The sequence below is a fragment of the Pseudomonas sp. Choline-02u-1 genome (assembly GCF_002836515.1).
In the GTDB taxonomy this organism is placed as follows: domain Bacteria; phylum Pseudomonadota; class Gammaproteobacteria; order Pseudomonadales; family Pseudomonadaceae; genus Aquipseudomonas.
Genome location: NZ_PJBC01000066.1, coordinates 169,295 through 284,637, shown reverse-complemented (window position 1 = coordinate 284,637; position 115,343 = coordinate 169,295). Strand labels below are relative to the sequence as shown.

Sequence of the window (115,343 nt, the reverse complement as noted above, 5' to 3'; positions counted from 1 at the left end):
AAACCCTGACCAAGCTGCAAACCGCCCAGGCAGCCATCCCGTACTCGGTAGAATTTACTGCTGCGTAAACACCCTCATTTCAAAGAACCGGACTTGATGTCCGGTTTTTTTATGCCTGAAAATCAATTGCTTAGCGTCCAGACGCGGAACACAAACATTCTTATTCCGATTAATTTTCATTTATTATTCAATAACTTAGGTTTGACACTTATAAACACCAAGCTCAAACTCCGCCTATATACGGTTAATACAGGGCAGGACTCCGATCATGAAAGGCGACATTACAGTCATCCAGCATCTCAACAAGATCCTTGCCAATGAGCTGGTCGCGATCAATCAGTACTTTCTGCATGCGCGCATGTATGAAGATTGGGGTCTGAACAAGCTCGGCAAGCACGAATACAAAGAATCCATCGACGAGATGAAACACGCAGACAAGCTGATCAAGCGCATTCTGTTCCTTGAAGGCCTGCCGAACGTGCAGGACCTGGGCAAGCTGCACATCGGCGAACACACCCGCGAAATGCTCGAATGCGACCTGCGCATCGAAAAGACTGGCCACGCCGACCTGAAAGCCGCCATCGCCCATTGCGAAACCGTTGGCGACTTCGGCAGCCGTGAACTGCTCGAAGACATTCTCGAGTCGGAAGAAGAACATATCGACTGGCTGGAAACCCAGCTCGGCCTGATCGACAAGATCGGCCTGGAAAACTATCTGCAGTCGCAGATGGGCGAAGAGTGATCTGACACTCGCAAGTCACTAAAAAGCCCCGCCCTCTTTCGAGGTGCGGGGCTTTTTGTTTGGCAAGTTCCGGATCGGATGCAGATCCTGTGGGAGCGGGCTTGCTCGCGAAAGCGGTATATCAGAAAAGTAGACGTTGACTGATACACCGCATTCGCGAGCAAGCCCGCTCTTACATAAAGCCTGATCAGGCTTCGGACTTGTTCGCCGCAGCCGCTTCGACAGCTGCCTTGATGGTGCTTTGCAGCGAACCGTCTGCAGCCATCTCGGTCATGATGTCGCTGCCGCCGACCAGCTCACCGCCGACCCAAAGCTGCGGGAAAGTCGGCCAGTTGGCGTATTTCGGCAGGTTGGCGCGGATTTCCGGGTTCTGCAGGATGTCCACGTAAGCGAACTTTTCGCCACAGGCCATCACGGCTTGCGCAGCTTTTGCGGAGAAGCCGCACTGCGGGGCATTCGGCGAGCCTTTCATGTAAAGCAGAATGGTGTTGTTGGCAATCTGCTCTTTAATCGTTTCGATGATATCCATGGAGCACCTCGGCTGAACTTTCCGACTCAGAGGTCGGCACGGTGGCGCATTGTAACGGAATCCCGAGCGCCACGCTCGGTCTCCCCGACAGACCTGCTCAAGCTGCCGCCACTGTCACCGGCACTCCGTTCAACGCCGCGTTGCCCGACAGTTCGTCAAGCTGACATTCATCGGTCAGGTCGTTGGCGCTCGACCCCGGCTGGCCGCTGGCGATCGCCATCTGCACGCCCGGGCGCGCATGGCCCCAACCGTGGGGCAGACTGACCACGCCTTTCATCATGTCGAGACTGGCGAGTACTTCCACTTCGATCTGCCCGACCCGCGAACTCACCCGAACCCGTTGCCCATCGGCCAGGCCACGACTGGTCAGGTCATCCGGGTGCATCAGCAATTGATGCCGCGGCTTGCCTTTCACCAGTCGATGAAAATTGTGCATCCAGGAATTGTTGCTGCGCACATGGCGGCGGCCGATCATCAGCAGTTCATCGGCAGCCGGCGCTTGCAATGCGGCAAAGCGCGCCAGGTCGGCGAGAATCTCCGGCGGTGCGGCCTGTATGCGCTGATTCGGCGTTTTCAGACGTGACGCCAGATTCGGCTGCAGCGCCCCCAGATCAATGCCGTGCGGATGATCGAACAGCGTCGCCAGTGACAACTTGTGCTCAGACGCCTCACCGTAGCGGCCCATGCGCAGCCCCATATCGATCATCTTCGCTGGCGGCATGGTCGGTTTCAGCTCTTTGCCGGTCTTCTCGGCGAACGCCTTGGCCAGCCCGACGAAAATCTCCCAGTCATGCAAAGCGCCCTCGGGCTTGGCGAGAATCGCGCGGTTGAAGCGGGTGACGTTGCGCACGGCGAACAGGTTGAAAGTGGTGTCGTAGTGATCGTTCTCCAGCGCCGATGTCGACGGCAGGATCAGATCGGCATAACGCGTGGTTTCGTTGATGTACAGGTCGATGCTGAGCATGAAGTCGAGGCCGTCCAGCGCCTGTTCCAACTGCCGGCCATTGGGTGTCGAAAGCACCGGGTTACCAGCCACGGTGATCATGGCGCGGATCTGCCCCTCGCCTTCCGTGAGCATTTCTTCGGCGAGCGCCGAGACCGGCAACTCGCCGCCGTATTCCGGCCGCCCGGAAACCCGGCTCTGCCATTTGTTGAAATGCCCGCCCGAGGTCGACGCCACCAGATCCACCGCCGGCTCAGTGCACAGCGCACCGCCAACGCGATCGAGGTTGCCGGTGACCAGATTGATCAGTTGCACGACCCAGTGGCACAAGGTGCCGAACGCCTGCGTCGAAACGCCCATGCGCCCGTAGCAGACTGCACTTGGCGCAGCGGCGAAATCGCGCGCCAGTTGGCGGATCTGTTCGGCAGGCACCGCGCACAATGGACTCATGGCTTCGGCGGTGAACGACGCCACGGCGTCGCGCACCTCATCAAGGCCATCGACCGGCAAATGGTTGTCGCGGGTCAGGCCTTCGCTGAACAGCGTATTGAGCATGCCGAACAGTAACGCCGCATCGCCACCCGGGCGAACGAAGACGTGCTGGTCGGCTATCGCTGCGGTTTCGCTGCGGCGCGGATCGACCACCACAACTTTACCGCCGCGCGCCTGAATCGCTTTCAGGCGCTTCTCAACGTCCGGCACGGTCATTATGCTGCCGTTGGAAGCCAGCGGGTTGGCGCCGAGGATCAGCATGAAATCGGTGTGATCGATGTCCGGAATCGGCAATAGCAAGCCGTGGCCATACATCAGATAGCTGCTGAGGTGATGCGGCAGTTGATCGACCGACGTTGCCGAGTAGCGATTGCGCGTTTTCAACAAACCCAGGAAGTAATTGCTGTGAGTCATCAGCCCGTAGTTGTGCACGCTCGGGTTGCCTTGATAGACCGCCACTGCGTTCTGCCCGTGACGTTCCTGAATCGCCGCCAACTTCTCGGCCACCAGCGCAAACGCCTCGTCCCATTCGATCGGCAGCCACTCGCTGCCGACCCGGCGCATTGGCTGGCGCAGGCGGTCGGGATCGTTCTGAATATCTTGCAGGGCTACGGCTTTCGGGCAGATATGGCCGCGGCTGAAGGTGTCCAGGGCATCACCCTTGATCGAGGTGATCGCAACGTTGCCATCGGTTTCTGTGGTTTCGATGGTCAGGCCGCAGATGGCTTCGCACAGGTGGCACGCGCGGTGATGGAGAGTCTTGGTCATGGCCAGTCTCTGTCTTGTTCGGGAGCAGGCAATTACGCCCGCGGGAACAAAACTATGGCCCGTGCGCAGAGGCGGCGCCAGCGACGTTCGTCTTGTGAATCGACGGTTATCAGGGCAGCCGATAAATCGCCGCGATCAGTTCGGCGGCAACTGCGGCGGTGCAGCCAGCTGGATTTCCTGGATGGTTTCGATCTGCTCGTGGGCGACGTGCACGCCGGTGAGTTCGCCGATCAATCGCCAGTGCTCATCAAGCCCGGCGCTGATGGTAGCCATGCGATCGATCATGTGCCGGCCAGCGGATTTGACCACTTCGTCGTCACTGCGCAGCAACTCGAAAGACATCGAGGTGACCGACGCGGTGAGATGAGTCAGAGAGCGAGCCGTGTGGCCCAGCAGTTCCATTAACAGTTGTTCTTTCGATTCCATGCGGAGGCTTCCTGCGTCGCTCGAAACTTATTTATAACCCAGCACTTTGCTTTAGCAAATGTTTCAGCCTGAACATCCGACCAAGCGAATCCGCAGCCCAATGCTCTTGAAGCGAACAAAGCCGCGCCGATGCCGTCGCGCCGGATTGCCAAGCGCGGCGGGGCCAGTGTACAAAGAGGCTCGCTGCTGTACTGAATCCGGCTTCAATATGCGTGATCGAAATGCTCGGTCCGCGCTCCGAATCCCGCTGAAACCGTAGCCTATTGGCGTAACGCGACATTTAGTGTCAATATCGCGCCTTCCCCTATTTCGTCGCCCCGTGCGGCTTACGCCGCAGGTCTCGCCCGTTGTTCCGTTAAACAAGGCTTTGAGCATCTGCGGTCTGTAGCAAAAGGTAGTCAATGATGAGCGCAAGGCACTTTCTCTCCCTGATGGATTGCACGCCCGAAGAGCTGGTCAGCGTGATCCGTCGAGGCGTTGAGCTCAAGGACCTGCGTAACCGCGGCGTACTGTTCGAGCCACTGAAAAACCGCGTGCTGGGGATGATCTTCGAGAAATCCTCGACGCGTACCCGGATCTCCTTCGAGGCCGGCATGATCCAGCTCGGCGGCCAGGCAATTTTCCTGTCCCCGCGCGACACTCAACTGGGCCGCGGCGAGCCGATCAGCGACTGCGCCATCGTCATGTCGAGCATGCTCGATGCGGTCATGATCCGCACCTTCGCCCATAGCACCCTCACCGAATTCGCCGCCAACTCGCGCGTGCCAGTGATCAACGGCCTGTCCGATGATCTGCACCCGTGCCAGTTGCTCGCCGACATGCAGACCTTTCTTGAACATCGTGGCTCGATCCAGGGCAAGACCGTGGCCTGGATCGGTGACGGCAACAACATGTGCAACAGCTATATAGAAGCGGCGATCCAGTTCGACTTCCAGTTGCGCGTTGCCTGCCCGGAAGGTTACGAGCCAAACCCTGAGTTTGTCGCCAGGGCGGGTGATCGCGTGACCATCGTCCGCGACCCGCAGGATGCCGTACGCGACGCGCATCTGGTCAGCACCGACGTCTGGACTTCGATGGGCCAGGAAGAGGAAACTACCAAGCGCCTCAAGCTGTTCGCGCCGTTCCAGGTCAACCGTGCCCTGCTCGACCTCGCTGCCGAGGACGTGCTGTTCATGCACTGCCTGCCGGCGCACCGTGGCGAAGAAATCAGTCTCGACCTGCTCGATGACCCGCGCTCCGTCGCCTGGGATCAGGCAGAAAACCGTCTCCACGCACAGAAGGCCCTGCTCGAGTTCCTCGTCGAACCGGCATATCACCACGCATGAGCCATGAATTACTGCTGAACCTGCGCAACCTCGCTTGCGGCTATCAAGACCAACGCGTGGTGCAGAACCTCAATCTGCACCTCAACGCCGGCGACATCGGCTGCCTGCTCGGCTCTTCCGGCTGCGGCAAGACCACCACCCTGCGCGCCATCGCCGGTTTCGAGCCGGTGCATGAAGGCGAAATCACCCTCGGTGGCGAAACCCTGTCCAGTGCCGGTTTCACCCTGGCGCCGGAGAAACGCCGGATCGGCATGGTGTTTCAGGACTACGCGCTGTTTCCGCACCTGAGCGTGGCCGACAACATCGCCTTCGGCATCCGCAAGCACCCGAACAAATCGCGGGTGGTCGAGGAGCTGCTGGAACTGGTCAACCTGAAAAACCTTGGCAAGCGCTACCCCCACGAGCTCTCCGGCGGCCAGCAACAGCGGGTCGCCCTCGCCCGCGCCCTGGCGCCGGAACCGCAATTGCTGCTGCTCGACGAGCCGTTTTCCAACCTCGATGGCGAGTTGCGCCGCAAGCTCAGCCATGAGGTGCGCGACATTCTCAAGGCCCGTGGCACCAGCGCAATTCTGGTTACCCACGATCAGGAAGAAGCCTTCGCCGTCAGCGACCACGTGGGTGTGTTCAAGGAAGGCCGGCTGGAACAGTGGGACACGCCCTACAACCTCTACCACGAACCGGCAACGCCGTATGTCGCCAGTTTCATCGGTCAGGGCTATTTCATTCGCGGTCAGTTGGCCAGCCCGGAGTCGGTACAGACCGAACTGGGTGAACTGCGCGGTAATCGCGCTTACACCTGGCCGATTGGCGGCGCAGTAGATGTGCTGCTGCGTCCGGATGACATTGTTTATGCGCCGGACAGCGCATTGCAGGCGCAAATTGTCGGCAAGACGTTCCTGGGTGCAGCGACCTTGTATCGCCTGCAACTGCCGACCGGCGCGCAGCTGGAATCGATCTTCCCCAGCCATGCTGATCATCTGGTTGGTGCGCAGGTCGGGATTCGCGTAGCGGCGGATCATCTGGTGCTGTTCCAGGCATCCGGCAGCACCGCTGCGCAGATTCCGGCGGTGGAAAACGGCGTCCGTCGGTTCAGCACCAGCCTCTGATCGAACGAAACTCTCTGTAGGAGCTGCCGAAGGCTGCGATCTTTTGACTTTCAACATCAAGATCAAAAGATCGCAGCCTTCGGCAGCTCCTACAGGGAAAATTGCGATCAGCTCAGATGAAGGGTGCCGCTGGCCACCAGCGTCGCATTGCCACCAATCTTCACCCGCTCACCTTCCAGCCGACAGAACAACTCGCCGCCCCGCGCCGAGCGCTGGGAGGCGGTCAGGTTCGCCTTGCCCAAACGCTTGGCCCAGTACGGAATCAGGCTGCAGTGAGTCGAACCGGTCACCGGATCTTCGTCGATGCCGATCGCCGGGGCAAAATAGCGCGAGACGAAGTCGTGCTGGTTGCCATGTGCGGTGACGATAGCGCCCAGCCACGGCAGTTTCGCCAGTGCGGCCATGTCCGGCTTGCAGTCGAGCACAGCCTGCTCTGACTCCAGCACTACAAACAGCTCGTTAGAGCCGAGCACATCGACCGCCTCAACGCCGAGCGCCCGCTCGACATCCAGCGTCACACCGATTTCCGACGGCACGATGGTCGGGAAATCCAGCCACAGCCGGTCGCCTTCCCGGCTGACACTCAGCGGGCCGGACTTGCAAGTGAAATCGATGCGCTCGGCGCTTTCCTTATAAATGTCGAATAGCACAAATGCGCTGGCCAAGGTCGCATGCCCGCACAGCGGCACTTCGGTGGTCGGCGTGAACCAGCGGATATGCCAGGCCTGGCCTTCGCGGACCAGAAACGCGGTCTCTGCCAAGTTGTGTTCGGCGGCGATCTTCTGCATCAAGTCGTCGGCCAGCCAGCTGTCGAGCCGATAGACCATTGCCGGGTTGCCACTGAACGGCCGATCACTGAACGCGTCGACCTGATGAAACGCAAGCTGCATGATGTTCTCCCTGAATTGGTCGACCGAGCATGCAATGGCGGCCCGGATCAGTGCCAGTGACAGAACCTGATTTTTTTCTTGATACAGCCGATTCTGTAACTAAGCACGGCCGATGTCGGCGAACTTCGCCTGGGTATGCTCGGCCAATACTGCTGGCGCCAATTCCACTTCCAGCCCTCGCCGTCCGGCACTCACATAGATAGTCGCAAAACCCTGAGCGGAATTATCGATGAAGGTGCGCAGCCGTTTCTTCTGCCCGAGCGGGCTGATACCGCCCAACAGATAACCGGTTGAGCGTTGCGCGGCAGCCGGGTCGGCCATTTCGGCTTTCTTCACTCCGGCGGCATGCGCCAGGCCTTTGAGGTCGAGCGATCCGACGACCGGCACCACAGCTACCAGCAGTTCGCCTTTTTCACTGGCGGCCAGCAGGGTTTTGAACACCTGCGCCGGTGCGAGCCCGAGCTTCTCAGCTGCCTCCAGCCCATAGGATGCGGCCTTGGGATCATGTTCGTAACTGTGCACGCGATGTTCGGCACGAACTTTTTTCAACAAGTCCAACGCTGGGGTCATGGCAGCTCCGGGTTCGGCAATCACAGATAAAACCAACGGCCGATTCTAGGTCATCGCAGGCCAAAAGGCTCTATTCCAAGCCCCGATTCTCGTGGGCTCGCGCGCTATTCACGCGCACCACTTCACTGATCATTCATCAGGCGAATAGTTTTATTGTGACCGACGGTTCACTTTCGACCTTTGACAGGTTTGTTTCTTGTCTATATTTTTTCGAATCTGAATAATGTAAGAATCATGCTCCGCGCAATACCCAGCAGTAACCCGGGAACCGAATGGGAATTGCGACCCGGTGAAGATCGCGCCTCGCTCCGTTGGCATGGCGCTACACAAGAAAAAGAACCGAGGTTTTCAATGACAGCTGCTCTACCGCAACCTTCGCTTTCCGGCCAATGCATGGCCGAGTTTCTCGGCACCGCTCTTCTTATCTTCTTTGGCACCGGATGTGTCGCCGCGCTCAAAGTCGCGGGCGCCAGCTTCGGCCTGTGGGAAATCAGCATCATCTGGGGCGTCGGGGTGAGCATGGCGATCTACCTCACCGCCGGGGTTTCCGGCGCGCATTTGAATCCGGCCGTGAGCATTGCTCTGGCAATCTTCGCTGACTTCGAAAAGCGCAAACTGCCGTTCTACATCCTTTCGCAAATGGCTGGCGCCTTCTGCGGCGCGCTGCTGGTCTACACGCTCTACAGCAATCTTTTCTTCGATTACGAACAAACCCACCAGATGGTGCGTGGTTCGGCCGCTAGCCTGGAACTGGCGTCGGTGTTCTCGACTTACCCGAATCCGGTACTGTCGACGGCTCAGGCTTTCCTGGTAGAGATGATCATCACCGCGATTTTGATGGGCGTAATCATGGCCCTGACCGATGACAACAACGGCCTGCCACGCGGCCCGATGGCGCCGCTGCTGATAGGTTTGCTGATCGCCGTGATCGGCAGTGCGATGGGCCCGCTGACCGGTTTTGCGATGAACCCTGCGCGTGACTTCGGTCCGAAACTGATGACTTTCTTTACCGGTTGGGGTGAAATTTCCTTCACTGGCGGCCGAGATATTCCGTATTTCCTGATTCCGATTTTTGCACCGATTGTCGGTGCCTGCCTCGGCGCTGCCGGGTATCGCGGGCTGATTGCCCGTCACCTGACTGGCGCCACACCTGCTACAAAGGATGCAGAACCGGCCATTGACGGCAAACCAAGAACTTCTTGAAACAGTCGGCGCCGGCTCCTGCCCATCCGAGCCGGCGCCACGGCCCACTCTCGTTTTTTTCGTCCAAGGCAATCGACATGACCGACATTGAGAACAAGAACTACATCATTGCCCTTGATCAGGGTACGACCAGCTCCCGCGCGATCATTTTCGACCGCGACGCGAACGTGGTCTGCACCGCGCAGCGCGAATTTGTTCAGCACTATCCGCAGGCCGGTTGGGTCGAGCATGACCCGATGGAAATTTTCGCCACCCAGAGCGCGGTGATGGTTGAAGCGCTGGCCCAGGCCGGCCTGCATCATGACCAGGTCGCCGCGATCGGTATCACCAACCAGCGCGAAACCACCGTGGTCTGGGACAAGACCACCGGCCGCCCGGTCTATAACGCGATTGTCTGGCAGTGCCGTCGCAGCACCGAGATCTGCCAGCAGCTCAAGCGCGATGGTCATGAAGACTACATCCGCGACACCACCGGCTTGGTCACCGACCCGTACTTCTCCGGCACCAAACTGAAGTGGATCCTCGACAACGTCGAAGGCAGCCGCGAGCGTGCGCGCAACGGCGAACTGCTGTTCGGCACCGTCGATAGCTGGCTGATCTGGAAATTCACCGGCGGCAAGGTGCACGTCACCGACTACACCAACGCCTCGCGCACCATGCTCTTCAACATTCACTCGCTGGAGTGGGATTCGAAGATGCTGGAGATCCTCGACATCCCCCGCGAGATGCTCCCGGAGGTCAAAGCCTCCTCGGAAATCTATGGTCGCACCAAGAGCGGCATCGCCATCGGCGGTATCGCCGGCGACCAGCAGGCAGCACTGTTCGGCCAGATGTGCGTGGAGCCGGGCCAAGCGAAAAACACCTACGGCACCGGTTGCTTCCTGCTGATGAACACCGGCGACAAAGCGGTGAAATCCCAGCACGGCATGCTCACCACCATCGCCTGCGGCCCACGCGGCGAAGTGGCTTATGCTCTGGAAGGCGCCGTGTTCAACGGCGGTTCGACCGTGCAATGGCTGCGCGATGAACTGAAAATCGTCAACGACGCCCACGACACCGAGTACTTTGCCAACAAGGTCAAGGACAGCAACGGCGTGTATCTGGTGCCGGCGTTTACCGGTCTCGGCGCACCGTACTGGGACCCGTATGCCCGTGGCGCACTGTTCGGCCTGACCCGTGGCGTACGTGTGGATCACATCATCCGCGCCGCACTGGAATCGATTGCCTACCAGACCCGCGACGTGCTCGACGCCATGCAACAGGACTCCGGCGAACGCCTCAAGGCCCTGCGCGTGGACGGCGGTGCGGTGGCGAACAACTTCCTCATGCAGTTCCAGGCCGACATCCTCGGCACTCAGGTCGAGCGCCCGCAAATGCGTGAAACCACTGCCCTCGGCGCGGCTTATCTGGCCGGCCTGGCCTGCGGTTTCTGGGGCAGCCTGGAAGAACTGCGTGGCAAAGCGGTAATCGAGCGCGAATTCGAACCAAGCCTGGAAGAAGCCGCGAAAGAGAAACTGTACAAAGGCTGGAAAAAAGCTGTCAGCCGCACCCGTGACTGGGCGCGTGAGGACGCTGAGTAAGCCAGGCTGAAGACTGACTAAAGCTGGAAACTGGTCGGGAGGAGATTCCTGCGGCATCATGGGCAAATTTTGCTTGGCAGCCCAAAGGAAGCCCCATGAATCTGCCTCCCCGTCAGCAGCAAATCCTCGAGCTGGTCCGCGAACGCGGCTATGTGAGCATCGAGGAAATGGCCACGCTGTTCGTTGTCACTCCGCAAACCATTCGCCGCGACATCAATCAGCTCGCGGAAGCCAATCTGCTGCGGCGCTATCACGGTGGCGCCGCTTACGATTCCAGCGTTGAAAACACCGCCTATGCGATGCGCGCCGATCAGATGCGCGACGAAAAGCAACGCATCGGCGAAGCCATCGCCGCGCAGATCCCCGATCACGCCTCGCTGTTCATCAACATCGGTACCACCACCGAATCGATTGCCCGCGCCCTGCTCAATCACAGCCACCTGAAAATCATCACCAACAACCTGCACGTGGCTTCGATGCTCAGTGCCAAGGATGATTTCGACGTGCTGCTGACCGGCGGTAACGTACGGCGGGACGGCGGCGTGGTCGGTCAGGCGAGCGTGGATTTCATCAATCAGTTCAAGGTCGATTTCGCTTTGGTCGGGATCAGCGGCATTGACGAGGACGGCAGCCTGCTCGACTTCGACTATCAGGAAGTGCGCGTGAGCCAGGCCATTATTGCCAACGCGCGCCAAGTCATTCTGGCGGCAGACTCGAGCAAGTTCGGGCGTAACGCGATGATACGGCTGGGGCCGATCAGCCTGATTGATTGCCTGGTCACCGATCAGCAGCCGGTGCCGGCGCTGGCGCAGTTGTTGAACCAGCACAAGATTCGTCTGGAAGTCGTTTAACACTGCCAAACATCAAAAGATCGCAGCCTTCGGCAGCTCCTACATTTGGAATGCATTTCCCCCTGTAGGAGCTGCCGAAGGCTGCGATCTTTTACTTTTAATGTTCGATAATTTTCCTTTCTCTGTCCTTCGATGAGTTTTTTCAATCGAGCGCGACTGGCTGTGCACGTCTTTATGGGCTACCATTTTCGCAAATGAACATTAATGTTCGATTTCCAAGACATAAAACCAAAAGAACCGAGGCCAGCCGATGTCCACCTCTACCTTGCGTACGCCCCCACTTTCCGAGATCTATGACGTTGCCGTGATTGGCGGCGGGATCAATGGCGTGGGGATCGCAGCGGATGCCGCCGGTCGCGGTCTTTCGGTGTTCCTTTGCGAAAAAGATGACTTGGCCAGCCACACCTCGTCGGCCAGCAGCAAGCTGATCCACGGTGGCTTGCGCTATCTGGAACATTACGAATTCCGTCTGGTGCGTGAAGCACTGGCCGAGCGCGAAGTGCTGCTGGCCAAGGCGCCGCATATCGTCAAACCGATGCGTTTCGTGCTGCCGCACCGCCCGCACCTGCGTCCGGCGTGGATGATTCGTGCCGGCCTGTTCCTTTACGACAATCTCGGCAAACGTGAAAAGCTCCCAGGTTCCAGGAGCCTGAAGTTCGGTGCCGACAGCGCGCTGAAAAGCGAAATCAAAAAAGGTTTCGAGTACTCCGACTGCTGGGTCGATGATGCCCGCCTCGTCGTCCTGAACGCCATGGCCGCCCGCGAAAAAGGTGCCCACGTGCACACCCAGACCCGCTGCGTCAGCGCCCGCCGCAGCAAAGGTTTGTGGCACCTGCATCTGGAGCGCGCCGACGGCAGCCTGTTTTCGATTACCGCCAAAGCACTGGTGAACGCCGCCGGCCCGTGGGTCGCCAAATTCATTCGTGACGACCTGAAGATGGAATCGCCTTATGGCATCCGCCTGATTCAGGGCAGCCACGTCATCGTGCCGAAGCTGTACGAAGGCGAGCACGCGCACATTCTGCAGAATGAAGATCAGCGCATCGTTTTCACTATTCCATACCTGAACCATTTCACCCTGATCGGCACCACCGACCGCGAGTACACCGGCGACCCGGCAAAAGTGGCGATCACCGAAGGCGAAACCGATTACCTGCTCAAAGTGGTCAATGCCCACTTCAAGAAGCAGCTCAGCCGCGAGGACATCCTGCACAGCTATTCGGGCGTGCGTCCGCTGTGCAACGACGAATCCGACAACCCGTCGGCAGTGACCCGCGATTACACCCTGGCGCTGTCGGGCAATGCCGAAGAGGCGCCGCTGCTGTCGGTGTTCGGCGGCAAACTGACCACTTACCGCAAGCTCGCCGAGTCGGCGATGGCGCAGTTGATGCCGTTCTTCACCCAGATGCGCCCAAGCTGGACCGCCAAAGCGACTCTGCCCGGCGGCGAAGACATGACCACGCCCGAAGCGCTGAGCGCACGGATTCGCGACAAGTATGATTTCGTCCCGACTGAAATCGCCCGGCGCTGGGCCGTCACTTACGGCAGCCGCACATGGCGCATGCTTGAAGGCGTGGAAACGCTGGCAGACATGGGTGAGCACATCGGCGGCGGGCTCTACACCCGCGAAGTCGACTACCTGTGCAGCGAAGAGTGGGCCACTACGGCGCATGACATTTTGTGGCGCCGCACCAAACTCGGCTTGTTCACGACTGCCGACGAGCAGCAAAAGCTGGCGACGTATCTGGGCAAGGTGGAGCAAAACCGCAAGATCGAGGCGGCTTGATATTCGCCCCATCGCTCAAACGAAAGCCCCTGAATCGCGAGATTCAGGGGCTTTTTGCTATGCCCGCAAGGTCCGGCTCCACTCCCTCACTGCCCTGAATGCGCCAAAAGAAAATCGATAAACACCCGCGACTTGTGCGGCAGGTGCGGCGTATCCGCAAATACCAGGCTGATCGGCTGTGAGGGCAGCGAGTATTCCGGCAACACACGTACCAGATGCCCACAGGCCATATCGTCTTCAACCATCCACGCCGGCAGCACCGACACGCCCAGGGACGACAAGGTCATCGAACGAATCGCCGTTGAAGAATTCGACTGAAAATGAGGCGTGCCACTGATCTCGACCGTCTCCCCCACGCCACCGCGCAAAACCCACTGCGTCGGCGCCGGCAAATTGCTGTTGGCAATCCAAGGCACGATGTTGAGATCCTGCGGTGTCTTTACCGGGTAGCGAACCAGAAACTTTTCAGTCGCCACCAGCACAATTTCATAGTCCGCCAGTTTCCGGCTTTTGAAAGATGAGTCCGCCAGGTTGCCCAGGCGAACCACCAGATCGAGCCGGTCGGCCAGCAGATCATTGAGCGAAGAGTTGAAGTCGTAGCACAGGCGGATATCGGGATAGCGCTCGGCGAACAGCGGAATCAGCGGCAGGATGAATCGCTCGCCGTATTCACTGGTGGAACTGATCCGCAGCGTTCCCGAGACGCGGTTTGTGCCGTGCAATACCCTGTCAAACGCTGTGTCGATATCGGCAACGATGGTCTTGAATTCGTTGTAAAAGCTTTGCCCGGCCTCGGTCAGCGACACAGCACGACTGTTGCGCAGCAACAGGCTGGTCGACAACGCTGCCTCCAGGGCCTTGATATGCAGGCTGACCATGGCGCGGCTGAGATTCAGATGGCTGGCAGCCTTGGTAAATGAACCCAATTCGGCAATCGCCAGAAATGTCTGCACCCGGTTCAAGTGCGTGTGCAGAGCGCCCTGGGTCACGGTTCAATCCCTTCAAACATTGTGTTCAGCTCCATTGCATCGACGGCCGGAGTCTATCGCCCCTAAGCTCGACGACAAAGGGGAAACACCATGAGTTACCGCTATAAAGTCGCGTCGATTTTCCTGCTCGGCTTCTTTATCGATTGCATCAACATCTTCATGTCGGCGGTGGCACTGCCCAGTCTGTCAGCCAGCTTGCAGGTCAGCAGCGCTTCGGTGGCGTGGGTCGCCAACGCGTACATTCTCGGACTGACGTTGATCATTGCGCTGAGCACCTGGCTGGCTGCGCGTTTTGGCAGTCGTGAAATCCTCACCGCTTCAATGCTGGTATTCAGTGGCGCGGTGTGGCTGTGCGGCCACGCCGACAGCTTCCATGAACTGGTGATCTGGCGCTTCGTCCAGGGCATCGGCGGCGGCTTGTTGATTCCGGTCGGACAGGCGCTGACGTTCAATCTTTTTCAGGGCGAACAAAGAGCGAAAATATCCACGCTGATCATGGCCGTTGCCCTGATTGCCCCGGCGATTTCACCCACCGTGGGCGGCCTCATTGTCGACATCAGCTCCTGGCGCTGGGTGTTCTACAGCACCATCCCGTTTTCGCTGCTTGCCGCTGGCCTGTCCTGGTGGTGGATCAGGGAAAGCACACCCGCCGAACGCCAGCGCCCGGACATCAAAGGCCTGTTGCTGGTCAGCGCGACGCTCGCCAGTCTGCTGATGGGGATGTCGCTGTACGGCAGCGATTACCCGCCGCTCGCAGCGCTGGGTTTTGTCATCGCGGGGCTGATATTCATCGCGCTGTATCTGCTGCATTACCGCCGCTGCAACAACCCGATCATCGACTTGAGCCTGCTCAGCAGCAGAAAACTCAGCACCTCGATCTTCATCTACTACGCGATTCCGGGGGTGTTCACCGGGGTCAATCTGATGAACATTTTCTTTTTGCAGAACACCCTGCACTTCAGCGCCCGGCTGACCGGAATGTTCATGATCCTCTACGCCATCGGTGCGTTCGTCGCGATGACCGTTTGCGGCCGATTCTACAACCGGATCGGCGCCGGACACCTGTTCACCCTCGGCATGCTGTTGCACAGCGCCGGCATCGCCGCCCTGGTGCTGGTCAATGCGCCAACGGATTTTTGGCTCATCATGATCGCCTACAGCCTGATGGGCATCGGCGGCGGCATCGGTGCCAATACCGCGCAGACCACCTCACTGATGGACTTCGCCGGCGGCGATACGCACAAGGCCAGTGTCATCTGGAACATCAACCGGCAGATGTCTTTCAGCCTCGGCGCCGCGCTGTTTCTGATGATCTTCAACGTGCTGCTCCAACCGCTTGGCACCACGCCGGCCTATCACGCCACCTTCGCGATTGCAGCACTGGTCGGGCTGCTGCCGTTGCTGCAGATCAAACAACTGAACCGCGCCAAGGTATGCCCATGACAAACGCTCTGATCGAACAAGCCGAACACAGCATTCACCACGTCCACGAGCTGATCCTTCGGGTATTCACTGATGCCGACGGCATCGGAGCTGCGAGCCTCGAGCCGCTGATGAAAGTATTTGCCGAAGATTTCAGCATGATAGGTATATCGGCGATCCCGCTGAACCGCGCCGAAGTAGAACAACTGTTCAGGGGGGCCGTGGGCGCCAGAGCGGGACTCGATATCGCGATCAGCGATGTGCACACGGTATGGCAACAGGCCGGCCTGCTGGCTGTGAGTTACGTCGAAACCCACCGTTTGAACGGCGCTGAACACTCGCGGCTCGCCGTGGCGATCCTCAGAGGGCAGCCAGATGGAGTGGAGTGGGTGTATTTGCATGAAACGCCACTAAGCCGGGAAATCCGAGAGCGCGCCTGACTACGTATTCGGTTTTCCGAACGCGACTCTGCAGTCGATTCGGTTAACCGGATCAGTTGCCCGTCAAATGGCCGCCACAAAACTTTAATACCTTTATAAAACAAGACGTTAACCAATGATGCCTGCTCTGGCACGACTCATGCTCTACACTCTCTCGACGAATGCCTGCCGTGCCAACACTTCAGGAGCCGTCAGGCATTCGAAGCACAAAAAGGGCCGACAAACTGGCTCCATAAAAAAAACAATGTCGAGGAAAATTTGATGCGCATCGTTCCCCATATCCTGGGCGCAGCCATTGCTGCCGCTCTGATCAGCACGCCAGTTTTCGCCGCCGAACTCACCGGCACCCTGAAGAAGATCAAAGAGTCCGGTGTCATCACCCTGGGCCACCGTGACGCCTCCATTCCGTTCTCCTACATCGCTGATGCGTCCGGCAAGCCGGTCGGCTACTCGCACGATATCCAGCTGGCCATCGTCGAAGCGATCAAGAAAGACCTCGACCTGCCGAACCTGCAAGTCAAATACAACCTCGTCACCTCGCAAACCCGTATTCCACTGGTGCAGAACGGCACCGTGGACGTCGAGTGCGGTTCGACCACCAACAACGTCGAGCGTCAGCAGCAGGTCGACTTCTCCGTCGGCATCTTCGAAATCGGTACCCGTCTTCTGTCCAAGAAAGACTCCAAGTACAAGGATTTCGACGATCTCAAAGGCAAGAACGTTGTCACCACCGCCGGCACCACCTCCGAGCGCATTCTCAAGGCGATGAACGCCGACAAGCAGATGGGCATGAACGTCATCTCCGCCAAAGACCACGGCGAGTCCTTCCAGATGCTGGAGTCGGGCCGTGCCGTTGCGTTCATGATGGACGACGCGCTGCTGGCCGGCGAAGCCGCCAAGGCCAAGAAAGCCGCCGATTGGGAAGTGACCGGCACGCCACAGTCGTACGAAATCTACGGCTGCATGATGCGCAAAGGCGACGAGCCGTTCAAAAAGGCTGTGGATGACGCGATCAAGGCCACCTACGCTTCGGGCGCAATCAACAAGATCTACGAGAAGTGGTTCATGCAGCCAATTCCGCCAAAAGGCCTGAACCTGAACTTCCCGATGAGCGACGAGCTCAAGAACCTGATCGCCAATCCGACCGACAAAGCGGCTGACGACAAGAAGTCCTGATTTCTGACTAACCTTATTCCCTGAAGAGGCACCTGCCTTTTCAGGGGATGGTCACTCCCTGCTGGCATTTTTCTGGAAACACTCGAACCGGTGGCTGTCGAGCCGATCGCGTGTGCCCGGTCTTTGAAAAAAGACTGGGGAGGGAACGGAGTTCCCCAAGCGGGCACTTGTACATCGATCGAATCGAGGGGAGACCCTAATGAATTACAACTGGGACTGGGGCGTGTTCTTCAAGTCCACCGGTGTGGGCAGCGAGACCTATCTCGACTGGTTCATCTCCGGTCTGGGCTGGACCATTGCCATCGCCATCGTGGCGTGGATCATCGCCCTGCTGCTCGGCTCGCTGCTGGGCATCATGCGCACCGTGCCGAACCGCATCGTATCGGGCATCGCGACCTGCTACGTCGAGCTGTTCCGTAACGTGCCGCTGCTGGTGCAGCTGTTCATCTGGTACTTCCTGGTGCCCGATCTGCTGCCGCCGGATCTGCAGGAGTGGTACAAGCAGGACCTCAACCCGACTACTTCGGCCTACCTGAGCGTTGTCGTCTGCCTGGGTCTGTTCACCGCCGCCCGTGTCTGCGAGCAAGTGCGCACCGGTATCCAGGCGTTGCCTCGTGGCCAGGAATCCGCCGCCCGCGCGATGGGTTTCAAACTGCCGCAGATCTACTGGAACGTGCTGCTGCCCCAGGCCTACCGCATCATCATTCCGCCGCTCACCTCCGAATTTCTCAACGTGTTCAAGAACTCCTCCGTGGCGTCCCTGATCGGTTTGATGGAATTGCTGGCGCAGACCAAACAGACCGCCGAGTTTTCGGCCAACCTGTTCGAAGCGTTCACCCTGGCAACCCTGATCTATTTCACCCTCAACATGAGCCTGATGCTGCTGATGCGCCTGGTCGAGAAGAAAGTCGCGGTGCCCGGCCTGATCTCCGTGGGGGGTAAATAATGGAATTCGATTTCAGTGGCATCGTCCCGGCCATTCCCGGTTTGTGGAACGGCATGGTCATGACCCTCAAGCTGATGGCCATGGGCGTGATCGGCGGGATGATCCTCGGCACGATCCTCGCGCTGTGCCGTCTGTCTCATAACAAACTGCTGTCGAGCATTGCTGGCGCCTACGTCAATTACTTCCGCTCGATTCCACTGCTGCTGGTGATCACCTGGTTCTACCTGGCGGTGCCGTTCGTGCTGCGCTGGATCACTGGCGAAGACACACCGATCGGTGCGTTCACCTCGTGCGTCGTGGCGTTCATGATGTTCGAAGCGGCGTACTTCTGCGAAATCGTCCGTGCCGGTGTGCAGTCGATTTCCAAGGGCCAGATGGGTGCCGCGCAAGCACTGGGCATGAACTACGGGCAGATGATGCGCCTGATCATCCTGCCGCAGGCGTTCCGCAAGATGACCCCGCTGCTGCTGCAGCAGAGCATCATCCTGTTCCAGGACACCTCGCTGGTTTACACCGTGGGCCTGGTTGACTTCCTCAACGCCTCACGCGCCAGCGGCGACATCATCGGTCGCTCCAATGAGTTCCTGATTTTCGCCGGTCTCGTGTACTTCATCATCAGCTTCGCCGCCTCGCGGCTGGTCAAGCGTCTGCAGAAAAGGTTCGCCGTATGATCTCTATCAAAAACATCAACAAGTGGTATGGGGACTTCCAGGTGCTGACTGATTGCAGCACCGAGGTGAAGAAAGGCGAAGTGATCGTGGTCTGCGGCCCGTCCGGTTCCGGCAAGTCGACGCTGATCAAGTGCGTCAACGCCCTGGAACCGTTCCAGAAGGGTGACGTGGTCGTAGACGGCACCTCGATCGCCGACCCGAAAACCAATCTGCCGAAACTGCGCTCGCGCGTCGGCATGGTGTTCCAGCACTTCGAACTGTTCCCGCACCTGACCATCACCGAAAACCTGACCATCGCGCAGATCAAGGTGCTCGGCCGCAGCAAGGAAGAGGCGACCAAAAAAGGTCTGCAACTGCTGGAGCGCGTGGGTTTGTCGGCGCACGCCCACAAGCATCCGGGGCAACTGTCCGGTGGCCAGCAACAACGTGTGGCGATTGCCCGTGCGCTGGCGATGGACCCGATCGTCATGCTGTTCGACGAACCGACCTCGGCGCTTGACCCGGAAATGGTCAACGAAGTGCTCGACGTCATGGTGCAACTGGCCCACGAAGGCATGACCATGATGTGCGTGACCCACGAAATGGGCTTCGCCCGCAAAGTCGCCGACCGGGTGATCTTCATGGATCAGGGCAAGATCATCGAAGACTGCCCGAAAGAGGAATTCTTCGGCGACATCAGCGCTCGCTCCGAACGCGCGCAGCACTTCCTCGAGAAAATCCTGCAGCACTAAGGCAAAGCGCCGCTCCCCACGGTGGGAGCGGCTTGCTCGCGAAGAGGCCGGCACTTTCAACATCATCATTGACTGATCCACCGCTTTCGCGAGCAAGCCCGCTCCCACACTGGATCAACGCTGATCCCGAGATTGTGTTGTGGTTGACCCAAGGCATCTGTGATGAAATGCGACTCCACTCTTTATCGCGCAGCGCCGCCATCACTTGCCGTGAAGCCCCGTCTGATCCGTCATCTGTTCCTGCCGCCGCTGATCATCGCCCTGATGGTCGGACTGGGTTTCATCGGCTTCTGGACCAGTGAGCATTTCGGCATCCGCAGCCTCGGCGAAAATGGCCAGCGTCAGTTGGAACTGCACGCCCGCGCGGTGGAAAGTGAAATCAGCAAATACACCTACCTGCCCAGCTTGCTGGAACTCGAAACCAGTGTTCCGCAGTTGCTGGCCGAGCCGACCCCGGAACACCGACAGACGGTCAACGATTACCTCGAAGGCCTGAACCGCCGCAGCCGCAGTCGGGCCATCTACGTCATGGACACCACCGGCCGCGTCATGGCCACCAGCAACTGGCGCGATGTCGACAGTTATCTGGGTGAAGACCTGTCCTTTCGCGCCTATTTCAAGGATGCCGTGCGCGGTCAGCCCGGGCGTTTCTACGGCATTGGCAGCACCAATGGCGAACCCGGTTACTACCTCGCCCACGGCCTCGAAGAGCACGGCAAAATTATCGGCGTCGCGGTGGTCAAAGTGCGTCTGGAAGCCATGGAAGAGCGCTGGCAGCGCGCGCGTCTGGAAGCCTTCGTCAGCGACGAGAATGGCATCATCATTCTGTCCAGCGACCCGGCCAGGCGGCTGAAATCGGTGATTGCGCTCAGCGATGAGGTCAAGGAAAAACTCGCCCGCAGCCTGCAGTACTACTGGTTCCCGCTCAACGAACTGCAACCGTTGGCCCGCGAGACGCTGGCCGAAGGCGTGGAGAAACTGACCTTTCCGGCCAACAGCGAATTGCAGCCCGATGAGGACGACATCAGTTATCTGGCGCAAACCCGATTGCTGAGCGACACACCGTGGAATTTCACCCTGCTCACGCCGCTGCAGGATCTGCGCCGCGAAGCGATCAATCAAGGCATTCTGGTGGCGGTGGCGTTCGCCCTGTTCGCCTTTCTTTTGATCGCCTGGAACGAGCGCCGCAAAGTCCTCGCCACCCGCCTCGCCGCCCGCGAGGCCTTGCAGGAAGCCAACAGCCAACTGGAGCGTCGGATTACCGAACGTACGGCCGATCTGCGCGCCAGCAACGAACGGCTGAAGAGCCAGATCCGCGAGCGCCGCCAGGCCGAAGAGACGTTGCGGCGCGCTCAGGACGAACTGGTGCAGGCCGGCAAACTTGCCGCTATCGGCCAGATGTCGACCAGCATCGCCCATGAATTGAACCAGCCGCTGGCAGCAATGCGCACGCTGTCGGGTAACACCGTGCGCTTTCTCGAGCGCGGCCAGCTCGATGTCGCCAGCACCAATCTCAAGACCATCAACGACCTGATCGACCGCATGGGCCGGATCACCGCCAGCCTGCGTTCGTTTGCCCGACGCGGCGACAACAAGGGCCAGGCCAGTCTCGGCAAAGCCGTCGACGCTGCGTTGCAAGTGCTCGGCGCGCGTCTGGAAAACAACCCGTTGCAGATTCACCGGCAGTTTGCCGATGTGCAGTTGCTGATCGATCAGACCCGCCTCGAACAGATCCTCGTCAACCTCATCGGCAATGCCCTCGACGCCATGCACGCACAAGCGCAGCCGCAATTGTGGCTGGAGGGTGAAGAGTTCAACGGCAAGTATCGTTTGCGGGTGCGCGACAATGGCCACGGCATCGACGCCGAAGCGCGCAAGCATCTGTTCGAACCGTTCTTCACCACCAAACCCGGCGAACAAGGCCTGGGACTGGGTCTGACCCTGTCCGCGAGCCTCGCCGCCGCCACCGGCGGGCATCTGGGTGTCGAACACCCGGCGAGCGGTGGCACCACTTTCGTCCTCAGTTTACCGTTGGTAAGCCCTCTTTCTGCCGAGCCAATATGAACCCCGAACTCAGTGTGCTGATTGTCGAAGACGACCCCCATGTGCTGCTCGGCTGCCAACAGGCGCTGACCCTCGAAGATATCCCGTGCATCGGCGTGGGCAGTGCCGAAGAAGCGCTGGAGCAGGTCGGCGACAACTTTGCCGGCATCGTCATCAGCGACATCCGCCTGCCGGGCATCGATGGTCTGGAATTGCTCACCCGTCTCAAGCAACGCGATCGCAGCCTGCCGGTGGTGTTGATCACCGGCCATGGCGATATTTCCATGGCCGTCGGCGCCATGCAGAAAGGCGCCTACGATTTCATGGAAAAGCCGTTTTCGCCGGAACGTCTGGTGGACGTCGCGCGGCGTGCGCTGGAGCAACGCAGGCTCGCCCGCGAAGTGTCCTCGTTGCGTCGGCAATTGGCTGAACGTGACTCCCTGGAAGGCCGGATCATCGGCCGTTCGCCGGCAATGCAGAACCTGCGCGAACTGATCGCCAACGTCGCCGACACCTCGGCCAACGTCTTGATCGAAGGCGAGACCGGCACCGGCAAGGAACTGGTCGCCCGTTGCCTGCACGATTTCAGTCGCCGCCACGGCAAACAATTCGTCGCATTGAACTGCGGCGGTCTGCCGGAAAATCTCTTCGAAAGCGAAATATTCGGCCACGAGGCCAATGCCTTCACGGGAGCTGGCAAACGGCGGATCGGCAAAATCGAGCACGCCGATGGCGGCACGCTGTTCCTCGACGAAGTGGAAAGCATGCCGCTGCCATTGCAGATCAAATTGCTGCGCGTGTTGCAGGAACGCACCCTCGAACGCCTCGGCTCGAACCAGAGCGTGGCGGTGGATTGCCGGGTGATTGCGGCGACCAAATCCGACCTCGACGAAGCGAGCAAGGCCGGGGCATTTCGCAGCGATTTGTACTACCGCCTCAACGTCGTGACCCTCGAATTGCCACCGCTGCGCGAACGCCGCGAAGACATCCTGCAACTGTTCGAACACTTCACCCAGCAATCGGCATTGCGCTTTGATCGTGCATTGCCGGAGCTGGACAACCAGACCCTGTCAAACCTGATGAGCCACGACTGGCCGGGCAATGTGCGCGAACTGCGCAACGTCGCCGAACGCTTCGCCCTCGGCCTGCCGGCCTTCAAGAAATCCGGCGCCAGCGCCAGTCAGGGCCTGACGTTTGCCGAAGCGGTGGAAGCCTTCGAGCGCAATCTGCTGGTCGACGCCTTGCAACGCAGCGGCGGCAACCTGACCCAGGCCAGCCAGGAACTGAGCATGGCCAAGACCACGCTGTTCGACAAAGTCAAAAAGTACGGGTTGAGCCACTGATGGATCTGATTCTGAAAGCCGCTATTGGCGCGGCAGTGGTGCTGATCCTCGCTGCGCTGTCGAAGACCAGAAACTATTACATCGCAGGTCTCGTGCCGCTGTTTCCGACCTTTGCCCTGATTGCGCATTACATCGTCGGCAAGGGCCGCTCGGTCGACGACCTGAAGACCACAATCGTGTTCGGCATGTGGTCGATCATTCCGTACTTTGTGTATCTGGCGACGTTGTACGTGATGGTCGACCGCATGCGGCTGGAAGCGTCGCTGGCCGTGGCGGCGGTAGCGTGGTTGATGGCAGCGACGGTGCTGGTAACGGTTTGGGTGCGGCTGCACAGCTGAGTTGGCTGTTTCAATCACTAACGAGAAGGAGCCCGAACGTTCACCCCAAATCTGCGGTTAAAGAAGATTGCGCTTCGCCACCGGCTCGACCTGCGCCCAATGCGAAGTGTCCTCGCGATGCGCCTGCAAATACGGCAGCACCGCCGCCAGCAACGGCTCCTTGAACGCCTCCTGAAACCGATGCGCCAGCCCCGGAATCAGTTTCAACTGACTGCCCTGAATGTGCGCCGCCAGGTGTACACCATGCATCACCGGTAACAAAGGATCAGCCGTGCCATGCACCACCAGCGTCGGCACGCGCAGCTGATTGAGCAATGCCACGCGGCTTGGCTCGGCGAGGATCGCCATGATCTGCCGCTTCACGCCTTCTGGATTGAACGCGCGGTCGTAAGACGCCGCCGCCTGTTGCAGCAAGGCCTGCCGATCATCAGTCACCGCCGGGCTGCCCAGGGCAGCGAGCAGATCGGCCTGCTGTTCCAGCGCCACTTCACGGTTCGGCGCGCCCCGCCGCGAGAGCAATTGCACCAGCGCCGCACTCGGAGCCGGCAGGCCCTCGGCGCCGGAAGTGGTCATGATCAGGGTCAGGCTTTCCACACGCTGCGGCGCCATCGCCGCCATGTGCTGGGCGATCATCCCGCCCATGCTCGCGCCAAGCACGTGGAATTGCTCAACCTTCAGCGCCGTCATCAAACCCAGCGCATCGTCGGCCATGTCGGTCAGGCTGTAAGGGGCCGAGACCGGCAAACCGAGCTTGTAGCGCAGCACTTCGAAGGTCAGATTGGCCTCGATCGGCGCCTGCCGCCAGGTCGACAGGCCGACGTCGCGGTTGTCATAGCGGATCACCCGAAAACCCTGCTGACACAGCGCGACCACCACTTCGTCCGGCCAATGGATCAACTGCCCGCCCAGGCCCATGACCAGCAACAGCGCCGGGTCCGAAGGGCGGCCGATGCTCTGATAGGCAAGGCTGACCTGCGCCAGCTCGGCGTGCTCGGTCGGCACGTTCACATCACAGCGCCCGGCGGCAAACGAGCCGGCCCCGAACAAAAGCGCGGCCAACGCGGCCGCGACTGAAACAAATTTCCTGAACATGAAAAACACCAAAACGCAGCACCCCAGTAGAGCGCGAGTGTGATGAAGTTCGTGCGAGCGCGCTGCCACACTTGCATGACAATTTGATGAAGAGTGCCGAGCGGTCGGCTGTAGTTTGCATCGCCGGATCTTGGCCGGCAGATCGACAAAGCGAGCTTCATGAGACAAACTCACCTTCCACGCCGTCGTCACAAGTTTTCCTCATGGAGCCCCGCCAGTGCTTGAAATCCGACATTTGAAAACCCTGCACGCCCTGCGCGAGGCGGACAGTCTGGTTGATGCCGCTGACCGCTTGCACCTGACGCAATCGGCCCTGTCCCATCAATTCAAAGAGCTCGAAGAGCGCATGGGCATGCAACTATTCGTGCGCAAGACCAAACCGGTGCGCTTCACCAGCGCCGGTCTGCGCCTGCTGCAGCTGGCCGACGCCACCTTGCCGTTACTGCGCGCTGCCGAGCGCGACATCAGTCGTCTGGCCGGTGGCACCGCCGGGCGTTTGCACATGGCCATCGAATGCCACAGCTGCTTCCAGTGGCTGATGCCAACCATCGACCAGTTCCGCGATGCCTGGCCGGAAGTGGAGCTGGATCTCGCCTCTGGTTTCGCTTTCGCGCCCTTACCGGCGCTGGCGCGGGGCGATCTGGATCTGGTGGTGACCTCCGATCCGCTGGACATCGTGGGCATCACTTACGTGCCGCTGTTTACTTACGAAGCGATGCTCGCGGTGGCCAATCAGCATGTATTGGCGAGCAAGGCGTACATCGTTCCCGAAGACCTGCTGACAGAAACGCTGATCACCTATCCGGTGGAACGCGATCGCCTGGACATCTTCACCCGCTTCCTCGAACCGGCCGACATTGAGCCTGCGCAGGTGCGCACTTCCGAGCTGACGGTGATGATGATGCAACTGGTCGCCAGCGGCCGGGGCGTCTGCGGCATGCCGCACTGGGCGCTGCACGAATACAGCTCGCGGGGGTATGTGAAGGGCAAGCGGTTGGGCGAGAAAGGCTTGTTTGCGACGCTGTATGCGGCGATTCGCACGGACATGCTCGATGCGCCGTACATGCGCGATTTCCTGCTGACGGCGAAAGACACCTCGTTCTCGACGCTGGATGGCGTCAGCGCCGTCCGCTCAACCGCCTGAGCAGTAGGCCCCCTCCTACATGGAGGCCCGTGTTCGATCGTTCCCCACGCTCCGCGTGGGAATGCAGCCGGGGACGCTCCGCGTCCCTTCTGAAGCCGAACGCAGAGCGTCCGTAGAGGCATTCCCACGCAGAGCATGGGAACGATCATCTGCGCGGCTCAGATTTCACGCCACATGTGGATCTTGTCGTAATACTCTTCGCCCACCCGCACGGCCAGCGGTTCGAGGCCGTACTGGATAAAGCCGCAACGCTGGTAGAGGTTGAAGGCCGCATCGTTGCCGGCGGTCACCGTGAGTTGCAGGACCTTCAGCGCGAGGTTTTTTTGCGCCTCGCCAACCGCCGCTTGCACCAATGCGAAACCGAGGCCGTGCTGGCGAAAATCGGTCGAAACATACATGCCGAACAGCGTCGCTTTGTGCCGGGCCTTTTCCCGCGGTTCGAAGGCGAGGCCTACGATCCCGGCCAGCTTGCCATCCTCGAACGCGCCCAATACCACGTCGAACTTGCTGGTCAGGCGCCCTTCCCACCAACTCAACGGCATCACCGCGCGTTCGCGCACGCTGGAGGTGAACGCCTGCGGATGAAGGTCGTAGGCTTCAAGCATCAGTTCGCGGTAAGCCAGGGCATGGCTGGCATCCAGCCTTTCGATCGACATTTCAGGCGGTCCGCCGCTGTTCGAGCATCAGCCGTACGGCGAGGCCGCCGAGCACCAGGCCCATGAAATAACGCTGCATCGCCAGCCACGTCGGGTTGCGCACAAACCACGAGGCGATGCCTGCGGCGAACAGCGCGATCAACAGATTGACGCTGAAGCTGACGCTGATCTGCGTCAGGCCGAGGATGATGCTTTGGGTGAACACCGATCCGTGCTCAGGGCTGATGAACTGCGGAAACACCGACAGATAGAACACAGCAATTTTCGGGTTCAGTGCGCTGGTAAGAAAGCCCATGGTGATCAGCTTGCGCGACGAGTCCGGCGGCAATTGCTGCGCTTCGAACGGCGAACGTGCGCCGGGTTTCAGCGCTTGCCAGGCCAGCCACAGCAGGTACAGCGCGCCGGCCCATTTCAACACTTCATAAGCCATCGGCACGGCCAGAAACACCGCCGTCAAACCCGCCGCCGCGGCGAACATATGCACGAAGAACCCGCCGACCACACCAAGCAACGAAGTCACCCCCGCGCGGCGCCCCTGACAGATCGAACGCGAGATCAGGTAGATCATGTTCGGCCCCGGCGTCAGCACCATCAGCAGTGCGGCGGCGGCGAAGATCAGCAGGTCTTGCAACGGGATCATGGCAACGTCCTTTGCGGGAATGGTCAGACGAGTGCAGTCAGTGAACGGCGATAAAACGGCAGGATGTGTTCGCGTGTCAATGGCGCCAGCTCGAGCGCCGGATCAGTGGCCGGATCGACCCAGATGACCTCTTCGATTTCCGCCGCCGGGCAGACGTCGCAATCGATCGTCAGTTGAAAGATCTCGGCATGCACGATGAAGCCCGGCTCGTTGGCGGCGGGGGCGGAAAAACTGTTGAGTAAAGTCGCCTGCGCCGGGTCGATCTGCAGCCCGAGTTCTTCTTCCAGTTCACGGGCCAATGCGTGTACTGGCAACTCGTGGGCTTCGATCTTGCCACCCGGCTGCATGAACGCCGTGGTGCCGCGCTTGCGCACCAGCAGGGTCTGGCCTTGGGCGTTGAGCAACAGCGCAGCGGCGATATGAATGGTCGACATAAAGGAATCCCTTGGCGCAAAAGCGCCAAGGATCCCATGCCCGTCAGAGGTAAGCCAAGCCGCCAGCCTCAGGTCGCTTCCTGAAAATCCAGTTCCGGTGGCTGACGGCGAAAACCACCCGTCAGCACGGCCAGGTACACCACGCCAATCGCCAGCCAGCTCAGGCCCAGCCAGACCGCCAGGTGATCGAGGCTGACCATCAGCCACAAGTCGGCGACCAGACCAATCAGCGGGCAAAGCAAAAACAGCAGCAGCTCGCGCGGGCCTTTTTTCTCGCCGCCGATCCAGTAATGGAAGATCACCGACAGGTTGACCAGGCTGAACGCCAGGAACGCGCCGAAGTTGATGAATGAAGTCGAGGTGGTGACGTCGAGTTTCAGCGCCAGCAACGCCACCGCCGCGCAGAGCAGAATGCTGTTGACCGGGGTGCCGAAGCGCGCGTGCAAGGTGCCGAAAAACGACTTCGGCAACACCCCGTCGCGGCCCATGGCGAACAACAGTCGCGAACCGCTGGCCTGGGCCGACAGCCCCGAGGCGAACTGGCCGACAATCAGGCCGATCAGGAAAATCGACACGAAGAGGTCGCCACCGATATTGCGCGCAATTTCATAAGCAGCCGAGTCGACGCTGTCGAACTGGAACGACGGATGAGCGATCTGCACGAAGTACGAGACGCCGACGAAGATCAGGCCACCGATCAAGGTGATCAGCATGATCGCCCGGGGAATGGTGCGGCGTGGATCGCGGGTCTCTTCGGTCAGGGTGCTGACAGCGTCAAAGCCAAGGAATGAATAGCAGGCAATCGCCGCGCCGCTCATGATCAGCGGCATCTGCATGTCGCCGTTGAAGAACGGTTTGATCGACCACAGCGGCGTGCTCGCGTCGCCGCCGATGTAGTGCACGCACAGCGCCACGAACGCAATCAATACGAGGAACTGCACCAGCATCAGCAAGGCATTGATGCCGTTGGCCAGCTTCAGCCCGACGATGTTGATCGCACTGGTGATGCCGATAAAGGCGAGCACCCAGATCCACTGCGGAATCGACGGGAACGCCGAGGCCAGATAGGCCGAGCCGATCAGCCAGATCGCCATCGGCAGAAACAGGTAATCGAGCAACACCGCCCAGCCGGCAATGAAACCGAGTTTCGGACTGATCGCTTTGCGCACATAGCTGTAAGCCGAGCCAGCGACCGGGAAAGCGGCGGCCATGCGTCCGTAGCTCATGGCGGTGAAGAACATCGCCACCAGCGCCGCCAGGTAGGCGGCCGGCACCATGCCGGCGGTGGACTGGGCGAGGATGCCGAAGGTGCCGAGGACAATGATCGGCGTCATGTAGGCGATGCCGAACAGCACCACCGACCCTAGCGAAAGGGTGCGTTGCAAACGAGCCATGGGCGACTTACTCCGAATGTTATTGGATTTATGGCAGAGCCGGGTTCGGCGAAAATTTCGGGTGTGGCTGATCGTTCCCACGCTCTGCGTGGGAACGCCTCAATGGACGCTCTGCGTCCGCTCTTGGGACGCGGAGCGTCCCGGGCTGCATTCCCACGCAGAGCGTGGGAACGATCGGAGTAAGGGATTAGGGAATCAATAGCTCGCGAACACCGCAAGCCTGTTCCACCACCTCACCCGGCAACTTCAAACGCTGATCATCCAGATAGCGGTAATCCTTGCGCGCCACTGCCAACTGCTGCAGATCCAGCTCGACCCCGAACTGCCCTTCTTCGCGCCCAGCCTCGAACAGCAGCGCCCCCAGCGGATCGACCAGCGCGCTGCCGCCAGCGAACACCAGACCGTCATCCCCCGCTTCGACACGATTGACCATCAATGCAAACGCCTGATTCTCCTGAGCTCGAGCCATGATCGCAGTGCGGTGGGTCGGGCCGTACGGGTCCATGTTGCCGTTGGTCACGATCAACAGTTCGGCGCCCAGTTGCGCCAGGGCGCGGGCCGACTCCGGAAACTCGATGTCGTAGCAGATCAGCAGGCCCACGCGCACACCGTTCCACACACAGGTGGCGTAACGGTCGCCGGGCTCGAATACGCCGCGATCCGAGGCCCACAGATGGGTCTTGCGGTATTTCAGGGCAATGCCTTCGGGGGTGATCAGCAGCGTGGTGTTGTAGAAGCGGCCGTCGTCGTTTTCGGCCATGCCGATCACCACGGCGATGTTGCGCTCGCGCGCCGCCGCGAGGACGGCGCTGACGGTCGGGCCGTCGAGCGCTTCGGCGACCTGCGCCACGGTCCCGGTGTTGGGGAAGCCCATCAGGTGGGTCTCCGGGAACACAATCATTTGCGTGTCCGCCGCGCAGGCAGCGATGGCCGCCAGTGCGCGCTCCAGGTTGTAAGCCGTGTCGTTGTCACGGCCCGCCAATTGGGCGAGTTCTACTTTCATGGGTATCCCTTGTTATGGGCGCCGGGCCTGGAAAGATTGCCCGGTGCCTGTCTGTGGGCCAGTATGCGCAGCAAGGAACCGGCCAGGGAATCACGCGGCCGGGGTAACCCGATAGGGGTAGATCGATGACACTTTCGTTGAATGACATCACTTGGCACCGCGCCGTCGGGCAACTGATCGACGCGCTCGACAAGCCGAACTTCTGGGCGCAACTGGTGCGCCTGCTGGAACAGTACGTAGCGTTCGATAGCTGGGTGGTGCTGCTGTTCAGCGCCGATCAGCACCCGCAGGTCTTCGCCGAATGCCCCGGCGAGGACGGCAGTCCGGACCCGTTGTTCCAGGATTATCTGCGCGGCCTGTATCTGCTCGACCCGTTCTACATCGCCTGCCGCGAGCAGTCGCGCACCGGGCTCTATCGGCTGTCGGAAGTCGCGCCGGAGCATTTCGAGCTGACCGAGTACTACCAGCGATACTTTCGTCTGAATGTGGTGGCCGATGAAATCCAGTTCAATTGCCAGCTCGAAGGCGAGCGCACGCTGTGCCTGTCGCTGGGCAGTGAAAAATACTTCACTGGCGAACAGATCGCTTTGCTGTCCTTGATTCAGCCGTGGGTACTGGGTCTGTTGCGTCAACGCCTGCCATACGAGATCAACGAAACCGTGGCCCTCGCCGCCGCGCCAGCGCAAGCCAATTGGCGCGTGCAACTGGAGGCGTCGGTGCAACAACTCAAGGGCGCCCAACTGACCGCTCGCGAGCTGGATGTCGGGCGCTTGATGCTCAGCGGTTGTTCCAGCAAGGAAATCGCCCGTAAGCTGGAAATCTCCGTGGAAACCGTGAAAGTCCATAAGAAACACATGTACAGCAAGCTGGGGATCAAGTCCCAGTCCGAGCTGTTTTCGATTTTTCTACAGGCGCAGAACGCCTGATTGCAATCTCGAACAGCTTTTGTGGGAGCGGGCTTGCTCGCGAAGAGGCCTTCACTTTCAACATGGATGTCATCTGACACCCCCCCTTCGCGAGCAAGCCCGCTCCCACAGGGATGTGTGACGTTGTACAAATTTGAGTCCGAACCCAGGGAAACCGTATGAGCCTGTCGCTGCTGAGCCGCTACGCCTTCTTTGCCGTCTGTGTGATTTTCACCCTCGCCAGCCTGCCCTTCCTCGAACATGACTGGCTGTGGCCGATCACCGCCGTTACTGGCGTGCTGAGCCTGCTCGGCGTGTTCGACCTGCTGCAGACGCGCCATGCAGTGCGCCGCAATTACCCGATCCTCGGCAACATCCGTTATCTGGTCGAAGGCATCCGCCCGGAGATTCGCCAGTACCTGCTCGAATCCGACAGCGATGCCCTGCCCTTCTCCCGCGCCCAGCGTTCGCTGGTGTATTCGCGAGCGAAAAACGAAACCGCTGACAAACCGTTCGGCACGCTGATCGATGTCTATCAATCGGGTTTCGAATTCATTGGTCATTCGATGCGCCCGGCGCCGTTGAGCGACCCGAACGGCTTCCGTGTCATCGTTGGCGGCCCGCAGTGCACGCAGCCGTATTCGGCGTCGATCTTCAATATTTCGGCGATGAGCTTCGGCTCGCTCAGCGCCAACGCCATTCGCGCGCTGAACCAGGGCGCGAAACTCGGCAACTTTGCCCACGACACTGGCGAAGGCAGCATCAGCCCGTATCACCGCGAACACGGCGGCGACCTGACCTGGGAACTGGGCAGCGGCTACTTCGGCTGCCGCACCAGCGACGGGCGTTTCGACCCGGAGCGCTTCGCCGTGCAGGCGCAGAATCCGCAGGTACGAATGATCGAAATCAAGATGAGCCAGGGCGCCAAACCCGGCCACGGCGGCATCCTGCCCAAGCACAAGGTCACCAAGGAGATTGCCGACACACGCGGCATCCTGATGGGCGAAGACTGTGTTTCGCCGTCACGCCACAGCGCGTTTTCCACGCCGATCGAAATGATGCAGTTCATCCAGCAACTGCGTGAACTGTCCGGTGGCAAACCGGTGGGCTTCAAGTTCTGCCTCGGCCATCCGTGGGAGTTCATGGGCATCGCCAAGGCCATGTTGGAAACCGGCATTCTTCCGGATTTTATCGTCGTCGATGGCAAGGAAGGCGGCACTGGTGCGGCACCGGTCGAGTTCACCGACCACATCGGCGTACCGATGCGTGAAGGCCTGCTGTTCGTGCACAACACGCTGGTCGGCCTGAACCTGCGCGACAAGATCAAACTCGGCGCCAGCGGCAAGATCGTCAGCGCCTTCGACATCGCCAGCGTACTGGCCATCGGTGCCGACTGGGCCAACTCCGCGCGCGGCTTCATGTTCGCTATCGGCTGTATCCAGTCGCAAAGCTGCCACACCAACAAATGCCCGACCGGCGTCGCCACGCAGGACGCCCTGCGCCAGCGTGCCCTGGTGGTGCCGGACAAGGCCCAGCGCGTCTACAACTTCCATCGCAGCACGCTCAAAGCGCTGGCGGAAATGCTCGCGGCGGCCGGTCTCGAACATCCATCGCAACTGTCCGCCAAGCATCTTGTGCGACGCATGTCGGCGACCGAGATCAAGTTGTTCTCGCAGCTGCACGTGTTTTTGAAACCGGGGGAATTGCTCACTGGTGAAGTAAATGGCGAGTTTTACTCACGCATGTGGCAGATGGCGCGGGCGGACAGTTTTGAACCAATGGAAGTCGTAGCGGCGTAACCGCAAAGCGCCAATCTGAAAGATGGATTGGCGCTCCGTATTCATACCTTACGCGGCCACGGCGCCGTCCGTTATCGTCAGTGGCCGGATGACGGTTTTCCTTACGCTGGTGTTTGGATAAACGCTCACCAGCGTGTCTGGCGTGGTTAACCAGCCGGGTTTCGCCGAGGAATATTTCATGATCGAGGCAACACCTTCGCTGGACTGGAAATAAAGCTTCCAGGCTTGCCCCGAACGGTCATATTTCATGAACGCGAAACCCAGCATCCTCGAGTCCGCCTGACCGCTTGCATCCACGCGCAAACCATAATCGGGATACTCCATCGACGCACTGAGACCCAGATCATGTTCATGCCTGGCCAGGCCGTTGTACTGCGCGAGCTCTTTTCCGCCTTCAACGTGTCTGACCCGCAGGCCACTGAAACCAGGCGTAAACACGTGATCCGGCTGGCCCCATTTGGGGTGTAAAGGGATATCGACATAGCCTCCTTGAGCCGCCCAGTAGCCCACCACGGCATTCGACGGTTCGGGCAGCTTGTCGATGTGTGGGTCATGAATTTTCAGCGCATTGAATTCAGCCCGAACCGCATTGGCAGGCTGAACGCGCTCCATGACAAAAACGAAGCTTGAACCGCCCTCCTTGTTGACCAGTTGTGCAGCGATTTCGGCGCTGTAGTTGACTCGCCCCGGCTGCAGCAACTCTGTCGCCACCGGGAACCGGCTCAGTTCAGAGGGCGCCAGGGCCTGGTGGATGCTGGTGCTTTGGAGCGAATAATGCGTCAGCGCTGGTTTCCCCCAGTCGTACCCCAGATGCGCAACCTGATTGGCTGGAACAACCTCAATGGCTGGCTCCCATAAACCGTTGGGCAGACGTTCGCGCACAAATGCCGTGTCGGGACGCAGCGGATTGTTCGAGGTGTGGACAAGCTGATTGGCCAGACGCGTACCTTCATCGACAATTACCCCCGTCGGCACTTCCCCCGGCCCCGACGGTAGTTCGCCGCCGCGCAGCGACACCGCTTGCCATTGATCAGGCGCAACTTGCCTGAGCCGGCTGCCGTGCGCTCGACCGGTTGCGCGGTCGACAATGACGACATCCGTAAAATCTGCATTCAGGGAGAAATCGCTGCTGATTCTGTAGTAAGCCTGTTGGCCGGCTGCATCGATATTGCGAATGTAAAAGCTCTGGCCGTCAGTACTTCGGAAAATGCCTTTGGCATTGGCTTCAAGACCGGCAACGACCGATAGTTTGATGGCGAAGCCAAGCATCTCACTGTTGCCAAACCCGCCGAGTCCAGAGGGCCGAAAGTTGTTCGATACACCATACGGCCGTTGGGTCAGAGGACTATAGGGATACCAGCCAGCGCCTTTCAACACGGCCACGCTTTCATAACTGTGCTCACCCACTTTGAATGTCCCCAGCGCGGCCGGGCCGTGCTGTTTGCTCACGCCAAGCAGCAGGTCGTAGCCAACCACAGCGTCGCGAAACTTGTCCAATTGCTGCAAACCTTTCAAGCCCAGATACTTGCCTCCCGTAACCAGAAGCCTGCCTCCCGACACTATTGCAGTGATCGGATTGAGTTCGCTGATGACGAAGGCCCCGATGACCCTTGCCGCCCTGAGCCCCCGGCTGAGTGCCGAAGCACTCCTGCCGACAATCTGCGTCAACTTCGCCACCGTCGACGCACCGGCAGTAACGAAGCCCAATACATCGAAAAACAAATCCACTGCACCGTCGAAATACTTGCCGTTCAGGAAATTGGTGATCGCTGACTTGAACGGGATCAGGTCCACCATGAAATCGATAACCTTCTGCGCAATCGCATTTTCCCGGTCTTGCGTAGTCTGGCCCTTGGCTACCTTGAGAATATCCTCGCTATCCAGATCCAGATGTTCAACGAAAGCCTGGGCAATCAGCTCGGTCCTTTCGCTGGAATAACTGGCGGGCACCGACAAACCGTTCGAGGTCTGTGCCAGCAACTTCCCGGCTTTCGCCTCGTCAGCCAGCGTGAATGGCTCGATGGTGTACTTGATGCTCGGAACGGATGGGTTGGTGCGCTCGGTCGCTTCTGCTGAATCATAGTTTGTGGATTGAATCACTCCCTTCTTCAGGTCGATTTCATACAGCTTCGATTCGTGGCCCAGGTCAACCTTCACTCTCAGGATGCGGCTTGTGGATATCAGGTTCCGGCCCCACAAGTTCAGACTCAAGCGATAGGTCTTGTATTGGTAAAACGAGACGTGGCCGTATTCGAGATTTTTTCTGTCCTCCAGCGGCAACTCGGCGATCAGATGTTTGACAAACAGCCGCGCGCCCTGCTTGAGATTGCTGACAGCGCTTTCAAATTGCGCCTGGAAGGCCCCTGCCACGCCAAGTTCCAGCGGTGCATTGATCTGGTCAAACAGGGGCAACAAGCGTGGATCGCGGGTCGTCCATTGATAGTAGGGAGGCCCTCCCATCATGGCGATGTCGAGCAGCGAATATTGCCCGTTAAGTGTCGGATGCAGGAAGTAACCATCGACTGCGGCGACCTTGCGCTGCTCCAGAAGGCGTTCTTCAAACGGTATGTCGCCTTTGAACTTCGTCCTCAGTCTCGCCAAAGCGATGGCCTTGCGGCTTGGTAATTCGCTGTTCAACAGAATCGAGGTATTGAGCCGATCGGCCAGTTGCAGGTTGAAGTGTGTCTTGGCGTTTTCCAGCTCGTCATGGGTGTAATGTTCATTGTGGTTCTTTTTCGTCACCCCGTTACTACACCCCAATCGGCCAGCGCGGCGGCCTGGACGTGCTGAACAACTTGCGAGTTGATCCGCGCAGCGCTTTCAGCGCCGGCCATGACTTGGGCGAACGTCATGTAGGCGACTTTCCCGGGTGTGTGAGCCTCGATCGTTCGCGCCGCGACGGTCAGGTTGAACCATGCCGTGGTGCCGTATTTCAAGTCAGGGGGCAACTTTTCGATGAGAAACTCGGGCGCCTTGCGAACCAGCAACAGGGCGGCGGTCAATCCGGCCAGTCTGCGGCTGCTCAAACGCTCCTTGACCAGGTAATCCGCCAGATTATTGAATACTTGCAGAGCGGGTTTGCCCCAGAGTGTCTCTGCGGCCAGATCGAAACCGGCAACTTTGCCGCGTAACGGTTGATCTATATCGCCCTGATGCACACTCAAATGGATGCCGGCCATTGCGTATCCGCTGGCGCTGACATCGGTGGCGATGCCGTTCAAGCGGGTCTGGATTGCAAGTCCCAGTGCTTGCCCGCGAGGACTGTTGATGAGGCTCTCCAATGCCGTGGGCGGATCACTCAGCGCCTCATTCGAAAGCCGCTCGTCAGCGTCCAGATAGTCCAGCACTCCGGCACCCGGCAGCGCAATGAAATCGAGACTATCGAGATAAACACCGGTGGCTTGCAAAACTTCTTTTTGTTGCGCAACCGTCAATGGAACAGGCCAGGACAACGCCCCGGCAAAGTCACCCAATCGGTGGGGATTGATTTTTTTGGAGTTCAAGACTGGCTGCAATTTTTTCCAGCTGATCACTCTCGGACGTCGACACTTCGTCAACTACGTTCATATTGAATTCTGACATTGGATCTTACTTTGAAGGAAATAAAATGGAATCCAAAGTAAGCAATAGAACCCAGCAAAAACTGACGTCGAGAAGTATTACCAATAAACCAGAACAGCACGACCAGACATCAGTCAACTACGCAACAATACAAAAGCATTACCGAATAAATACCACCAAATAATATTCCGCGTAAAACTGGCCACTATCGCTCACACTAAAACCGGCATCAGGCATCAAATCACATGACATGGAAATACTCGCAAAGCTAATTCTCCAAATTACAAAAGAAAACCCCTCAAGTACTGCAACAACAAAAAAAGATCGCTTCCTGCAACAATATCTACATCACTTTACGTGTAGACATTACTGCAGGCAGCGATCTTTTCCGATGGCCTTGCGCGCTTTAAAACTTACGACGCGGAACGCACCTCATCTCGCGACAGATTATTCGGTTGCAACTTGAACACATAAAACAACACCGTCAGCAACACCAAAAACGCCGGCCCGACATACAGCGCCACGCGCGTATCGGGGAAGTACGCCATCAGGCCGACCACCAGTACCAGGAACGCAAGGGCGAAATACGAGCTGACCGGATACAGCCACATACGGTATTTGAGGCCGGCACGTTCGCTGGCGCTCAGGCCTTTGCGGAATTTCAGCTGGGCGAGGAGGATCATTACCCAGGTCCAGATCGCACCGAAAGTCGCGATCGAAGTGACCCAGACGAAGACTTTCTCCGGCACCAGATAGTTGAGCATCACACCCAGCAGCAATACCGCAATCGATAGCAGCAGCGCACGACGTGGCACGCCATTGTTCGAGGTCTTGGCAAAACCGGCCGGGGCCTGGCCGTTTTGCGCCAGGCTGTAGAGCATGCGCCCGGTGCTGAAGATGCCGCCATTGCACGACGACAGCGCGGCGGTGATCACCACGAAGTTGATGATGCCGGCGGCAGTCTTGATGCCCAAACGCTCGAACGTCATCACGAACGGACTGCCCTGGGTGCCGATTTCATTCCACGGATAGATCGACAGAATCACGAACAACGCGCCAACGTAAAACAGCAGAATCCGCCAGAACACCGAGCCGATTGCGTCAGGAATGGTCTTCTGTGGGTTCTTCGCCTCACCGGCAGTCAGGCCGATCATTTCGACACCGAGGTAGGCGAACATGACCATTTGCAGGGACATCAGCACACCGGTCACGCCGTTGGGCATGAACCCGCCATGCGCCCAAAGATTGGAAATCCCCAGCGCCACGCCATCGTTACCGAAACCGAACGCGATGATGCCGACGCCGCCGATGACCATCGCGATGATCGTGACGATCTTGATTAGGGCGAACCAGAATTCGAATTCGCCGAAGGCTTTCACCGCAATCAGGTTGATCGAGCCCATGCTGATCAGCGCTGCAAGCGCCCAGATCCAGCGCGGCACATCGGGAAACCAGATGCCCATGTACACCGCCACCGCAGTGATTTCCGCCACGCAGGTCACCAGCCACAGGAACCAGTAGTTCCAACCGGTGAGGAATCCGGCCAGCGGGCCAAGATAGTCCTGCGCGTAGCGGCTGAACGAACCAGCCACGGGGTTATGCACCGCCATTTCACCGAGGGCGCGCATGATCACCAGGATCGCCAGACCGCCAAGAATGTAAGAGAGCATGATCGCCGGCCCGGCCATTTCGATGGCCTTGGCCGAACCGAGAAACAGACCGACGCCGATACAGGCACCGAGCGCCATCAGGCGAATATGCCGTTCGCCGAGTTCACGTTTGAGCGGACCGCCCTGAGCGGTGTCGCCGTACGGTGGAGGATTGCCAACTGGCATAGGGGTACAACCTCGTCTTGTTATTGGATATGACCACCGGGTTTCGAAGCGTCGGCCGATAGGCCTTGGCTGGGCAGGAAACCGCGTCGGCTTCGTGGGCAGACGCGTCTTGCAGGGCAACCTGAAAGATCAGCGGGACGTCAGTATAAAAACCTTGGTGCAGGTCTTTTCACTCTTAAAAACACGGGATTCAGCGAGAATTGTCGCGTCAAGCCACCAGGCCGGTCCGATCAACTGGCCATGTAGGAAAATTCACCATTCTCTAACGGCACCGAGTATTGCACGGCATTGGTGCATCGTCATGCCCGGATTTCGTCGTCAGGTGTGCGCTGACCGCTCTATTGCGGTGCTCTTGCTTGTACGGCTACGCCTGCGCTGCGTCGCCCCGTGACGTAGGCGAGCAGCGGGCAAACTCGCGTGCCATCGCAATGAAAAAGCGTCAGCGCTTTATAGAGAAATCGGCAGCCCCCCACCCGCGACATTTTCTTCGCCAGCGCCAACCACCGTCTAAGCTTCAGACAAGTCCGATCAATCTGCGTGTATGGATCAATCGACTATGGGCGCTTTATGGCAAACCGATTCGAGTAAAACCGTGGTTCCGACTGAACGTATGGATCAAGCGCCTGTTCCTGAAAAACCCCGTCGCCATCGGCATGGGTGGAAGGCTTTCTGGTTGTTGCTGCTGATCATCGCGATCGTGGTGGGGCTGGCTGCGTCCAAGGAAATGCGCACCTCGCGCTTTCAGTCGCGCGAACTCAGCCAATACGCCGCCTCGCTGACATACAAACTGGAACCGGGGCCGAGCGAAGCGATTCGTTACCCGGGCAACGGGCCGTTCGACCTGCGTCTGGGTTACAGCTCGCTGGATGAATTCCTGCCGCGTCTGCTCAAGCGCAATTACGTGATTACTGAACAGACCCGGTTTTCGCCGGCGCTGCTCAGCTATACCGACAAAGGCCTGTTCGTGCCCTATTCGGAAAAGATTCAGGCCGGCTTGTCGATCACCGATTGCCGCGCCGCGCCGCTGTACCGCTACAACTATCCGCAGCAGCTGTATGCCGATTTCGCGGCGATCCCGCCGGTGGTGGTCAACAGCCTGCTGTTCATCGAAAACCGCTTTCTGCTCGACCCGAAACAACCGCTGGCCAACCCGGCCGTGGACTGGCCGCGTTTCGGCATGGCGGCGTGGTCGCAGATAGCGAAGCTGTTGCGCCTGCCGGGGCAATCGGCCGGTGGCAGCACATTGGCGACGCAACTGGAAAAGTACCGGCACTCGCCTGAAGGCCTCACCGCGTCGGGCGCGGAAAAACTCCGGCAGATGTTTTCCGCCAGCGTGCGCGCTTATCAGGATGGTCCGCAGACCTTGGGGGCACGGCAGAACATCGTGCGCGACTACCTCAACAGCGTGCCGCTGTCGGCAGTGCCAGGGCATGGCGAAGTGCACGGCATGGCCGAAGGCTTGCGGGTCTGGTACGGCAGTGATTTCAACAAGGCCAACGAACAGCTGAACAGCCCGGCGACCGACCCGAAATCCATGGCCGCCAAGGGCCTGGCCCTGCGCGAAATGCTTTCGTTGATGATCGCCCAGCGCCGCCCGTCGTATTACCTGACCAAGGGCCGCGAAGACCTCGCCAGCCTGACCGACAGCCATCTGCGCCTGCTCAAACAGAACGGCGTGATCGACAGCGCACTCGCCGATGCCGCGCTGGCCAGCATCGTGTCGTACCGCGACTGGCAGACGCAACCGACGATTCAGCCGATCGAAACCAACAAGGGCATCAGTGCCGCCCGCAGTCGTCTGGCGAGCATGCTCAATCGGCCGCTGTATGACCTCGACCGCCTCGACCTGTCCGCCACCAGCACCTTGCAGGGCGACCTGCAGACCCAGGCTACCGCGTACCTTAAAAAACTCGCCGACCCAGCCTACGCCGCCGAAATCGGCTTGCTTGGCGAGCGCCTGCTCACGCCGACCAGCACCACTCAGGTGCGCTACAGCTTCACCCTGTTCGAACTGACCGCCGACGGTTCCCGCGTGCGGGTGCAGACCGACAGCACCGACCAGCCGTTCGACATCAACGAAGGCAGCAAACTCGAACTCGGCTCGACGGCGAAAATGCGGGTGCTCACCACCTACCTGCAAATCATCGCCGAGCTGCACGACAAGTACGGGGCGATGAACGCGGCCGAGCTGAAGAAAGTTGAAGTCCCCGATCAGGACCGGCTGAGCCGCTGGGTCATCGATTATTTGATCCAAAACAAGGACCACGACCTCTCGAAGCTGCTCGCCGCTGCGCTGGATCGCAAATATTCAGCCAGCCCCGGCGAGGCGTTTTTCACCGGTGGCGGTTTGCACACCTTTCATAACTTTCGCAAAGAGGACAACGGTCGTCTGCCGACCCTGCGCGATTCGCTTCGCGAATCGATCAACCTGCCATTCATTCGGCTGATGCGCGACATCGTCCGTTACACCACCTACTCCGGGCCGAACGCTGAATTGCTCAAGGATGATCGTGACCCGCGTCGTCAGGAATATCTGGCCAGTTTTGCCGATCGCGAAGGCACTTCATTCCTGCTCAAATTCTGGAAGAAGTACCGGAACAAGGACACCCAGGCGCGCCTCGATACCTTTCTCGACAGCATGCGCCCGACGCCGATCCGCATGGCTGCCGTGCATCGCTATCTGCTGCCCGAGGCCAGCCAGGAAGATTTCAACCGCTTCGTGCGCTCGCACCTCAAGGGCACCAAGCTCAATGAAAAACTGACAGACGAGCGCCTGATCCGCCTCTACGATGCCTATGGCCCCGGCAGTTACGATTTGCCTGACCAAGGCTTCATCGCCAAGGTGCATCCACTGGACCTGTGGATGATCGGCTACCTGCTGCATCACCCCGAGGCGACGTTCAAAGACATCGTCAAGGCCAGCCATTTCGAACGTCAGGAAGTCTATAGCTGGCTGTTCAAGAGCCGACACAAGGGCGCGCGTGACAGCCGCATCCGCACCATGCTGGAAATCGAAGCGTTCCTCGATATTCACCAGCGCTGGCAAAAAGTCGGCTACCCGTTCGATCATCTGGTGCCATCGCTGGCCACCGCCATCGGCAGTTCCGGCGACCGCCCTGCCGCGCTTGCCGAATTGATCGGCACCATTCTCAATGACGGCGTGCGCATGCCGACGCTGCGCATCGACAGCCTGCATTTCGCGGCCGGCACGCCCTACGAAACCAAGGTGGTCAACGACCCGCACGTCGGCAAACGGGTAATGCCGGTGGAAGTTGCCCGGGCCATGCGGGAGGCGCTGTCGCAAGTGGTCGATGCCGGTACGGCAAAACGTGTTTCCGGCAGTTTCAAACTGGCCGATGGCACGCCGCTGGCCATGGGTGGCAAGACCGGTACCGGCGACAACCGCATCGCGGCGATCGGCTCGGGCGGGCGCATCATCAGTTCGAAGTCGATCAACCGCACTGCGACCTTCGTGTTCTACATTGGCGACCACCATTTCGGCACCCTCACCGCGTTCGTTCCGGGGCGCTCGGCAGAGAACTTCAAGTTCACCTCGGCCCTGCCCACGCAGGTGCTCAAGGGCATGGCGCCGATCCTGACGCCGTATCTGCAACCGGGCAGCGACTCGCAATGCCAGCCGACGCAGACCGCGAGCGTGGCGCTGAACGACACGCCGCGCCCGACAGCGAGGTAACAAATCGTGTCGGGGGATTCGCAATCAGGGTGAGGTTTTTTCCCGGCGGCGGGTGGTACTCATGCATTTTTTCGATTCGAATTTTCGTCGGGTTAGTCACCCGCAGCAGCATTTGCCTGCCGAACTTTGAACTTTTGTTTTGCCCTGCCGTGGGTAGGCTGATCATTCCTCAACAATCAAGGATGATTGGCCATGTCTCCCGCTCCCCTGCCTGCCGAAACTCCGGACAAAGGCCCGCACTACGAATTCATCAAGTCTGCCATTGATAACAATTTCCAGACCGCCACCATCAGTCGCGCCCGCGCCCTGGCCGACGTGACCCTCAAGCCCCAGGCCTGGTTCACCTCGGCACCCGCTGCCTGGCTGAAAAAACTCGCTGCGGCCAACCTCAAGGCGTGGAATTCGCAGAATCAGGTCGATCATCTGCTGGCGAAAACCGACCTGTACGCCTTCGCCGAACCGTTGCTCAAGGCGAAAATCAAAGCGCTTTACGGCATCGAACCGGACGTCAAAAACACCTGGTTGCGCCTGTATCTGCCCGCTGAAAGCCCTTGGTACGCGATCAACGTTTCCGAGGGTACGGTCACCCGCACGGTGTCGTTGCTCGATGCTGCGCTGCACAACTTCGCCAGCCGTGAAACGGTCGGGCCTGACTCGGACTACATCAGCCAGCCCGACGAGCGCGGTCATTTCGACATCCTGCCGCTCAAACGCACGATGCCGATCAGCGAATTCCAAAATCTGTGCCGTGATCTGGACTTGGGCGCGCAGTACAAAAAACACCTGGAAGGCTATCTGCTGCCCGGCGAACCGCTGGCCGAAAGCGTGCTGCAATACGAGGTCAGCCAGAGCCAGCAGGATGCCCTCGGTGCGGCCGCGCATTTGGCGCTGATCAAGGACGACATCGCCTACGACGCGTACAAGATGGTTCTCAGCCTGAGCGAAAACAAACCGTTGTTGATGCTCAATGGCCGGTCGCTGGTGTGCGCCGACCTGTCGCTGCTCGACACCCGACTGGTCGGAATTCTGCTGCTGACCCATGCGCAGCCGGACAACCGCGGCATTCGGCGCCTGATCGTCTACATTCCCCACGACCCGGATCACCCGCTCAAGGAATACGCCTCGCTCAAGGCCTTTCGCGAGGAACTGGCCCGGCAGCTGCGCGAAGACCGCTTCAGCGACGCGACGCAACAGACCTACCGGCAGTTTTTCAGCCAGTTCGTCGAGCATCAGCAACGCGGGCACTTTTTCGCCGAGCTGGAACAACGCCTGTTCACCACCCGCTATCACCCGCGAGTCGACCCGACCGATCAGCGCCCGGCGTGGCGCAAGGACGCCGTGGACAATCCCCACCTGCAATTCGCGCGGCTGAAAGTGACAGGCGACTACTGGCGCCATACTTATCAGCAGAAGCTCAACAAGATTCTCAATGACGCCCGCGAAATCGCCGTCTCCACTGCCGACACCGACAGCAAGGCGCGCTGGGCCTGGTGGGACAACTTCAAGAAAATCCTTTCCGACATTTTCAATGTCGCCCTGTTGATCGCTACACCGTTCGTGCCGGGGCTGGGCGAGCTGATGATGGCCTACACCGCTTATCAACTGACCACCGACGTCATCGAAGGGATTGTCGATCTCGCCGAGGGCCTGTGGCAGGAGGCCGGCGAGCATGTCATCAGTGTGGTCACCCACCTCATCGAACTGGCGGCGTTCGGCGCCGGGGCGGAAATCGCCGGGGCGTTCAAGGTCAGGTTGTCGCCCGTGGTCGATGGCATGAAACCGGTGCGCTTGCCCGATGGCACAGCATCGTTGTGGCACCCTGACCTTGGCCCTTACGAACACAAGAACCGCTCGCTCGATGCCGCCTCGAAACCCGACGCTCACGGTCTGCACGATCACGGCAGCGAACGCCTGCTGCCGCTCGATGGCAAGCTCTACAGCGTGGAAAAGGCCTCGTCGCGTCCCGAGGTGAAAACCTGGCGGGTCAAGCATCCCGAGCGCCCTAATGCCTACAAGCCACTGCTGGAACACAACGAGCACGGCGCCTGGCGGCACGAGGCAGAAAACCCGGCGCACTGGCACGACAGCGCGCTGATGCCGCGCCTGGGCCATCGTGCCGAGCGTTTCTCGCCCACGCAGCTGGAGCAGATCCGCATCAGCAGCGGTACCTCCCACGATCAACTGCGCCGGATGCACAGCGACAGCAGCCCGCCGCCGCCCTTGCTGGCCGACAGCCTGACGCGTTTTGCAGCCTACGATGATGCACAGCTCGCCAGTGCCAACATCCGCTCCGGCAAACCGATCGCTGCCGAGTCGGACTGGTTCGAGCCGATTGCCACCAGTCTGCCGGGCTGGCCCTACGAGCGGGCGCTGAAAGTGCAATACGAGCACCTCGATGGCTACTCGCGGCAATACGGCAACCCAAGTGCCAGCGCCGCCGACACCCTGAGCATTACCCAGTCCGAGCTCAGTGCCGGACAGTTGCCGGAACGTCTGCTGAGCTTTCTCGACGAAGGGCAAATGCGCACGCTGTTGGGCCGTGACGTGCCCGCCACCGAACGGCTGCAAGCGCTGCGCGATGTGCTTGCCGACGCCGTCGACAAACGCCGTAGCGATGTGTCCAAGCGTCTTTATCAAGCCGCCGACCGCACCACTCAGGCGGACCTGCAGGTGGTGCGCAAAACCTTCCCCGAGCTGCCGCTGCCACTGAGCGAAAAACTGCTCGCCGAGGCCAGTGTCAGCGAGCGGCAGCGCACCCTGGATGAACAGCGCTTGCCGCTGCGCCTGAAAAATCAGGCACGAGAGCTGGATTTCGAAGCCAGAACCAGCCGCGCCTACGAGGGCTTCTACCGCGCCGAGCCTCTGAGCGCCGACAGCGAACGCCTGGCGCTCGGCACGCTGCGGCTGCACACCGACACCTTTGCCAGTCTGCGCATCGAGGTCCGCGACGGCAGTTACGACGGGCCGTTGCGCTGCAGCGTCGGCGCAGAGGACGCCCGCACCGGCAGACGCCTGATCAGAGACGAACACGGGCGCTACGAAGTGCTCGACGAAGGCGGCCGCTCGCTGCACGCCGCAGACGAGTTCCATGAAGCGCTGTTGCACGCCGTGCCTGAACCGACACTGGCGAACGTCGGCTACCGACGCGGTCAGGGCCGTGCGCTCAAAGACTGGCTGATGGCGCTGGCCGCCGCGCCTGCCGAGCGCCGCACGGTTCTGGCCGAACCGCCGATTCGTCCGGTAATCAGCATCGAAACCGTAACATTGCTGGGCTTGCCGAGGTTTATGCGCCGCTCGACCGCCGAGGAACGGATCCGTGACCTGTTTCCGAAGATGACGGAAAGAGAAGCCAGTACCTTCCTCGAAGCGTTGACGCGCCGGGGCGAGCCGATCGACGCCATCGCGCGGCTGGAGCAGGAACGCAAGGCGCTGCAAAACGAATTAACAGACTGGCGCAACGGTTATACAGAGACGGATCCGATAACAGGCTATCCGGGCCGATCCTCTGATTACATGCGCAAGGGTGGCGACTTCATCGAGCAGCGACTTATCAAGTGTTTCGAGCGCCGCAGCAAATGGTCCGGCGAACGCAGCGTGCATCCCGATCAAGGCTACATCCTCGATTTGTCCTCCGAAATGCTCGGCCCCGATCTCGAGCGCTGGTGGAACGCACTGCTCAAGCGTCCGAAGATGAAGCAGTACTTTGATCGCATCACTGCACTCAAACTGGACCGGGCGCGTCTTTCCGCCGACCCGAGTGCGCTGCTCAGCAGCCTGCCCAACCTGCGCCAACTGAGCGCGCGTAACTGCGAACTGCAGGTGCTTCCCGACATCCTTGGGCTGATGCGCCCGTTGCGCGACCTGGATCTGGCCGATAACAGCATCAGGCTGAACACGGAATCGAGGCAGCAGCTTGGCAAGCTTGAGCAACTGCGCACGCTGAACCTGAACGGGAACCCGCTGGATCTGCCTCCCGATGTCGGGCGCATGGATCATCTGACCGAGCTGAGTCTGGCCAAGACCCGAATCGAAACCTGGCCAGAGGGCTTGTTCAGGGTAGGGGCTGTGGATAAACAGCGACCGCGCAGTTTCCTGCTGGACATGCGTGAAGCGCCCATCAAAACGTTGCCCGAGGTCGAACCCGGCTCCGTACAAGCGCATATCCTCAGCCGGGCGCGGTTCGATATGAACCGGCTCTCCCCCGAAGACCATGTGCGCTACGGCAACTACCGCACCTCCACAGGTCTCACCTTCGTACCGCGCTATTTCCGCGCTGCCGATGACGAGATCGACCACTGGCGATTGCTGCCCGGGCAACCCGACGTGTTCAGCCCCTCGACTTCGCTCAGCAAATACCGCGAAGAGTCCTGGCATGACCTGATGGCAGAACCGGATTCGGCGGGGTTTTTCAGCGTGATCCAAAAGCAGAGACAAAGCGCTGACTACCGCACTGACGAAGGACGCAAACGCCTGACCCGGCGTGTCTGGGAAATGGTCGATGCCGCAGCCACGGACGCGCAATTGCGCGAGAAGCTGTTCAGATACGCGGTGTCACCCGACGACTGCGGGGACCTGGGCGCGCAGCTGTTCAATTCCCTGGGGCTGAAAGTGCTGGTGTCCAAAGCCTACGGCGAATCGACATCGCCGGCCGAGCTCGAAGACAAACTTGTGCAGCTGGCGCGCGGCGCGGCGCGTTTGAACCGGGTGGCGGACGAAGCCCGGTTTGAATACGAGACACAAGTGCGGTTAAACAAAGACGACCCGCACAATCTCGCGCCTGACGAAGTCGAAGTGCATATGGCCTACGAAACAGGACTGGCAGACCGTCTGCACTTGCCCTGGCAAACCGAAAACATGCTCTACCGGCCGCGCTCCGGTGTGACCAAAGAGAAAATCGACGCCGCTTACGCAACGATCATCAAGAGTGAACACGGCGATGGTCTGGTCACGCGCATGCTGGACTTGCCCGTCGATAATTTCTGGGCGGATTTTTTGAGAAACAATTATCCCGACCAATACGAACTCAACGACCGCCTGTTCGACCCCCATGAAGGCCTGCTCGATGAACTGTTCGAAGCCAAGGCTGAATGGGCCAGCCCGCGACAGCAGACCGACCTGCACGCGCTGACCCGCAAAATGCAAAACCTCGCCGAGCAGTTGGGTATCGTTGACGCCCCGGATTTGTTCGACGACGCCCCGATGAGCAACGAGCGCCATACAGAGCTGTTGAACGGTATCGGCGACAAACGCAATGAACTGTCACGCCGCCTGACTCGCGAAGCGCTGGCCAGAGCGGGTCTCTGACGCGACGCTGCTGCACTCGGCCCGCCACGGCTGGCCGAGTTGCCGGGCTAATTGACTTCCGAATCCCAGATAACCGTGACATTGCCTCGATAGCGGCGAGGCGTGTTGGGTTTGATCATTTCCTCGACCGCATCGCGGGCCACTTCGAAATGCAACGTGCCGGGTTTGCGCTCCACGTAAAACGCTGGCTGAAACAGCTCGGTGCCCACACCGTCACGACGCAATGGGCGCCGGTTCACCGGATTGCCCACTGCGTCTGTCAATCCGCCGGGCAGTGTGACGCTCATTTCAACTGGCACCTCGTGACCCGCGTTAGCCTCCCACAGTGCGCAGTTATTACCGATCGCGTACTGACACTCCAGATTCATTTTGAAGCGCGAAGAGGAAGACAGGTTGAAAGTCTGATCGCGAAACAGGCGGGTGGGTTTACGCCCCTGATTCAACCACGCTTGCCAACCGCCCTGAGGCAGCAGCTCAACTTGATCCCCGCCGGGTGGTATTTCGACCTTTAGCGCGTGTTGAACATCGAGGGTGAAGTTGAGAACAAGCTCGGAATCACCCACAGGTACCATCGTGTCGCCAAAATCGAAGTCCATGCCGGGGCCTATCGAGTACCTGATCGACCCCGTGTACGTTCCCGTTGGCATATCCAAGGGGTTGGGGGTTTTCATTTCGTAGGCGTAATCGATACTGGTTTGGTTAAAGATGGGAATGTCGAATAACGTCGTTCTGCTGCAGATACCGGCACCTTCGGGCACGATCCAGAAAAATGTGAGAAACCCGGGACCGGATGCGAGATAAGAAGAGCTAAGACAAGGTGGCGGCGCTGTACCCCACACCGAATATGAAGAACCAAAAGCATGCTCCCCCGGTGGCCTGGAAATGACCCAGCCGCCGCCAATCCCGGCGATACGCACCTGAACCGTTTCGAGTTTCCCGCTGGAGACCTCCATAATTTCCACATCTCGCCACTCGGAAGGTACTTTGTACATGACACCTTCACGCACACTCTCATGGTTGGCCGCGATAGGTTTGAGGTTTTCAAACCGGATAGCGTGTGAGCGGAGGCTGATAATGTTCAATGCCTCACACCTGGCCGGCATATGCGCGCCGCAAATCGGGCTTTGCGCCGTTGTATTTTTGAACTTGTTCTTCATCGGATTCGCGGGATCAGGTTTGAATACCGCAGTAACTTCATGAACAGCGGCATTGGCAGTGTGTATGACTGAAACGCTCAGCAGACAACCGAGCAATATCCGTTTTAAGACGCGCTTTGTGATATCGATGGCGTTCATGGACGTATTTTGCTTCCCCAGTATCGCTTGGCGGATCAAGGCGCCAGCGCTTCAAAAATCATGTGCACGCTGCCGTAATAATTGCCCGGTTTATAACCGTCCACCGGTACCATTGCGGCAATCTCCAGTCCCACCCGCTGACCCGCCTGGCCATCGAGCGCCGTGATGACCTGCTCGGCCACCAGGCTCAAGCGCTGGCGATTGAACGACACCGTCAGCGGGATGTGGTCTGTGTCCTTGCCATTGCTCAGGTAGGGCTCGACACTCAGACGGGCGCTGATGCCGCCATTGACGTTTTTTACGTCGAAGTTTTTTCTCAGTGGCGTGAACGCCCCCGCTACCGAATTGAATGGCAGGGTCTGCTCTTGATGAATCCAGTCGGGCTCGGACGGAATCACATAGAACTCTGCCGAAGGAATACTTACCGAGACCTCGAACGTTTCGCGCTCGACAATCGCGTTCACGACACCGCTCACCGGTATCAGCAGCGCCAGCGCCATGGCTGCGCGTGTGGCGTTTGACATGTTCATCACCTGTTGCTTGCACATCGACACGGCCCGGCTTTTCAACCCTTGACCTCGATCGGTTTAGTGGCCTTGCCCTCGATCAGCGTGAAGTGGTATTCACGCCCGCTCTGCTTGTCGAAGGCGAAGGCACGGCCAGGCAGGACGTGATGTTTGGTGGTCGGCTGGCAGTCGCTTTCATTGTTTTGTGCACAGTTCCTGAACTCGTCGACAACGATGGTGCTGTTGCCGTCATTGCGCACTTCATACGTGTTCGTCTGGTTGCTGATCACGCTGTTGAACCGGGTTTCCTTGGGACGCACAAAAAACACGGTGCCGTAACCGGCCAGCACGTTGACGCCGGCGGAGAGGCCTTTTTTGTAGTCCTCGCGATCCGCTTCGGCGATTGCAAATTCATCTTCCTTCTCGGGCACCACCGGGACAAAACGCACCCGGAAGTAACGCTCTTTTTCCCGCTCGCCCATGAACACCAGGCGACTGCCCTGCATGCCGTTGGCCGGGACGATCAGGCGCGCGGGGCTGGCCATCAGACCGTCGCGGGCGTTGGCGTCGGTCTGGTTGGCGAGAGGCATTTCCCGCGGAGTGCCATCGGCGTCGTAGACGATTTCCAGGATATTGATCTTGACGAATGCAGTAGCGTCGCCGCCGTTGAACACACGTTTCAAGTACGTGCTTTTATCGCCCTCGAGATAGTCGTACACCACCCCGACATTGATCGCTGGCCCGGCTTGGGCAATGAGCGGGAGCCAGGCTGCGAGCAACAGTGTCCATCGAACATTCATTGTATTTGACCTCTTGAAAGTAAACGGGGGGTGATCAGACTTCCGAATCCCAGATCACTGTGGCGTTGCCCGCGTAGGTTTTGGATTCACCGCTGAGCATGTCCTCAACCGCGTCGCGGCCGACTTCGAAATGCAGGACGGCCGGTTTCCGATCGACGTAATAGCTCGGCTCGAACAGTTGTGTGCCAGTGCCATCGAGCAGCAACGGGCGCCGATTGACCGGCTGCCCGGAGGCGTCCGCCATGCCGGGTGGCAGGGTGACGGCAATAGTCAGCGGCACCGTATGGCCGGATACCGCATCGCGTATCGCGCAGGTGTTCCCGCCATCGGGGTACTGACATTCGAGCTGCATCTTGAAGCGGCCCGAACTGGAGATATTGAACGTCTGATCGCGGAACAGCCTTTCCGGTCGGCGGTTGCGCTGGAGCCAGGCTTGCCAGCCACCCTGCGGGATCAGCTCGACACGATTGCCGCCGGGCGGCAATTCGATTTTGAGGGTGTGTTGCACATCCAGATTGAAATTGAAGACCAAGGTGTCGTCATTGGGACTCATGATGTCACCGAAGTCGAAATCCTTGTGCGGTCCTACGGTGTAACTGATAGTGCCCTTGTATTGGCCGGCCGACATGCCCAGAGGGTTAGGGGTTCTCAGTTCGTAGGTGTACTCGAAGTTGACGTAACTCAAGCTCGGAATGTCCACCTCGGACGCCATGCTGCATGCTCCCGCGTTTTCCGGCACTAACCAGAACCATAACCTGATCGTCGAGCCCGCAGCGAACATGCCTGTGTATTGACACGGCGCCGGCGGCGTCGTCCAGTAACCCCCCCAAGCTCTGACGCCCGGAGGATTCGGAATATCAAACCGGTTGCCGATGCCGGAAATGCGCATTTCGACGGTTTCTCGCTCTCCACGGTCGGACATCACCTCAAAGCTGCGCCACTGGGACGGCACTTTGAACATCACCCTCTTGCGTATGTCAGTTTCTTCGGCTGCCATCGGGCCTGTAGACCGAAAATTGATATCCCATGTGCGGATACTGAAAATGCCCAGCGCCTCGCACCGTGCCGGCATATGTCCAGGACATACCCCGCTCTGGGGAGTGGTATTGGTAAATCTGTTCTGCATCGGATTGGATGGATCAGGCCGAAATACGGCCGTTATCTCCTGCACCGCTGCGCAGGCAACCGAAGGTCCCAGCAGCGACATGCCGACGGCAGTGATAAAACTTTTAAGAGACCGTTTCGTAAAGTACATCAGAGAATTCCTGTAATGCTCGTAGAGACCGATCACCCAGCCGTGTGGGAGTTTTCAGGCGCTTGAGCCAACGTATCGCTGGAGCACCGCAAATCGCCAATCATCAACACATCGTTCTCACTGCGCGCATTGGCTGGGTCGAGGCGGAACTGACACAGCAATTGCTCGCCGGAGCGGACTTCCAGCGTCGGCGAACCAGCGTTCATTTCCATCGAGAAGAAACCATCCACTTCGCTGACCCCGCGACTCGCGTGATTGATGATGTGGTGGCCTTTAAGCGGCTTGCCCTGCGGATCGAGCAGACGTCCCAGCACAGTCAGGGTTTTGCTCACCGTGATCTTGCGATAGTCCACTCCGCCCTTGTTCAGGTGATAGCGGGTGCGCTGCGGTTGAATGCTCGCCGAGGGCACGTGGTTGCCTTCGAAGTCGAAGCTCACCGAACTGTTTTTATAGGCGGTCAGCGCCACGTAATTGCGCCCCGGGCGCAAGGTCGTGCTGCCGCCGCTGAGGTCGTCGGCGCGCAGGGCGATGTCATCCAGATCAGTTTCCACATCGATGATCATCCCGGCCCCACCGCTGGCGTGCTGGCTGGTCATGACCATCTTGTCGGCACCTACTGCCACCGTGCTGTCGAGGTTCAAGCCACCGGTGTAATTGCCGTTGTAAGACGAACGCTGGATGAAGGCATCGCCACTGAAAGCGTCCGCACTGAAACTGCCGAGCCCGGAAACGCCGACGCCATAGGTATCCGCCAGCGCCGTGACCGAAACGTTCTGCAGCACATGGTTTTCCAGAGTTTTGCTGTAGGTCAGAGAGCCGTTGTTATCGCGACCACCCTCGCGGGCGGTGCGTGTACCGATGCTGCCCGACCATTGCTCGCCGGGGCCGCCGAGGGCCAGGCTGACACTCAAATCCACACCGCGATTGCGCTCCTGCCCACTGCTGAAACTGGCAGGCCGGTCGAACACCGAAAATCGCCAACTGGCATCGCTGCCGAACAGCTGGCTGCGTTGCGTCCAGCCCAGATCAATGCCGACGCCTTCGACATTGCCTTCGCTGTGTGACACGCGCCCATTCACCGACTGTTTGCTGTTGAGTCGATGATTGATCGCCAGGGAGGTGTTGGCCGTCTGGCCGATGAACACGTTGCGCTGCCGCACTCGCGTACCGTCCGGCAAGGTTTCGTAGGTATTGGTGGTGTCCAGCCAGCTGCGGTTATGCGTAGCGAACAGGTTGCCCGAGCCATAGCTGTAGATGGCTTGCAGGTCCATCCCGGTGCCGTGGTCCTCGGTCTGGTAGACGTTTGCGTACAGGCTGGTGTTGTTGGCCAGCGTCCAGTCGACTGACGTCGCGATCTGCTGCTTGCCTTGCAGCTGCCGCGCCGACGCACCGAGGATCACCCGTGGATGCAGCAGATAATTGACTGCTGCACCGGCGGTCATCTCGCCGCGCGACTGCTGGTCCCAATTGCTCAGCAATTTGCTTTCCTGACCGGCGAACAGGCTGTAGCGCCAGCGATCATCGTGATTGCGCCAGTTGCTCGGTTTGTACACCAGCTCCTGAGTGGTCGAGGTGATCTGGCCGTCTTCGATCAGCCGGACTTCCACTTCGTAAATGCCCCCGGGCAACGGCCGGGTATCAAGGGTTTGCAAGCCGGCGCTGACCGCTTGCGTGTTGATCAGCACGCCATTGCGATAGATCTCTACCGACGCCTGGCGGTTGGCGGTGACGTACAGCGGGTAGACGCTGGGCTTGGGGCTGTTGATCGCCAGACTGTCGGAACTGCCGAACATCACGCCCGCCGCCGTATCGGGGCTGGCGCCGAACGAACGCAACTGCCGTGTCAAACCTTCGGAACTCGGGGTGAAATAGCCCAGGCGCAGAAAACTGCCCTGCAGCTCGCGCTGACCATACAGCTCGTGCACAGCGTGATACAGCGTGTCGTCCGGACCGCCGAGCCGTGCCAGTTGCAGATTGACGCGGTGCGTCCAGTTGCCGAGGCTGCTGCTGGCGTCCAGGCCGTAGCGCCCGCCAAGATCCTGCTCCTGTCCGCCGTTGAGATTCAATTGATTACGCAGGATCAAACCGGTACTGCCGTTTTCGGGCAACGTGTAAAACCGCGCGGTTTCAGCGTCGCGTTCGGCGTTTTCGGTGGCGATCGATACCAGCGAATTCTGCAAGTTGTAATGCACCGCCAGCACCTGTTCCGGGCAGTTGCCCTGACACGCGCCCAAGACGACACCTTGTTTAAAATACGCACCGAGTGCATCCCGTTCACTGGCCGGTATCTGGCTGTCTTCGGTGTCGGTAAATTCCAGCAACGTGACGCGATCATCTTTGGTTAATACCACCATCGCCTCACCGAGAAACTGTTGATCACGCTCTACCCGAACAGCTAATGGCACATCGAAGAAATGTTCTTCGAATTCTGCCGGCAACCCTTTAGCCTGAGCGAGCAGGCTGCGCGGAGTGTTAGCGTTATCAGCGGGCGCGGCCGAGGCACTGGCACACAAAAAAAGTGCAAGCGCCGCCGCGATGGGCGTCATCGGGAACATTATCTTAATACTCGAGTTACTTGATGAGTTGGCATCTACTGGTCATTCATAGATGACCAGTGGATGCCAAGACTATTGAATAAATGCAGCGCTATTCAAAAGCTGTATTAAGGCGTAATCACAGGCTCGAAAACCACGGCGAAGCTGCCCGAGTAATTGCCAGTCTGAGTGGCGGTCGGGGTGGCAGCCTTGATTTCCATGGTTCGCTGAACCCCAGGCACGGAGTCGGTTGCATTGACGACTTCAGTACTGACATCGCTCAGCTGGACACTGCCGATTTTCAGGGTAAGCGGGATGCTGTCGCGGCCGTTGTACAGCGCCGCAGTGCCGTCGATAAAGGCGTTGATGGAGCCTTTGGTATCAGTGTGCTTCATATTGAAGGTTTCGGTGATCGTGCTCAGTTCACCGCTGGGTTGCTGGTACATGGTTTCGTCAACACCGAAATCAGGCTTCTGAGGGGCTACGTTGAACAGCGAAGTGGGGACAAATGCCTTGATATTGATGACCTGATTAATCGGGTCTGCGGCAAACACCACGGAGGAACTCATTGCCAGAAGAGCCAAAGGAGCAGCGATTGCGATTTTCTTGAACATTGGTAGTTACCTGGTTTCTTGATGGATTCGGTTCATTGAAGTTAAAACTGCGCGGTCCTTTCCGGGCTGCTTTGTTTCAACCTGCAACGCCGGTGCATCTTCAACGTTTCGATCCGGGAAGTAAGCAGGCAACTTCCGACAAGCTCGTAGTTCAACAGCCCGACACCCCGCCAGAAAAAAGAACAAAAAACAGATACTTGCGAAATTGGCTGTAAGTTGCAGACTACACACAGTTTCACGCAAAAAACCATACAGCATCTATGCCGCTGTAACGCGGTAACTTGCGGAGAATTAGAATATATACTCAAACTCAACTAGAGCGATAACTTTAACTCCAAGGTCACCCTTTTTTCTCGAGTAATAAATAATATTTTTTCGCTTTTTTTTGCGTCGACCACTCGTCCATTGCAGGGCGGACCAGCTAAAAAACGTCTTGCACAGCGCTTAAGATACATCTTAAGTTGTATCTAAATACGACGAGAGAGAGAAAAGCAGACATGAGAGACCCTCATTCCCCCCACCGCGAACACGGTGATGGCCGCGACGGCTTCGAGAAGCGCCCGGGTCGCGAACGTGGCGGCCGCGGCCCTCGGGTGTTCGCCCCCGGTGATCTGAAATTGTTGTTGCTGGCGCTGATTGCCGAACAGCCGTGCCACGGCTACGACCTCATCCGCCAGATCGAAGGCATGTTCGACGGCGCCTACAGCCCGAGTCCCGGGGTGATCTACCCGACCCTGACCTTTCTGGAAGAGAGCGACCTGATTGCAGGTGACGCCGAGGCCGGCAAAAAACGTTACAGCGTGACCGACGCCGGTCGTTTGTCTTTAAGTGAACAGGCAGTGGCGCTCGACGGCGTCCGTATGCGCATCGATGTCAGCAAGCGCTCGCTGCGCGGCCACGACCGGCCGCCGGAAATCCACGAAGCCGTGCACAACCTGCGGCACGCCTTGCAAATGCACCACGGGCGCTGGAGCGCGGAAGAAATCCTGCGCGTACGCGATCTGCTCAACAACACCGCCAAAGCCATCGTCGACGGCCCCGCCGCTCGACCCGCTACGGAGAAAGCCGAATGACCGCTGTCGATACTCAGACCATTCACCGCGTGATGCACGAAATCAAACGCCGCAAGCTGCAAGTGTTGCGCGTCACCGATCTGACCCCACGCATGCGCCGCATCACCCTCGGCGGGCCGGAACTGGCCGGGTTCATCAGCCTGGGCACGGACGACCACGTCAAATTGCTGTTCCCGCAGAACGCCGAACAGGCGGCGGCGCTGGAAACGATGGTGCTCGGCGCCGGTAAGGATGAAGGTGCAAAACCGGAAATGCGCGACTACACCCCGCGTCGCTACGACCTCGACAAAATGGAGCTGGACATCGACTTCGTCCTGCACGGCGATGGCCCTGCCTCGACATGGGCGGAACAGGCGCAACCGGGGCAATTCCTGCATATCGGCGGCCCGCGCGGCTCGATGATCGTGCCGGACATCTTCGACAGTTATCTGCTGATCGGCGACGAAACCGCCCTGCCCGCTATTGCCCGCCGGCTCGAAGGCCTGGCAGCCAATCGCAACGCGCTGGTGGTGATCGAAGTGGAAAACGGCGCCGAACAGCAGCGGCTGGAAAGCGCAGCGCAGGTCAATGTGATCTGGGTGCTGCGCGAAGGCGGCAAGGACAACCTGCTGACCACGGTCAAACAACTGCAGGCGCCCAAGGGCAATCTGTATGCGTGGGTCGCGACCGAAACCAAGGTCTCACGGCAGATCCGCCGGGTACTGATCGATGAACATGGACTGGATGAACAGTTCATCAAGGCTGTCGGCTACTGGCGCGCCGAGGGCTCTGACGAAGAATAATCGCCTCCCTGCAATTTCCCCTGTGGGAGCGGGCTTGCTCGCGAAATCCGTGTGTCAGTCAACATTTATGCAAACTGTTACACCGCATTCGCGAGCAAGCCCGCTCCCACAATGGATCTCAACTTCGTGCGGTCTTTCTACGATCCAGGCCAATTAGCAGCAACCCCACCAGCACAAACCCCACCAAAATCCCCCCGGCGTTCGCCAGCACCTGTGGATAACCCAACACCGCGACATCAATGAACGGATACGCATACGCGCCGAGCAGATGCCCACGCAGCAAGGCGTAGATGAAGTACACCAGCGGATAGATCATCCACAGTGGCAAGTGCCACAGGCGCAACGTGCCTTTGGGGACGCAGCACCACCAATAGCCGAGAAACAGCACCGGCATGACATCGTGGAGCAATTCATCAGCGATGAACTGCCAGCCTTCGGGGTGCCACAAATGCCGCAGCAGAATGTTGTACGCCAGACCGACGACGGCGATGCTTACGGCTATGCCACTGCTGACCCACGGTTGCAGAAACCAGCGCCGCGCGGCGGATTCACGCTGGCTCACGGCGCAGGTCAACACGGTCGCCACCAGCGTATTGGTCAATATCGTGAAGTAGCTGAAGAAGCTCACCAGCCCGCCCAACAGGCTGGCGCCGATGCTCAATCGCGCAAAGAAGATCAGGTACAGCTGAATCGTCAATCCGGCCCAGCCCAACATGGCCAGGCAGGTAATCAGGCGTCGCTGCCTCGCGCTGTCCATCTCAGAGCGGTCGCTTGGTGCGCATCAACTTCACGTACAGGCGCTCGACCTTCTCCCGCGCCCACGGGGTTTTACGCAGGAAGGTCAGGCTCGACTTGATGCTCGGATCGCTCTTGAAGCAACGGATATCGATACGCTCGGCCAGCCCCGACCACTCGTAGTGAGCGACGAGTGCATTGAGGATCTGTTCGAGGGTCACGCCGTGCAGCGGATCAGGGGTTTGTTCGTTCATGCCGGGCCTTTGAGCGAAGTGGAGATGCGTAAAGCCGCGCACCTTAGCCGAGGGGCTGAGCGGGTGGAAGGCCTTCCTGAAAATGTAGGCCAACCCGGGAAGATCGCAGGCTGTGACCCGCCCCACACTGCGCCCGTTTGCCGCACTGTTACCGAATCCGAAACGCTGCATGTCTGCAAAAGCGCTTTCTCAATTTGTTACAGATCATTATCCTGCCGCCCTTCCGCTGAAACGCTTCACTGCCTGCGACATTCTGAAGCGCTCGGCCTGCACTCGAAAAACATCAAAAAAAGACTTCTTCATGCCTGATTTTTCCTTCTCCCGAGACAGCGCTATCTCCACTCTGCGCACCCTTGGCGGCTGCGCCGCAGTCGGTCTTGCCACCTGCGCCCATGCAGCGCCGGCCTTCGACAGTGAATCCCCGTACATGCTCGGTGACTGGAATGGCACGCGCACAGAACTTGCGGAAAAAGGCTACGACTTCAAACTCGATTACACCGGCGAAATGGGCAGCAACCTGCACGGCGGTTACGACCATGACCGCACCGCGCGCTACAGCGACCAGTTCGGCCTCGGCACGCATCTGGACCTGCAGAAGATCCTCGGTTGGGACGACGCCGAGTTCCAACTGACCATCACCAAGCGCAGCGGCAACAACATCAGCAACGACCGCATCAACGACCCGCGCGTTGGCGGCTTCACTTCCGCCCAGGAAGTCTGGGGCCGTGGCCAGACCACCCGCCTGACGCAGATGTGGTATCAGCAGAAATTCTTCGATCAGAAGCTCGACATCAAAGTCGGCCGCTTCGGTGAAGGCGAAGACTTCAACAGCTTCCCTTGCGACTTCCAGAACCTGGCCTTCTGCGGCTCGCAGGTCGGCAACTGGGTCGGCGGCATCTGGTACAACTGGCCGGTCAGCCAGTGGGCGCTGCGGGTCAAATATCACCTGACGCCGGAGCTGTATGCGCAGATCGGCGCTTATGAGCAGAACCCGTCGAACCTTGATCGCGGCAACGGCTTCAAACTCAGCGGCAGCGGCACCCAGGGCGCGATCCTGCCGGTCGAACTGGTGTGGACGCCGAAGCTCAACGGCCTGCCGGGCGAATACCGTGCCGGTTACTACTACAGCAACGCCAAGGCCTCAGACGTCTATAAAGACCAGAACGGCCAACCGGCAGCGCTGAGCGGCGAAGCCTACCGCAGCGCGTCGAGCAAGCACGGCGTGTGGCTGGGTGTGCAGCAGCAAATCACCAGTGTGGCCAGTGATAACAGCCGTGGCCTGAGTCTGTTCGCCAACGCGACGATGCACGACAAGAAAACCAACGCGATCGACAACTATGTACAGGCCGGCCTGACCTACAAAGGCCCGTTCGATGCTCGCGCCAAGGACGACATCGGTTTTGCTCTGGCACGCGTCCACGTCAACCCGGCCTATCGCAAGAACGCCGAAGCGAGCAACCGCGCCAACGCCGTCTACGACTACGACAATCCGGCGTTCCTGCCACCGCAGGACACCGAATACAGCGCCGAACTGTATTACGGCGTGCACGTGACCAACTGGCTGACCGTGCGCCCGAACCTGCAATACATCCGCCACCCCGGTGGCGTGAACGACGTCGACGACGCCCTGATCGGCGGGATCAAGATCCAGTCGTCGTTCTAAGCGCCCGGTCAATATCAAATGTGGGAGCGGGCTTGCTCGCGAAAGCGGTGTATCAGGTGACACCTGCGCACCTGACACATCGCCTTCGCGAGCAAGCCCGCTGCCACAGGAATGCATTTGGTTAGCCGAACAAGTTTTTATCTGAACCATGCCTGCGCCAAATCGTCATCTAAAGTGACTACAGCGCGGGACTACATAAACGTCACGGAGAATCACACTATGAGCACCGAAAGTGCTGCGAGCCGGGGTCGGCTACTACCCGCCCTGCTCGGCATCCTGCTTCTACTGATGGGCCTGGCCATGCTGGCCGGGGGAATCAAGCTGAGCACGCTTGGCGGCTCGCTGTACTACCTGCTGGCCGGCATCGGTATCGCCTTGACCGGCATTCTGCTGCTGATGCGCCGCCGCGCGGCGCTGGGCCTGTACGCCATCGTGCTGTTTGCCAGCACTGTCTGGGCGTTGTGGGAAGTCGGTCTGGACTGGTGGCAATTGGTGCCACGTCTGGCGCTGTGGTTTGTCCTCGGCTTCGTGATGTTGCTGCCGTGGTTCCGTCGTCCGCTGTTGCTCAACGGCCCGGCGAAAATGGGCACCGGCGGTCTGACCGTCGCGGTGATCCTGGCCGGCGTTACCGCTTTGGCCAGCCTGTTCACCCACCCGGGCGAAACCTTCGGCGAACTGGGCCGCGACACCGCCGACATGGCCAGCACCGCACCGGCCATGCCGGACGGCGACTGGCAGGCCTACGGTCGCACCGAGTTCGGTGACCGCTACTCGCCGCTCAAGCAGATCACCCCGGAAAACGTCGGCAAGCTGCAAGAAGCCTGGCGCATTCAGACGGGCGACCTGCCGACCGACGATGACCCGGTCGAGCTGACCAACGAAAACACCCCGCTCAAAGCCAATGGCATGGTCTACGCCTGCACCGCACACAGCAAAGTGCTGGCGCTGGATCCGGACACCGGCAAGGAAATCTGGCGCTTCGATCCACAGATCAAGAGCCCGGTCGGCTTCAAGGGCTTCGCCCACATGACTTGCCGTGGCGTGTCGTACTACGACGAAGCCGCGTACGCCAAGTCTGAAAACGCTGGCTCGGCCGTCATCTCCGAAGCGGGCCAAGCCGTTGCTCAGGCCTGCCCGCGTCGCCTGTACCTGCCAACCGCTGACGCCCGCCTGATCGCACTGAACGCCGACACCGGCAAGATCTGCGAAGGCTTCGGTACCAACGGCGTGGTCGACCTGACCCAAGGCATCGGCCCGTTCACCGCCGGTGGCTACTACTCCACTTCGCCAGCGGCAATCACTCGTGATCTGGTGATCATGGGCGGTCACGTTACCGACAACGAATCGACCAACGAGCCATCGGGCGTGATCCGTGCTTTCGACGTGCGCGACGGTCACCTGGTGTGGAACTGGGACAGCGACAAGCCGGACGCCACCGAGCCTCTGGCCCCGGGCGAAACCTACAGCCGCAACTCGGCGAACATGTGGTCGCTGGCCAGCGTCGATGAAAAACTCGGCATGGTCTACCTGCCACTGGGCAACCAGACCCCTGACCAATGGGGCGGCAATCGCACCCCGGGCGCCGAGAAATTCAGCGCTGGCCTCGTTGCCCTGGACCTGGCCACCGGTAAAGTGCGCTGGAACTACCAGTTCACCCACCATGACCTGTGGGACATGGACGTCGGCAGCCAGCCTACCCTGCTCGACATGAAAACCGCCGACGGCGTGAAACCTGCGCTGATCGCCCCGACCAAACAGGGCAGCCTGTACGTCCTCGACCGTCGTGACGGCACGCCGATCATCCCGATCCAGGAAATCCCGGTACCGCAAGGCGCTGTGAAAGGCGACCACACCGCACCGACCCAGGCCCGTTCGGACCTCAACCTGCTGGCCCCGGAACTGACCGAAAAAGCCATGTGGGGCGCGAGCCCGTTCGACCAGATGCTGTGCCGCATCCAGTTCAAGGAACTGCGTTACGAAGGCCAGTACACCCCGCCATCGGAACAGGGCAGCCTGATCTACCCGGGTAACGTCGGCGTGTTCAACTGGGGTGGCGTCTCGGTCGACCCGGTTCGCCAGATGCTGTTTACCAGCCCGAACTACATGGCCTTCGTGTCGAAAATGGTTCCGCGCGAAAAAGTCGAAGCCGGCAGCAAACGTGAAAGCGAAACCTCGGGTGTGCAGCCAAACACCGGCGCGCCATACGCGGTGATCATGCATCCGTTCATGTCGCCACTGGGCGTACCGTGCCAGGCCCCGGCCTGGGGCTACGTCGCCGGGATCGACCTGACCACCGGCAAAGTCGTGTGGAAACGCAAGAACGGCACCAGCCGCGACAGCTCACCGATCCCGATCGGCTTCACGCTCGGCGTGCCGAGCATGGGCGGTTCGATGGTCACTGCCGGCGGCGTCGGCTTCCTCAGCGGCACCCTCGACCAGTACCTGCGCGCGTACGACGTGAACAGCGGTAAAGAGCTGTGGAAATCGCGTCTGCCGGCGGGTGGTCAAGCGACCCCGATGACCTACACCGGTAAGGACGGCAAGCAATACGTTCTGTTGGTTGTAGGTGGTCACGGCTCGCTGGGCACCAAAATGGGCGACTACATCATTGCCTACAAACTGCCGGAATAAGCTTTAACGGCGGTAAAACAAAGGCGATGTCTCGTGAGGGACATCGCCTTTTTTGTGCTCGCCATTTCTGCATGCACCTGAGAACCCTGTGGGAGCTTGTTTGCCAGCGATAACGGTGGGTCAGACAGCAAACAGGAAGCCATCCAAGCCCATTTCATCGCCACCGGTGCGAAATGGTGGCAATGGCACGCCAGATTAAGCTCGGACACCCTGGATTCGCGACCTACTCACAAACTTACGAGACATTTTCCGGAGTTGCCGTCAGATCTCAGTTCAACATATTTCGTGTGGCTTTTCAGAAATGCCCTAGATCACACCTGAGACCCTTGTAATAGGATGTTCGGCTGACTAAAAGGAGTTCCACGTATGTCTAACCATGGTTACATGACCATCACCGGAAAGGCTCAAGGATTGATTTCAGCGGGTTGTTCAACACAGGACTCTATTGGCAACAAGTGCCAGTCAGGGCATACCGACGAAATCATGGTGCTTTCTTACTCCCACAACATGGTCAGCATCGGAAACATCGACAAGCCAACACACAATCCAATTATCATCACCAAAAATATTGATAAATCCTCACCTCTCCTTGCTCAAGCACTTTCAACTAGAGAGCAGATAAACTGCACAATTAGCTTTTATCGAATTTCCTCTTCCGGCATGCAGGAAAGATTCTACTCAGTTTCGATCAACGGCGGAGTTATTGCTGACTTAACACTTGAAATGCCCCATTCAATTTTGCAGAACGATGCCGAACCACAAGAGCATATAGCTATCCGCTACCGAGATATAATTTGGACCCACCATGCTGCTGGCACCAGCGGATATGGCACATGGGGAAATAACGAATGAAACGACTGAGCGAGAGTTGCACATCTGATAGTTGTGACTACTGGATGGTCAGCGCCGCAGCTGGAAAACTAGGAAGCCAGGCCAGCACATTGGGCGTTAGACACATCAAAGACGGCATGCTGCGCTTGCAGTTCAACCGTGAAGTCGCTTATTACGCCAAAAGGATTGTTGATGACGTTTCTCAGGGCAAAAAAACTCCTGAGCAGGGTTTACAGGACCTGAAGAACGAACAAAGCAGTTTGCTTAGTCAGTCATGGGAAATAACTAAAAAGGGGGCCGGCGCTATCGCTGGTGCAATGCAGGTTATTACAGGCGGTGGGATATGCTATGCCTCAGCAGGCACATTGTGTCTCGTGGCTGGTGTGCCAATGATGGCCCATGGAGCCAATAACATTTATGAAAACGGGCGCAACCTTTTAGAGGATCGAGCTGATACAGAAGGCCCTGTCAGGAAGGGTTATCAAGCCATAGCAAAGTCGGTGGGATATGAAGCGCGCGAAGGGAATTTAGCCTACAGCACCGCTGACCTAGGCATGTCTGCCTACGGCCTTAGTCGCTACATATTAAAGCCCGATGCCTGGCGTTTGTTTAGATACGTAAGGACAGACTATGTGCGATCTTATAAAGGAATGGGCGCTAGCGCATGGGGGCTTGAAATACACACTGATTTCCAAACAGGAAAACAGATCTACCAAGAGACCACGAAATGATTGTGTGGATTTTCCCTATCTTGGCCGTTTGTGGTGTTTTTTTCGCCTACCTTCTAAAAGCACGCCTTTCTGGAAAAAAGTTAAATAGTATTAAGCTTTTCTTCTGCCTGACGTTCAATGGCTTCTTTGTTGTACCTTATATAGATATTATAGAAAATAATAACTTTCTTTTTTTAGGGCATAGACCAGAGATAATTGCAGAGCACCCACTTATTGGTTGGCTTGCGTTTTCTTGCATTCTCCTTCATTCATTTTCATTACCGGTCAAGCGGAAAGTTAAGTGGTTTTTTTCACGAAAGTAACCTCAAACCGAATCTATACCCATAAAGGCTTTTTCAAAACCGCGTCTTGGTTATCCTCACAGCCTTCGTCTTGATGACGCACTGGCTGCGGGTCACCTAGTGCTGCGAAGGAGTACCGTCCCAGCATATTGATATGTTAGAAAATATGCTGTGATAGCCGAGCCAGATCTTCGTCCAGCACCGGGTAGCCGTGGTGCTTTAGTCCCTCCACGGGGGCCGTGATGTAGAAGGAGTTCCACAGCACGATGATGTACACCATCAGGCGCAATCAATTATCCGGTCACGATTTGTGTTGACTGCAAATCGGCCTGCTGTACCAGCACGACGCGAGCAATACCATTTTGTAGGAACTGTGCTTGTCCTACAGAAACTGGTGATTGCGCGGAGTTTTTCCCACAAGTCGCGTCGGTTGTGCGTCGGAAGTGGGGTGGATAGGCTCTGAGGGTCGCTGCAAATTCAGCGAACGGGCGTCGCGGCCCGATAACTGATGCATAATCGCCAACCTCACGGCACCTCGGTGCCTGTAGCTTGTGTCATGGCGGCTGTGCGCGGGATACCGTCCTTGGAGGTATGCCGATTTCTCAGTTATCGGTCCGCGAACCCGCGTACAGCTGCCACCTCAGATTGCGTCGCGGCAATCGAAGGCAGCTCCACTTTCACCAACTGAGTATTCACCATGATCAAACCAACCCCCAATCCGCCCGCAGCGGACGACACTACCCCCTACGAATTCCCCGGCTCAAAAAGATTCCACGACGCCGCCGAACGCGCCCTCGACCACTACCTCAAACCCAACGCCTTAACCCTGCGCTTCCACAAGCCCAGCACCATGTTCCAGGTCGCCCCCGATCAAGACAACGAAAGCCTGCTGGTACACGCCTGCGAATCCCTGGCCCAAGCCAGCCTCATGACCAGCGACATCGCCGCCTACATCGAACTGCCGCAGCGACGCACCATCCTGGCGATCCAGCAAATCATCATGCTCGCCGAACTCGCGGTGAACCGCGCACTGGATAACCACGAAATATCCCAACCCCCCACTCACAACTGAAAAGCCCCTCACCCTAGCCCTCTCCCAGAGGGAGAGGGGATTGACCGAGGTGTTTGGGCGAGATACGCCGACGTGCAATACCGAGCCGAACTTGAGCTTCAAAGCGTGAATCAACAGCCCCTCACCCTAGCCCTCTCCCGGAGGGAGAGGGGACTGACCGAGGTGTTTGGGAGAGACACGCCGACGTGCAATACCGAGCCGAACTCACATTCTGAAAAGCCCAAAAACCGGCCCCTCTCCCTCGGGAGAGGGCTGGGGTGAGGGGCAAGAACACCACAAATCCAAAGCCAAGCACACCAAGCTCTTCACCACTCAATAGGCCGAGTGTCAGCTCGCCTGCTCTTGATCTTGATCCACGAGCGACGTCGGAAGGCTGAGTGGAGGGATTGATCCGGGGGTGGGAGCGCAGCGACCGTTTGGCGCAGCCAAACACAGCGAGAGGAGGTGCAGCGAAGCAAACCGTAGGCGCTGCCCCCCGGATCGATCCCGCAGCGAAGGAACCCCGAGCCCCAGCGAGCGGGCCGCACGTAGGAGCAAGCGTTTTTTTGCTTACTTTTTTGAGGCGTTTGTCAAAAAAGTGAGTCGCCGTCAGGGCGAAACCCTAAGCAGCCGTTACCGCAGCAACGGATATACACACCAACCCCAAAGAACATGGTCGGCCCAAAGGCCGCCAAGCCCAAAAGCGTGACACCTGTCAAAACCCTGAACACACAAGCAGAAACATCCCCTCCCATTGAAACCACCCCACCCCTGCCCCATCTAAGACCCCATACCCCATTGCGCAGGTGCCCCATGACCGACCAGCAAGATCGCCCGGACAACCACGACGATTTCGAAAGCGACCACATCGAACACACCTCTTCCGGCACCGGCCTGGCGCTGCCTGGGCAAAACCTGCCGGACAAGGTGTACATCATCCCGATCCACAACCGCCCGTTCTTCCCGGCCCAGGTCCTGCCGGTCATCGTCAACGAAGAACCGTGGGCCGAAACTCTCGAACTGGTCAGCAAATCCGAACACCACTCCCTGGCCCTGTTCTTCATGGACACGCCCCAGGAAGACCCGCGCCACTTCAACACCGGCGCCCTTCCGGAATACGGCACGCTGGTCAAGGTTCACCACGCCAGTCGCGAGAACGGCAAACTGCAATTCGTCGCCCAGGGGCTGAGCCGCGTGCGCATCAAGACCTGGCTCAAACATCACCGCCCACCGTATCTGGTGGAGGTCGAATACCCGCACCAGCCGACCGAGCCGACCGATGAGGTCAAGGCTTACGGCATGGCGCTGATCAATGCGATCAAGGAGCTGCTGCCGCTCAACCCGCTGTACAGCGAAGAGCTGAAGAACTACCTCAACCGCTTCAGCCCCAACGACCCGTCGCCGCTGACCGACTTCGCCGCCGCGCTCACATCTGCCACCGGGCCTGAACTGCAGGAAGTGCTCGACTGCGTGCCGATGCTCAAGCGCATGGAAAAAGTCCTGCCGATGCTGCGCAAGGAAGTCGAAGTCGCGCGCCTGCAGAAAGAGATTTCAGCTGAAGTTAACCGCAAGATCGGCGAGCATCAGCGCGAGTTCTTCCTCAAGGAACAACTCAAGGTTATCCAGCAGGAACTCGGTCTGACCAAGGATGACCGCAGTGCCGACCTCGAACAGTTCCAGCAGCGCCTCGAAGGCAAAACCCTGCCGGCGCAGGTGCAGAAGCGCCTGGAAGAAGAAACCCACAAACTGTCGATCCTCGAAACCGGCTCGCCGGAATACGCGGTCACGCGCAATTATCTGGACTGGGCAACCTCGGTACCGTGGGGCGTGTACGGCAAAGACAAACTCGACCTCAAACACGCACGCAAAGTCCTCGACAAGCACCACGCGGGTCTGGACGACATCAAGGATCGCATCCTCGAATTCCTCGCCGTCGGTGCTTACAAAGGCGAGATCAGCGGTTCGATCGTGCTGCTGGTCGGTCCGCCGGGCGTGGGTAAAACCAGTGTCGGCAAATCCATCGCCGAATCGCTGGGACGGCCGTTCTACCGCTTCAGCCTCGGCGGCATGCGTGACGAGGCCGAGATCAAGGGCCACCGCCGCACCTACATCGGCGCGCAACCGGGCAAACTGGTACAGGCGCTGAAAGACGTCGAAGTGATGAACCCGGTGATCATGCTCGACGAGATCGACAAGATGGGCCAGAGCTACCAGGGCGACCCGGCTTCGGCGTTGCTGGAGACCCTTGATCCTGAGCAGAACGTCGAATTTCTCGACCATTACCTCGACCTGCGCATGGACCTGTCGAAAGTCCTGTTCGTCTGCACCGCCAACACTCTGGACTCGATCCCCGGCCCACTGCTGGACCGGATGGAAGTGATTCGCCTGTCGGGCTATATCACCGAAGAAAAAGTCGCCATCGCCAAGCGTCACCTGTGGCCGAAGCTGTTGGAAAAGGCCGGCGTGTCGAAAGGCAGCCTGAGCATCAGCGACAGCGCACTGAAAACCCTGATCGACGGCTACGCCCGTGAAGCCGGTGTGCGTCAGCTGGAAAAACAGATGGGCAAACTGGTGCGCAAAGCGGTGATGAAGCTGATCGACGATCCGAAAGCGGTGATCAAACTCGGGCCCAAAGACCTCGAAGCCTCGCTCGGCCATCCGGTGTTCCGCAACGAACAAGTGTTGTCCGGCACCGGCGTGATTACCGGCCTGGCCTGGACCAGCATGGGCGGCGCCACCTTGCCGATCGAAGCCACGCGGATTCACACACTCAACCGTGGGTTCAAACTCACCGGGCAACTGGGCGATGTGATGAAGGAATCGGCAGAGATCGCCTACAGCTACGTCAGCTCGCACCTCAAGCAGTTCGGCGGTGATGCGAAGTTCTTCGACGAAGCCTTCGTCCACCTGCATGTTCCGGAAGGCGCGACGCCGAAGGACGGCCCGAGCGCCGGCGTGACCATGGCCAGTGCGTTGCTGTCGCTGGCGCGAAATCAGCCACCGAAGAAAGGCGTGGCAATGACCGGCGAACTGACGCTGACCGGGCATGTTCTGCCGATTGGCGGGGTGCGTGAGAAGGTGATTGCGGCGCGGCGGCAGAAGCTTTTCGAATTGATCCTGCCGGAAGCGAACCGCGGCAACTTCGAGGAACTGCCGGATTACCTGAAGGAAGGCATAACCGTGCACTTTGCCAAGCGGTTTGCCGATGTGGCGAAGGTGCTCTTCTGATAATCAGGTAGTGCCTGCTATACCGCTTTCGCTGGCAAGCCAGCTCCCACAGTGTCCGATGTGTTCACATATCCTGTGTTCATCACAAAACCCTGTGGGAGCTGGCTTGCCAGCGAAGGCGTCAGTGCTGACAACGCTGGATTCCCAGATTGTCACACTGTGTCTCATCTTCAGTTATGCTCGCCGTTCGTCGTAACCGCCGGAGCTGCTGACCCATGTCCCCCACTCGCCTGTTTCTTCCCTTGGCCTTTTCCTTGCTGGCCGCTTGCGCCACGCAAACGAAACACAACGTGACCGTGGAAAAACAAAGCGAATGCCCCGTGCGGCTCAGCACCGGGCAAAATCTGATCATTACCCTGCCGAGCAACCCGACCACGGGCTATCGCTGGGCAATTCAGGACTCGGCCGGCGGCGTATTGCGGGCGCTCAGCCCTGAGGTCTATAGCAATCCGGAGGACGCCGGTGTCGTCGGTGCGGCAGGTGTGTCGACCTGGCGCTTCCAGGCCTTCGCAGCCGGCACCGGGCGTTTGCGCCTGACCTCGCAACAACCCTGGGCGCCAGAAGTGCTGCCAGTGGAAACCTTTGACTGCGCCATTTCGGTGAACTGACGGCGGGACACCGCGCTGGCTTCTTTGCGAGCAAACTCGCTATTGATCGTTCCGATGCTCCGCGTGGGAACGCCGCCAGGGACGCTCTGCGTTCCGCCGTTGCTGTGACGCAGAGCATCACGGAATGCGTTCCCACGCAGAGCGAGGGAACGATCACCGCAAATTCGGCTTATCAGCAATTCAAGCATCCGCGCGCCACTTTGGCTAAAATGCCGGCCTTTTCCACCGACACCGCCGGACGCCGCCGTGAGCAAAGAACCCGATCGCCTATTCGCCCAGCCCTTGGCCCAGGTACCTGACTTCGCCTTCAATGAAGACGTGGTGCGGGTGTTCCCGGACATGATCAAGCGCTCGGTGCCGGGTTACCCGACCATCGTCGAAAACCTCGGCGTGCTCGCCGCGCAATTCGCCCAGCCCAACACAATCCTTTACGACCTCGGCTCGTCGCTGGGCGCTGTCACTCAAGCCCTGCGCCGCCACGTACGCACCGATGGATGCCGGGTGATCGCTGTGGATAACTCGGTGGCGATGGTCGAGCGCTGCCGCGAATACCTCAACGGTCAGGATTCGATGTTTCAGGAATTGCTGCCCGTCGAGGTGATCGAGGGCGATATCCTCGCGCTTGAGTTTCAGCCCGCCTCGGTCGTGGCGCTGAACTTCACCCTGCAATTCATCGCCCCGGATCAGCGCACCGCACTGCTCTCGCGCATTCGCCAATCGCTGGTGCCCGGCGGCGCGCTGATTCTCTCGGAGAAGCTGCGCTTCAACGATGCCGAGGAACATGCGCTGCTCACCGATCTGCACGTGGCGTTCAAGCGCGCCAACGGCTACAGCGAACTGGAAATCGCCCAGAAGCGCAGCGCCATCGAAAACGTCATGAAGCCCGACAGCCTCGAAGAACACCGCGAACGCCTGCTGGCGGCCGGGTTCTCGAAAGTCGTGCCGTGGTTCCAGTGTCTTAACTTTGCCTCGTTGATTGCCTTGCCATGATTGATCTGTCCCCCCTCGCCCGCCGTCTGGCCGGCACACCGCTGGCCGAATGGGCCAACACCCTGCAGCATCAACTCGACAAGAAAATGGAAAAAGGCCACGGCGATCTGGAGCGCTGGCAAAGTGCGCTGGACGCCTTGCCGAAGATCCAGCCAAGCGAAGTCGACCTGCTCAACGGGCTGAAACTCGACACCGATTGCGACGACGAAACCCGCGCACAGATGCGCACCGCACTGATGGGCCTGTCGCCGTGGCGCAAAGGCCCGTTCGATCTGTTCGGTGTGCTCGTCGACACCGAATGGCGCTCGGACTGGAAGTGGTCGCGCGTGGCGCCGCATCTGGATCTCAAAGGCAAACGCATCCTCGACGTGGGTTGCGGCAACGGCTACTACATGTGGCGCATGCTTGGCGCCGGGGCTGACAGCGTGATCGGCGTCGACCCGAACTGGCTGTTCTTCTGCCAGTTCCAGGCCGTGCAACGTTACCTGTCAGAGCCAAATGCCTGGCACCTGCCGTTCCCGTTCGAAGACTTGCCGCCGAATCTGGAAGGCTTCGACACCGTGTTTTCCATGGGCGTGTTCTATCACCGCCGCTCGCCGATCGAGCATTTGCTGGCGCTGAAGGATTGCCTGGTCAAGGGCGGCGAACTGGTGCTGGAAACCCTGGTGGTCGAAGGCGACAAGCATCAGGTGCTGGTGCCGGAAGATCGTTATGCGCAGATGCGCAACGTGTGGTTTTTGCCATCGGTGCCGGCGCTGGAATTGTGGCTGCGTCGGGCGGGTTTTACCGATATTCGCTGTGTGGATGTCAGCACCACCACCGTCGAGGAACAGCGCGGGACGGAGTGGATGAAGTATCAGTCGCTGAGCGATTTTCTGGATCCTGAGGATCACAGCAAAACTGTCGAGGAACTGCCGGCGCCGATGCGTGCGGTGATTGTCGCGAAGAAATAACCCGATCTCACAGCGCAGATCCCCCTGTGGGAGCGGGCTTGCTCGCGAAGGCGGTGTGTCAGACGATAAATGGTTGCCTGAATCACCGTCTTCGCGCGCAAGCCCGCTCCCACATTGCAAGCGCATTTGTGCCGTTGAAATGTCGTCTTTTGAGGAAGTGAACCTGCTCGTTTCTTAATGGGGCGGTATTTATTCAGCGGATTTTGCGCGTCTGGCGCGAAAGAATTCGGTCAGCACAGCCCCACACTCTTCAGCCAACACCCCACCCTCATACAACACCCGGTGATTCAAAAAGCCCTGGGTGAAAAACTGCCCCTGGCTCTGCACAATTCCGGCTTTTGGCTCCAGCGCGCCATACACCACCCGCGCCACTCGCGAATGCACGATCAGCCCGGCGCACATGCTGCACGGTTCCAGCGTCACATACAGCGTGCTGCCCGGCAGGCGATAGTTGTCCACCGCCTGCGCGGCGGCGCGAATCGCGACCATCTCAGCGTGGGCACTCGGGTCGCTGGTGCTGATCGGGCAATTGAAGCCGCGCCCGATGATCACACCATCCTGCACCAGTACCGCGCCCACCGGCACTTCACCGAGAGCGGCGCCCTGTGCGGCGAGGGTCAGGGCTTCGCGCATGAAGTCGCGGTCGCGGCTGCGGTCGATGATCGCCGCCGGGCGGATCTGGCGCATCACTTCACCTCGATCGCGGCCATCAGGCCGGTTTCCATGTGGTCGATCACGTGGCAGTGGAACATCCACACCCCCGGGTTATCCGCGACCAGCGCCACTTGCGCGCGCTCGTTCTTGCCCAGCAGATAAGTGTCGGTGAAATACGGAACGACCTTGTGCCGGTTCGAGGCAATCACCTTGAAGCTCATGCCATGCAAGTGAATCGGGTGCTGGTACTGGGTCATGTTCTTCAGTTCGAAAATATAGCTCTGACCCAGTTTCAGGCTGGCAATCGGTCGGTCAGCACACGTCTTGTCGGTGATGTCCCAGGCCTTGCCATTGATTTGCCACAGGCTCGGCGGCTTGCCGTTGTCGACATTGACCGACACCGAGCCGACCCATTCGAAATTGAAGTTGAGTTTCTCGGCGTTGGCCAGATCCGGCTCGGCCACCGGGTTGGCCGGCAAGGCTTTCGGCCAGTCCGTCGGCGCGTCGGTGTTGGCGACTGAACGTAGCGTACCCAGACGAACCGGGCCATTACGCAGCGATAATTCTTCACCGGCCGCTGGTGCCTTGATCGCCAGGCAAATGCGCATGCCGGGGCCGAGCCAGTATTCCTTGCCCAATGGTCGCGGCTCGACCGGGTTGCCATCGAGGGCGTAGATCTTCGCTTCAACGCCGGGAATGTTGATGCGATAGGTCAGGGTGTTATCAAGATTGAGCAAGCGCACCCGAGTGATCTGCCCGGCCGGCAAATCAATCACCGGCAACGGTACGCCGTTGATCGTCGACAGACGCCCCGCCGTACCGCCACGCGCCGCTTCGCGCGGGATACTGAATTCGACGAACTGGCCTTGCTCGTCGACGTGCCAGTTCTTCAGGCTCAGGGTTTTTTCGTATTTGAAACCGGTCGGTTCGCGTTCTTCGATGATCAGCGGCCCGACCAGCCCGCGCCCCAGTTCTTCGCTGCTGCTGACATGCGGGTGATACCAGTAGCTGCCGGCGTCCGGCACACGGAATTTGTAGTCGAAGTATTCACCCGGCAACACCGGCAGTTGCGACACGTAAGGCACGCCGTCCATTTCCAGCGGCAGGCGAATGCCGTGCCAGTGAATGGTGGTCGCCACCGGCAGATGATTGATGAAACGCACCCGCAGCCATTCGCCCTGACGCACACGCAACTCCGTGCCCGGCGCGGACGGGCCGAACGCCCAGGCCTCGGTCTTGTGCCCCGGTACCAACTCCACGTCCAGCGGCGCAGCGATCAGCTCATAGTCGTGGCCGGCCTCGGCGTCGGCCATCTTGCCCAGCCAGTAACGCGATGCGCCTCCCGCGCCCACGCCAACGACAACAAGACCGGCCAGGCCACCGAGGATTTGGCGACGGGTAAAGGACATGAACTCAACTACCTCACGTATCAGCGACAGACCCCGAGGGATCCGCAAAAAGGCGAATACGATACACCTGCAGTTGAGAAACAGTAAGGGCGACCTGAGGCCGCACGTCTTGTTCAGCCTTGCGCGTGCAGCCCGGTAATCAGGTGCAGCACGCCGTCACCCAGCGGCATGACGCCCGCCACACCGGCCACGCTCAGCGCCTGACGGTCGACCCGCGCCTCATCATGCAGTGCCACACGGACCCGGGTCAGCGCCACCGGCTGCCGGGACTTGAGGTTATCCACACCGCCCAGCGCCGCAACGATCTCTGCGCTCAAGCCCGCAACCGGATCGGCGGCGGCTATCACCTCGTCCGGAACCAGATCCGGCGTCAGCGCTTTCCAGAATGCCTGCTGCAATTTGTCGAACATGTTCAATTCTCCATAACCGGCCAGACATCGGCTTTCGCCTCATGAAAACGCTGCAAGGCTTCGCGCACATCGGCGGCGCTTTCCAGATTCGAGACCTGTTCGGCGATGATCCGACAGTCGGCCAGATTCACTTCGCGCACCGCCGACTTGATCGCCGGAATCAACGGCACGCTCACCGACAACTCATCCACGCCCAGCCCCAGCAACAACGGCACCGCCAAACGTTCAGAAGCCATCGCGCCACAGACGCCGACCCATTTGCCGTGCGCGTGTGCAGCGTTCACCGTCATGGCGATCAGGCGCAGCATTGCAGGATGAAAGCTGTCCGCCTGGCTGGCGAGACGCGGATGATCACGGTCCATGGCCAACGTGTATTGGGTGAGGTCATTGGTGCCGATGGAGAAAAAATCCACGTGCGGCGCCAGCACATCGGCCATCAGCGCGGCGGCGGGCACTTCGATCATGATCCCCAGTTTCGGCAGGTGCGCCAGGCCCAGCACCCGCGCCTCTTGCTCAAGGATCTGCCGTGCCAGACGCAATTCCCCAAGACCGGTGACCATCGGCAGCATGATGTGCAGGCGCGTCAGATCAGTGCAGGCCAGAACGGCACGAAATTGTTCACGCAGCAGTTGCGGTCGCTCCAGGCACAGACGAATGCCGCGCAAACCGAGAAAAGGATTGGTTTCGCTGTCCATCGGCACATAAGCCAGCGGTTTGTCGCCACCGACATCGAGTGTGCGCACCACCAGATTGTGTGCCGGCCCGATGGTTCGGGCGATGGCGCTGTAGGTGACCACCTGTTCGTCATGGCCCGGCGCCTGTTGGCGACCCAGGTAGAGAAACTCCGATCGCAGCAGCCCCACGCCATTCGCGCCCAGCTCCATGGCCTGCGCGGTTTCGCTCTGCGACGCGACGTTGGCGGTGACTTCGACGTGACGGCCGTCGCGGGTACAGGCCGCCTCGCCGGCCCGTGCCAGCTCCTGCTGATGACGTTGACGCTGTTGCTCATGCCGCGCACGCAGCTGGTCGATGGACTCGGCGTCTGGATGCAACTGCAGTTCGCCCTTGTCGGCATCGAGCAGCACCCGCGTGCCGTTGTCGAGCCCGAGCATTTGCAGCGGCATGCCGCAGATCGCCGGCAAACCACAGGCACGCGCCAGAATGGCCACGTGGCTGGTAGCGCCGCCGCCGACCGTAGCGAAACCCAGCACCTTGCGCGTATCCAGCCCGGCGGTCTGCGAAGGGGTCAATTGATCGGCGATGAGGATGGTGTCGGCCGGCAACTCCAGCGCTTGCTCGTGGACACCGACGATCAGCTTCAGCACGCGCTGGCCGACATCGGCCAGATCCGCCGCACGTTCGGCCAGCAGAGCATTGCCCAGCGAACGGAACATCGCCGCCGTCGCTTCGGTGCTGGTTTTCCAGGCAAACGCTGCGCTCTTGCCTTGATCGATCAAGGCATGGGCCTGATCCAGCAGGCTGGGGTCGGCCAGCAGTTCCTGATGTGCCTTGAAAATCTCCGCCTGCGCCTGGCCGCTGGCGGTGTCGCGCAGATGCTGCAAGGCCATGTCGGCTTCGATCAGGGCCTGGCTCAAGGCCTCAAGTTCGATTGGCGGCTCGGCGCCGAACTCGTTGATCACAAGCGGCACTTCGACGATCTGCATGACTTGGCCCAGCGCCGAACCGGGCGAAGCGCAGACGCCGCGCAGGATGTTCGGTATTTGTGCCGCAACGACTTCGACCGGCGTAGGCACTGTAACGGCTTCGCCGCAGCCTTCGCTCAGCAAGCGACCCAGCGCTTCGACGGCGGCTTCGGCATCTTCACCTTGGGCGCTGACCTGCACACTGTCGCCATGGGCCGTTTGCAAAGCCATGATTGCCACCAATGATTTGCCATTGGCTTGCGCTTGCAGTTTGTGCAGATGGATGGTCGCTGAAAATGCCTTCGCCGCTTGGGCAAATACCGCCGCCGGCCGCGCGTGCAGGCCACTGGGATTAGGCAGGTTGATCGGCTGCGAAAACACCGCATCGCCCTGCACCGATGCCGGGTTTTCGCCGACGACTGCGCCGACCACGACGTCCAGCACTGGTTGGCCAACCTCAACCAACCCCGTTGAGCCGACGAGTGAATCGAACGGCTCGCCGCTGACCACCAGCATCAAGGTCAACAAACTGCGCGCGTGCAGGGCAATGTAATCGGCGTCAAAATCGATCAGCGCATGCCCCGCTTCGACCCGCTGCCCCGCTTCAACGCAGCGGGTGAACCCTTTGCCGGCGAGATTCACCGTGTCCAGACCGATGTGCATCAGCACCTGAACACCTTCATCGCCGGTGATGGTCAGCGCATGCCCGCTGGCCTGCACGTCGCTGACCACGCCGGCCAGCGGTGCGCAGAGCGTCGACGAAGTCGGGTCGATGCACAAACCGTCGCCGATGATCCGCCCGGCAAACACCGGATCGGGCACCTCGTCCAGCGCCATCAGTACGCCGGACAACGGTGCCAGCAACTGCAATTGTTGGGGTGTGGCCATGACATCACCTGCGCTTGTATTGTCTGAATGAGCGGTCGCACCCGCTTTGCTTACTTCCACCAGTATTCAACCTGCAAGCCGACATTGGCGCCGTGCCGCGCGTTGCCGAAAGCCCCCGTATCGGACAGTGCCGAACCCTTGGCCAACAGGTTGGCAGCACGCTTGGCCGCCTGGTTCCAGCTGGCATAGGTGTAATACAGACGCACCTCGGGCCGCGCCCAGAACTCCGGGCCTTTGGGGGACCAGGTCGGCGCGAAGGTGAACTTGCTCAGCTTGCGCGTGCCGTCCGCCGCATCGACCTGATCGTGACCCAGTTCGGTCACCAGTTTGAACTGCTCGCTCAGCGCATAAGCCGGGCGCACACCCAGCGACAGCCAGTTCTGATCGGCCCCGCCCGGGCGAATATCCTTTTGATACACCGCCTGGAATTGTCCGCCAAAACGCGGCGTGAGTTGCCAGTCGAAGAACTCGACGACCCGATAGCTCTTGTTGCGGTCATCGAGCCTGACGTTACCGGTATAGCCCAACCCTGTGCCCGGCCCTTCGCCATATTGCAGCGCCAGTTTGTTCTTGCCGCCGAAAAAGTCCTGTTGCACGTGCTGAGTGGTGATCGCCCAGCCACGGTGGGCGTCGCGACTGTCAGGCTTGTCGATGTAACTCAGACCGAATTCGAGCTCACCGCCCGGGTTGCTATTGAAACCGCCGACGTTGAAGTCGTGCCGGTTGATGTAGTCCTTCTGATAAAGGTTGTCCTTGCGCGAAAAGGCGTAGCTGTATTTCAAGCCGCCGATCAATACGTCTTCGATACCGCCGCCGGTTGCGCTCTGGTTCCAGTAGTAGAAGTCGGAAATATGGATGTCGTTACGTTTGTAATAGCGCCGCCCCGCCCACAGCGAGCCACCATTGAGCGCGGGCATCGCCGACCATTGCGCGTACGCCTGCGGCAAGCGAATCGAGCCGTTGTCCTCATTGAACGTCAGGCTGCGGTCGTAGCGGTTATACAGCGATGCCATGCCGTCGAGGCTCAGCACCGAGCCGTCGTCGAGGGTGTACAGATCCTGGCGTAGCTCGAGTTCGCCGTACTGCTCGCATTCATTACCCAGGCGATATTTGGTCTGCGCACCGGGCAACTGGAAACACGACTGGCTCCCGCTGTTGACCGAGGTCCCGAGACCACTGCGCAGATAGCCGCCGAACTCCAGCGCCTGTGAAGACGTCGGCATGGCCAGACATAAACCGGCGACGGCCAGGCTGTGATTGAGGGTTGTTTTCATATGCCACCCATTGTTTTTATTGTGTGGTTGCAGGAATTCAGCGCGCACAAATCCCCCGCGCAGCGTTCTGCGTGTTTTTTTAAAAGTTGTTTTTCAGTTGGTGATCAAGGATCGGTCAGGTGCAGCACGAAGGATTCGTAAGGTCGCAAGTGCAGCCGCCGCGTGCGTTTCGGACAGTCCGGGTAATTGCTGATCAACAAGCGCTGCTCCGTGGCTTCGTCAATCAATGCAGGTAGCTCGACGTCACACGCGCTACTGTAAAAATTGTTCACCACCAGCAAACGTTCTCCCACGCCTTCGCGCAGGTACGCCCAGACTTTTGGGTGCTCCGGCAATAACTGGCGATAGATGCCGTCGCTGATCAGCGCTTCAGTGCGGCGCAATTCGATCAGGCGCCGATAGTGATGCAGCACCGATTCGGGATCGTGCAGCTGCTGCGCGACGTTGATTTGCGCAGCATTGGCCGGCACGCCAATCCAGGGTTCGCCAAGGGTGAAACCGGCATTGTGCCCGGCGTGCCAGTGCATCGGCGTGCGCCCATTGTCGCGGGACTTCTGCATGATTGCCGCCAGGTTGTCGATATCGCTGGCGCCAGCCTCACGTTTAAGACGAAAGATATTCAGCGTCTCGACATCGCGATACTGCTCAATGCTGTCGAAGCCCGGATTGGTCATGCCCAGTTCTTCGCCCTGATAAACGAACGGCGTGCCCTGCAGAAAGTGCAGCGCGGTGCCGAGCATCTTCGCCGACAGCTCGCGGTACTCGCCGTCATTGCCGAACCGCGAAACCACACGCGGCTGATCGTGGTTACACCAGAACAGTGCATTCCAGCCGCCGCCCGCCTGCATGCCGGTCTGCCAGTCGGAGAGAATTTGCTTGAGCTGGAGGAAATCGAAATCGGCGCGCACCCACTTTTGCAGGTTCGGGTAATCGACTTTCAGGTGATGAAAGTTGAAGGTCATCGACAGTTCTTTCGACTGCGGATTGGAATAACGAATGCAGTGTTCAAGGCGGGTCGAGGACATCTCGCCGACGTTGATCAGCTCATGCCCTTCGAAGACTTCACGGTGCATCTGCTGCAAGTACGCATGCACGTTCGGCCCGTCGGTATAGAAGCGCCGACCGTCGCTGTCGTCTTCGGGGAAATCCGCCGGTTTGGAGATCAGGTTGATCACGTCCAGACGAAAACCACCGACGCCTTTGTCGCGCCAGAAGCGCATCATTTTGAACACTTCGTCGCGGACCTTGGGATTGTCCCAATTGAGATCCGCCTGGGTGTGGTCAAACAGGTGCAGATAATATTGGCCAGTCTGCGCTTCGTACTCCCAGGCTGAACCGCCGAACTTGGACTCCCAGTTGTTCGGCTGATCGCGCCAGATATAGAAGTCGCGATAAGGATTGTCGAGGCTGCTGCGCGCCTGCTGGAACCAGACATGCTCGATCGAGGTGTGGTTGACCACAATGTCGAGCATCAACTTGATCCCGCGCTTGCCGGCTTCGGCGATGAGCAGTTCACAGTCGGCCATGCTGCCGTAGCTCGGATCGACCGCGTAGTAGTCGCTGATGTCGTAGCCATTGTCGCGCTGCGGCGAGCGCAGAAACGGCGTGATCCACAGGTAATCGACACCGAGCCATTGCAGGTAATCGAGCTTGGCAACGATGCCGAGCAGATCGCCTGTGGCGTTGCCGGCATGGCTGTGAAAGCTCTTCGGATAGATCTGGTAGATCACCGAACGTTGCCAGTCTTGCATGGCGGATTTCCTCTTGAATTTTACGATCTCTGTGGGGGCTGCCCGAGGCTGCGATCTTTTGATTTCAGGCGACCCGGTAACCCGGCCGGACGATCTTCATGCTCAGCACGCAGGTCAGGGCAAATGGCACGAGCACCGTGATCAGCATGCCGATCACGAACATGGGGATGAACTGCGGCATGATCGAAATGAACCCCGGCAGGCCGCCAACGCCGATGGCAGAGGCCTGAATCTTGTTCAGCGAGAGGAACATGCACCCCAGCGCCGAACCGGCCAACGCGGCGTAAAACGGAAATTTGTAGCGCAGGTTGACGCCGAACATCGCCGGCTCGGTGATGCCGAAGTACGCGGAAATCGCCGAGGTAGAAGCCATGCTCTTGTCCCGCGCATTGCGCGTCATCCAGAACACCGCCAGGGCCGCACTGCCCTGCGCCAGATTGGACATGACGATCATCGGCCAGATGAAGGTGCCGCCCTGGCTCGAGATCAATTGCAAGTCGACTGCAAGAAACATGTGGTGCATGCCGGTGATCACCAGCGGCGCATACAACAGACCGAAAATCAGACCGCCCACCAACGGCGCCAGATCAAACAGCATCACCAGACCCTCGGTGATGTAGATGCCGATATGCCGGGTCACCGGGCCAATGATCGCCAGCGCCAGCACGCCGGTAACGACGATGGTAGTGATCGGCACCACCAGCAATTGCACGGCGTTGGGCACACGCGCCCGCAACCATTTTTCAATCACGCTCATCACGTAGGCTGCCAGCAGGATCGGCAGGATCTGCCCTTGGTAACCCACCTTTTCCACCTGGAACAGGCCGAGGATGTCGAAGTACGGCAGTTGCTGCCCGTCCAACCCGGCAACAGCCTTGCCGTAATTCCAGGCATTGAGCAGATCCGGGTGCACCAGCATCAGGCCGAGGACGATCCCCAGGATTTCGCTGCCGCCGAAACGCTTGGCTGCCGACCAGCCCACCAGCGCCGGCAGAAACACGAACGAGGTGTTGGCCATCAGATTGATCAGGCTCCACAGCCCGTCGAGATTCGGATAGGCATCGAGCAGGGTCTGACCCTCGATGAACATGCCCTTGGCGCCGAGCAGGTTGTTGATGCCCATTAAGAGGCCGGCAATGATCAGCGCCGGCAGAATCGGCATGAACACATCGGAAAACACCCGCACCAGCCGTTGCATGGCGTTTATCTTCTCGGCGCTTTTCTGTTTAACGTCGGCGATGGTCGACGCCGCCAGACCGGTCTGCTGGCGCAGTTCGGCGTAGACCTTCTCAACATCGCCCGGGCCGATGACCACCTGATACAACCCGCCGGTGAAGAACGACCCCTTGACCAGTTCGACGCCGTTGAGTGCGGCCACATCGACCCGCGCGGGATCCTTCAACGCCATACGCAAACGCGTCACGCAATGCGCCGCCTGCTCGATGTTGTCACGGCCACCAAGGCTTTCCAGCAGCTCCTTGGCGATGTTCGGATAGTCATGGCTCATGCTTGTTCGTCCGTCGTGGATTGTTGTTATTGGCAGCACGCCGAGAGGAAAAATACTCGTCTGTACGAGTTAATGCAACAACTCGTCTGTACGAGCCGGCGTCCTTGGATCTACGTCAGAAATAAGCGGATTCTTCCTACTCTGACCTAAGATGTTTTCCTTCGTCCGCATGGACAAACCCCTACCCTGCCCTTAAGGTTCGGGGTTTTGAACACCGTCGGCACAGAGCCCAGCCATGAGCAAATACAACCAGATCTACAGCGATTTGCTTGCCAGTATCACCACGCAGCGCCTGGAGCGCGGCGCCCGGCTGCCTTCCGAAACCGAACTGATGGACACCTATCAGGCCAGCCGTGGCACGGTGCGCAAGGCCATCGACCAGTTGCAGGAGCGCGGCTTCGCTCAGAAGATTCACGGCAAAGGCGCGTTCGTGCTGTCGACCAACCCGATCGAATTCCAGCTCGGCGGCATCGTCAGTTTTCAGGAAACCCATCCGCGTCTGGGCAACGACGTCAGCACCGAAGTGGTCGAGATGTGTCAGGTGCCGCTTGAAGGTGCATTGCTTGAACATATCAATGCCGAACCCGGCAGCCCGATCACCCGGATCAAGCGGGTACGGCGCATCGACGGCAAACGCGTCATCCTCGACATCAATCACTTCGTGAGCGCCGTCATACCCGGTCTGTCGGCGGACATCGCAGAACATTCGATCTACGCCCACATCGAACAGACCCTGCAACTGCAGATCGCCTACGCCCAGCGCACCATTGAAGCCGTACCGTGCAGCAAAGACGACCAACAACACCTGGACCTCGACGGCCAGAGTCATGTCATCGTGGTCAGCAACCAGACCTTCCTGCAGGACGGCCGCCAGTTCGAATACACCGAATCACGGCATACGCTGGACAAGTTCTATTTTTCGGATGTGGCGCGGCGGTGATACATGCGCCAACCTTCCCCCGCCGCCAACAGGGCGCCGGGCCATAGCCGGGTAACACACTTGGCTTGAGCCAAACGGTCATGCTCGCTCCTTGTTTTCTCAAGGATGAAAAACCCATGACCGCTCCCGAACGCCGTCTGCTGCCCAACGCAGCAGACAAAACCGCCCTCAAAGCCCTCGCCACGACCATCGTGCAGACCTGCCCGGGTCTGTTTGAAGCCGCACGTCAAGTCGCCAGCGAACTGCTGGTGGCCAAAGGTCTGTCCGGCCTTGATCCCGACCGGGTGTATTTCCACCGCTTCAAAGCCGCGCAGAGCAACGCGCTGACCTTTACCGGTTGGGAACATTTGCTGGAAAAGCCTTACGAAACCCTCACTCTCACGCAACTGGTCATTCATCGTTTTCGCGCGACCGATCAAGATAACGCCGACCTGCTCGGCCTCTATTGCGGGTTTTATTCGGAGGGGCCGAACGCCGAGAATTTCAATCAAGACAATGAAGTGCGCTTGCTGGGCAGCGATGTTCTGAAGGTGTTCTGGGACGTCGATTTCAGCAAGCGCTACACCGAGCAATTGAGCAAATTCTGGCAAACTTCGTCGGATAATTTTCGTGTTCTGGCCAAGTGCAATTTCCTCAGTCAGGCGGTGCAGGCGCTGCAACAGAATGACCTTGGAGGCGACGATTTCCAACGCATCATCGCCTCGGTCATCGGGCCGATTACCTGGCCCGTGACCCTGCAAATATTGCGAGCGACCTACCCGGTCGGCGCTGAAGTACGCGCATTGGATGTCGATGGCCACGTTGCCACCGATGTGCTGCGTCTGGTGGAAAACAGCGGCCGGCAGACCCTTTACTTGCCGGGTGAAGCTCCGGCTTTTCGCCTGATGGACAGTGAGGCCAATCTGCACTGGTGGCTGCTTGAGCAGATGAATGCCGAGGACAAACGCAGCGCATTTCTCAAGCATTTCCCTCTCGCCGAGAGTCACCGCATCAGCGAAAACCTTACCGATTTGATGAACCGTCTGGTGAGCGCCTGGGGCCATAGCAATCACCAGATGATCAATCGCAGCAACGTCGCCGTCGCCGGTGATGCGTTCACTTGGTTAAGCGAATCGACACACAGCGCCATGGTCGCCGAGGCACAGCTGGCGCTGACCTCCAACAGCGACCTGCGCAAAAAACTCTGGATAGGTTATTTGAGCGCGGGTTTGAAAGTATTCGGCCCGATGGCAGCGGTGGGTTGGCCGGCAGCGTTGCCGTTGATCGGTGCCAGCATCGCCAACATGGGTCTGAACATCGATCAGGCCGTCAACGGCACCACAGCCGCCGAACGTAAAACGGGCCTTGCCAATGCAGTGCTCAACGGTATCGAAATTGTGCTGGATGTGCCGTTTCTGATCGGCACTGGCGCGCAGCTGGAAGTCGGCCCGCAAGTCGAGTTTGCCGAAGCCGAAGAAATGGCCGGGTTGGTCGAGTTCACTTCGGCGAACACGCCTCTCCTGCCGCCTGTAGAGCCGCCCCCAGCCACGCTGGTTGAAGAAGCCAGCACCGAATTGGCCAACGACATTCCCATCGAAACGCCTTCCGCCACATCCGTCCAGGCCTCGACGACTGCCGCTGCACAACAGGGACCCTCCGTGCCGGGGATTCCCGCCCGCTATCGGTGCAACGAGGTACTTGTATCGGACGCCGTTGAGTCGGCCCCTGGGAAATTTGAAGGTATCTACCGTCTCGACAAAGAGCCACGCTACGCGATCAGAATCGATGACGACGCGTACTACGTGCACTACTTTGCCGATTCCGAGGAGAGCGGCCACTGGGCGGTCGTCAATCCCGAGCGTCCCAATCAGTTCGCTTATTCGCTGCCGGTACGCTTCGGGGCTGGCGGCAAATGGGAGCGCATCCCTGCGTTGCGGCTCAGGGGCGGCGGTCAATGCGTGGGTAAGTCGTGCACACTGGATATTGAAACGACGCCCGAGCCGTCCACGACAACGCCCTCGGCGGAGCTGCATTTGGTCGAACCGGTTCCCGGGTCTGCTCGTCCGCTGCGTCTGGTGACGCCCCTCCACGACGTCATGGGGATGGACATGGCAGCGCTAAAAAGATGGGCGATGAATCTGCCTGAAACCTTCGCTACGCTGCCCAGCGCCGCTCACGGCAATCGGCCGATTGCTGAGGTGTTTGCCGCCTACTTCGGCGAAAGGCGTGCCATTCTGCTCAACGAGGCCAAGGAATTTTACTCGGAGCTGAACTGGACCAACCTGCCCGCCCGGCCGGTCATCCCGCCAATTACCTCCGCGATGACAATAGACGAACTGATCGATGGTATTTTCGCCAACAGCAGGGGGCTAGTGATTGGCGAGACGCTGGATCGCATCACTAGCATGGGGTTCATGATCGAAAACATGCCGCTGTTCGCACGGCACATCGATACCCTTTACGTGCGTGGATTGCTCAGTGATTTTGCTCAGACTGATCTCAACGACTTTCACATGTCGGGAGAGATGTCACAGGATCTGCGTACCTATCTGTCCAGCCTTGGCACCGACCCCGATGACCGGTTCAACGTCCTCGAGCTGGTCAGGACCGCGCAGGCCAACGGCGTCCGGGTTCACGGCCTCGACGTGGCGCAAAATTACAAACCGAAGGTACCCCTCACCTCGATTGAAGAGCAGATGATGCACGCCCGCCTGACCACCCGAATCATGTGGGGTGACGAAATCCTCAACAAACCGGGCAAATGGGTTGTATTGAGCGAAGCAACGAATACCAATAACTTCAGAAACCTGCCGGGCATCAGCGAACACATGGGCGGCATCGGTTTACGGATCGAGGAGGTGTCATCCGCCGAGGAAGCAGGCGTCAGTATCGATCCCGGGCTGGAAATCGCGCGCGGCCCGTTTGACAACGGCGCAACGACCCGTGCCTCAGTCGACGTGCTCTACGCTGACCTGCGTTTGCAGATCGAATCAGCTACGCCGCAATGGACACCCGCGGCGCAGGAAAAGCTGCTGCATCGCAATGGCATGTTTCTGATCGAAAAGAGCCAAAACGCCTACACACTGGTACGTCGCGACAGCTCAAGCAACATTGTGCGAACAACGGTCAATCGCAGAAGGGATGGCCAGGTTTACATATGGGCGCAGTCGTTGCCTCGAATCAGCGGCATCATGTTCCGTGACATCGCCGCGTTATCCCAGCGGCTGATAGAGATCGGCCTGACCCTGCAAAGTCGCCTGCCCACCTGAGCCGTTTTTCGGGATCATGAAACGAAAAAACCCTTGGCTTGAGGCCAAGGGTTTTTTGCTTACTCGATGCGTCGATCAGCGTGCAGCGGGATCACTCCCACTCAATCGTCGCCGGCGGCTTGCTCGACACGTCGTAGGTGACGCGCGAGATACCTTCGATTTCATTGATGATGCGGCCGGAGACGGTCTCCAGCAGTTCGTAAGGCAGGTGCGCCCAACGCGCGGTCATGAAGTCGATGGTTTCTACGGCACGCAGGGCCACGACCCACGCGTAACGCCGACCGTCGCCGACCACGCCGACCGATTTCACTGGCTGGAACACCACGAAAGCCTGGCTGACCTTGTGGTACCAGTCGGCCTTGCGCAGTTCTTCAATGAAGATGTGGTCGGCACGACGCAGCAGGTCGGCGTATTCCTTCTTCACTTCGCCGAGGATGCGCACGCCCAGACCCGGGCCCGGGAACGGGTGGCGGTAGACCATGTCGTACGGCAGGCCGAGTTCCAGGCCCAGACGACGGACTTCGTCCTTGAACAGTTCGCGCAGTGGCTCGACCAGTTTCAGGTTCATTTCTTCCGGCAGGCCGCCCACGTTGTGGTGCGACTTGATCACGTGGGCCTTGCCGCTTTTCGCGCCAGCCGACTCGATCACGTCCGGGTAGATGGTGCCCTGCGCGAGGTATTTGATGTTTTCCAGTTTATTGGACTGGGCATCGAATACGTCGATGAAGGTGCGACCGATGATCTTGCGTTTCTTCTCCGGGTCGGCTTCGCCGGCCAGGTTGTTGAGGAACTGCTCTTCGGCGTTGGCGCGGATCACCTTGACGCCCATGTTCTCGGCGAACATGGCCATCACTTGCTCGCCTTCGTGCAGACGCAGCAGGCCGTTATCGACGAAGACGCAGGTCAACTGATCGCCGATGGCCTTGTGCAGCAGCGCGGCAACCACCGAGGAGTCAACGCCGCCGGACAGGCCCAACAGGACGTTGTCGGTGCCGACCTGAGCGCGGATGTTGGCGATGGCGTCTTCAGCGATTTTCGATGGCGTCCACAGGGCTTCACAGCCGCAGATGTCGAGCACGAAACGCGAAAGGATGCGACCGCCCTGCTTGGTGTGGGTCACTTCCGGGTGGAACTGCACGCCGTAGTACGCGCGATCGTCGTTGAACATGCCGGCGATCGGGCAGCTCGGGGTGCTGGCGAGGATGTGGAAGTCTTCCGGCATCTTGGTGACCTTGTCACCGTGGCTCATCCACACGTCGAGGCCAAACAGGCCGTCGGCGTCGATGTGATCTTCGATGCCGTCGAGCAGGCGGCTCTTGCCGACCACGTCAACGCGAGCGTAACCGAACTCACGCAGTTCGGAACCTTCAACCTTGCCGCCCAGTTGCTCGGCCATGGTCTGCATGCCGTAGCAGATGCCGAACACCGGCACGCCCAGGTCGAACACCGCCTGCGGGCAGCGCGGGCTGTTGGCTTCGTGCACGGACTCGGGGCCGCCGGCGAGGATGACGCCTTTAGGGGCGAATTCGCGGATCGCATCTTCGTCCATGTCGAACGGGTGCAGTTCGCAGTACACGCCGATCTCGCGCACGCGGCGGGCAATCAGCTGGGTGTATTGCGAACCGAAGTCGAGGATCAGGATGCGGTGAGCGTGAATGTCGAGGGCCATGACTCATTCTCATGTAGTGAATCAGAAACAACTCGGGGCTGAATGAACAGCCCCGGTGATTTAACGTTTTGCTGGAAGCCTCAACCTACGCGGTAGTTCGGCGCTTCCTTGGTGATCTGCACGTCGTGAACGTGGGATTCGGCCATGCCGGCGCCAGTGATCCGCACGAATTCGGGCTTGGTGCGCATTTCTTCGATGTTGGCGCTGCCGGTGTAACCCATCGAGGAACGCAGGCCGCCCATCAACTGGTGAATGATCGCGCTCAGGGTGCCCTTGTACGGCACACGGCCTTCGATGCCTTCCGGAACCAGTTTCTCGGCGCCTGCCGAGGAGTCCTGGAAGTAACGGTCGGACGAGCCTTGCGCCTGGGACATGGCGCCCAGCGAGCCCATGCCGCGATAAGCCTTGTACGAACGGCCCTGGAACAGTTCGATCTCGCCCGGGGCTTCTTCAGTACCGGCGAACATCGAACCCATCATCACGCAGGACGCACCGGCGACGATGGCCTTGGACAGGTCACCGGAGAAACGGATGCCGCCGTCGGCGATCAACGGCACGCCGGTGCCTTCAAGGGCGGCGGCGACGTTGGCGATGGCACTGATTTGCGGCACGCCGACGCCAGCAACGATACGGGTGGTGCAGATCGAGCCTGGGCCGATACCGACCTTGACTGCGTCGGCGCCCGCTTCGGCCAAGGCCTTGGCGGCAGCGCCGGTGGCGATGTTGCCGCCGATCACCTGCACTTCAGGGAAGTTCTCCTTGACCCAGCGAACGCGGTCGATCACGCCCTTGGAGTGACCGTGCGCGGTGTCGACCACCACCACGTCAACGCCGGCGTTGACCAGTGCGGTCACGCGATCACCGGTGTCTTTACCGGTGCCGACCGCAGCGCCAACGCGCAGACGACCTTGATCGTCCTTGCTGGCCAGCGGGTAGGCTTTGGCTTTTTCGATATCGTTGACGGTCATCATGCCTTTGAGGGCGAATTTGTCGTCGACGATCAGCACGCGCTCGATGCGGTGCTTGTGCAGCAGTTCACGGACGTCGTTCTTGTCGGCGCCTTCCTTGACCGTGACCAGACGCTCTTTGGGCGTCATCACTTCGCGGACGATGGCTTCCAGACGGTTTTCGAAACGTACGTCGCGGGAGGTGACGATGCCGACCAGGTCGCCATCGTGCAATACCGGAACGCCGGAAATGTTGTGCAGACGGGTCAGTTCGAACAGATCACGCACCGTGGCATCGGCCTCGATGGTGATGGGATCCTTGACCACACCGGCTTCGAACTTCTTGACCTTGCGCACTTCGGCAGCTTGCTGCTCGATGGTCATGTTCTTGTGGATAATGCCGATGCCACCTTCCTGAGCCATGGCGATTGCCAGACGGGCTTCAGTAACGGTGTCCATGGCGGCAGAAACCAGAGGAATATTCAGTTCGATGCCACGGGTAAGACGGGTCTTGAGACTGACTTCGTTGGGAAGCACCTCGGAATAACCGGGCACTAGGAGAATGTCGTCGAATGTCAGAGCTTCTTGGCTGATACGCAGCATCGCGGGGGCTCCCGAGCGGGAAAATGGAAGCGCGCCATTATAGTCAGACACCCCCTGCTGTTCAATGTAAAACTCAGCCTAATTGATAGATGGAAAACCTGGCTTTCTGTAGGAGCTGCCGAAGGCTGCGATCTTTTGACTTTGCTTTTCAAAGGCAGGATCAAAAGATCGCAGCCTTCGGCAGCTCCTACTGGGATCAGAGCTCGACCTTTACCCAACTTACAGGTTGATCGAGCCAATCGGCGAACTCGTCGATAAAGCTCTGCTTGAACCCCGCCTCCAGCCAATTATTGAAAATGAAGCCGAGGTTGGAAAACGCGCATTCCTGCAAAAACAGGAAACCGTTGATGTCGTCTTCATGCCCGCATTCGGGGCAGGTGAAATTGTCGGTGCGACCTGGAAACCAGTCCTCGAGACTTTCGAACAGTGCCTCGCCGACTTCGCGGCGGCACTCGGCGCAACCGGCTTCTTCGAGGAAGCCTTTGGCCGGGGTATAGATGCAGCGCTTGGTGACAATTTCCAGGCCATTGATCGGCTCACCGAACGGCAGCGCCTCGGGGTGCAGCACCACTGCGCGGGCGCCGTCGGCGATGGCGTGCGCCATGCGGTTGCCGGTGCGCCCGCAGGTGGTCAGTTGTTCTTCGATGATGTTCTTGCGCACCAGCCAACGCACGATCGCCCGCGCCCGGGGTTCGTGCACCGGCAGGGTGGAGATTTTCGGGACGATGATGCTTTGCGAGTTCATGGAGAGTCCTGCGGTATGGCTTCTGACGCCTTCGCGAGCAGGCGTTCCAAAGGCCGGCAGCTTAATCCCTCAAGAAATTCGGTCAAGTGCTGAAATAACGCACGATCAACGCGATTCCGCTGGCCAGCACCAGCCACGTCACCAGCCGCACAAATGCCTCGCGCGAAAGCCTCATGCTCAAACGCCGGCCGATCCACAAGCCCAGTGCCATCGCCGGTAACAGACACAGGGCCAGCATCAACAAGGGTAGCTCGGCATAGACACCGGCGATGACAAACAGACTCAAACGCACCACGGTGCTGCAACTGATCAACGCACTTTGCGTGGCCCGCGCAGCCTCTTTGGGCAAGCGACTGTTCAGATAGATCGCATACAAAAAACCGCCGCTGCCAAACAACGCACCGAACAATCCGCCCACCGTGCCCATGGGCACGGCCCACGCCGCCGACAACTGTGCCGGCCGCGCTTTCACCCACAGGCTGTAAACCGCATAGGCGCTGATAAACAGGCCCATCAACAGCAGCAACAGATCGGATTTGAGATTCAGCAGGAAGATCACCCCCAGCGTGCAGCCGATCGCCATGCACGGCAGCAGCCTGAGCAACTCCGCTCTGGCCACGTCCCGCCGCGAAGGCAGCAGATTGCCGAACGCCGCAACGAAATCCAGCAACACCAGCAGCGGCACGATTTTCGACAGCGGCATGAACAGGATCAGAATCGGCCCCGCCACCAGCGCCGTGCCGAAACCGGCAATACCAAAGACGATGTAGGCCAAGGCAATGGCCAGCCCGATAGCCGCCCAACCGCCCGCGCCCCACGTCCACGCCCCCAACAGTTCCATCATGCTCATCACTGCATTTCCTTAACAAGTTACCAATACTCCCCTGTAGGAGCTGCCGAAGGCTGCGATCTTTTGATCTTGATGCTAAAAAAACAAGATCAAAAGATCGCAGCCTTCGACAGCTCCTACAGGGTTCGTGCAATGAGCAGAAGAATGCCTTTAAACTGCGCCCCATGATTAAAGATCCCTTCGCAAGACTTGGCCTGGACCGAGAAATCCTGACCGTCAGCCAGCTCAACGGCCGCGCGCGGGTGTTGCTCGAAGACGTGTTCAGCAACATCTGGGTAGAAGGCGAAATTTCCAACCTTGCGCGCCCGGCGTCCGGTCACGTCTACTTCACCCTCAAGGACAGCGGCGCGCAGGTGCGTTGCGCGTTGTTCCGGCAGAACGCCGCGAGAGTGCGTCAGGCATTGAAAGATGGTCTGGCGGTCAAGGTGCGCGGCAAGGTTTCGCTGTTCGAAGGCCGTGGCGACTATCAACTGATCCTCGACACCGTTGAACCTGCCGGTGACGGTGCGCTGCGTCTGGCCTTCGATGCGCTGAAGGAAAAGCTCAGCGCCGAAGGCTTGTTCAGTGCCGAACGCAAAGTGCCGCTGCCCGCGCACCCGCAACGCATCGGCATCATCAGTTCGCCGACCGGCGCAGTGATTCGCGACATCATCAGCGTGTTCCGCCGCCGTGCGCCGCAGGTGCAACTGACCCTGATTCCGACCGCCGTACAGGGCCGCGAAGCCACTGCGCAAATCGTCCGCGCTCTGAAAATGGCCGATGCCCGTGGCTTCGATGCGCTGATCCTCGCCCGTGGCGGCGGCTCGCTGGAAGACCTCTGGTGCTTCAACGAAGAAGCCGTGGCGCGCGCGGTCGATGCCTGCGTAACGCCGATCGTCAGCGCCGTCGGCCATGAAACCGATGTGTCGATCAGCGACTTTGTTGCCGACGTCCGCGCACCGACACCCTCGGCGGCCGCCGAACTGCTCGCCCCGGATTCCAGCCATCTGATCCGTCAGGTCGAGAGCCTGCATCGACGTTTGGTGATGCGCATGCGCGATCGCTTGATGCGTGATCGCCTGCGTCTGGAAGGCATGGCCAGACGGCTGCGGCATCCTGGCGAACGTCTGCGTCAGCAGGCCCAGCGCCTCGACGATCTGGACATGCGCATGCGCCGGGCCTTCGAGCGCAGTCTCAATACCCGCCGCGAACGCCTGATCCGCCTGGAAACCCGCCTCGCCGGGCAACACCCGGGACGCCAATTGGCCATGCTCCGTCAGCGCCTCGACAGCCTCGCCGAACGCCTGCCCCGTGCCATGCGCGATGGCCTGAAACAACGTCGTCAGCAATTGCACAGTCAGATGCAGACCCTGCATGTGGTCAGCCCGTTGGCGACCCTCGGTCGCGGTTACAGCATCCTGCTCGACGAGCGTGGCCACGCGATTCGCAACGCCGCGCAGACCCACACCGGCCAACGCCTGAAAGCCAAACTGGGCGAAGGCGAATTGCAAGTGCGCGTCGAGGATAACCACCTGACGCCCGTCACCCTCTCTTTACTGGACTGATCCATGCCGCGTTTTCTTGCTCCGCTGCTGTTGCTCTGCCTGGCTTTCAATGCTCACGCCGACAGTTACATCACTCGCCTGTTGAACAAACCGGTGCCGGGCGGCGTCGCCGTGGTGGATCTGGGCGCGGCAGCACAAGCGCCGAAAGCCACGTATCAGGGCAAACCGGTGCTGGTGGTGAAAGAACAGAACAACTGGCTGGCGATTGTCGGCGTACCGCTGACGGTCAAGCCCGGTGCACAGCAAATCAGCAGTGGCGGGCGCAATCTGCCCTTCACCGTCGGCAGCAAGAAGTACCCGGAACAGCACATCACCCTGAAGAACAAACAGCAGGTCAACCCGAACGCAGACAACCTCAAGCGCATCGAGGGTGAACTGGCGGAACAGATCGCGGCTTACCGCAGTTTCAGCCCGAACACGCCGAGCAACCTGCTGCTGGACAAACCGGTGAACGGGCCGCTGTCGAGCAAGTTCGGCGTGCGCCGTTTCTTCAACGGTGAAGAGCGAAATCCTCATGCGGGCCTGGATTTCGCGGTACCGGCCGGGACGCCAATCAAGACGCCGGCGGCGGGCAAGGTGATTCTGATCGGCAATTACTTCTTCAACGGCAATACCGTGTTCGTGGACCATGGCCAGGGCTTTATCAGCATGTTCTGTCACATGTCGAAGATCGATGTGAAGAACGGCCAGCAATTGGCTCGTGGCGCAGTGGTGGGCAAGGTCGGCGCGACCGGCCGCGCGACAGGTCCGCATATGCACTGGAACGTCAGCCTGAATGATGCGCGGGTCGATCCGGCGATTTTCATTGGCGCGTTCCAACCCTGAATATTGTGTGGAGGCTGCTGGCCTCTTCGCGGGCAAGCCCGCTCCCACAGTGTCCGTGTCGTACAAAAATCTCATGTACACCCGAATAACCTGTGGGAGCGGGCTTGCCCGCGAAGGCGCCCTGACCAGCACCACAAGGCCCCATGACACACCGCCGGCTCGATTGCGCCCCTACCAAGCCCCACGCAAAAATAACGATACTCGAGTGAATCAGGCGCAATAAAATCGCGCAAAATCGCGACTTTCGGGTATTCCTCTCAATTTTTTCCGACTGCTTGCCATCCTTCCCCCTCGCGGTTAGGGTTGAGGCCATGAAAACCTCTCACACCCTCATTCAGCTTCGCCAGCACCGCAGCCTGTGCCTCGTCAGCGCACGACTGCCAGGCTGAATCGCTGCGCCTCGTCCCACGCTTTCCCAAGAACATTCGTTCAACCGGCAGGCCGCCTCTTTTCGGCCCAGACAACAAGGAATTTCCCGATGAGCATGCTCAAAGACCCGTCTTCGAAATACCGCGCGTTTCCCGTCATCAACCTGCCGGATCGCACCTGGCCGTCGAAGACCATCGACACCGCGCCGATCTGGTGCAGCTCCGACCTGCGTGACGGCAACCAGTCGCTGATCGAACCGATGGACGCGGCGAAGAAGCTGCGCTTCTGGAAAACCCTGGTGCAGGTCGGCGTGAAAGAAATCGAAGCATCGTTCCCGGCGGCTTCGCAAACCGACTTCGACTTTGTGCGTACGCTGATCGAAGAAGGCCACATCCCGGATGACACCACCATTCAGGTGCTGACCCAGGGCCGTGAAGATCTGATCGAGCGCACCTTCGAATCCCTGCGCGGGGCGAAGAAAGCCATCGTTCACCTGTACAACGCCACCTCGCCTTCTTTCCGTCGCATCGTCTTCAACCAGGACAAGGACGGCATCAAGGCCATCGCGGTCAACGCCGCCAAACTGTTCGTCAAATACGCAGCGATGCAGCCAGAGACCGAGTGGACCTTCGAATACTCACCGGAAACCTTCAGCGCCACCGAGCTGGAATTCGCCAAGGAAGTCTGTGACGCGGTGATCGAGGTGTGGAACCCGACGCCTGAGCACAAGATGATCCTCAACCTGCCGGCCACCGTTGAATGCGCAACGCCGAACGTCTACGCCGACCAGATCGAGTGGTTCGGTCGCAAGATCAACCGTCGTGACAGCGTGATCATCAGCCTGCACACCCACAACGACCGTGGCACAGGCGTCGCGGCCACCGAGCTGGGCCTGATGGCCGGCGCCGATCGCGTCGAAGGCTGCCTGTTCGGCAACGGCGAGCGCACCGGCAACGTCGACCTCGTCACCGTCGCGCTGAACATGTACACCCAGGGCGTGAACCCTGAGCTGGATTTCTCCGACATCGACGGCGTGCGCAAGGTCGTCGAAGAGTGCAACCAGATCCAGGTGCACCCGCGTCATCCGTATGTGGGCGACCTGGTGCACACCGCGTTCTCCGGCTCGCACCAGGATGCCATCCGCAAGGGCTTCGCCCAGCAGAAACCGGACACCCTGTGGGAAGTGCCATACCTGCCGATCGACCCGGCCGACATTGGTCGCAGCTATGAGGCGGTGATCCGCGTCAACAGCCAGTCGGGCAAGGGCGGCATCGCCTACTTGCTGGAGCAGGAATACGGCATCAGCCTGCCGCGTCGCATGCAGATCGAGTTCAGCCAGGTGGTGCAGCGTGAAACCGATCGCTTGGGCCTGGAGATGACCGCCAAGCAGATTCACTCGCTGTTGATCAGCGAATACCTGCAGGCCAACACCCCGTACGCGCTGGTCAGCCATCGTCTGCAGGAAGAAAACGGCAACAGCGCCGTCGAAGTGGAAGTGGCCAGCAAAGGTCAGGGCGAAACCAACCTGCACTGGCGCGGCAAAGGTAACGGCGCGCTGGAGGCATTGGTGGCCGGTCTGCCGGTTCCGGTGGAGATCATGGACTACAACGAACACGCGATCGGCGCCGGCACCAACGCCAAAGCGGCGGCCTACATCGAACTGCGCGTGAACGGTGAACGTGCGGTGCACGGCGTGGGGATCGATGAAAACATCACCACCGCCAGCTTCAAGGCACTGTTCAGCGCACTGAACCGCTCGCTGAGCCAGCCAGACGCGAAAGCAGCGTAATCGACCGCTGAAACGCGAAAGGCCCCGGAGTGTGAGCTCCGGGGCCTTTTTGTTGTAGATCAAAGGATCGCAGCCTTCGGCAGCTCCTACATTGGGACGGCGTACATCCTGTAGGAGCTGCCGAAGGCTGCGATCTTTTGCTTTTCAGGTGAACTCGAAGGTGTCGGCATCCAGGTTTGCCGGAAAGCGTTCACGATAAGCCGCCAACGGCGCCGCTTCCAGAATCACCTGGAACACGCCATCCGCCTCCCCCGCCGCCAGCAACGTCTCGCCCTGGAAATCCAGCACCTGACTGTCACCGGTATACGCAAAGCCCTTGCCATCGCTGCCGACCCGGTTCACCGCCGCCACGTAGCAGAGGTTTTCAATCGCTCGGGCCGGCAGCAGGCGATTCCAGTGCAGACGCCGTGCGCCCGGCCAGTTGGCGGTGTACAGCAGCAGATCGGTGTCCTGCGCATCGCGGCTCCACACCGGGAAGCGCAGGTCGTAGCAGATCAGCGGACGAATCCGCCAGCCCTTGAGCTCGAACTGCACCTGCCGCTCGCCGGGCGTGTAATGGTTGTGCTCGCCAGCCATGCGGAACAGGTGACGCTTGTCGTAATGCAGCACTTCGCCGTCCGGCCGCGCCCACAGCAAGCGATTGCGATGGCTGCCGTCAGCCGCCTGAATAATCACGCTGCCAGTGATGACCGCATCGAATTTCGCCGCCTGCGCTCGCAGCCATTTGCTGGTCGGGCCGTTTTCGGCTTCGGCGAGGGTTTCCGACTCCATGGAAAAACCGGTAGTGAACATTTCCGGCAGGATGATCAGATCGGCCCCACGGGCCTGCTCCAGCAACAGCTCGAAATGCTCGAGGTTGGCCTGGCGGTCGTGCCAGGCCAGGCTGGTCTGAACCAGCGCCAGAGTCAGGTCTGGCAAAGCACTCAAATCACGCATAGTTTCGCCGCCGCTTCACGCAGCGTCTCCTCGCGTTTGGCAAAGCACAGCCGTATCAAGCGCTGGCCTTGCGGTGGATTCTGGTAGAACACCGACACCGGAATGCTCGCGACACCGTGCTCGCGAGTCATCCACGTGGCCATGTCGACATCATTCAGATCAGGACGGATCTGTGAATAATCAACCAACTGGAAATAAGTGCCACTGGCACGGGTGAAGCTGAACCGCGACGGCGCGAGCAGATCGCAAAACAGATCGCGCTTGGCCTGATAGAAACCCGGCAATTGTTCAACGTGCTCGGGGTGCTCGGCCATGTAATCGGCCAGCGCGTATTGCAGCGGTGTGACGCCACAGAAACTCACGTATTGATGCACCTTGCGCAACTCGGCCGTCAGCGCTGGCGGGGCGACGACATAGCCGGTTTTCCAGCCGGTGACGTGGTAAGTCTTGCCGAACGAGCTGATCACGAACGCGCGCTGATAGAGCTCTTCATGGGCGAGCACGCTGACATGCGGCACGCCGTCGAACACCAGGTGTTCGTAGACTTCGTCGCTGATCAGATAGATGTCGCGATCACGGATCAAGGCCGCCAGTTGATCGAGCTCGTCGCGGCTGATCAATGCGCCGCTGGGGTTATGCGGGGTGTTGATGACGATCATTTTAGTGCGCGGGCTCAGGGCCGCGGCGAGCTGGTCGAAATCGATGGAAAAATCGTCCGGATTCAAGTGCACATGCACGCAACGACCACCCGCCAGCTCCGTCGCCGGCGCGTAGCTGTCGTAGCATGGATCAAACACGATGACTTCGTCGCCACTGTGGATAACGGCCTGAATCGCGCAGAAGATCGCTTGGGTCGCGCCGGGCGTTACCGTCACTTCATGATCGGCATCGACATTCACGCCATAGCTGCGGGCGATCTTGGCCGCGATCTGCTGGCGCAACGCCGGCAACCCGGTCATCGGCGAATACTGATTATGGCCACTGGCGATATGCCGCCCGACCGCATCACGCAGCGACTGCGGCCCGTCAAAATCCGGAAAACCCTGCGACAGGTTGATCGCGCCGGTCTGCGCCGCGAGCTGAGACATCTGCGTGAAAATAGTGATGCCGACATTCGGCAGCTTGCTGGTGATCATCGGGGGTTCTCTCTCGACACCCGGCTCTGACGACGGCTCGGGAGAGCCCGAGGATAGCCCATCCGGCGCCCATAAAAAAAGGGCGCCAACCGGCGCCCTTCTCTCTGACTGATCGTTCCCACGCTCTGCGTGGGAACGATCCTGCAAGCGACGTTATTTCTTGTCGCGGCGCTTCTTGCTGGCTTTCTTGTTGTGCGACATCAAGCGCCGCTTCTTGTTGACCTGGCGGTCGGTCAGCGTGTTCTTGTTGCCTTCGTACGGGTTCTCGCCGCCCTTGAACTCGATGCGGATCGGCGTACCGACCAGCTTGAGTACACGACGGTAAGTGTTCTCCAGATAGCGCACGTACGACTTCGGCACTTTCTCGATCTGGTTACCGTGGATCACGATGATCGGCGGGTTCGCGCCACCCAAGTGAGCGTAACGCAGCTTGATCCGGCGGTTGTTGACCATCGGCGGTGCGTGCTCGCCCACCGCATCTTCGAGAATCTGGGTGAGGCGGTTGGTCGGCCAGCGGGTCACAGCGGACTTGAACGAGTTCTGCACCGAAGCGTAGAGGTTGCCCACGCCCGTGCCGTGCAGCGCCGAGATGAAGTGAATGTCGGCGTAGTCGACGAAGAACAGCCGGCGTTGCAGCTCGACTTTGACGAAGTCGCGCTCGCTCGGCGTCATGCCGTCCCACTTGTTGATCGCGATGACCAACGCACGACCGGATTCGATCGCGAAGCCCAGCAGGTTGAGGTCGTGGTCGACCACACCTTCGCGGGCGTCCATGACGAAGATCACCACGTTGGCGTCTTTGATCGCCTGCAGGGTTTTGACCACGGAGAACTTTTCGACTTCTTCGTGGATCTTGCCGCGCTTGCGCACACCGGCGGTGTCGATCAGCGTGTACTTCTCTTCATTGCGCTCGAACGGAATGTAGATGCTGTCGCGGGTAGTGCCCGGCTGGTCATACACGATGACCCGGTCTTCACCGAGCATGCGGTTGACCAGGGTCGACTTGCCGACGTTCGGACGACCGATGATGGCGATCTTGATTCCGTCTTTTTCGCTCGGACCAGGAATGCGCTTGGCTTCCTCGCCTTCGGCAACGACTTCTTCCTCTTCGCCTTCAGCCGGCTCGTCATCATCGCGCGGGAATTCGCTCAGAGCGGCTTCCAGCAATTGCGTGATGCCACGGCCGTGGGCGCCGGCGATCGGGATCGCGTGGCCCATGCCCAGCGGGGCGAATTCGGCGCGGGCCATTTCCGGGTCGATGTTGTCGACCTTGTTGGCAACCACGTGGGAACGCTTGTTACGTTTGCGCAAATGCTCGGCGATCATCTGGTCGGCAGCGGTAAAACCGGCCTTGGCATCTACCAGAAACAGCACCACATCGGCTTCTTCGATGGCCAGCAGCGACTGCTCGGCCATTTTTTCGTCCATACCATGTTCGTCACCGGAGATACCGCCGGTGTCGATCAGAATGTAGGAACGCCCTTGCCACTTGGCCTCACCGTACTGGCGATCACGGGTCAGACCGGACAGGTCGCCGACGATGGCGTCGCGAGTCCGAGTCAGGCGGTTGAACAAGGTGGACTTGCCGACGTTCGGTCGGCCCACCAGGGCGATTACGGGAACCATGCGGCTCTCCACTGCGTTATTTCAGAAAATACAAAAGCCGCTGCGAGGCAGCGGCTGGTGCTCGGGGCAACACCCGGAGGCGCTGCAAACTCTGCTGATGCAGGGCCGCTTGGGGATCAACCCCAAGCATAGTTGTTACTTGATGGTCAGGGCTTCCAGTTTGCCGCTGTTGCCATACACATAAATCGTGTCGCCCACCACCAGCGGACGAGCACGCAGGCCGTCGCTGTCGATGCGCTCACGGCCGACGAAACGACCGTCAACCTGGCTGAGCAGGTGCAGATAACCTTCCAGGTCACCCACAGCTACATAGCTGGAGAACACTTCCGGAGCCGACAGCTGACGGCGAGCCAGCGCATCGTTGCTCCACAGTGCGGTGGTCGAACGCTCGTCGACGCCTTCAACGGTGCCCGAGGACAGGCTCACGTAGACGCTGCCGAAACCCTGAGCGATACCGGCGTAGCTCGACGCATCGCGCTGCCACAGTTGACGACCGCTTTCCAGGTCCAGTGCCGCCACGCGACCCTGATAACTGGCCACATACAGCGTGCCGCCGGACAGCAGCAGACCGCCGTCGATGTCGACCACGCGCTCCAGTTCCGAACGACCCTGTGGAATGGCGATGCGTTGTTCCCACACCGGCACGCCGTTGGAGATGTCCAGAGCGACCACTTTACCCGTCGACAGGCCAGCCAGCGCCAGACGGTTGGTGACCAGCGGAGCACTGGTGCCACGCAGGGTCAGGACAGCCGGAGTGCTGTCATACACCCAACGCTGGTTGCCGGTGGCCGCGTCCAGACCGATCAGACGATCGTCCTGAGTCTGCACAACGACGACGTCGCCATTGTTGGCCGGCGGCGCGAGGACTTCACTGTTGACGCGCGCACGCCACTTCTCTTCACCATTGCTGGTGTCCAGAGCGACGACTTCGCCACGCAGGGTACCGATCAGTACCAGACCGTAACCCACGCCAACGGCGCCGGAGACAGGCAGTTCCAGATCCTGGTCCCACTTCACGTCACCGTTGCTGCGATCCAGTGCCATCACCACACCGGTCACATCGGCGGCGTAGATGGTGTCACCGTCAATCGCCGGCACCAGCATGTTGTAGGTTTCACCCTGACCGTCACCGATCGAGCGACTCCACTGCTTCTGCAGAACCACTTCTTCCTTGAAGTCGGTCAGTTCAGCCGGTGGCAGTTCTTTCTTGCTGTTGCTGCTGCAACCCGCGGCCAGAAGGGCCAGAGCCAGCAATGCTGCATGCTTCCAACGGATCACGTCACGCATCCCCTTTGGCCAGGTCGTCGAGCTTGATTTGAAGGCCACCGACTGCCGCTTCATCCGACAGTGCCGCCTTGGCTTTTTGATACGCCTTGTTCGCGTCATCGGTACGGCCCAAGCGCACCAGCAGGTCGCCCTTGAGTTCTTCGCGAGTGGCCAGGAACGCTTTGTCGGCATCGCCGTCGAGCAGTTTCAGGGCGTCTTCGGCCTTGTCCTGCGCGCCCAGCACCTGCGCCAGACGCTGACGGGCAATCTCGCCCAGCGCCGGGTTGGCCGGTTTGTCGACGATGGCTTTGAGTTCAGCGGCTGCGTCGTCCAGCTTGCCGCTGTCGACCGCGACTTTGGCGACAAACAGGCTGCCGTATTGCGCGTAAGCCGAACCGCCGTATTCGCTGTTGAGCTTGCCGGCCAGATCCGCAACGCGCGCGGCATCGGGCTTGCCGTCAGGCGTGAGGGTGGTTTCCAGCAATTGCTGATAGAGCACCGAGGCGCCTTGCGACTGGTTGCTCTGGTATTTGTGATAAGCCTGCCAGCCGAACACGATGACCAGCGCCAACAGGCCGCCGGTGACCAGAGGTTTGCCGTTGCGTGTCCACCAGTCCTTCAAATCCGCCAACTGTTCGTCTTCGGTACTCGACACCCCAATACTCCTTAATCGCTAAATCGGCTGTTAAGACAGCTTCAACCCTGCACGACGCAGGTGGCCAGGTGAGCGGCGAGCGCATCCCAGGCAATGCTTTGTTGTTCGCCCTGGCCACGCAGGGGTTTGAAACCTACCACTTGCTGGGCCATTTCGTCGTCACCGAGGATCAGCGCGTACAGCGCACCGCTCTTGTCGGCCTTCTTGAACTGGCTTTTGAAACTGCCGGCGCCGGCATTGACTTGCAGACGCAGGTTTGGAAGCTGATCGCGAACCCGCTCGGCCAGAGCCAGACCGGCCAACTCAGCCTGCTCACCGAAGGCGCAGAGGTAGACGTCGACCTGACGGGAGATTTCTTCCGGGATCTGCTCGAGGGTTTCGAGCATCAACACCAGACGCTCGATGCCCATGGCGAAACCGACGCCCGCGGTTGGCTTGCCGCCCATCTGCTCGACCAGACCGTCGTAACGGCCGCCCGCGCACACGGTGCCCTGAGCGCCGAGCTTGTCGGTGACCCATTCGAAAACTGTTTTGCTGTAGTAATCGAGGCCGCGCACCAGTTTCGGGTTGAGCACATAAGGAATGCCGACGGCATCCAGACGCGCCTTCAGGCCTTCGAAGTGAGCCCGGGACTCGTCGTCGAGGTAATCGGCCATTTTCGGCGCATCGACCAGCACGGCCTGGGTGTCGGCATTTTTCGTGTCGAGCACGCGCAGCGGGTTGGTTTTCAGGCGACGCTGGCTGTCTTCGTCGAGCTTGTCGTGGTGCGCCGAGAGGTACTCGACCAGCGCTTCACGATAGCGACCGCGGGACTCGCTGGTGCCGAGGCTGTTGAGTTCGAGCTTGACCGCATCACGGATACCCAGCTCGCCCCACAGGCGCCAGGTCATGATGATCAGCTCGGCGTCGATGTCCGGACCGTCGAGGTTGAACACCTCAAGACCGATCTGGTGGAACTGGCGATAACGGCCTTTTTGCGGACGCTCGTGGCGGAACATCGGGCCGATGTACCAGAGTTTCTGCACCTGACCGCCACCGGTGATGCCGTGTTCGAGCACAGCGCGCACGCACGCCGCAGTGCCTTCCGGACGCAGGGTCAGCGAGTCGCCGTTGCGGTCTTCGAAGGTGTACATCTCTTTTTCGACGATATCGGTGACTTCGCCGATCGAGCGCTTGAACAGCTCGGTGAATTCGACGATCGGCATGCGGATCTGCTTGTAACCGTAGTTATCCAGCAGACGCGCAACAGTGCCCTCGAAATAACGCCACAGCGGGGTCTGTTCGGGCAGGATGTCGTTCATGCCACGAATGGCTTGCAGAGACTTGCTCACAAAATTTCCTTAATTCGTTCGATCAGCCGCGCGCGATAACGGCAGCGTCGGCTTCGACCTTTTCGGCCGCTTTCTGGCGGATCAGCCGCTCCAGCTCATCCACCAGATTGTCATTCGTCAGTTTCTGCGACGGCTTGCCATCGATGTAAATCAGGTTTGGCGTGCCGCCGGTCAAGCCGATATGGGCTTCCTTGGCTTCGCCGGGGCCGTTGACCACGCAACCGATCACCGCGACATCCAGCGGCACCAGCAGGTCTTCAAGGCGCCCTTCCAGCTCGTTCATGGTTTTCACCACATCGAAGTTCTGCCGCGAGCAGCTCGGGCAGGCGATGAAGTTGATGCCACGGGAACGCAGATGCAAAGACTTGAGAATGTCGTAACCGACCTTCACTTCCTCGACCGGGTCGGCCGCCAGCGAGATGCGGATAGTATCGCCAATCCCTTCGGCGAGCAGCATACCTAGGCCCACGGCGGATTTCACCGTGCCCGAGCGCAAACCACCGGCTTCAGTGATGCCGAGGTGCAGCGGCTGGACGATTTCTTTCGCCAGCAAACGGTAGGCTTCGACGGCCATGAACACGTCGGAGGCCTTCACGCTGACCTTGAAGTCCTGGAAATTCAGGCGTTCGAGGTGTTCAACGTGGCGCAGGGCGGACTCGACCAATGCGGCCGGGGTCGGCTCGCCATATTTCTTCTGTAGGTCTTTTTCCAGGGAACCGGCGTTGACGCCGATGCGAATTGGAATGCCACGATCGCGGGCTGCATCGACCACGGCACGCACACGGTCTTCACGACCGATGTTGCCCGGGTTGATGCGCAAGCAGTCGACGCCCAGCTCGGCCACGCGCAGAGCGATCCTGTAGTCGAAGTGGATGTCGGCCACCAACGGCACTTTGACCAGTTGCTTGATCTTGCCGAACGCCTCGGCGGCGTCCATGTCGGGTACCGAAACGCGAACGATATCGACGCCGGCAGCTTCCAGACGATTGATCTGCGCCACGGTCGCGGCGACGTCATTGGTGTCGCTGTTGGTCATGCTCTGCACAGCGATCGGCGCGTCGCCGCCCACCGGTACGTTGCCGACCCAGATCTTGCGCGATTCGCGACGTTTGATTGGAGATTCGCCGTGCATGACTTATTGACCCAACTTCAGGCGAGCAGTCTCGCCACTGGTGAACGGAGCGATGTCGACCGGTTGGCCGTTGTAGCTGACCTGTGCCGCGCGGGCGACGCCCAGGCGCACGGCGAGCGGGGGTTTGCCGGAAACACTCACGCTGTCGCCTTTATGCTTCAGACCACTGAAAATCACTTTGCCACGGCCATCGGTCACCTGTGCCCAGCAATCGCCGGTGAATTGCAACTGTACCTGGCCTTCGCCGGCTACCGGAGCAGCTGTTTCAGCGCTTGGCGCTTGAGCAACCGGCGCGGTCGGGGCAGGTGTCGCTGGGACATTCGGCGCGGAAGTGGCCGGAGCCGCCACCACCGGTGCAGGCGTCTGTGCCGGTACGCTTGGTGCAACTGCCGGGGCAGCCGGCTCGGCCGCTGGCGCAACGGACTCGGCGCCGGTCGATTCAGCGCTGGCGTCCGACTGCGGCAAAGCCAGCGAAGTGGAGTTGTCGGCCTGATTCTCGGCGACGGCCTGGTCTTCCGGCTCGTCGATCGGGTGGATCTGGGTGGTGCCGTCAGCGCCTTCGACTTCAACGTGTTCTGGCGCGAGGCTGGTCAGATCGCGGCTGCGCTGTGAGGTCTGATCCTGCCACCAGACGAATCCGCCGCCGATGACCGCGATCAGCAACAACAGACTGACGATACGCAAAATGGTGTGGGAAACCCGCACCGGCTCTTCGATACGACCGAGGGCGTGAACGTTGCTGCCCTGGGAGTCGGTGCCGGTGGACTGGTCAAACTGCTGAACCAGAACGGTCTGGTCCATGCCGAGCAATTTGGCATAGGCGCGAATGTAACCGCGAGCGAAGGTATGCCCCGGCAGCTTGTCGAACGCGCCGGCTTCAAGATTGCTCAGGGATGTCACGGTGAGGTTGAGCTTGAGGGCCACTTCGGCCAGCGACCAGCCATTGCTTTCGCGGGCCTGGCGCAGGGTCTCACCGGGATTAACGCGATTCGCTGCTACAACTTCGGGATGCGCCGCTTTCATCATTGCTCCGACAGGTATTGCTGATATTCCGGCGTACCGGGATAGAGTCGTTTTAATTGCAGACCGTAACTGGCTGCCTTGTCGCGATCTTCAAACACTTTTGCCAGCCGAACGCCGAGCAATAGGCTACGTGCATTTTGTTCGGTCAGCTGGCTGAAACGGTCGTAATAGTCACGCGCGGGCACATAATGCCTGTCTTCGAAGGACAACTCAGCCATTTCCAGCAACGCGCGTGGTTGTTGGCGATTCAGGCGCAGGGCTTTTTCCAGCTGTTGCTGGGCCAGATCACGCTGACCAAGCTTGGCGGCGGTCATGCCGAGGTTTTCGAAGACCCGCGAGCGCTCAGGATACAGGGTATCGGCGGCCGCTTGTTCAAAACGCTCGTAGGCTTCCTTGTAGCGCTGTTCTTCGTAAAGAAAACTGCCGTAGTTGTTGAGGATGCGCGCATCGGCGGGACGTGAGGACAGGGCCTTGCGAAAGTGCTCGTCGGCCAGTGCCGGCTCCATTTCCGCCTGGAACACCAGACCGAGGGCCGCATTGGCATCGGGGTCGGAACCGTCCAGCTCCAGCGCTTTCTTCAGTGGCACCTTGGCGCGCTCGGTCATGCCTTGCTGCAGATAGCCCAGCCCCAGCTGCACGTAGGCAGCCCGCGCTTCATCGCGGCCCTTGCTGGTCTTCATCGGGTTGTAGTCACCCGACAGGACACAACCAGCACACAGGCTGGCCAACAGCAACAGCAGCGCAAAGCGCAGGGACATAGAGATCCTCTCTTAGTTAGTGTTCGCGGCGTTCTGTGCCAGATCGCTGTCGGCGCTCAACTCGCGCACGGCGATGTAACGTTCGCTGCGACGGGTGCGATCCAGCACCTGCCCTACCAATTGACCACATGCGGCATCGATGTCTTCACCACGGGTGGTGCGCACGGTGACGTTGAAACCGGCTTGATGCAACTGATCCTGGAAGCGGCGGATGGCATTGTTGCTCGGCCGCTCGTACCCGGAATGCGGGAACGGATTGAACGGGATCAGGTTGATCTTGCACGGGATATCCTTGAGCAGCTCGATCATTTCCACCGCGTGCTCAAGCTTGTCGTTGACGTCCTTGAGCAAGGTGTACTCGATGGTCAGCACACGTTTCTCGCCAAGGGCGGACATGTAGCGCTGGCACGACTCGAGCAGCATCTTAAGCGGATATTTCTTGTTGATCGGCACCAATTGGTTACGCAATGCGTCATTTGGTGCGTGCAGGGACAACGCCAGGGACACATCGATGTGCTTGGCCAGCTCATCGATCATCGGCACCACACCCGAGGTGGACAGGGTCACGCGGCGCTTGGAGATCCCGTAGCCGAGGTCATCCATCATCAGATGCATGGCGGCGACGACGTTGTCGAAGTTCAGCAACGGCTCGCCCATGCCCATCATCACCACGTTGGTGATGGCGCGGTCGACGGTGGCCGGGACGCTGCCGAAAGATTTGTTGGCAATCCACACCTGACCGATGACTTCGGCGGCGGTGAGGTTGCTGTTGAAGCCTTGCTTGCCGGTGGAGCAGAAACTGCAGTCCAGGGCACAGCCTGCCTGGGACGAAACGCACAGAGTGCCGCGTTTGCCCTGGGGAATGTACACGGTCTCGACGCAGCTACCGGACGCCACGCGCACCACCCATTTACGGGTGCCGTCGCTGGAGATGTCCTCGCTGACCACTTCCGGACCACGCACTTCAGCAATGGCCTTGAGCTTGTCGCGCAAGGCTTTGCTGACGTTCGTCATGGCGTCGAAATCATCGACGCCAAAGTGGTGAATCCATTTCATTACCTGACCGGCACGGAAACGCTTCTCCCCGATTGAGTCGAAGAATTTTTCCATTTCCGGCTGGGTCAGACCCAGCAGGTTTGTTTTAACAGTCGATGTAGTCATGGATTCACCTTCACTCTGCAAGCAATGCTTAGCGAGTGGTTACTTCAGTAGCTGCGAAGAAGTAAGCGATTTCGCGAGCGGCAGCAGCTTCGGAGTCCGAACCGTGAACGGCGTTGGCGTCGATCGATTCAGCGAAGTCAGCACGGATGGTGCCGGCAGCAGCTTCTTTAGGGTTGGTAGCGCCCATCAGCTCACGGTTGCGAGCGATGGCGTTTTCGCCTTCCAGAACCTGAACGACAACCGGACCGGAAGTCATGAAAGCAACCAGGTCACCGAAGAAACCGCGCTCGCTGTGCTCAGCGTAGAAGCCTTCGGCTTCGGCTTTGGACAGTTGCTTCAGTTTCGAAGCTACAACGCGCAGGCCAGCGTCTTCGAAGCGAGTGGTGATCTTGCCGATCACGTTTTTAGCAACGGCGTCAGGCTTGATGATGGAGAAAGTACGTTGAACAGCCATGGTGTAACTCCAGAAACGGTAATTTGCGAAAAATTAAACCCGCGAATTATACGCGGGTTCTTGGGTATTGCCTAACCTGCGAGACGATCAGTTCAATTCTGCGGCCCAGAGCTCCTGAACCGCTTCCAGCACCTTCTCGCCGACGCGGCCAGAAGTAGCATCGAAGTCGGGCAGCTCAAGAATCATCTGCTGCAGACGGACAAAACCTACAGAGTATGGATCAAGCCCCTCGTGGGCCTCGGCCAGCTCTTCGGCAATGCGTTGAACATCATTCCAACCGTAGCTCATGACAGTCTTACCAGTCAGTGCGGCGCTTCGGCCGCATGGTTAAGCGAATATTTCGGAATCTCGACGGTGAGGTCTTCTTCACCGACGATGGCCTGACAGGCCAGACGCGATTGCGCCTCCAGACCCCACGCACGATCGAGGAAGTCTTCTTCCAGCTCGTCGGCCTCTTCCAGCGAGTCGAAACCCTCGCGGATGATGCAGTGGCAAGTAGTGCAGGCGCAGACGCCGCCGCAGGCACTTTCCATCTCGATGTGGTGTTCGTGGGCCAGTTCGAGAATCGATGTGCCGGGCGCAGCCTCGACCACCATGCCTTCAGGGCAGAACTTCTCGTGGGGCAGAAAAATGACCTGCGGCATCAGATATCCTCGATTTCATTCAGGTTGCGCCCCGACAGAGCGGCTTTAACCGTCTGATCCATGCGGCGGGCAGCAAAAGCATCGGTCACTTGCGACAGACGTTTGGTCTGCTGCTCGATGGCGTAACCATCGGTACCTTTCATCAGTTCGGCCAGTTCCTGCATTTGCAGTTCGATGACCATGCGCTCTTCGGCGTCGAGCAGACGTTCGCCATCCGCCTCCAGCGCGCCCTGCACCGCTTCGAGCAGGCGTTGGGCATCGACTTGCTGCTCACGCAGAACACGGGCGACCTTGTCGTCATTGGCGTGCTGGAACGAATCTTTGAGCATCTTGGCGATTTCGCCATCGGTCAGACCATAGGAAGGTTTGACCTGAATGCTCGCTTCAACGCCCGAGCCCAATTCACGGGCAGACACGCTGAGCAGACCGTCGGCGTCGACCTGGAAGGTCACGCGAATTTTCGCCGCACCGGCCACCATCGCCGGTATGCCGCGCAATTCGAAACGCGCCAGAGAGCGGCAGTCGCTGATCAGCTCGCGCTCGCCCTGCAACACGTGGATCGCCATGGCCGACTGGCCGTCTTTATAGGTGGTGAAATCCTGGGCGCGGGCGACGGGGATGGTGGTGTTGCGCGGAATCACCTTCTCCATCAGCCCGCCCATGGTTTCCAGCCCCAGGGACAGCGGAATCACGTCGAGCAGCAGCAGTTCGCCGCCATCGCGCTTGTTGCCAGCCAGCGTATCAGCCTGAATCGCGGCCCCGATGGCCACCACTTGATCCGGATCGATTTCCGTCAATGGCTGACGACCGAACGCTTCGGCAACGGCTTCACGAACACGTGGTACGCGGGTCGAACCGCCGACCATGACCACGGCGTGGACGTCATCCAGTTCAATACCGGAATCGCGAACGGCGCGGCGGCAGGCTTTCAGGCTGCGCGCGACCATCGGTTCGATCAGCGCATCGAAGGCTTCGCGGGTCAGTTGTGCTTTCCAGTCGCCGTAAGCCACTTCCACACTGGCCGCATCGGTCAGGGCTTCTTTGGCCGCGCAGGCGGTTTGCAGCAGATTGCGTTGCGCGCCCGGATCGAGATCGGCGGACAGGCCAGCGCTATCGATGATCCAGCCGGCAATCGCGTGATCAAAGTCATCGCCGCCCAGCGCGCTGTCGCCGCCAGTGGCCAGAACTTCAAAGACGCCGCCAGTCAGACGCAGAATGGAGATATCGAAAGTACCGCCGCCCAGGTCGTAGATAGCCACCAGACCTTCGGCATGCTGATCCAGACCGTACGCCACAGCAGCAGCGGTCGGCTCGTTGAGCAGGCGCAACACGTTCAGACCGGCGAGCTTGGCCGCGTCCTTGGTGGCCTGACGCTGCGCGTCGTCGAAGTAAGCGGGAACGGTGATCACCGCGCCAACCAGTTCGCCACCCAAGGTCGCCTCAGCACGCTGACGCAGGACTTTGAGGATATCGGCGGAGACTTCGACCGGGCTTTTCGGGCCTTGCACGGTGTCGATGAACGGCATGTGCGATTCGCCGCCGACGAAGCGGTACGGCAGCTGCTCACCCAATTGCTTGACGTCGGACAGACCACGACCCATCAGGCGCTTGACCGAGAGCACGGTGTTCAGAGGATCGGAGGATGCGGCGAGCTTGGCCGACTCGCCGACTTCGACGCGGTCGGCGTGATAACGCACGGCGGACGGCAGGATGACCTGCCCGTTAGCGTCGGCCAGCGGTTCGGAAAGACCACTGCGCAGCGCAGCGACCAGCGAATTGGTTGTACCCAAGTCGATGCCAACAGCCAGACGACGCTGGTGTGGTTGAGGACTTTGGCCGGGTTCGGCGATCTGCAGTAGAGCCATGGTGATCAGGTCTTGTCTGTCTGTCAGCGTGCAATCAGGGCAGCACTGGGTTAATCGTCGAGGCGCTCTTCCAGCTGGCGCACTTCGTAGGTGAGCTTGTCGAGGAACTGCATGCGCCGCATCAGGCGTTCGGCCTGCTCGCGTTGCGCTGCATCATCCCAACAGGCTGCGAAGCTTTCGTTGAGCTGTTCCTGAGCCGCCTTCAAGCGACGCTTGAATACCGCGACACCGTCGAGGTCGGCACTGTCCTGCAGATCTTCGAGCTCTTCGCGCCATTGCATCTGCTGCAGAAGGAACTCGGGATCGTGGACGGTGACTTCCATCGGCACTTCATGCCCGCTGATTTTCAGCAGGTAGCGTGCGCGCTGGGCCGGACTCTTGAGCGTCTGGTAGGCGTCGTTGAGCCGCGCCGATTGCTCGAGCGCCGAGCGCTGCTCGCGCTCGGTAGCGTCGGCAAAGCGGTCAGGATGGACGCCGCGCGCCAACTCACGGTAGCGCGTGGCCAACTGCTCGAGATCCAGGCGGAAGCTCGGTTGCAGCTCGAATAAAGCGAAATGACAAGGAATACCCACGACCAGCCTCAGATGTTGAAGCTTTCGCCGCAGCCACATTCACCGCGCACGTTGGGGTTGTTGAACTTGAAGCCTTCGTTCAACCCTTCCTTGACGAAATCAAGCTCGGTGCCGTCCAGGTAGGCCAGGCTTTTCGGGTCGATGATCACTTTTTCGCCGTGACTCTCGAACACCTGATCTTCCGCCACTACCTCGTCGACAAACTCCAGCACGTAGGCAAGGCCGGAACAGCCTGTAGTGCGAACACCCAGACGAATCCCTTCACCTTTGCCGCGCCCGTCGAGGGAGCGCCGCACGTGTCGAGCAGCCGCTTCTGTCATGCTGATAGCCATCGTTGACTCCTTACTCGTCGCCAAATCTTGAAAGTCAGATCAAACCTTTCTTCTGCTTGTAATCGCGAACAGCCGCTTTGATAGCGTCTTCAGCGAGCACGGAGCAGTGGATTTTCACTGGCGGCAGGGCCAGTTCTTCGGCCAGCTGAGTGTTCTTGATGGTTTCGGCTTCATCCAGAGTCTTGCCCTTCATCCACTCGGTGGCGAGGGAGCTGGAGGCGATGGCCGAACCGCAACCGTAGGTCTTGAACTTGGCATCTTCGATAACGCCCTGCTCGTTGACCTTGATCTGCAGACGCATCACGTCGCCGCACGCCGGAGCGCCGACCATGCCGGTGCCGACATCAGGATCTTCCGCATTCATCTTGCCGACGTTGCGCGGGTTTTCGTAGTGGTCGATGACCTTTTCGCTGTAAGCCATGATTCTCAATCCTCACTCATCAGGGCCGCTCTTGAGACCCTGCAACTGCGCTGCGTTAACGCCGCGTCGCTACAGGGTCTGTATCCGGCGGCTTCTATAGTTAGTGTGCCGCCCACTCGATTTTCGAGATATCGACGCCGTCTTTGTACATGTCCCACAGCGGCGACAGAGCGCGCAGCTTGGTAACGGCCTCGCAGACTTTCTGCGCGGCGTAGTCGATTTCTTCTTCGGTGGTAAAACGGCCGAAGGTAAAGCGGATCGAGCTGTGCGCCAGTTCGTCGTTGCGGCCCAAGGCGCGCAATACGTACGAAGGCTCCAGCGACGCCGAGGTGCACGCCGAACCGGACGATACCGCCAGATCCTTGAGCGCCATGATCAGCGACTCGCCCTCAACGTAGTTGAAGCTCAGGTTCAGGTTGTGCGGGACGCGGGCGGTCAGGCTGCCGTTGACGTACAGCTCTTCCAGATGCTCGACCTGCTTGTAGAAACGGTCGCTCAAGGCTTTGATACGAACGTTTTCAGCGGCCATGTCTTCTTTTGCCACACGGAACGCTTCGCCCATGCCGACGATCTGGTGGGTCGCCAGGGTGCCGGAACGCATGCCGCGCTCGTGACCGCCGCCGTGCATGGTCGCTTCGATGCGCACACGCGGCTTGCGGCTGACATACAGCGCGCCGATGCCTTTAGGGCCATAAGTCTTGTGGGCGGAGAACGACATCATGTCGACTTTCAGCTTCTGCAGATCGATGTCGACCTTGCCGGTGGACTGAGCAGCGTCGACATGGAACAGCACGCCTTTGGCGCGCAGCATCTCGCCGATGGCGGCGATGTCGTTGACGGTGCCGATCTCGTTGTTCACGTGCATCACCGACACCAGAATGGTGTCTTCGCGCAGTGCAGCATCGATCATTGCCGGGGTGATCAGACCGTCTTCGGTCGGCTCGAGATAAGTCACTTCGAAACCTTCACGCTCCAGCTGGCGCATGGTGTCGAGGACAGCCTTGTGCTCGATCTTGCTGGTGATCAGGTGCTTGCCCTTGGAGGCGTAGAAATGTGCCGCGCCCTTGATCGCCAGGTTGTCGGATTCGGTGGCACCGGAGGTCCAGACGATTTCGCGCGGGTCGGCATTGACCAGATCGGCCACCTGACGACGGGCGTTTTCGACGGACTCTTCAGCCTTCCAGCCGAACACGTGGGAGCGCGAAGCCGGGTTACCGAAGTTTCCGTCGACCAGCAGGCATTCACTCATTTTCTGCGCAACGCGCGGATCAACCGGGGTGGTTGCAGAGTAATCAAGGTAAATCGGCAATTTCATGGACTATCTCCTAAATCAGGGCTGGCGTGCCGCGGGTAGCTCTTCGGCTGTCATTCGACGGCGGACGCTTCAATCTTGTCCAGGCGTGGCGCCTTGCTGCTGCAACGGCGCTGGTCCTGACGCTGGGCCACTTCTTGTACCTCACGGCGAGTCACAAGGTCGGCCAAGCTGATACCGCTCAGAAATTCGTGAATCTGCAGACTCAAGTCGCACCACAGATGATGGGTCAGGCAGGTATCGCCGGAATGACAATCGCCCTGGCCCTGGCACTTGGTGGCATCGACCGATTCGTTCACCGCATCGATCACCTGGGCGACCTGAATGCCCTGCATGTCGCGGGACAACTGGTAGCCACCACCCGGGCCGCGAACACTGGAAACCAGGTTGCTGCGGCGCAGCTTGGCGAACAGCTGTTCGAGGTAGGACAGGGAGATGCCTTGGCGCTCTGAGATATCGGCCAGAGACACCGGCCCGTGCTGCGCGTGCAACGCCAGGTCAAGCATGGCGGTCACGGCGTATCGGCCTTTTGTAGTCAGTCGCATGGACAGTTACCACGGAGTTCGGAATGGGCGGGAGTATGCAATTCCCGAGCATTTAAGTCAACTATAAGACCTAGTGCTTTAGTCGGGTTTACCCGCAAAAGAGCGCGCGAATGATAGCAGGGTCTGCAGCCCAATGGCACACCAGCTGCTGGACGCCTTTGTAGGAGCCGCCGAAGGCTGCGATCTTTTGATCTTAAGAAGGCAAATTCAAAAGATCGCAGCCTTCGGCAGCTCCTACAGAGGCTTTAGCCGGCCTTGGATTCGTCTTTGCCCTTGACGCAGGCGAAGTCTTCTTCTCGCAGCTCAGGCAGATCTTTCGCACAGTAATTGCTGCCCAGATCCTTCAACGCACCACACATCCCCTCCAGACGCCCGTCAACCGCTTGCAGGTGATCGAGCAATTGGCCGATGGCGCGGGCCACCGGGTCGGGCATGTCTTCGCTGACACCGTAGGCGTCGAAACCGATCTTTTCCGCCATGGCTTTGCGTTTGGCGTCCTGCTCTTCATCGGTCTTGACGATGATCCGCCCCGGAATCCCCACCACAGTGGCGCCCGGCGGCACTTCTTTAGTCACAACGGCATTGGAGCCGACCTTGGCCCCAGCACCCACCGTGAACGGACCGAGCACCTTGGCGCCCGCACCGACCACTACGCCATCACCCAGCGTCGGGTGGCGCTTACCTTTGTTCCAACTGGTACCGCCAAGGGTCACACCCTGATAAATGGTCACGTCATCGCCGATCTCGGCGGTTTCACCAATAACGATGCCCATGCCGTGATCGATGAAGAAACGCCGCCCGACCTTGGCACCCGGATGAATCTCGATCCCGGTCAGCCAGCGACCGAAGTTCGACACCAGCCGCGCCAGCCACTTCAGATCGTTGCGCCAGAGCATGCCGGCCAGACGATGAATCCAGATCGCATGCATGCCGGGGTAGCAGGTCAGGACTTCAAAAGCGTTACGCGCCGCCGGGTCTCGATGGAATACGCTTTGGATATCTTCACGCAAACGCTCAAACATCATTTAATCCTTCCGCTTTAGAAGCTCGCCACGGGCCGCTTTCTGGGTTTCCGTGAGAATGCCACGCAAAATATTCATTTCCGCCCGGCTGACCGAGCTGCGTCCGTACAACCGGCGCAGGCGCGCCATCAAGTGCCGTGGTTTTTCCGGGTCGAGGAATTCGATGGCGACCAGCGTCTGCTCCAGGTGCTCATAGAATCGTTCCAGTTCATCCATGGTCGCCAACTCGGCGCTTTTCACCGAAGCCACTTCTTCTTTCTCGACCTTGCTTGGCTGACCCTGTGCAGCCAGCCAGGCCATGCGCACTTCATAACTCAACACCTGCACCGCCGCCCCGAGGTTCAGCGAACTGAAGGTCGGGTCGGAAGGGATGTGCACATGGAAGTGACATCGCTGCAGCTCTTCGTTGGTCAGGCCGGAATCTTCACGCCCGAACACCAAAGCGATTTCGGCGCCCCGCCCGGCCTCCTCGACCACTTTGTTGCCGCATTCGCGCGGATCAAGCAGCGGCCAGGGAATACGACGATCACGAGCACTGGTGCCGAGCACCAGATTGCAGCCGACCAAAGCATCTTCCAACGTGGCGACGACTTGTGCGCTTTCAAGGATGTCACCGGCACCAGAGGCGCGGGCATCGGCCTCGTGATGCGGGAAGACCCGCGGTTCGACCAGCACCAGTCGCGACAGACCCATGTTTTTCATGGCGCGCGCGGCCCCGCCGATGTTTCCGGGGTGGCTGGTATTGACCAGGACGACACGAATGTTCTGCAGCAAGGGAGGCGCTCTCGGACATTGGAAAGGGGGGCAAATCTTACAGAACAGCCTACCGTTAAGCTATGAAAGCGAACAGCGTCCTTCACCTGAAGAAAAGTTCTGATAGAATGCGCGGCTTTCTTTAACAACCTTAGGTGACACATCCATGCAGCCCATGCTGAATATCGCGCTGCGCGCCGCCCGCAGCGCCAGTGAACTGATCTTCCGCTCCATCGAGCGCCTGGATACCATCAAGGTCGACGAAAAAGACGCCAAGGATTACGTATCCGAGGTTGATCGCGCCGCTGAACAGAAAATCATCGATGCCCTGCGCAAGGCTTACCCGAATCACTCGATCCAGGGTGAAGAGACCGGCCTGCACGCTGGCACCGGCATCGAAGGCGAAGAGTACCTGTGGATCATCGATCCGCTGGACGGCACCACCAACTTCCTGCGTGGCATTCCGCACTTTGCTGTGAGCATTGCCTGCAAATATCGTGGTCGCCTGGAACACGCCGTGGTTCTGGATCCTGTCCGCCAGGAAGAATTCACCGCCAGCCGTGGTCGCGGCGCCCAACTGAACGGTCGTCGCCTGCGCGTCAGCGGTCGCACCAGCCTCGACGGCGCCCTGCTCGGTACCGGTTTCCCGTTCCGGGACGATCAGATGGACAACCTCGACAACTACCTCGGCATGTTCCGCGCCCTGGTTGGCCAGACTGCCGGCATCCGCCGCGCCGGTTCGGCAAGCCTGGACCTGGCCTACGTGGCTGCCGGTCGTTTTGATGCGTTCTGGGAGTCGGGCCTGTCCGAGTGGGACATGGCTGCAGGCGCGCTGCTGATTCAGGAAGCCGGCGGCCTGGTGAGCGACTTCACTGGCGGTCACGACTTCCTTGAAAAAGGCCATATCGTTGCCGGTAACACCAAATGCTTTAAGGCAGTGCTGACGGCGATCCAGCCGCACCTGCCGGCTTCGCTGAAGCGCTAAGCTCACGGCTAACAGAAAAGCACCCTTCGGGGTGCTTTTTTTATGCCTGCGATTTAACACCATTCCCTGTAGCTGCGATCTTTTGACTTTGTTTTTTGAAAGCAAGATCAAAAGATCGCAGCCTTCGGCAGCTCCTACACTGATCAGGGAAATCAACAGGAGATCAGTTGGCTGAAGAAATCGCGAGCACAAAAAAAGCACCCCGCAGGGTGCTTCTTCGCACAACAGTGGAGCCTTACTGACCCGGCTCATTCTGCGACAGGATCAGCTTGCCTTCCTTGTCGACCGGAATCTGGTTGCCCGGATCGCGATCCATCCGCACTTTGCCTTCCTTGCCGTCGAGCGAGTAACGCACGTCGTAACCGACGACCTTGTCGCTGATGTCATTGACCGTGTTGCAGCGGGTTTGCGTGGTGGTGTAGGTGTCACGCTCCTGCATGCCCTCCTGCACCTTGTTGCCCGCGTAACCGCCACCGACCGCACCGGCCACCGTGGCAATTTTCTTGCCGGTGCCGCCGCCAATCTGGTTACCCAGCAAACCACCGGCCAGCGCGCCGACCACGGTCCCGGCGATCTGGTGTTGATCTTTCACCGGTGCCTGACGGGTCACCGTTACATCCTTGCATACTTCACGTGGAGTCTTGATCTGTGTCTTGACCGGCTCAACGGCTAATACTTGCGCATACTCAGGGCCGCTTTTAACCAGGCTGTAGGTGGCAACAGCACCCCCGGCTGTGACACCGACAGCACCCAATACCGCACCAACCAGCAACGACTTGTTCACATGAACCTCCTGACCATCACATGCGGGACGCGCCCGCGCTTCTCCCAGCCTTGGAGCACAAAAAAAGGCGCGAGTTCAACTCGCGCCTTTCGTGGCCTGACAGCCGGGATTTCGAGGGCCGTTATGGACGGTCGTCGACTTCCGTCTCGGTGTTCGCCGGAGGAATCAGATCCTCCGTAGTCAGGTTCAGCCAGATCAGCACAACGTTGGCGATGTAGATCGACGAGTACGTACCCGCCAGCACGCCGATGAACAGCGCGATGGAGAAGCCGAACAGGTTGTCGCCGCCAAAGAACAGCAGCGCCGCGATCGCCAGCAAGGTCGAGATTGACGTCGCCATGGTGCGCAGCAGGGTCTGGGTGGTCGAGATGTTGATGTTCTCGATCAGCGTCGCCTTGCGCAGCACGCGGAAGTTCTCCCGCACCCGGTCGAAGACGACGATGGTGTCGTTCAGCGAGTAACCAATGATCGCCAGTACCGCCGCCAGCACCGTCAGGTCGAAGGTGATCTGGAAGAACGACAGGATACCGATGGTCACGATCACGTCGTGGATCAGCGACACGATGGCGCCGACCGCGAACTTCCACTGAAAGCGGAAAGCCAGGTAGATCAGGATGCCGCCCAGCGCCAGCAGCATGCCGAGGCCGCCCTGGTCGCGCAGTTCTTCACCGACCTGCGGGCCGACGAACTCGACACGCTTGACCGTCGCCGGGTTGTCGCCACCGACTTTCTGCAGCGCTTGCGCGACCTGATGGCCGAGCTGCGGGTCTTCACCCGGCATACGCACCAGCAGGTCGGTAGTTGCGCCGAAGTTCTGCACGATAGCTTCGTGATAACCCGAGCTCGCCAACTGCTCGCGAACCTTGGTGACATCGGCAGGACGCTCGTAGGTCAGCTCGATGAGCGTACCGCCGGTAAAGTCCAGCCCCCAGTTCATGCCCTTGGTGGCGACACTGAACAAGGCAATGACGGTAAGCAACACGGTGACGCCGAACGCGAAGTTGCGAACGCCCATGAAGTTGATTGTACGTAACATGGCAGCCCCTTAAATCCACAACTTCTTGAAGTCACGTCCGCCAAAGATCAGGTTGACCATTGCGCGGGTCACCATGATGGCCGTGAACATCGAGGTAAAGATCCCGAGGGACATGGTCACTGCGAAGCCCTTCACCGGGCCGGTGCCCATGGCGAAGAGAATGCCGCCCACCAGCAAGGTGGTCAGGTTGGCATCGAGGATCGCGGTGAATGCCCGGCCGAAGCCTTCGTTGATTGCACGCTGCACGGTCATGCCGGCGGCGATCTCTTCACGGATCCGCGAGAAGATCAGCACGTTGGCGTCGACCGCCATACCCATCGTCAACACGATACCGGCGATGCCCGGCAGGGTCAGCGTGGCACCCAGCAGCGACATCAGCGCCAGCAGCAACACCATGTTCACCGCCAGCGCGACGGTGGCGATGACGCCGAAGAAGCGGTAGATGGCGATAATGAACAGCGACACGAACAGCATGCCCCACAGCGACGCATTGATACCTTTGGTGATGTTGTCAGCACCCAGGCTCGGACCGATTGTGCGCTCTTCGGCGAAGTACATCGGCGCCGCCAGACCACCGGCACGCAGCAGCAGTGCCAGCTCGGACGATTCGCCCTGGCCGTTCAGGCCGGTGATACGGAACTGCGCACCCAGCGGCGACTGAATGGTCGCCAGGCTGATGATCTTCTTCTCTTCCTTGAAGGTCTGCACCGGCACGTCTTTCTCGACGCCGTTGACAACCTGCTTGGTGTAAGTGGTCACCGGGCGCTGTTCGATGAAGATCACTGCCATGCTGCGACCGACGTTGGAACGGGTCGCGCGGCTCATCAGCTCGCCACCGTGGCCATCCAGACGGATGTTCACTTCCGGTGTGCCGTGCTCGCCGAAACCGGCCTTGGCGTCGGTGACCTGGTCACCGGTAATGATCAGACCACGCTCGATCTGC

General features: G+C 59.6%; 98 protein-coding genes and 1 pseudogene (2 of these 99 running past the window's edge). 40 read left to right on the top strand and 59 right to left on the bottom strand.

The window, feature by feature from the left end:
* Both CXF97_RS26010 and bfr read left to right on the top strand, forming a co-directional pair.
* Positions 1-68, top strand: partial view of a bacterioferritin-associated ferredoxin gene (locus tag CXF97_RS26010; protein ID WP_101162156.1) — the 3' portion only. The gene continues 151 nt to the left of window position 1, outside the view; the window shows 68 of its 219 coding nt (coding positions 152-219); its start codon lies off the left edge, out of view; its stop codon occupies positions 66-68.
* 200 nt (positions 69-268) lie between these two features.
* Complete coding sequence (gene bfr / locus CXF97_RS26005) at positions 269-742, top strand: bacterioferritin (protein WP_042607368.1); 474 nt, start codon at positions 269-271, stop codon at positions 740-742.
* A gap of 187 nt (positions 743-929) precedes the next feature.
* Here the strand turns inward: bfr and grxD are convergent, their stop codons facing one another.
* The 3 genes from grxD to CXF97_RS25990 form a co-directional block, all read right to left on the bottom strand.
* Entirely contained in the window at positions 930-1,271 is a 342-nt protein-coding gene (gene grxD, locus CXF97_RS26000; protein ID WP_016773402.1) for a Grx4 family monothiol glutaredoxin, read from the bottom strand.
* Between the two features lie 97 nt (positions 1,272-1,368).
* Positions 1,369-3,474: a molybdopterin oxidoreductase family protein gene (locus CXF97_RS25995; RefSeq protein WP_101162154.1), complete on the bottom strand. Its 2,106-nt coding sequence runs from the start codon at positions 3,472-3,474 to the stop codon at positions 1,369-1,371.
* Between the two features lie 135 nt (positions 3,475-3,609).
* Positions 3,610-3,900, bottom strand: a complete 291-nt coding sequence (locus CXF97_RS25990) for a hypothetical protein (RefSeq protein ID WP_016773401.1) — start codon at positions 3,898-3,900, stop codon at positions 3,610-3,612.
* A gap of 404 nt (positions 3,901-4,304) precedes the next feature.
* Here CXF97_RS25990 and argF point away from each other — a divergent pair, with 404 nt between their 5' ends.
* Together argF and CXF97_RS25980 are read left to right on the top strand one after the other, a co-directional pair.
* Positions 4,305-5,225 carry an ornithine carbamoyltransferase gene (gene argF / locus CXF97_RS25985; RefSeq protein ID WP_101162152.1) on the top strand — a complete coding sequence of 307 codons (921 nt, stop codon included), beginning with the start codon at positions 4,305-4,307 and terminating at the stop codon, positions 5,223-5,225.
* Positions 5,222-6,331: an ABC transporter ATP-binding protein gene (locus tag CXF97_RS25980; protein ID WP_101162143.1), complete on the top strand. Its 1,110-nt coding sequence runs from the start codon at positions 5,222-5,224 to the stop codon at positions 6,329-6,331. Before argF ends, CXF97_RS25980 begins: the two co-directional genes overlap by 4 nt.
* A gap of 107 nt (positions 6,332-6,438) precedes the next feature.
* On the opposite strand, the gene CXF97_RS25975 is transcribed toward CXF97_RS25980, so the two are convergent.
* Together CXF97_RS25975 and ybaK are read right to left on the bottom strand one after the other, a co-directional pair.
* On the bottom strand, positions 6,439-7,221 hold the full coding sequence (locus tag CXF97_RS25975; protein WP_101162141.1) for a PhzF family phenazine biosynthesis protein: 783 nt from the start codon (positions 7,219-7,221) through the stop codon (positions 6,439-6,441).
* Positions 7,222-7,320: 99 nt separating this feature from the next.
* On the bottom strand, positions 7,321-7,791 hold the full coding sequence (gene ybaK, locus CXF97_RS25970) for a Cys-tRNA(Pro) deacylase (protein ID WP_101162139.1): 471 nt from the start codon (positions 7,789-7,791) through the stop codon (positions 7,321-7,323).
* A 351-nt stretch (positions 7,792-8,142) separates the two neighbouring features.
* Here ybaK and CXF97_RS25965 point away from each other — a divergent pair, with 351 nt between their 5' ends.
* From CXF97_RS25965 to glpD, 4 genes are all read left to right on the top strand, one after another.
* Complete coding sequence (locus CXF97_RS25965; protein WP_101162137.1) at positions 8,143-8,994, top strand: MIP/aquaporin family protein; 852 nt, start codon at positions 8,143-8,145, stop codon at positions 8,992-8,994.
* Between the two features lie 77 nt (positions 8,995-9,071).
* Positions 9,072-10,574: a glycerol kinase GlpK gene (gene glpK / locus CXF97_RS25960; protein WP_101162135.1), complete on the top strand. Its 1,503-nt coding sequence runs from the start codon at positions 9,072-9,074 to the stop codon at positions 10,572-10,574.
* Positions 10,575-10,669: 95 nt separating this feature from the next.
* Positions 10,670-11,425: a DeoR/GlpR family transcriptional regulator gene (locus CXF97_RS25955; protein WP_101162134.1), complete on the top strand. Its 756-nt coding sequence runs from the start codon at positions 10,670-10,672 to the stop codon at positions 11,423-11,425.
* A 250-nt stretch (positions 11,426-11,675) separates the two neighbouring features.
* Positions 11,676-13,211: a glycerol-3-phosphate dehydrogenase gene (gene glpD / locus CXF97_RS25950; RefSeq protein ID WP_101162132.1), complete on the top strand. Its 1,536-nt coding sequence runs from the start codon at positions 11,676-11,678 to the stop codon at positions 13,209-13,211.
* 86 nt (positions 13,212-13,297) lie between these two features.
* Here glpD and CXF97_RS25945 read toward each other — a convergent pair whose 3' ends face one another.
* Entirely contained in the window at positions 13,298-14,185 is an 888-nt protein-coding gene (locus CXF97_RS25945) for a LysR family transcriptional regulator (protein ID WP_101162267.1), read from the bottom strand.
* Positions 14,186-14,290: 105 nt separating this feature from the next.
* Here CXF97_RS25945 and CXF97_RS25940 point away from each other — a divergent pair, with 105 nt between their 5' ends.
* From CXF97_RS25940 to CXF97_RS25895, 9 genes are all read left to right on the top strand, one after another.
* On the top strand, positions 14,291-15,643 hold the full coding sequence (locus CXF97_RS25940) for an MFS transporter (RefSeq protein WP_101162131.1): 1,353 nt from the start codon (positions 14,291-14,293) through the stop codon (positions 15,641-15,643).
* Positions 15,640-16,062 carry a DUF4440 domain-containing protein gene (locus CXF97_RS25935; RefSeq protein ID WP_101162129.1) on the top strand — a complete coding sequence of 141 codons (423 nt, stop codon included), beginning with the start codon at positions 15,640-15,642 and terminating at the stop codon, positions 16,060-16,062. The genes CXF97_RS25940 and CXF97_RS25935 overlap by 4 nt, the downstream gene beginning before the upstream one ends.
* Positions 16,063-16,323: 261 nt before the next feature.
* Positions 16,324-17,238: a glutamate/aspartate ABC transporter substrate-binding protein gene (locus CXF97_RS25930; RefSeq protein WP_101162128.1), complete on the top strand. Its 915-nt coding sequence runs from the start codon at positions 16,324-16,326 to the stop codon at positions 17,236-17,238.
* Between the two features lie 199 nt (positions 17,239-17,437).
* Positions 17,438-18,184 (top strand): amino acid ABC transporter permease, encoded by a 747-nt coding sequence (locus tag CXF97_RS25925; RefSeq protein WP_016773392.1) that lies wholly within the window; start codon positions 17,438-17,440, stop codon positions 18,182-18,184.
* Positions 18,184-18,855, top strand: a complete 672-nt coding sequence (locus CXF97_RS25920; protein ID WP_016773391.1) for an amino acid ABC transporter permease — start codon at positions 18,184-18,186, stop codon at positions 18,853-18,855. Before CXF97_RS25925 ends, CXF97_RS25920 begins: the two co-directional genes overlap by 1 nt.
* Complete coding sequence (locus tag CXF97_RS25915; RefSeq protein WP_016773390.1) at positions 18,852-19,586, top strand: amino acid ABC transporter ATP-binding protein; 735 nt, start codon at positions 18,852-18,854, stop codon at positions 19,584-19,586. The genes CXF97_RS25920 and CXF97_RS25915 overlap by 4 nt, the downstream gene beginning before the upstream one ends.
* Before the next feature lie 162 nt (positions 19,587-19,748).
* Positions 19,749-21,650: an ATP-binding protein gene (locus tag CXF97_RS25905; protein WP_101162124.1), complete on the top strand. Its 1,902-nt coding sequence runs from the start codon at positions 19,749-19,751 to the stop codon at positions 21,648-21,650.
* Between the two features lie 44 nt (positions 21,651-21,694).
* Positions 21,695-22,972: a sigma-54-dependent transcriptional regulator gene (locus tag CXF97_RS25900; RefSeq protein ID WP_371918398.1), complete on the top strand. Its 1,278-nt coding sequence runs from the start codon at positions 21,695-21,697 to the stop codon at positions 22,970-22,972.
* An 8-nt stretch (positions 22,973-22,980) separates the two neighbouring features.
* Positions 22,981-23,310, top strand: a complete 330-nt coding sequence (locus CXF97_RS25895) for a GlpM family protein (protein ID WP_172828174.1) — start codon at positions 22,981-22,983, stop codon at positions 23,308-23,310.
* A gap of 57 nt (positions 23,311-23,367) precedes the next feature.
* Here the strand turns inward: CXF97_RS25895 and CXF97_RS25890 are convergent, their stop codons facing one another.
* Positions 23,368-24,402 (bottom strand): alpha/beta fold hydrolase, encoded by a 1,035-nt coding sequence (locus tag CXF97_RS25890; protein ID WP_101162121.1) that lies wholly within the window; start codon positions 24,400-24,402, stop codon positions 23,368-23,370.
* 217 nt (positions 24,403-24,619) lie between these two features.
* Between CXF97_RS25890 and metR the strand changes: the two genes are divergently transcribed.
* On the top strand, positions 24,620-25,546 hold the full coding sequence (gene metR, locus CXF97_RS25885) for a transcriptional regulator MetR (protein WP_101162119.1): 927 nt from the start codon (positions 24,620-24,622) through the stop codon (positions 25,544-25,546).
* A gap of 158 nt (positions 25,547-25,704) precedes the next feature.
* Here metR and CXF97_RS25880 read toward each other — a convergent pair whose 3' ends face one another.
* The 5 genes from CXF97_RS25880 to CXF97_RS25855 form a co-directional block, all read right to left on the bottom strand.
* Entirely contained in the window at positions 25,705-26,202 is a 498-nt protein-coding gene (locus CXF97_RS25880; RefSeq protein WP_101162117.1) for a GNAT family N-acetyltransferase, read from the bottom strand.
* A gap of 1 nt (position 26,203) precedes the next feature.
* Complete coding sequence (locus CXF97_RS25875) at positions 26,204-26,842, bottom strand: LysE family translocator (protein WP_101162108.1); 639 nt, start codon at positions 26,840-26,842, stop codon at positions 26,204-26,206.
* 23 nt (positions 26,843-26,865) lie between these two features.
* Positions 26,866-27,276, bottom strand: a complete 411-nt coding sequence (locus CXF97_RS25870; protein ID WP_101162107.1) for an NUDIX domain-containing protein — start codon at positions 27,274-27,276, stop codon at positions 26,866-26,868.
* Between the two features lie 68 nt (positions 27,277-27,344).
* Entirely contained in the window at positions 27,345-28,670 is a 1,326-nt protein-coding gene (locus CXF97_RS25865) for an APC family permease (protein ID WP_101162105.1), read from the bottom strand.
* A gap of 187 nt (positions 28,671-28,857) precedes the next feature.
* On the bottom strand, positions 28,858-29,673 hold the full coding sequence (locus CXF97_RS25855; RefSeq protein ID WP_101162103.1) for a carbon-nitrogen hydrolase family protein: 816 nt from the start codon (positions 29,671-29,673) through the stop codon (positions 28,858-28,860).
* A 125-nt stretch (positions 29,674-29,798) separates the two neighbouring features.
* Between CXF97_RS25855 and CXF97_RS25850 the strand changes: the two genes are divergently transcribed.
* Entirely contained in the window at positions 29,799-30,599 is an 801-nt protein-coding gene (locus CXF97_RS25850) for a LuxR C-terminal-related transcriptional regulator (protein WP_101162101.1), read from the top strand.
* Between the two features lie 158 nt (positions 30,600-30,757).
* Positions 30,758-32,377, top strand: coding sequence for an FMN-binding glutamate synthase family protein (locus CXF97_RS25840; RefSeq protein WP_101162099.1), 1,620 nt, complete (start codon positions 30,758-30,760; stop codon positions 32,375-32,377).
* 48 nt (positions 32,378-32,425) lie between these two features.
* Here CXF97_RS25840 and CXF97_RS25835 read toward each other — a convergent pair whose 3' ends face one another.
* The 3 genes from CXF97_RS25835 to CXF97_RS25830 all read right to left on the bottom strand — a co-directional run bounded on the left by CXF97_RS25835 (position 32,426) and on the right by CXF97_RS25830 (position 37,773).
* On the bottom strand, positions 32,426-35,119 hold the full coding sequence (locus CXF97_RS25835) for a hypothetical protein (protein WP_256589936.1): 2,694 nt from the start codon (positions 35,117-35,119) through the stop codon (positions 32,426-32,428).
* Positions 35,116-35,880, bottom strand: a complete 765-nt coding sequence (locus CXF97_RS28600) for a hypothetical protein (RefSeq protein WP_256589935.1) — start codon at positions 35,878-35,880, stop codon at positions 35,116-35,118. The genes CXF97_RS25835 and CXF97_RS28600 overlap by 4 nt, the downstream gene beginning before the upstream one ends.
* 471 nt (positions 35,881-36,351) lie before the next feature.
* Complete coding sequence (locus CXF97_RS25830) at positions 36,352-37,773, bottom strand: amino acid permease (RefSeq protein WP_101162097.1); 1,422 nt, start codon at positions 37,771-37,773, stop codon at positions 36,352-36,354.
* 556 nt (positions 37,774-38,329) lie between these two features.
* Between CXF97_RS25830 and CXF97_RS25825 the strand changes: the two genes are divergently transcribed.
* Positions 38,330-41,467 (top strand): transglycosylase domain-containing protein, encoded by a 3,138-nt coding sequence (locus tag CXF97_RS25825; protein ID WP_101162095.1) that lies wholly within the window; start codon positions 38,330-38,332, stop codon positions 41,465-41,467.
* Between the two features lie 192 nt (positions 41,468-41,659).
* Entirely contained in the window at positions 41,660-46,771 is a 5,112-nt protein-coding gene (locus CXF97_RS25820) for a dermonecrotic toxin domain-containing protein (RefSeq protein WP_101162094.1), read from the top strand.
* Between the two features lie 47 nt (positions 46,772-46,818).
* Here the strand turns inward: CXF97_RS25820 and CXF97_RS25815 are convergent, their stop codons facing one another.
* From CXF97_RS25815 to CXF97_RS25790, 6 genes are all read right to left on the bottom strand, one after another.
* The gene (locus tag CXF97_RS25815; protein WP_101162264.1) at positions 46,819-48,066 is read right to left on the bottom strand and encodes a hypothetical protein; all 1,248 of its coding nucleotides are present in this window, start codon (positions 48,064-48,066) and stop codon (positions 46,819-46,821) included.
* A gap of 35 nt (positions 48,067-48,101) precedes the next feature.
* Positions 48,102-48,590, bottom strand: a complete 489-nt coding sequence (locus CXF97_RS25810; RefSeq protein ID WP_101162262.1) for a CS1 type fimbrial major subunit — start codon at positions 48,588-48,590, stop codon at positions 48,102-48,104.
* Between the two features lie 41 nt (positions 48,591-48,631).
* Positions 48,632-49,372, bottom strand: coding sequence for a pilus assembly protein (locus tag CXF97_RS25805; protein ID WP_101162092.1), 741 nt, complete (start codon positions 49,370-49,372; stop codon positions 48,632-48,634).
* 34 nt (positions 49,373-49,406) lie between these two features.
* Entirely contained in the window at positions 49,407-50,627 is a 1,221-nt protein-coding gene (locus CXF97_RS25800) for a hypothetical protein (RefSeq protein ID WP_101162090.1), read from the bottom strand.
* A 32-nt stretch (positions 50,628-50,659) separates the two neighbouring features.
* Entirely contained in the window at positions 50,660-53,182 is a 2,523-nt protein-coding gene (locus tag CXF97_RS25795; protein ID WP_101162088.1) for a TcfC E-set like domain-containing protein, read from the bottom strand.
* A gap of 107 nt (positions 53,183-53,289) precedes the next feature.
* Positions 53,290-53,775, bottom strand: coding sequence for a CS1 type fimbrial major subunit (locus tag CXF97_RS25790; RefSeq protein ID WP_101162086.1), 486 nt, complete (start codon positions 53,773-53,775; stop codon positions 53,290-53,292).
* A gap of 497 nt (positions 53,776-54,272) precedes the next feature.
* Here CXF97_RS25790 and CXF97_RS25785 point away from each other — a divergent pair, with 497 nt between their 5' ends.
* Both CXF97_RS25785 and CXF97_RS25780 read left to right on the top strand, forming a co-directional pair.
* Positions 54,273-54,848: a PadR family transcriptional regulator gene (locus CXF97_RS25785; RefSeq protein ID WP_101162084.1), complete on the top strand. Its 576-nt coding sequence runs from the start codon at positions 54,273-54,275 to the stop codon at positions 54,846-54,848.
* Complete coding sequence (locus CXF97_RS25780) at positions 54,845-55,630, top strand: siderophore-interacting protein (RefSeq protein WP_101162082.1); 786 nt, start codon at positions 54,845-54,847, stop codon at positions 55,628-55,630. The genes CXF97_RS25785 and CXF97_RS25780 overlap by 4 nt, the downstream gene beginning before the upstream one ends.
* 118 nt (positions 55,631-55,748) lie before the next feature.
* Here the strand turns inward: CXF97_RS25780 and CXF97_RS25770 are convergent, their stop codons facing one another.
* Together CXF97_RS25770 and CXF97_RS25765 are read right to left on the bottom strand one after the other, a co-directional pair.
* Positions 55,749-56,387 carry a Pr6Pr family membrane protein gene (locus CXF97_RS25770; RefSeq protein ID WP_101162080.1) on the bottom strand — a complete coding sequence of 213 codons (639 nt, stop codon included), beginning with the start codon at positions 56,385-56,387 and terminating at the stop codon, positions 55,749-55,751.
* A gap of 1 nt (position 56,388) precedes the next feature.
* Positions 56,389-56,619 carry a VF530 family DNA-binding protein gene (locus tag CXF97_RS25765; RefSeq protein ID WP_042608309.1) on the bottom strand — a complete coding sequence of 77 codons (231 nt, stop codon included), beginning with the start codon at positions 56,617-56,619 and terminating at the stop codon, positions 56,389-56,391.
* Between the two features lie 301 nt (positions 56,620-56,920).
* On the opposite strand from CXF97_RS25765, the gene CXF97_RS25760 reads away from it, so the two are divergent.
* From CXF97_RS25760 to CXF97_RS28110, 5 genes are all read left to right on the top strand, one after another.
* Positions 56,921-58,282 (top strand): carbohydrate porin, encoded by a 1,362-nt coding sequence (locus tag CXF97_RS25760; protein WP_101162078.1) that lies wholly within the window; start codon positions 56,921-56,923, stop codon positions 58,280-58,282.
* 219 nt (positions 58,283-58,501) lie between these two features.
* Positions 58,502-60,913 carry a glucose/quinate/shikimate family membrane-bound PQQ-dependent dehydrogenase gene (locus CXF97_RS25755; protein ID WP_101162077.1) on the top strand — a complete coding sequence of 804 codons (2,412 nt, stop codon included), beginning with the start codon at positions 58,502-58,504 and terminating at the stop codon, positions 60,911-60,913.
* A gap of 366 nt (positions 60,914-61,279) precedes the next feature.
* Entirely contained in the window at positions 61,280-61,765 is a 486-nt protein-coding gene (locus CXF97_RS25750) for an Hcp family type VI secretion system effector (protein WP_101162075.1), read from the top strand.
* A complete protein-coding gene (locus CXF97_RS25745; RefSeq protein ID WP_256589934.1) occupies positions 61,762-62,475 on the top strand; it encodes a DUF4225 domain-containing protein in 714 nt (237 codons plus the stop codon). Before CXF97_RS25750 ends, CXF97_RS25745 begins: the two co-directional genes overlap by 4 nt.
* Positions 62,472-62,777 carry a hypothetical protein gene (locus CXF97_RS28110; RefSeq protein WP_157830931.1) on the top strand — a complete coding sequence of 102 codons (306 nt, stop codon included), beginning with the start codon at positions 62,472-62,474 and terminating at the stop codon, positions 62,775-62,777. Before CXF97_RS25745 ends, CXF97_RS28110 begins: the two co-directional genes overlap by 4 nt.
* A 13-nt stretch (positions 62,778-62,790) precedes the next feature.
* Here CXF97_RS28110 and CXF97_RS28850 read toward each other — a convergent pair.
* Positions 62,791-63,045 (bottom strand): annotated as a pseudogene (locus CXF97_RS28850) (Tn3 family transposase); the annotation flags it as partial.
* Positions 63,046-63,453: 408 nt separating this feature from the next.
* On the opposite strand from CXF97_RS28850, the gene CXF97_RS25740 reads away from it, so the two are divergent.
* The 5 genes from CXF97_RS25740 (at position 63,454) to cmoB (ending at position 69,586) form a co-directional block, all read left to right on the top strand.
* Entirely contained in the window at positions 63,454-63,828 is a 375-nt protein-coding gene (locus tag CXF97_RS25740) for a DUF6124 family protein (protein WP_101162072.1), read from the top strand.
* A 792-nt stretch (positions 63,829-64,620) separates the two neighbouring features.
* Positions 64,621-67,035: an endopeptidase La gene (gene lon / locus CXF97_RS25735; protein ID WP_101162070.1), complete on the top strand. Its 2,415-nt coding sequence runs from the start codon at positions 64,621-64,623 to the stop codon at positions 67,033-67,035.
* Between the two features lie 215 nt (positions 67,036-67,250).
* A complete protein-coding gene (locus tag CXF97_RS25730; protein WP_101162068.1) occupies positions 67,251-67,643 on the top strand; it encodes a protease inhibitor I42 family protein in 393 nt (130 codons plus the stop codon).
* A gap of 246 nt (positions 67,644-67,889) precedes the next feature.
* Positions 67,890-68,633 carry a carboxy-S-adenosyl-L-methionine synthase CmoA gene (gene cmoA / locus CXF97_RS25725; RefSeq protein WP_101162066.1) on the top strand — a complete coding sequence of 248 codons (744 nt, stop codon included), beginning with the start codon at positions 67,890-67,892 and terminating at the stop codon, positions 68,631-68,633.
* Positions 68,630-69,586 (top strand): tRNA 5-methoxyuridine(34)/uridine 5-oxyacetic acid(34) synthase CmoB, encoded by a 957-nt coding sequence (cmoB, locus tag CXF97_RS25720; RefSeq protein WP_101162065.1) that lies wholly within the window; start codon positions 68,630-68,632, stop codon positions 69,584-69,586. The genes cmoA and cmoB overlap by 4 nt, the downstream gene beginning before the upstream one ends.
* 189 nt (positions 69,587-69,775) lie before the next feature.
* On the opposite strand, the gene tadA is transcribed toward cmoB, so the two are convergent.
* The 7 genes from tadA to treP form a co-directional block, all read right to left on the bottom strand.
* Complete coding sequence (gene tadA / locus CXF97_RS25715) at positions 69,776-70,273, bottom strand: tRNA adenosine(34) deaminase TadA (protein ID WP_101162063.1); 498 nt, start codon at positions 70,271-70,273, stop codon at positions 69,776-69,778.
* Positions 70,273-71,649, bottom strand: a complete 1,377-nt coding sequence (locus CXF97_RS25710) for a multicopper oxidase family protein (RefSeq protein WP_101162061.1) — start codon at positions 71,647-71,649, stop codon at positions 70,273-70,275. Before CXF97_RS25710 ends, tadA begins: the two co-directional genes overlap by 1 nt.
* Positions 71,650-71,762: 113 nt before the next feature.
* Entirely contained in the window at positions 71,763-72,059 is a 297-nt protein-coding gene (locus CXF97_RS25705; protein ID WP_101162059.1) for a PTS transporter subunit EIIB, read from the bottom strand.
* Positions 72,060-72,061: 2 nt separating this feature from the next.
* Entirely contained in the window at positions 72,062-74,590 is a 2,529-nt protein-coding gene (gene ptsP, locus CXF97_RS25700) for a phosphoenolpyruvate--protein phosphotransferase (protein ID WP_101162057.1), read from the bottom strand.
* Positions 74,591-74,640: 50 nt separating this feature from the next.
* Complete coding sequence (locus tag CXF97_RS25695) at positions 74,641-75,864, bottom strand: carbohydrate porin (RefSeq protein ID WP_101162055.1); 1,224 nt, start codon at positions 75,862-75,864, stop codon at positions 74,641-74,643.
* A 104-nt stretch (positions 75,865-75,968) separates the two neighbouring features.
* Positions 75,969-77,615, bottom strand: coding sequence for an alpha,alpha-phosphotrehalase (gene treC / locus CXF97_RS25690; protein ID WP_101162053.1), 1,647 nt, complete (start codon positions 77,613-77,615; stop codon positions 75,969-75,971).
* A gap of 64 nt (positions 77,616-77,679) precedes the next feature.
* Complete coding sequence (gene treP / locus CXF97_RS25685; protein WP_101162051.1) at positions 77,680-79,122, bottom strand: PTS system trehalose-specific EIIBC component; 1,443 nt, start codon at positions 79,120-79,122, stop codon at positions 77,680-77,682.
* Between the two features lie 235 nt (positions 79,123-79,357).
* On the opposite strand from treP, the gene treR reads away from it, so the two are divergent.
* Both treR and CXF97_RS25675 read left to right on the top strand, forming a co-directional pair.
* Positions 79,358-80,062, top strand: coding sequence for a trehalose operon repressor (gene treR, locus CXF97_RS25680; RefSeq protein ID WP_101162050.1), 705 nt, complete (start codon positions 79,358-79,360; stop codon positions 80,060-80,062).
* A 116-nt stretch (positions 80,063-80,178) separates the two neighbouring features.
* On the top strand, positions 80,179-83,310 hold the full coding sequence (locus tag CXF97_RS25675; RefSeq protein WP_101162048.1) for a membrane-targeted effector domain-containing toxin: 3,132 nt from the start codon (positions 80,179-80,181) through the stop codon (positions 83,308-83,310).
* A gap of 91 nt (positions 83,311-83,401) precedes the next feature.
* Here CXF97_RS25675 and guaA read toward each other — a convergent pair whose 3' ends face one another.
* The 4 genes from guaA to CXF97_RS25650 form a co-directional block, all read right to left on the bottom strand.
* Complete coding sequence (guaA, locus tag CXF97_RS25670) at positions 83,402-84,979, bottom strand: glutamine-hydrolyzing GMP synthase (protein ID WP_042608327.1); 1,578 nt, start codon at positions 84,977-84,979, stop codon at positions 83,402-83,404.
* An 80-nt stretch (positions 84,980-85,059) separates the two neighbouring features.
* Entirely contained in the window at positions 85,060-86,529 is a 1,470-nt protein-coding gene (gene guaB, locus CXF97_RS25665; protein ID WP_101162046.1) for an IMP dehydrogenase, read from the bottom strand.
* Between the two features lie 196 nt (positions 86,530-86,725).
* On the bottom strand, positions 86,726-87,274 hold the full coding sequence (locus tag CXF97_RS25655; RefSeq protein WP_101162045.1) for a sugar ABC transporter ATPase: 549 nt from the start codon (positions 87,272-87,274) through the stop codon (positions 86,726-86,728).
* An 82-nt stretch (positions 87,275-87,356) separates the two neighbouring features.
* Positions 87,357-88,124, bottom strand: coding sequence for a sulfite exporter TauE/SafE family protein (locus CXF97_RS25650; protein ID WP_101162043.1), 768 nt, complete (start codon positions 88,122-88,124; stop codon positions 87,357-87,359).
* 164 nt (positions 88,125-88,288) lie between these two features.
* Here CXF97_RS25650 and xseA point away from each other — a divergent pair, with 164 nt between their 5' ends.
* The 3 genes from xseA to leuA all read left to right on the top strand — a co-directional run bounded on the left by xseA (position 88,289) and on the right by leuA (position 92,651).
* Positions 88,289-89,668, top strand: coding sequence for an exodeoxyribonuclease VII large subunit (xseA, locus tag CXF97_RS25645; RefSeq protein ID WP_101162041.1), 1,380 nt, complete (start codon positions 88,289-88,291; stop codon positions 89,666-89,668).
* Positions 89,669-89,671: 3 nt separating this feature from the next.
* A complete protein-coding gene (locus CXF97_RS25640; RefSeq protein WP_101162039.1) occupies positions 89,672-90,493 on the top strand; it encodes a peptidoglycan DD-metalloendopeptidase family protein in 822 nt (273 codons plus the stop codon).
* Positions 90,494-90,971: 478 nt separating this feature from the next.
* A complete protein-coding gene (gene leuA / locus CXF97_RS25630) occupies positions 90,972-92,651 on the top strand; it encodes a 2-isopropylmalate synthase (RefSeq protein WP_101162037.1) in 1,680 nt (559 codons plus the stop codon).
* A 144-nt stretch (positions 92,652-92,795) separates the two neighbouring features.
* On the opposite strand, the gene CXF97_RS25625 is transcribed toward leuA, so the two are convergent.
* From CXF97_RS25625 to trmJ, 21 genes are all read right to left on the bottom strand, one after another.
* A complete protein-coding gene (locus CXF97_RS25625) occupies positions 92,796-93,587 on the bottom strand; it encodes an amidohydrolase (protein WP_101162035.1) in 792 nt (263 codons plus the stop codon).
* On the bottom strand, positions 93,575-94,723 hold the full coding sequence (locus CXF97_RS25620; protein ID WP_101162033.1) for a pyridoxal phosphate-dependent aminotransferase: 1,149 nt from the start codon (positions 94,721-94,723) through the stop codon (positions 93,575-93,577). The genes CXF97_RS25625 and CXF97_RS25620 overlap by 13 nt, the downstream gene beginning before the upstream one ends.
* A gap of 153 nt (positions 94,724-94,876) precedes the next feature.
* Entirely contained in the window at positions 94,877-96,349 is a 1,473-nt protein-coding gene (gene der, locus CXF97_RS25615; protein WP_024014210.1) for a ribosome biogenesis GTPase Der, read from the bottom strand.
* A 135-nt stretch (positions 96,350-96,484) separates the two neighbouring features.
* Positions 96,485-97,636 carry an outer membrane protein assembly factor BamB gene (bamB, locus tag CXF97_RS25610; protein WP_101162031.1) on the bottom strand — a complete coding sequence of 384 codons (1,152 nt, stop codon included), beginning with the start codon at positions 97,634-97,636 and terminating at the stop codon, positions 96,485-96,487.
* Positions 97,629-98,270 (bottom strand): tetratricopeptide repeat protein, encoded by a 642-nt coding sequence (locus CXF97_RS25605; protein WP_101162029.1) that lies wholly within the window; start codon positions 98,268-98,270, stop codon positions 97,629-97,631. Before CXF97_RS25605 ends, bamB begins: the two co-directional genes overlap by 8 nt.
* A 41-nt stretch (positions 98,271-98,311) precedes the next feature.
* Positions 98,312-99,601: a histidine--tRNA ligase gene (gene hisS / locus CXF97_RS25600; RefSeq protein WP_003227887.1), complete on the bottom strand. Its 1,290-nt coding sequence runs from the start codon at positions 99,599-99,601 to the stop codon at positions 98,312-98,314.
* A 22-nt stretch (positions 99,602-99,623) separates the two neighbouring features.
* On the bottom strand, positions 99,624-100,733 hold the full coding sequence (gene ispG / locus CXF97_RS25595; RefSeq protein WP_003185136.1) for a flavodoxin-dependent (E)-4-hydroxy-3-methylbut-2-enyl-diphosphate synthase: 1,110 nt from the start codon (positions 100,731-100,733) through the stop codon (positions 99,624-99,626).
* Between the two features lie 3 nt (positions 100,734-100,736).
* Positions 100,737-101,756 carry a RodZ family helix-turn-helix domain-containing protein gene (locus tag CXF97_RS25590; RefSeq protein WP_101162027.1) on the bottom strand — a complete coding sequence of 340 codons (1,020 nt, stop codon included), beginning with the start codon at positions 101,754-101,756 and terminating at the stop codon, positions 100,737-100,739.
* Positions 101,756-102,514 carry a type IV pilus biogenesis/stability protein PilW gene (gene pilW / locus CXF97_RS25585; RefSeq protein WP_016773330.1) on the bottom strand — a complete coding sequence of 253 codons (759 nt, stop codon included), beginning with the start codon at positions 102,512-102,514 and terminating at the stop codon, positions 101,756-101,758. The genes CXF97_RS25590 and pilW overlap by 1 nt, the downstream gene beginning before the upstream one ends.
* A gap of 12 nt (positions 102,515-102,526) precedes the next feature.
* A complete protein-coding gene (gene rlmN, locus CXF97_RS25580) occupies positions 102,527-103,675 on the bottom strand; it encodes a 23S rRNA (adenine(2503)-C(2))-methyltransferase RlmN (RefSeq protein WP_024014215.1) in 1,149 nt (382 codons plus the stop codon).
* A gap of 28 nt (positions 103,676-103,703) precedes the next feature.
* A complete protein-coding gene (gene ndk, locus CXF97_RS25575) occupies positions 103,704-104,129 on the bottom strand; it encodes a nucleoside-diphosphate kinase (RefSeq protein ID WP_024014216.1) in 426 nt (141 codons plus the stop codon).
* An 87-nt stretch (positions 104,130-104,216) separates the two neighbouring features.
* On the bottom strand, positions 104,217-104,417 hold the full coding sequence (gene iscX / locus CXF97_RS25570) for a Fe-S cluster assembly protein IscX (protein WP_101162025.1): 201 nt from the start codon (positions 104,415-104,417) through the stop codon (positions 104,217-104,219).
* A gap of 14 nt (positions 104,418-104,431) precedes the next feature.
* Entirely contained in the window at positions 104,432-104,773 is a 342-nt protein-coding gene (gene fdx / locus CXF97_RS25565; RefSeq protein WP_016773327.1) for an ISC system 2Fe-2S type ferredoxin, read from the bottom strand.
* Entirely contained in the window at positions 104,773-106,638 is a 1,866-nt protein-coding gene (gene hscA / locus CXF97_RS25560; protein ID WP_101162022.1) for a Fe-S protein assembly chaperone HscA, read from the bottom strand. The genes fdx and hscA overlap by 1 nt, the downstream gene beginning before the upstream one ends.
* Before the next feature lie 50 nt (positions 106,639-106,688).
* Complete coding sequence (gene hscB, locus CXF97_RS25555; RefSeq protein WP_101162020.1) at positions 106,689-107,210, bottom strand: co-chaperone HscB; 522 nt, start codon at positions 107,208-107,210, stop codon at positions 106,689-106,691.
* Between the two features lie 8 nt (positions 107,211-107,218).
* Positions 107,219-107,542, bottom strand: coding sequence for an iron-sulfur cluster assembly protein IscA (gene iscA / locus CXF97_RS25550; RefSeq protein ID WP_003227904.1), 324 nt, complete (start codon positions 107,540-107,542; stop codon positions 107,219-107,221).
* Between the two features lie 34 nt (positions 107,543-107,576).
* Entirely contained in the window at positions 107,577-107,963 is a 387-nt protein-coding gene (iscU, locus tag CXF97_RS25545; RefSeq protein ID WP_003248539.1) for a Fe-S cluster assembly scaffold IscU, read from the bottom strand.
* 100 nt (positions 107,964-108,063) lie between these two features.
* Positions 108,064-109,278, bottom strand: coding sequence for an IscS subfamily cysteine desulfurase (locus tag CXF97_RS25540; RefSeq protein ID WP_101162018.1), 1,215 nt, complete (start codon positions 109,276-109,278; stop codon positions 108,064-108,066).
* A 50-nt stretch (positions 109,279-109,328) separates the two neighbouring features.
* Positions 109,329-109,820: a Fe-S cluster assembly transcriptional regulator IscR gene (gene iscR / locus CXF97_RS25535; RefSeq protein WP_016773323.1), complete on the bottom strand. Its 492-nt coding sequence runs from the start codon at positions 109,818-109,820 to the stop codon at positions 109,329-109,331.
* Positions 109,821-110,065: 245 nt separating this feature from the next.
* On the bottom strand, positions 110,066-110,842 hold the full coding sequence (gene cysE, locus CXF97_RS25530) for a serine O-acetyltransferase (protein WP_101162260.1): 777 nt from the start codon (positions 110,840-110,842) through the stop codon (positions 110,066-110,068).
* Positions 110,843-110,845: 3 nt separating this feature from the next.
* On the bottom strand, positions 110,846-111,616 hold the full coding sequence (gene trmJ / locus CXF97_RS25525) for a tRNA (cytosine(32)/uridine(32)-2'-O)-methyltransferase TrmJ (RefSeq protein WP_101162016.1): 771 nt from the start codon (positions 111,614-111,616) through the stop codon (positions 110,846-110,848).
* A gap of 145 nt (positions 111,617-111,761) precedes the next feature.
* Between trmJ and suhB the strand changes: the two genes are divergently transcribed.
* On the top strand, positions 111,762-112,580 hold the full coding sequence (suhB, locus tag CXF97_RS25520; protein WP_016773320.1) for an inositol-phosphate phosphatase: 819 nt from the start codon (positions 111,762-111,764) through the stop codon (positions 112,578-112,580).
* Positions 112,581-112,815: 235 nt separating this feature from the next.
* Here the strand turns inward: suhB and CXF97_RS25510 are convergent, their stop codons facing one another.
* From CXF97_RS25510 to secD, 3 genes are all read right to left on the bottom strand, one after another.
* Positions 112,816-113,364, bottom strand: coding sequence for a glycine zipper 2TM domain-containing protein (locus tag CXF97_RS25510; RefSeq protein WP_007956693.1), 549 nt, complete (start codon positions 113,362-113,364; stop codon positions 112,816-112,818).
* A gap of 121 nt (positions 113,365-113,485) precedes the next feature.
* Entirely contained in the window at positions 113,486-114,400 is a 915-nt protein-coding gene (gene secF / locus CXF97_RS25505) for a protein translocase subunit SecF (RefSeq protein ID WP_101162014.1), read from the bottom strand.
* Between the two features lie 9 nt (positions 114,401-114,409).
* Positions 114,410-115,343, bottom strand: partial view of a protein translocase subunit SecD gene (secD, locus tag CXF97_RS25500; RefSeq protein ID WP_101162012.1) — the end only. Its footprint extends 935 nt past the window's final position; 934 of the gene's 1,869 nt are visible here — the last part of the coding sequence; its start codon lies beyond the right edge, outside the window — the gene reads right to left on this strand; it ends in the stop codon at positions 114,410-114,412.

Bases quoted from the DNA above. Each gene is read 5' to 3' on its own strand.
- CXF97_RS25820 (WP_101162094.1), top strand. From the start codon at position 41,660: ATGTCTCCCGCTCCCCTGCCTGCCGAAACTCCGGACAAAGGCCCGCAC.
- CXF97_RS25805 (WP_101162092.1), bottom strand. From the start codon at position 49,372: ATGAATGTTCGATGGACACTGTTGCTCGCAGCCTGGCTCCCGCTCATT.
- CXF97_RS25780 (WP_101162082.1), top strand. From the start codon at position 54,845: ATGACCGCTGTCGATACTCAGACCATTCACCGCGTGATGCACGAAATC.
- CXF97_RS25785 (WP_101162084.1), top strand. From the start codon at position 54,273: ATGAGAGACCCTCATTCCCCCCACCGCGAACACGGTGATGGCCGCGAC.
- CXF97_RS25705 (WP_101162059.1), bottom strand. From the start codon at position 72,059: ATGTTCGACAAATTGCAGCAGGCATTCTGGAAAGCGCTGACGCCGGAT.
- iscR (WP_016773323.1), bottom strand. From the start codon at position 109,820: ATGCGACTGACTACAAAAGGCCGATACGCCGTGACCGCCATGCTTGAC.
- CXF97_RS25540 (WP_101162018.1), bottom strand. From the start codon at position 109,278: ATGAAATTGCCGATTTACCTTGATTACTCTGCAACCACCCCGGTTGAT.
- CXF97_RS25840 (WP_101162099.1), top strand. From the start codon at position 30,758: ATGAGCCTGTCGCTGCTGAGCCGCTACGCCTTCTTTGCCGTCTGTGTG.
- CXF97_RS25765 (WP_042608309.1), bottom strand. From the start codon at position 56,619: ATGAACGAACAAACCCCTGATCCGCTGCACGGCGTGACCCTCGAACAG.
- suhB (WP_016773320.1), top strand. From the start codon at position 111,762: ATGCAGCCCATGCTGAATATCGCGCTGCGCGCCGCCCGCAGCGCCAGT.
- treP (WP_101162051.1), bottom strand. From the start codon at position 79,122: ATGAGCCATGACTATCCGAACATCGCCAAGGAGCTGCTGGAAAGCCTT.
- treR (WP_101162050.1), top strand. From the start codon at position 79,358: ATGAGCAAATACAACCAGATCTACAGCGATTTGCTTGCCAGTATCACC.
- CXF97_RS25810 (WP_101162262.1), bottom strand. From the start codon at position 48,590: ATGTCAAACGCCACACGCGCAGCCATGGCGCTGGCGCTGCTGATACCG.
- ndk (WP_024014216.1), bottom strand. From the start codon at position 104,129: ATGGCTGTTCAACGTACTTTCTCCATCATCAAGCCTGACGCCGTTGCT.
- tadA (WP_101162063.1), bottom strand. From the start codon at position 70,273: ATGCGCCAGATCCGCCCGGCGGCGATCATCGACCGCAGCCGCGACCGC.
- CXF97_RS25915 (WP_016773390.1), top strand. From the start codon at position 18,852: ATGATCTCTATCAAAAACATCAACAAGTGGTATGGGGACTTCCAGGTG.
- iscA (WP_003227904.1), bottom strand. From the start codon at position 107,542: ATGGCTATCAGCATGACAGAAGCGGCTGCTCGACACGTGCGGCGCTCC.
- CXF97_RS25975 (WP_101162141.1), bottom strand. From the start codon at position 7,221: ATGCAGCTTGCGTTTCATCAGGTCGACGCGTTCAGTGATCGGCCGTTC.
- ispG (WP_003185136.1), bottom strand. From the start codon at position 100,733: ATGCACGGCGAATCTCCAATCAAACGTCGCGAATCGCGCAAGATCTGG.
- cmoB (WP_101162065.1), top strand. From the start codon at position 68,630: ATGATTGATCTGTCCCCCCTCGCCCGCCGTCTGGCCGGCACACCGCTG.
- CXF97_RS25655 (WP_101162045.1), bottom strand. From the start codon at position 87,274: ATGAACTCGCAAAGCATCATCGTCCCGAAAATCTCCACCCTGCCGGTG.
- pilW (WP_016773330.1), bottom strand. From the start codon at position 102,514: ATGTCCCTGCGCTTTGCGCTGCTGTTGCTGTTGGCCAGCCTGTGTGCT.
- guaB (WP_101162046.1), bottom strand. From the start codon at position 86,529: ATGCTGCGTATCAGCCAAGAAGCTCTGACATTCGACGACATTCTCCTA.
- CXF97_RS25875 (WP_101162108.1), bottom strand. From the start codon at position 26,842: ATGATCCCGTTGCAAGACCTGCTGATCTTCGCCGCCGCCGCACTGCTG.
- argF (WP_101162152.1), top strand. From the start codon at position 4,305: ATGAGCGCAAGGCACTTTCTCTCCCTGATGGATTGCACGCCCGAAGAG.
- bamB (WP_101162031.1), bottom strand. From the start codon at position 97,636: ATGCGTGACGTGATCCGTTGGAAGCATGCAGCATTGCTGGCTCTGGCC.
- CXF97_RS25795 (WP_101162088.1), bottom strand. From the start codon at position 53,182: ATGTTCCCGATGACGCCCATCGCGGCGGCGCTTGCACTTTTTTTGTGT.
- CXF97_RS25770 (WP_101162080.1), bottom strand. From the start codon at position 56,387: ATGGACAGCGCGAGGCAGCGACGCCTGATTACCTGCCTGGCCATGTTG.
- CXF97_RS25870 (WP_101162107.1), bottom strand. From the start codon at position 27,276: ATGTCGACCATTCATATCGCCGCTGCGCTGTTGCTCAACGCCCAAGGC.
- CXF97_RS25825 (WP_101162095.1), top strand. From the start codon at position 38,330: ATGGGCGCTTTATGGCAAACCGATTCGAGTAAAACCGTGGTTCCGACT.
- CXF97_RS25995 (WP_101162154.1), bottom strand. From the start codon at position 3,474: ATGACCAAGACTCTCCATCACCGCGCGTGCCACCTGTGCGAAGCCATC.
- iscX (WP_101162025.1), bottom strand. From the start codon at position 104,417: ATGAGCTACGGTTGGAATGATGTTCAACGCATTGCCGAAGAGCTGGCC.
- CXF97_RS25980 (WP_101162143.1), top strand. From the start codon at position 5,222: ATGAGCCATGAATTACTGCTGAACCTGCGCAACCTCGCTTGCGGCTAT.
- CXF97_RS25745 (WP_256589934.1), top strand. From the start codon at position 61,762: ATGAAACGACTGAGCGAGAGTTGCACATCTGATAGTTGTGACTACTGG.
- CXF97_RS25760 (WP_101162078.1), top strand. From the start codon at position 56,921: ATGCCTGATTTTTCCTTCTCCCGAGACAGCGCTATCTCCACTCTGCGC.
- CXF97_RS25865 (WP_101162105.1), bottom strand. From the start codon at position 28,670: ATGGCTCGTTTGCAACGCACCCTTTCGCTAGGGTCGGTGGTGCTGTTC.
- CXF97_RS25590 (WP_101162027.1), bottom strand. From the start codon at position 101,756: ATGAAAGCGGCGCATCCCGAAGTTGTAGCAGCGAATCGCGTTAATCCC.
- CXF97_RS25640 (WP_101162039.1), top strand. From the start codon at position 89,672: ATGCCGCGTTTTCTTGCTCCGCTGCTGTTGCTCTGCCTGGCTTTCAAT.
- CXF97_RS25890 (WP_101162121.1), bottom strand. From the start codon at position 24,402: ATGTTCAGGAAATTTGTTTCAGTCGCGGCCGCGTTGGCCGCGCTTTTG.
- ybaK (WP_101162139.1), bottom strand. From the start codon at position 7,791: ATGACCCCAGCGTTGGACTTGTTGAAAAAAGTTCGTGCCGAACATCGC.
- CXF97_RS25990 (WP_016773401.1), bottom strand. From the start codon at position 3,900: ATGGAATCGAAAGAACAACTGTTAATGGAACTGCTGGGCCACACGGCT.
- guaA (WP_042608327.1), bottom strand. From the start codon at position 84,979: ATGGCCCTCGACATTCACGCTCACCGCATCCTGATCCTCGACTTCGGT.
- rlmN (WP_024014215.1), bottom strand. From the start codon at position 103,675: ATGACTACATCGACTGTTAAAACAAACCTGCTGGGTCTGACCCAGCCG.
- glpD (WP_101162132.1), top strand. From the start codon at position 11,676: ATGTCCACCTCTACCTTGCGTACGCCCCCACTTTCCGAGATCTATGAC.
- lon (WP_101162070.1), top strand. From the start codon at position 64,621: ATGACCGACCAGCAAGATCGCCCGGACAACCACGACGATTTCGAAAGC.
- bfr (WP_042607368.1), top strand. From the start codon at position 269: ATGAAAGGCGACATTACAGTCATCCAGCATCTCAACAAGATCCTTGCC.
- CXF97_RS25935 (WP_101162129.1), top strand. From the start codon at position 15,640: ATGACAAACGCTCTGATCGAACAAGCCGAACACAGCATTCACCACGTC.
- treC (WP_101162053.1), bottom strand. From the start codon at position 77,615: ATGCAAGACTGGCAACGTTCGGTGATCTACCAGATCTATCCGAAGAGC.
- grxD (WP_016773402.1), bottom strand. From the start codon at position 1,271: ATGGATATCATCGAAACGATTAAAGAGCAGATTGCCAACAACACCATT.
- cysE (WP_101162260.1), bottom strand. From the start codon at position 110,842: ATGTTTGAGCGTTTGCGTGAAGATATCCAAAGCGTATTCCATCGAGAC.
- leuA (WP_101162037.1), top strand. From the start codon at position 90,972: ATGAGCATGCTCAAAGACCCGTCTTCGAAATACCGCGCGTTTCCCGTC.
- fdx (WP_016773327.1), bottom strand. From the start codon at position 104,773: ATGCCGCAGGTCATTTTTCTGCCCCACGAGAAGTTCTGCCCTGAAGGC.
- CXF97_RS25855 (WP_101162103.1), bottom strand. From the start codon at position 29,673: ATGAAAGTAGAACTCGCCCAATTGGCGGGCCGTGACAACGACACGGCT.
- CXF97_RS25830 (WP_101162097.1), bottom strand. From the start codon at position 37,773: ATGCCAGTTGGCAATCCTCCACCGTACGGCGACACCGCTCAGGGCGGT.
- CXF97_RS25955 (WP_101162134.1), top strand. From the start codon at position 10,670: ATGAATCTGCCTCCCCGTCAGCAGCAAATCCTCGAGCTGGTCCGCGAA.
- ptsP (WP_101162057.1), bottom strand. From the start codon at position 74,590: ATGGCCACACCCCAACAATTGCAGTTGCTGGCACCGTTGTCCGGCGTA.
- CXF97_RS25800 (WP_101162090.1), bottom strand. From the start codon at position 50,627: ATGTACTTTACGAAACGGTCTCTTAAAAGTTTTATCACTGCCGTCGGC.
- CXF97_RS25880 (WP_101162117.1), bottom strand. From the start codon at position 26,202: ATGTCGATCGAAAGGCTGGATGCCAGCCATGCCCTGGCTTACCGCGAA.
- iscU (WP_003248539.1), bottom strand. From the start codon at position 107,963: ATGGCTTACAGCGAAAAGGTCATCGACCACTACGAAAACCCGCGCAAC.
- CXF97_RS25940 (WP_101162131.1), top strand. From the start codon at position 14,291: ATGAGTTACCGCTATAAAGTCGCGTCGATTTTCCTGCTCGGCTTCTTT.
- CXF97_RS25695 (WP_101162055.1), bottom strand. From the start codon at position 75,864: ATGAAAACAACCCTCAATCACAGCCTGGCCGTCGCCGGTTTATGTCTG.
- CXF97_RS25750 (WP_101162075.1), top strand. From the start codon at position 61,280: ATGTCTAACCATGGTTACATGACCATCACCGGAAAGGCTCAAGGATTG.
- CXF97_RS25790 (WP_101162086.1), bottom strand. From the start codon at position 53,775: ATGTTCAAGAAAATCGCAATCGCTGCTCCTTTGGCTCTTCTGGCAATG.
- hscA (WP_101162022.1), bottom strand. From the start codon at position 106,638: ATGGCTCTACTGCAGATCGCCGAACCCGGCCAAAGTCCTCAACCACAC.
- CXF97_RS25650 (WP_101162043.1), bottom strand. From the start codon at position 88,124: ATGAGCATGATGGAACTGTTGGGGGCGTGGACGTGGGGCGCGGGCGGT.
- CXF97_RS25965 (WP_101162137.1), top strand. From the start codon at position 8,143: ATGACAGCTGCTCTACCGCAACCTTCGCTTTCCGGCCAATGCATGGCC.
- xseA (WP_101162041.1), top strand. From the start codon at position 88,289: ATGATTAAAGATCCCTTCGCAAGACTTGGCCTGGACCGAGAAATCCTG.
- CXF97_RS28110 (WP_157830931.1), top strand. From the start codon at position 62,472: ATGATTGTGTGGATTTTCCCTATCTTGGCCGTTTGTGGTGTTTTTTTC.
- CXF97_RS25930 (WP_101162128.1), top strand. From the start codon at position 16,324: ATGCGCATCGTTCCCCATATCCTGGGCGCAGCCATTGCTGCCGCTCTG.
- secF (WP_101162014.1), bottom strand. From the start codon at position 114,400: ATGTTACGTACAATCAACTTCATGGGCGTTCGCAACTTCGCGTTCGGC.
- CXF97_RS25905 (WP_101162124.1), top strand. From the start codon at position 19,749: ATGAAATGCGACTCCACTCTTTATCGCGCAGCGCCGCCATCACTTGCC.
- CXF97_RS25625 (WP_101162035.1), bottom strand. From the start codon at position 93,587: ATGCGTGATTTGAGTGCTTTGCCAGACCTGACTCTGGCGCTGGTTCAG.
- CXF97_RS25850 (WP_101162101.1), top strand. From the start codon at position 29,799: ATGACACTTTCGTTGAATGACATCACTTGGCACCGCGCCGTCGGGCAA.
- CXF97_RS25730 (WP_101162068.1), top strand. From the start codon at position 67,251: ATGTCCCCCACTCGCCTGTTTCTTCCCTTGGCCTTTTCCTTGCTGGCC.
- CXF97_RS25740 (WP_101162072.1), top strand. From the start codon at position 63,454: ATGATCAAACCAACCCCCAATCCGCCCGCAGCGGACGACACTACCCCC.
- glpK (WP_101162135.1), top strand. From the start codon at position 9,072: ATGACCGACATTGAGAACAAGAACTACATCATTGCCCTTGATCAGGGT.
- CXF97_RS25920 (WP_016773391.1), top strand. From the start codon at position 18,184: ATGGAATTCGATTTCAGTGGCATCGTCCCGGCCATTCCCGGTTTGTGG.
- CXF97_RS25620 (WP_101162033.1), bottom strand. From the start codon at position 94,723: ATGATCACCAGCAAGCTGCCGAATGTCGGCATCACTATTTTCACGCAG.
- CXF97_RS25710 (WP_101162061.1), bottom strand. From the start codon at position 71,649: ATGTCCTTTACCCGTCGCCAAATCCTCGGTGGCCTGGCCGGTCTTGTT.
- der (WP_024014210.1), bottom strand. From the start codon at position 96,349: ATGGTTCCCGTAATCGCCCTGGTGGGCCGACCGAACGTCGGCAAGTCC.
- CXF97_RS25925 (WP_016773392.1), top strand. From the start codon at position 17,438: ATGAATTACAACTGGGACTGGGGCGTGTTCTTCAAGTCCACCGGTGTG.
- CXF97_RS25675 (WP_101162048.1), top strand. From the start codon at position 80,179: ATGACCGCTCCCGAACGCCGTCTGCTGCCCAACGCAGCAGACAAAACC.
- CXF97_RS25815 (WP_101162264.1), bottom strand. From the start codon at position 48,066: ATGAACGCCATCGATATCACAAAGCGCGTCTTAAAACGGATATTGCTC.
- CXF97_RS25755 (WP_101162077.1), top strand. From the start codon at position 58,502: ATGAGCACCGAAAGTGCTGCGAGCCGGGGTCGGCTACTACCCGCCCTG.